Source organism: Flavobacterium algoriphilum (assembly GCF_048158655.1).
GTDB classification, from domain to species: Bacteria; Bacteroidota; Bacteroidia; order Flavobacteriales; family Flavobacteriaceae; genus Flavobacterium; species Flavobacterium algoriphilum.
Window position 1 is genome coordinate 1 of sequence record NZ_JBLNKY010000003.1, and the last position, 115,343, is coordinate 115,343.

General features: G+C 35.0%; 75 protein-coding genes, 2 tRNA genes, 1 rRNA gene and 1 pseudogene (1 of these 79 running past the window's edge). 47 read left to right on the plus strand and 32 right to left on the minus strand.

Annotation, left to right across the window (positions count from 1 at the left end; translation table 11 throughout):
- The first annotated feature begins 4 nt into the window (after positions 1-4).
- From rrf to ACM55G_RS07150, 3 genes are all read left to right on the plus strand, one after another.
- Positions 5-114, plus strand: a 5S ribosomal RNA gene (gene rrf / locus ACM55G_RS07140).
- Between the two features lie 63 nt (positions 115-177).
- Positions 178-250 (plus strand) — tRNA-Phe (locus ACM55G_RS07145).
- A gap of 6 nt (positions 251-256) precedes the next feature.
- Positions 257-342 (plus strand) — tRNA-Leu (locus tag ACM55G_RS07150).
- A gap of 263 nt (positions 343-605) precedes the next feature.
- Here the strand turns inward: ACM55G_RS07150 and ACM55G_RS07155 are convergent.
- The 15 genes from ACM55G_RS07155 to ACM55G_RS07225 all read right to left on the minus strand — a co-directional run bounded on the left by ACM55G_RS07155 (position 606) and on the right by ACM55G_RS07225 (position 14,701).
- Complete coding sequence (locus tag ACM55G_RS07155; RefSeq protein ID WP_416843212.1) at positions 606-1,739, minus strand: dipeptidase; 1,134 nt, start codon at positions 1,737-1,739, stop codon at positions 606-608.
- Positions 1,740-2,137: 398 nt separating this feature from the next.
- On the minus strand, positions 2,138-2,698 hold the full coding sequence (locus tag ACM55G_RS07160; protein ID WP_416843213.1) for a DUF6642 family protein: 561 nt from the start codon (positions 2,696-2,698) through the stop codon (positions 2,138-2,140).
- A 351-nt stretch (positions 2,699-3,049) separates the two neighbouring features.
- Entirely contained in the window at positions 3,050-4,324 is a 1,275-nt protein-coding gene (locus tag ACM55G_RS07165; RefSeq protein WP_416843214.1) for a hypothetical protein, read from the minus strand.
- Between the two features lie 241 nt (positions 4,325-4,565).
- Positions 4,566-5,327, minus strand: a complete 762-nt coding sequence (gene trpA / locus ACM55G_RS07170) for a tryptophan synthase subunit alpha (RefSeq protein ID WP_416843215.1) — start codon at positions 5,325-5,327, stop codon at positions 4,566-4,568.
- A gap of 66 nt (positions 5,328-5,393) precedes the next feature.
- Entirely contained in the window at positions 5,394-5,711 is a 318-nt protein-coding gene (locus tag ACM55G_RS07175) for a gamma-glutamylcyclotransferase family protein (RefSeq protein ID WP_416843216.1), read from the minus strand.
- Between the two features lie 141 nt (positions 5,712-5,852).
- The gene (gene trpB, locus ACM55G_RS07180) at positions 5,853-7,034 is read right to left on the minus strand and encodes a tryptophan synthase subunit beta (RefSeq protein ID WP_416843217.1); all 1,182 of its coding nucleotides are present in this window, start codon (positions 7,032-7,034) and stop codon (positions 5,853-5,855) included.
- Entirely contained in the window at positions 6,973-7,758 is a 786-nt protein-coding gene (locus tag ACM55G_RS07185) for a phosphoribosylanthranilate isomerase (protein WP_465245445.1), read from the minus strand. The genes trpB and ACM55G_RS07185 overlap by 62 nt, the downstream gene beginning before the upstream one ends.
- A 57-nt stretch (positions 7,759-7,815) precedes the next feature.
- On the minus strand, positions 7,816-8,595 hold the full coding sequence (gene trpC / locus ACM55G_RS07190) for an indole-3-glycerol phosphate synthase TrpC (RefSeq protein WP_416843218.1): 780 nt from the start codon (positions 8,593-8,595) through the stop codon (positions 7,816-7,818).
- A 51-nt stretch (positions 8,596-8,646) separates the two neighbouring features.
- Positions 8,647-9,639 (minus strand): anthranilate phosphoribosyltransferase, encoded by a 993-nt coding sequence (gene trpD / locus ACM55G_RS07195; protein ID WP_416843219.1) that lies wholly within the window; start codon positions 9,637-9,639, stop codon positions 8,647-8,649.
- Positions 9,640-9,712: 73 nt separating this feature from the next.
- The gene (locus ACM55G_RS07200; RefSeq protein WP_416843220.1) at positions 9,713-10,279 is read right to left on the minus strand and encodes an anthranilate synthase component II; all 567 of its coding nucleotides are present in this window, start codon (positions 10,277-10,279) and stop codon (positions 9,713-9,715) included.
- A 144-nt stretch (positions 10,280-10,423) separates the two neighbouring features.
- On the minus strand, positions 10,424-11,824 hold the full coding sequence (locus ACM55G_RS07205) for an anthranilate synthase component I family protein (RefSeq protein ID WP_416843221.1): 1,401 nt from the start codon (positions 11,822-11,824) through the stop codon (positions 10,424-10,426).
- Positions 11,825-12,096: 272 nt separating this feature from the next.
- Positions 12,097-12,663: a YceI family protein gene (locus ACM55G_RS07210; protein WP_416843222.1), complete on the minus strand. Its 567-nt coding sequence runs from the start codon at positions 12,661-12,663 to the stop codon at positions 12,097-12,099.
- 326 nt (positions 12,664-12,989) lie between these two features.
- Positions 12,990-13,556: a YceI family protein gene (locus ACM55G_RS07215; protein ID WP_416843223.1), complete on the minus strand. Its 567-nt coding sequence runs from the start codon at positions 13,554-13,556 to the stop codon at positions 12,990-12,992.
- A gap of 46 nt (positions 13,557-13,602) precedes the next feature.
- On the minus strand, positions 13,603-14,235 hold the full coding sequence (locus ACM55G_RS07220) for an NAD(P)H-dependent oxidoreductase (protein ID WP_416843225.1): 633 nt from the start codon (positions 14,233-14,235) through the stop codon (positions 13,603-13,605).
- Positions 14,236-14,248: 13 nt separating this feature from the next.
- Positions 14,249-14,701, minus strand: coding sequence for a MarR family winged helix-turn-helix transcriptional regulator (locus ACM55G_RS07225; RefSeq protein WP_416843226.1), 453 nt, complete (start codon positions 14,699-14,701; stop codon positions 14,249-14,251).
- Positions 14,702-15,179: 478 nt separating this feature from the next.
- On the opposite strand from ACM55G_RS07225, the gene ACM55G_RS07230 reads away from it, so the two are divergent.
- The 6 genes from ACM55G_RS07230 to ACM55G_RS07255 all read left to right on the plus strand — a co-directional run bounded on the left by ACM55G_RS07230 (position 15,180) and on the right by ACM55G_RS07255 (position 31,200).
- Positions 15,180-15,896: a DUF72 domain-containing protein gene (locus ACM55G_RS07230; protein ID WP_416843227.1), complete on the plus strand. Its 717-nt coding sequence runs from the start codon at positions 15,180-15,182 to the stop codon at positions 15,894-15,896.
- 36 nt (positions 15,897-15,932) lie between these two features.
- The gene (locus ACM55G_RS07235; RefSeq protein ID WP_416843228.1) at positions 15,933-16,217 is read left to right on the plus strand and encodes a SemiSWEET family sugar transporter; all 285 of its coding nucleotides are present in this window, start codon (positions 15,933-15,935) and stop codon (positions 16,215-16,217) included.
- Between the two features lie 138 nt (positions 16,218-16,355).
- Positions 16,356-18,509, plus strand: a complete 2,154-nt coding sequence (locus tag ACM55G_RS07240; protein WP_416843229.1) for a catalase — start codon at positions 16,356-16,358, stop codon at positions 18,507-18,509.
- Between the two features lie 676 nt (positions 18,510-19,185).
- Positions 19,186-25,230, plus strand: a complete 6,045-nt coding sequence (locus tag ACM55G_RS07245; protein WP_416843230.1) for a PAS domain S-box protein — start codon at positions 19,186-19,188, stop codon at positions 25,228-25,230.
- Positions 25,231-25,653: 423 nt separating this feature from the next.
- A complete protein-coding gene (locus tag ACM55G_RS07250) occupies positions 25,654-28,971 on the plus strand; it encodes a chemotaxis protein CheB (protein ID WP_416843231.1) in 3,318 nt (1,105 codons plus the stop codon).
- Between the two features lie 84 nt (positions 28,972-29,055).
- Positions 29,056-31,200: a PAS domain-containing hybrid sensor histidine kinase/response regulator gene (locus ACM55G_RS07255; RefSeq protein WP_416843232.1), complete on the plus strand. Its 2,145-nt coding sequence runs from the start codon at positions 29,056-29,058 to the stop codon at positions 31,198-31,200.
- 201 nt (positions 31,201-31,401) lie between these two features.
- Here the strand turns inward: ACM55G_RS07255 and trxA are convergent, their stop codons facing one another.
- From trxA to ACM55G_RS07280, 5 genes are all read right to left on the minus strand, one after another.
- Entirely contained in the window at positions 31,402-31,740 is a 339-nt protein-coding gene (trxA, locus tag ACM55G_RS07260; protein ID WP_416843233.1) for a thioredoxin, read from the minus strand.
- A gap of 29 nt (positions 31,741-31,769) precedes the next feature.
- The gene (locus tag ACM55G_RS07265) at positions 31,770-32,603 is read right to left on the minus strand and encodes a methyltransferase (protein WP_416843234.1); all 834 of its coding nucleotides are present in this window, start codon (positions 32,601-32,603) and stop codon (positions 31,770-31,772) included.
- 28 nt (positions 32,604-32,631) lie between these two features.
- Complete coding sequence (locus ACM55G_RS07270; RefSeq protein ID WP_416843235.1) at positions 32,632-34,047, minus strand: MBL fold metallo-hydrolase; 1,416 nt, start codon at positions 34,045-34,047, stop codon at positions 32,632-32,634.
- Between the two features lie 240 nt (positions 34,048-34,287).
- The gene (locus ACM55G_RS07275; protein ID WP_416843236.1) at positions 34,288-35,076 is read right to left on the minus strand and encodes a sulfite exporter TauE/SafE family protein; all 789 of its coding nucleotides are present in this window, start codon (positions 35,074-35,076) and stop codon (positions 34,288-34,290) included.
- Between the two features lie 73 nt (positions 35,077-35,149).
- Entirely contained in the window at positions 35,150-35,776 is a 627-nt protein-coding gene (locus ACM55G_RS07280; protein WP_416843237.1) for a Crp/Fnr family transcriptional regulator, read from the minus strand.
- 295 nt (positions 35,777-36,071) lie between these two features.
- Between ACM55G_RS07280 and ACM55G_RS07285 the strand changes: the two genes are divergently transcribed.
- The 4 genes from ACM55G_RS07285 (at position 36,072) to ACM55G_RS07300 (ending at position 45,176) form a co-directional block, all read left to right on the plus strand.
- Complete coding sequence (locus tag ACM55G_RS07285) at positions 36,072-36,383, plus strand: rhodanese-like domain-containing protein (RefSeq protein ID WP_416843238.1); 312 nt, start codon at positions 36,072-36,074, stop codon at positions 36,381-36,383.
- 60 nt (positions 36,384-36,443) lie between these two features.
- Entirely contained in the window at positions 36,444-38,024 is a 1,581-nt protein-coding gene (locus tag ACM55G_RS07290) for an NADP-dependent glyceraldehyde-3-phosphate dehydrogenase (protein ID WP_416843239.1), read from the plus strand.
- A 248-nt stretch (positions 38,025-38,272) separates the two neighbouring features.
- Positions 38,273-44,170: a PKD domain-containing protein gene (locus ACM55G_RS07295; protein ID WP_416843240.1), complete on the plus strand. Its 5,898-nt coding sequence runs from the start codon at positions 38,273-38,275 to the stop codon at positions 44,168-44,170.
- Between the two features lie 10 nt (positions 44,171-44,180).
- Complete coding sequence (locus ACM55G_RS07300) at positions 44,181-45,176, plus strand: PorP/SprF family type IX secretion system membrane protein (protein WP_416843241.1); 996 nt, start codon at positions 44,181-44,183, stop codon at positions 45,174-45,176.
- A 106-nt stretch (positions 45,177-45,282) separates the two neighbouring features.
- On the opposite strand, the gene ACM55G_RS07305 is transcribed toward ACM55G_RS07300, so the two are convergent.
- Complete coding sequence (locus tag ACM55G_RS07305; RefSeq protein WP_416843242.1) at positions 45,283-46,191, minus strand: DUF6268 family outer membrane beta-barrel protein; 909 nt, start codon at positions 46,189-46,191, stop codon at positions 45,283-45,285.
- 283 nt (positions 46,192-46,474) lie between these two features.
- Between ACM55G_RS07305 and ACM55G_RS07310 the strand changes: the two genes are divergently transcribed.
- The 5 genes from ACM55G_RS07310 to ACM55G_RS07330 all read left to right on the plus strand — a co-directional run bounded on the left by ACM55G_RS07310 (position 46,475) and on the right by ACM55G_RS07330 (position 50,444).
- Positions 46,475-47,194: a hypothetical protein gene (locus tag ACM55G_RS07310; protein WP_416843243.1), complete on the plus strand. Its 720-nt coding sequence runs from the start codon at positions 46,475-46,477 to the stop codon at positions 47,192-47,194.
- A gap of 290 nt (positions 47,195-47,484) precedes the next feature.
- On the plus strand, positions 47,485-48,393 hold the full coding sequence (locus ACM55G_RS07315; RefSeq protein ID WP_416843468.1) for an NAD(P)/FAD-dependent oxidoreductase: 909 nt from the start codon (positions 47,485-47,487) through the stop codon (positions 48,391-48,393).
- A 51-nt stretch (positions 48,394-48,444) separates the two neighbouring features.
- Positions 48,445-48,936 carry a hypothetical protein gene (locus tag ACM55G_RS07320; protein ID WP_416843244.1) on the plus strand — a complete coding sequence of 164 codons (492 nt, stop codon included), beginning with the start codon at positions 48,445-48,447 and terminating at the stop codon, positions 48,934-48,936.
- A 198-nt stretch (positions 48,937-49,134) separates the two neighbouring features.
- Positions 49,135-49,815, plus strand: coding sequence for a potassium channel family protein (locus ACM55G_RS07325; protein ID WP_416843245.1), 681 nt, complete (start codon positions 49,135-49,137; stop codon positions 49,813-49,815).
- 173 nt (positions 49,816-49,988) lie between these two features.
- A complete protein-coding gene (locus tag ACM55G_RS07330; RefSeq protein WP_416843246.1) occupies positions 49,989-50,444 on the plus strand; it encodes a tellurite resistance TerB family protein in 456 nt (151 codons plus the stop codon).
- A gap of 556 nt (positions 50,445-51,000) precedes the next feature.
- On the opposite strand, the gene ACM55G_RS07335 is transcribed toward ACM55G_RS07330, so the two are convergent.
- From ACM55G_RS07335 to ACM55G_RS07355, 5 genes are read right to left on the minus strand one after another with little or no spacing between them, the layout of a single operon-like run.
- Complete coding sequence (locus ACM55G_RS07335; protein WP_416843247.1) at positions 51,001-52,812, minus strand: alpha/beta hydrolase fold domain-containing protein; 1,812 nt, start codon at positions 52,810-52,812, stop codon at positions 51,001-51,003.
- Positions 52,793-55,771: a glycoside hydrolase family 2 protein gene (locus ACM55G_RS07340; RefSeq protein ID WP_416843248.1), complete on the minus strand. Its 2,979-nt coding sequence runs from the start codon at positions 55,769-55,771 to the stop codon at positions 52,793-52,795. The genes ACM55G_RS07335 and ACM55G_RS07340 overlap by 20 nt, the downstream gene beginning before the upstream one ends.
- Positions 55,771-56,895: a glycoside hydrolase family 88/105 protein gene (locus ACM55G_RS07345; protein ID WP_416843249.1), complete on the minus strand. Its 1,125-nt coding sequence runs from the start codon at positions 56,893-56,895 to the stop codon at positions 55,771-55,773. Before ACM55G_RS07345 ends, ACM55G_RS07340 begins: the two co-directional genes overlap by 1 nt.
- A gap of 23 nt (positions 56,896-56,918) precedes the next feature.
- Positions 56,919-59,651: a glycosyl hydrolase gene (locus ACM55G_RS07350; RefSeq protein ID WP_416843250.1), complete on the minus strand. Its 2,733-nt coding sequence runs from the start codon at positions 59,649-59,651 to the stop codon at positions 56,919-56,921.
- A 9-nt stretch (positions 59,652-59,660) separates the two neighbouring features.
- Positions 59,661-59,789, minus strand: coding sequence for a hypothetical protein (locus ACM55G_RS07355; protein ID WP_416843251.1), 129 nt, complete (start codon positions 59,787-59,789; stop codon positions 59,661-59,663).
- 919 nt (positions 59,790-60,708) lie between these two features.
- Between ACM55G_RS07355 and ACM55G_RS07360 the strand changes: the two genes are divergently transcribed.
- The 16 genes from ACM55G_RS07360 (at position 60,709) to ACM55G_RS07435 (ending at position 89,681) form a co-directional block, all read left to right on the plus strand.
- Entirely contained in the window at positions 60,709-63,777 is a 3,069-nt protein-coding gene (locus ACM55G_RS07360; protein WP_416843252.1) for a SusC/RagA family TonB-linked outer membrane protein, read from the plus strand.
- Between the two features lie 26 nt (positions 63,778-63,803).
- Entirely contained in the window at positions 63,804-65,753 is a 1,950-nt protein-coding gene (locus ACM55G_RS07365) for a RagB/SusD family nutrient uptake outer membrane protein (protein ID WP_416843253.1), read from the plus strand.
- A 616-nt stretch (positions 65,754-66,369) separates the two neighbouring features.
- Positions 66,370-66,921: a hypothetical protein gene (locus ACM55G_RS07370; RefSeq protein ID WP_416843254.1), complete on the plus strand. Its 552-nt coding sequence runs from the start codon at positions 66,370-66,372 to the stop codon at positions 66,919-66,921.
- On the plus strand, positions 66,879-71,171 hold the full coding sequence (locus tag ACM55G_RS07375; RefSeq protein ID WP_416843255.1) for a rhamnogalacturonan lyase family protein: 4,293 nt from the start codon (positions 66,879-66,881) through the stop codon (positions 71,169-71,171). The genes ACM55G_RS07370 and ACM55G_RS07375 overlap by 43 nt, the downstream gene beginning before the upstream one ends.
- Before the next feature lie 329 nt (positions 71,172-71,500).
- On the plus strand, positions 71,501-71,656 hold the full coding sequence (locus ACM55G_RS07380) for a hypothetical protein (protein WP_416843256.1): 156 nt from the start codon (positions 71,501-71,503) through the stop codon (positions 71,654-71,656).
- Positions 71,657-71,692: 36 nt separating this feature from the next.
- A complete protein-coding gene (gene rhaM / locus ACM55G_RS07385; RefSeq protein WP_416843257.1) occupies positions 71,693-72,019 on the plus strand; it encodes an L-rhamnose mutarotase in 327 nt (108 codons plus the stop codon).
- A gap of 241 nt (positions 72,020-72,260) precedes the next feature.
- Positions 72,261-74,693 carry a DUF4982 domain-containing protein gene (locus ACM55G_RS07390; protein ID WP_416843258.1) on the plus strand — a complete coding sequence of 811 codons (2,433 nt, stop codon included), beginning with the start codon at positions 72,261-72,263 and terminating at the stop codon, positions 74,691-74,693.
- A 196-nt stretch (positions 74,694-74,889) separates the two neighbouring features.
- Positions 74,890-76,242, plus strand: coding sequence for a glycoside hydrolase family 28 protein (locus ACM55G_RS07395; protein WP_416843259.1), 1,353 nt, complete (start codon positions 74,890-74,892; stop codon positions 76,240-76,242).
- A 45-nt stretch (positions 76,243-76,287) separates the two neighbouring features.
- Entirely contained in the window at positions 76,288-77,370 is a 1,083-nt protein-coding gene (locus ACM55G_RS07400; RefSeq protein WP_416843260.1) for a PKD domain-containing protein, read from the plus strand.
- Between the two features lie 28 nt (positions 77,371-77,398).
- Complete coding sequence (locus tag ACM55G_RS07405) at positions 77,399-78,691, plus strand: DUF4861 domain-containing protein (protein WP_416843261.1); 1,293 nt, start codon at positions 77,399-77,401, stop codon at positions 78,689-78,691.
- Between the two features lie 29 nt (positions 78,692-78,720).
- Positions 78,721-80,082, plus strand: coding sequence for a glycoside hydrolase family 88/105 protein (locus ACM55G_RS07410; protein WP_416843262.1), 1,362 nt, complete (start codon positions 78,721-78,723; stop codon positions 80,080-80,082).
- Positions 80,079-81,425 carry a TolB-like translocation protein gene (locus ACM55G_RS07415; RefSeq protein WP_416843263.1) on the plus strand — a complete coding sequence of 449 codons (1,347 nt, stop codon included), beginning with the start codon at positions 80,079-80,081 and terminating at the stop codon, positions 81,423-81,425. Before ACM55G_RS07410 ends, ACM55G_RS07415 begins: the two co-directional genes overlap by 4 nt.
- Before the next feature lie 180 nt (positions 81,426-81,605).
- Entirely contained in the window at positions 81,606-83,945 is a 2,340-nt protein-coding gene (locus ACM55G_RS07420; protein WP_416843264.1) for a glycoside hydrolase family 2 TIM barrel-domain containing protein, read from the plus strand.
- Positions 83,946-84,263: 318 nt separating this feature from the next.
- Positions 84,264-85,484, plus strand: a complete 1,221-nt coding sequence (locus ACM55G_RS07425) for a family 43 glycosylhydrolase (RefSeq protein WP_416843265.1) — start codon at positions 84,264-84,266, stop codon at positions 85,482-85,484.
- Positions 85,485-85,847: 363 nt separating this feature from the next.
- Positions 85,848-87,176, plus strand: coding sequence for a rhamnogalacturonidase (locus tag ACM55G_RS07430; protein ID WP_416843266.1), 1,329 nt, complete (start codon positions 85,848-85,850; stop codon positions 87,174-87,176).
- Between the two features lie 36 nt (positions 87,177-87,212).
- A complete protein-coding gene (locus ACM55G_RS07435) occupies positions 87,213-89,681 on the plus strand; it encodes a glycosyl hydrolase 115 family protein (protein ID WP_416843268.1) in 2,469 nt (822 codons plus the stop codon).
- Positions 89,682-89,930: 249 nt separating this feature from the next.
- Here the strand turns inward: ACM55G_RS07435 and ACM55G_RS07440 are convergent, their stop codons facing one another.
- Genes ACM55G_RS07440 through ACM55G_RS07450 form a run of 3 tightly spaced genes read right to left on the minus strand, consistent with a single transcriptional unit; the run spans position 89,931 to position 95,660 of the window.
- A complete protein-coding gene (locus ACM55G_RS07440; protein ID WP_416843269.1) occupies positions 89,931-91,439 on the minus strand; it encodes a rhamnogalacturonan acetylesterase in 1,509 nt (502 codons plus the stop codon).
- 29 nt (positions 91,440-91,468) lie between these two features.
- Positions 91,469-94,324, minus strand: coding sequence for a glycoside hydrolase family 2 protein (locus tag ACM55G_RS07445; RefSeq protein WP_416843270.1), 2,856 nt, complete (start codon positions 94,322-94,324; stop codon positions 91,469-91,471).
- A gap of 22 nt (positions 94,325-94,346) precedes the next feature.
- Positions 94,347-95,660, minus strand: coding sequence for a rhamnogalacturonan acetylesterase (locus ACM55G_RS07450; protein ID WP_416843271.1), 1,314 nt, complete (start codon positions 95,658-95,660; stop codon positions 94,347-94,349).
- Positions 95,661-96,066: 406 nt separating this feature from the next.
- Between ACM55G_RS07450 and ACM55G_RS07455 the strand changes: the two genes are divergently transcribed.
- From ACM55G_RS07455 to ACM55G_RS07475, 5 genes are all read left to right on the plus strand, one after another.
- Positions 96,067-97,944: a rhamnogalacturonan lyase gene (locus tag ACM55G_RS07455; protein WP_416843272.1), complete on the plus strand. Its 1,878-nt coding sequence runs from the start codon at positions 96,067-96,069 to the stop codon at positions 97,942-97,944.
- 97 nt (positions 97,945-98,041) lie between these two features.
- Positions 98,042-99,502 carry a 3-keto-disaccharide hydrolase gene (locus ACM55G_RS07460; protein WP_416843273.1) on the plus strand — a complete coding sequence of 487 codons (1,461 nt, stop codon included), beginning with the start codon at positions 98,042-98,044 and terminating at the stop codon, positions 99,500-99,502.
- Between the two features lie 58 nt (positions 99,503-99,560).
- Positions 99,561-100,934 carry a Gfo/Idh/MocA family protein gene (locus tag ACM55G_RS07465; protein WP_416843274.1) on the plus strand — a complete coding sequence of 458 codons (1,374 nt, stop codon included), beginning with the start codon at positions 99,561-99,563 and terminating at the stop codon, positions 100,932-100,934.
- 20 nt (positions 100,935-100,954) lie between these two features.
- Positions 100,955-101,998, plus strand: a complete 1,044-nt coding sequence (locus ACM55G_RS07470; RefSeq protein WP_416843275.1) for a DUF6807 domain-containing protein — start codon at positions 100,955-100,957, stop codon at positions 101,996-101,998.
- A 56-nt stretch (positions 101,999-102,054) separates the two neighbouring features.
- Positions 102,055-102,849 carry a cupin domain-containing protein gene (locus tag ACM55G_RS07475; RefSeq protein ID WP_416843276.1) on the plus strand — a complete coding sequence of 265 codons (795 nt, stop codon included), beginning with the start codon at positions 102,055-102,057 and terminating at the stop codon, positions 102,847-102,849.
- 167 nt (positions 102,850-103,016) lie between these two features.
- Here ACM55G_RS07475 and ACM55G_RS07480 read toward each other — a convergent pair whose 3' ends face one another.
- Positions 103,017-104,057, minus strand: a complete 1,041-nt coding sequence (locus ACM55G_RS07480) for a GntR family transcriptional regulator (RefSeq protein ID WP_416843469.1) — start codon at positions 104,055-104,057, stop codon at positions 103,017-103,019.
- A gap of 719 nt (positions 104,058-104,776) precedes the next feature.
- On the opposite strand from ACM55G_RS07480, the gene rhaT reads away from it, so the two are divergent.
- The 8 genes and pseudogenes from rhaT to ACM55G_RS07520 all read left to right on the plus strand — a co-directional run.
- On the plus strand, positions 104,777-105,826 hold the full coding sequence (gene rhaT, locus ACM55G_RS07485; RefSeq protein WP_416843277.1) for an L-rhamnose/proton symporter RhaT: 1,050 nt from the start codon (positions 104,777-104,779) through the stop codon (positions 105,824-105,826).
- Between the two features lie 54 nt (positions 105,827-105,880).
- Entirely contained in the window at positions 105,881-108,022 is a 2,142-nt protein-coding gene (locus ACM55G_RS07490) for a bifunctional aldolase/short-chain dehydrogenase (RefSeq protein ID WP_416843278.1), read from the plus strand.
- A gap of 178 nt (positions 108,023-108,200) precedes the next feature.
- On the plus strand, positions 108,201-109,475 hold the full coding sequence (locus tag ACM55G_RS07495; protein ID WP_416843279.1) for a sugar isomerase: 1,275 nt from the start codon (positions 108,201-108,203) through the stop codon (positions 109,473-109,475).
- 13 nt (positions 109,476-109,488) lie between these two features.
- Complete coding sequence (locus ACM55G_RS07500) at positions 109,489-110,850, plus strand: FGGY-family carbohydrate kinase (protein ID WP_416843280.1); 1,362 nt, start codon at positions 109,489-109,491, stop codon at positions 110,848-110,850.
- A 93-nt stretch (positions 110,851-110,943) separates the two neighbouring features.
- The gene (locus ACM55G_RS07505) at positions 110,944-111,681 is read left to right on the plus strand and encodes a (Fe-S)-binding protein (protein WP_416843281.1); all 738 of its coding nucleotides are present in this window, start codon (positions 110,944-110,946) and stop codon (positions 111,679-111,681) included.
- On the plus strand, positions 111,678-113,072 hold the full coding sequence (locus ACM55G_RS07510; protein ID WP_416843282.1) for a lactate utilization protein B: 1,395 nt from the start codon (positions 111,678-111,680) through the stop codon (positions 113,070-113,072). Before ACM55G_RS07505 ends, ACM55G_RS07510 begins: the two co-directional genes overlap by 4 nt.
- Complete coding sequence (locus ACM55G_RS07515) at positions 113,065-113,652, plus strand: LutC/YkgG family protein (RefSeq protein WP_416843283.1); 588 nt, start codon at positions 113,065-113,067, stop codon at positions 113,650-113,652. Before ACM55G_RS07510 ends, ACM55G_RS07515 begins: the two co-directional genes overlap by 8 nt.
- Before the next feature lie 150 nt (positions 113,653-113,802).
- A pseudogene (locus ACM55G_RS07520) lies at positions 113,803-114,032 on the plus strand (class 1 fructose-bisphosphatase); the annotation flags it as partial.
- Between the two features lie 123 nt (positions 114,033-114,155).
- Here ACM55G_RS07520 and ACM55G_RS07525 read toward each other — a convergent pair.
- Together ACM55G_RS07525 and ACM55G_RS07530 are read right to left on the minus strand one after the other, a co-directional pair.
- Entirely contained in the window at positions 114,156-114,572 is a 417-nt protein-coding gene (locus ACM55G_RS07525) for a (R)-mandelonitrile lyase (protein ID WP_416843284.1), read from the minus strand.
- Between the two features lie 7 nt (positions 114,573-114,579).
- A protein-coding gene (locus tag ACM55G_RS07530) for an NAD(P)-dependent alcohol dehydrogenase (protein WP_416843285.1) crosses the window boundary here: on the minus strand, positions 114,580-115,343 show its 3' portion. It continues 295 nt past the right edge of the window; the window shows 764 of its 1,059 coding nt (coding positions 296-1,059); its start codon lies off the right edge, out of view; the stop codon is at positions 114,580-114,582.

Below are 115,343 nucleotides of genomic sequence, written 5' to 3' on the forward strand. Positions count from 1 at the left end.
CTCTTAAGGTGGTTATTGCGGCGGGGCTCACCTCTTCCCATCCCGAACAGAGTAGTTAAGCCCGCCTGCGCAGATGGTACTGCAGTTATGTGGGAGAGTATGTCGTCGCCTTTCTTTTGAAAAACCCTGTTCTAACGAACGGGGTTTTTTATTCATACTTTTATAAGGAAGTATACTGGTACCTTAGCTCAGATGGTAGAGCAATGGACTGAAAATCCATGTGTCCCTGGTTCGATCCCTGGAGGTACCACAAAATGCTCGGATGGTGAAATTGGTAGACACGCTGGACTTAAAATCCAGTGAACAGCAATGTTCGTGCGGGTTCAAGTCCCGCTCTGAGTACAAGAAACTTCAGTTGGCTAACGCTGGCTGAAGTTTTTTATTTTTACGATTATAGAATCCTCGGATTAAGTCCAAAACAGATAGATCAAATGCTAATTTTTATCACTTCATAGGTTTGGGATTTGATCCTGGAAACTTACAAGTTATTTTTAAAATGTAACCATAAAACGGCATTAATTGAACTTAAAAACCGTTTGGTTTTATACAGGAACTGATTTTATTTACCGAAACACTGGGATTTATGAACAGTTAATCAGTTTAAATTAGTAGTGACCTGCAGTGGCTGCATCAAATATTCGACAAAAATTACCACCGCCTATCTTACCGATTTCATTCTCGTTGAAACCAGTCTTTAACATTGCTTCAACGACAGTGTAATAGAAACCGGCATTTTGATCCTTCCAGGTTTCGTTAGTACCAACGCCAATTTTATCACCATTTTTACCACCGTAAGCCGGAGTCATCTTAGTATCGGTACCAATGCAGACATGGTCAATTCCGATAACGTCAACCATTGCCCTAACATTCTGGGCATACGCTAGTGGTGTATCTGCCAGATGTTTCCATATGCCAATAACACCACCAGCATCTGCAACAATTTTGGCTTGCTCCTTGCTGATTAACCTAGGACTCATCATTTTGGCCATGTTTTCATTTTTCCCCAATTGGGTATCAAGACCAGTATGAGAAATAAGCATCGGACGGGTAGCCACTTTTAGTGCAACGTTAACAGTTTCATTGTTGGCATGGGAAAGGTCTACAAGAATTCCTAGCTTGTTGCATTCTTTGATGACATTCGCTCCAAAAGTGGTTAGACCACCCCATTGTGCAGGATTTGTGAAAACATCACCCAATGGTACAGAAGCATCGTGATCATGAAGTAGTCCAAGGTGGCGCAGACCTCTGCTGTACGCTACTCCCAGTCGATCCAAATTCCCTTCAAGAAAGTGAGCGCCCTCAACGGATTGAATGACGGTTGGTTTATGTTGAAGATGAGCAGAACGTAGGTCTGCCAAGTTCATTGCTCGCTTCATGTTGCTGCTTTCCAATGTTTTATCCATTGCAGTCAATCCATTTATGAAACGGTCATACGCCACACCTGGGTTACGTAACTCTTGATAATCAACCGCGAATGTCATGCATATTGCCAATAGGCCAGATTTTTTCATTTCGCCGACCAGATCGATTTTTGGACCGGGCAACTCTGCTGCGTTGAGAGGTACATCAATATGATTGTGTGTGTCAATTCCCATTGTTTTGGCTACAATGGCTGCTATTCTAGGATCAATTTGGTTGGCAGCCCAGGTCAGGGATGGGTTCAACATAATTGCTGCCCCTGCTCCAGTTACTGTAGTGATAAACGTTCGTCTTGTCCATTCTTGTTGAAATTCACCCATAATTTTCAATTAGTAAATTGGCGGTAGAATCTTTTTTTTCCACCGACTGGTTATTAATAAATTGCGTTTTGTAAATATACAGTAACTTAAATAAGTTACGTTTTACCGTGGGCTTTTTCACTTTTTTTTGGTCAGAGGATGGATGAAAGCCCGCCTGTAAGGACTATTGTGTAAGATAAATTTTATTGGTAGCGAATTTCCTTTACTTTGTAGTGAGAAAGTTGTTGTTTGGAAGCTTGTTAATCCCCTAGATTTCCGAAGTGTTTGTTGTGAATGCTGCGCAAATGTCTTTGACTTTGCGCAATTTTTTTAGTGTAGTAAATTAGCACCGTCATAAAAGTCTCTGACTTTTGAATACGATTTAGTTAACGAGACCTTTTAGCGCTGAATTTAATTTTTTAATAGTACATTCTGAAATCGAGTAGTTTACAAAGAGCATAGTGTTTTTTATATAATTCTTCTACAATTTCGACGAGATTATCTTGTTCTTGACACAAGCTAAAGAAAGCTTTGTCGATGGGATCACTGGTTAAGTTATGAAATGCCGCTCCATAACCCGAAATAGCACGTGCTCCTGTAATATCTAAAAAGTATTGTGCTTCTTCCTCGCTTAAGTCTAATACCTTTGAATTGGCAAAATGCAAAATTTTACCTTTCATTTTCCCTTCAAAGATTTCGGCTATTTCTTCTAAACTATAGTAATACTCATTGAGGCAAATATTGTTTCCTTCGCCTTGCATGACTAAGTAGATGATTTCATAATCCTTAAAATTATGGTCCTCATGTAGCAAGGTATTTAAACTTTCTTCTAATCCTTCAATAGTATCACACGTTTTATAAATGCTCGTAATACCTTGTTCAAAGGCTAATTGTTTTAAGTTTTTGAACACTTCAGTAGTGGTGTTCGTTTCTACATCGGGAACGGCTTCGAGACAGAAAATAAATTGATTATAATCCATGAAATTTACTTTTTATAGAGGTATTACAAATAAATTATTTTTTTATTGAAAAATAAATTCGGAAGTGGCAACACTTCGGGGAGTTGGGACGTTTTCGGAGCTTGGTAAAGTCTGATCCCGAATTACATAGTCTTCTTTCATCTTGATGTATTTTTAATATAAAAATAACGATTTTAAGGACTTGTTTGTGTTTTTTAAATTTAAGACGATGAAAGTCAGAAATTTTAGGGCGTTTTGTTTTTCTATCAAGTTTATAAAATTGCGCAAAGTCCGAGACATTTGCGCAGCATTCACGAGAAAATTATTTTTTAGAAGAACAATTAGCGGAGCGGGGTATTTGCTTTTTTTAAGTTATTTACTCAAAGTTTGAGCTATTCGATTTAAAGCATTAATATCCACTTTTAATCCAAAGATACGTTCTAAATCTTTTACCTGATTTTCTAAAGTTGGTGATTTCTGAAATAAGTCCCATAAATTAGTTATTCCTTTAAATCGACTTAGAGCTTTTCTATCCTTAAAATACTCCATTAATTTACCCACTCCTTTTACTCCTAATTTTGTAAAACTTAAATCTCCTACAAAATCATCAAAACTACTTGAATCAACTACATTTTCAATAGAGTCTATAATATTTGATTCCTTTCCTAAATCCCAGAAATGAAACATTAGTCTATTAGTATTGATTTTATTTTTTCTGCTAAATGCTTCCCAAAAAAGACTATACTCTTTGTTAATTTCAAATTGTTCTTTTAGGTTTTTCGATTCTGAAATTTTCTTTTCATAATTAACAAATGAATATCTTAATTCTTGATAATCATTCCTTAATTGTAAAAGTTTGTCCGGTATATCGTCAATTGTTTCGCATTGAGATAAAAGAATTGGAACTAAAGGAGGAATTGAAACTTTTCTATAACCACTTAAGTTGACTAATTCTTGAATGTTAATGGCGTGTAGTTTTTTTAAAGTTTCTATTGTTGATTTTGAAATTCCAAGACCTTTGTTTATCTCTAACTGAGCTTTAAATCCAGTTAAAGGAATTGTCGTTTGAAAATTGTTATCAGGTAATGCCTTATAGAGTCCTGATAGCAATTCTGTAGGTGTGGTAGAGCTCTCAATTATAACAAATCTTTTTGAATATTTTTTTTGACTTGTTAAGTATTGAGGTGTTAAAACGGGATATTTTACCTCAAAATTTTCAAACTTTTTCGGTTCAAAATATTTTTGAATTAAGTACTCTTTGTTTTTATCTTGAAAATCAATATTTAATTCTGATTTTCCTTTACTGTCAATAGTGATTGGAACATCTTCGGCGTATAAAATTTTTCCCATATCAATGTAAAAAGGAAAATTAGTAATTTGCATTCCATTTTTATTTGTTAGAACTAACTCTGTTATTGGTCTTCCATTTGTGAATGTGGCTTTTGCAGTTAAAAAATGATGTTCCCATTCTTGATTAGATAATAAAAAATGTTCATTTAAAATAAATGATTCAACAAAGTTATTAAAGCTGAAAATAAATTCTTGTGACGCTTTGCCGTAACCACCAATAACATAATCTAACTCTCGTAAAAGTTCGAAATTATAATAAGCTGTATTATGCTTCATATTTATTTTTGGAGTAGTCATAATTGTTTTAGATTCTGAACTCTGTGGTTAACTTGCTTGTAACTTGTATATATGTCTGATAAAATAATACTTATCACTCCAAATTTGGGTGGCTTTGTCTGACAAACGTCATCATTTTTGCGTTCGCTAATATATAAATAAAACTTACAAATAATTTTAGTCTTTTATAAATTGTGAACATAAAAAACGTCGTTTAAAGTTCATTTAAACGACGTTTAATATTTATTTAAAAATAGTTGTTTTATCGAATCTCTTTTACAAATTCCTCAATTTTCCTAGTACTATTTTCGGTTAAATGCTGAATGAATGCACTTCCTATAATCGCTCCTTTGGCAAATTGCACAGCTTGGTCAAACGTTTCCTTGTTGTTAATTCCAAAACCAATTACTTGAGGATTTTTCAAATTCATGTCAGCAATGCGTTTGAAATAGGCTTCTTGAGTGCTTCCAAAACCTGATTGCGATCCTGTAACACTTGCCGAACTGACCATATAAATAAACCCATCGGATACGCTGTCAATAAAATGGATGCGCTCGTCAGATGTTTGTGGCGTAATCAAGAATATGTTTTTTAAGCCGTATTTTTCGAAAGTAGCTTTGTATTCATCGGCATAGACATCAACGGGAAGATCAGGAATAATTAATCCATCGATGCCAATCTCCGCACATTTCTGGCAGAAATTCTCGATTCCGTATTGTAACATTGGGTTGAAATACCCCATAATCACTAAAGGAATAGATACCGTTTTACGGATATCCTTTAATTGGTCAAACAAAACTTGTGTTGTCATTCCGTTGTGCAATGCTTGTGTAGAACTCGCTTGAATCGTTGGTCCATCGGCCAATGGATCGCTGAACGGCAATCCGATTTCGATCATGTCAATACCGCTTTTTTCTAAATCCTGAATGATTTGTACGGTATCATTTAAATTAGGATATCCCGCAGAGAAATAAATGGAAAGTATTTTTTTGTCTTCTTGTAATTTTTGATTTATTCTGTTCATTGTTTTATTTTTTGTCCTAACAGGTTTTTAAAAGCTGTTAGGTATATGTTTTTATATTTACAATTATTAATTTTCCATATAAATCCATGCAACTATTCCGGATTTCAATGTTATTTGAACTCTTTTATACGCATTAGATTCGAATTGATCTGCCTTAGTCAGATCTTCACTGGAAACAGTAAAAACAATACCATTTATTTCATCCGAAGGATTTTCGCTTGGTGTTGCTACAAAATAATCTGCCATTCCAAATTCTTCTTCTATTTTTAGATCTTTTAGTTTATAGCCTTTGAGTTGGTCTAGTGTTCCAGTCAATAGCTTGTTAAAAACCTGTATTTGAATTTTTTTAGATTGTAATGTTCCGTAAGAGAATATATGTTCCATAATACTATTTTTTCTCGTTATTTATTGCGTTAGGGATAGGAACGGCATCCTTTTTTGTGGTTTTTTCTACCACAAAAAAGATATAGTGTACAGCCCGACCCGATTTTTTTTTGGGAGGGTAACGCCCAAATTATTCTTCTGTTATAATTTAAAATAATCGATATACGTATTCAAATCTTTGTCACCACGACCAGAAAGATTGATGACTACGATGTCCTCTGGTTTGAATTTCATTTCGTCTAGAACGGCAAAGGCATGCGCACTTTCAATAGCTGGAATAAGTCCTTCCATTTGGGATAATTTCAATCCCCATTGCATGGCTTGATCATCTGTAATGGAGATGAATTGCGCTCTACCAGTAGCGAATAAATTAGCGTGCATAGGACCTACGCCCGGATAATCCAGTCCTGCCGAAATAGAATACGGCTCGGTGATTTGTCCATCAGTAGTTTGCATCAACAGGGTTTTACTGCCGTGAATAACGCCTACTTTTCCTAATGCCGATGTAGCGGCACTTTCGCCTGAATCGACTCCTAATCCTGCTGCTTCGACCGCAATAATAGTCACGTCTTCATTATCCAGAAAATGATAATAGGCTCCGGCAGCATTGCTACCACCACCTACACAGGCAATCACATAATCAGGGTTTTCACGGCCTTCTTTTTCTAATAATTGTTCTTTGATCTCTTTAGAAATGACACTTTGGAAACGCGCCACCATATCCGGATAAGGATGTGGTCCTACTACAGATCCAATGATATAATAGGTATCTACAGGGTTGTTAATCCAGTCGCGAATGGCTTCGTTAGTGGCATCTTTTAAGGTTTTTGATCCAGAAAGCGCCGGACGCACTTCGGCACCCAACATTTTCATACGAGCTACATTTGGCGCTTGACGTTTGATGTCGATTTCACCCATATACACGATGCATTCCAGTCCCATTAACGCACAAACAGTTGCTGTGGCAACCCCATGCTGACCAGCGCCGGTTTCGGCAATGATTCGTTTTTTACCCAAACGTTTGGCTAATAAAATTTGTCCAATGGTGTTGTTCACTTTATGCGCGCCAGTATGACATAAATCTTCTCTTTTCAGATAGATTTTAGTGTTGTATTGTTCGGATAGCCGTTTGGCAAAATAAAGCGGCGTAGGGCGACCTACATACTCTTTAAGCAAGTCATCAAATTCAGCCTGAAATTCTGGCTCAGCTGTAATTTTTAAATAATTTTGACGTAATTCTTCTACATTTGGATATAACATTTCAGGAATGAAGGCGCCTCCAAATTCTCCGTAATAGCCTTTTTCGTTGACGTTGTATGACATAATTTAATTTTTTTATTTCGTTATCTGCACAGATGCATTGCACTGCGTCTCTACATAATTGTATGTTTTTTAAACCGGGTTCTATCTCAAATTTACTGTTTACATCAATGGCGTAAAGCGGTAAATTGGTTTTATAAATTTCATTTACAGCGCCCATTTCATTAATTCCGATTCCGCCACTTAAGAAAAATGGTTTGGTCGAAGGATAGTTTTCTAATACTTTCCAATCGAATGTGGTTCCGTTTCCGCCTGGTAATTTTCCTTTGGTATCAAAAAGGAAATAATCACAAACGGCTTCAAAGGGTTCCAATACTTCAAAATTAAAAGAATTATCAACAGAAAATACTTTTATAATTTCAATCTGAACTTGTTTCCCATTCTCATCTTTCAAAACTTGCTTTAAATCCTGACAAAATTCAACTGATTCCTGTCCGTGCAATTGAACGGCTTGCAAATCGTATTTTGCTATTTTTTCAAGAATTTCATCTTGTGAAGCATTTACAAAAACGCCTACCTTCTTGATTGATTTTGGTAAATTTGGAATCACACCATCAAAATACCTAGCTGATTTCTCCCAGAATATAAAGCCCATATAATCGGGTAGGATCGAACCTACTTCGAGTATATTATCGGGATATTTCATGCCGCAGATTTTTATCCCCACCGCAGCCATCCTCAAAGGGGAGGGAGCCGAAGTGTCTTGATTGTCTGTTTGTTTTTTCATTTCCAGTTTTTTTTTTAATTCAATCCTTTTAGGGTTTTGAACCCTAAAAGGGTTGTTTTATAGTTGACTGATAAATTCGGTTGCTGCTTTACCGGCATTATCCGTTTTCATAAAGTTTTCTCCAATTAAAAATCCTTTGTATCCGTAGGGCTTTAATTCATTAATCGCTTCAACTGATGAAATCCCACTTTCGGAAATTTTTACAAAATCATTCGGGATTTGTGCTGCCAATTGCTTGCTGAAATCCAAACTCACTTCAAATGTTTTTAGATTTCGATTGTTCACTCCAATCATGTCTAATGTTGGCATAATCGATTTTTCCAATTCTTCTTGATTGTGAACTTCCAACAATACTTCCAGGCCTAAATTTTTAGCAAATTCAGATAAGGCTTTGATTTCGTCTCTTGTTAAAACCGCAGCGATTAGCAAAATTAAATCGGCTCCATGTGCTTTGGCTTCTAAGATTTGGTATTCATCAACAATGAATTCTTTTCTCAATAATGGAATGTTGACTGTGGCTCTTGCCAAAAGTAAATCGTCTAACGAACCACCAAAATATTTTCCATCCGTCAATACCGAAATTCCACAAGCACCAGCATTTTCATAACCTTTGGTTACTTCTTCAACGGTAAAGCTATAATTTATTTCTGCTTTGGAAGGTGAACGGCGTTTGTGTTCAGCAATAATTCCTGATGTGCTGTTTCTTAAATTATCGCTCAAAGAAATAGTTTTTTTTCCAAAGAAAACGGAAGCTTCCAATTGTGAAACGGGAATGATGGATTTCTTGAGAATGACTTCTCTTTTTTTGTCAACTATAATTTTATCGAGTATGTTCATTGTTGTTTGTTTGGTTCATTTAATCGGTAATTTGGTTAAACGATATATTTATTATTTACTTAATTCTTGTAGTGTTTTCAAAGCTACAAGTCCTTTACCGGATAGTAAACTTTCTTTTGCTATTTGAAATCCTTCTAAAGGAGAACATTTTGTAACGGTTGCAATTGCCATTCCGGCATTGGCGCAAACCACATTATTTTGAGCTTCGGTTCCTTTTCCAGATATGATATCAGTAAATATTTGAGCTGCTTCTTCGATGGTTTTCCCACCTTCGATTTCGCTTTGCAATAAAAGACGGACACCAAAATCTTCTGGATTTAACATTCCTTCCATTGAACTGGTAATCATTTTTGTAGGTCCTGTCAATGAAACTTCATCATATCCGTCAAGCGAATGTAAGATGGTAAAATTCACATCGGTATTTTGATACAAATAGGCATACATTCTGGCCATTTCTAAATTGAAAACACCGACCAATTGATTTTTCGGGAATGATGGATTTACCATTGGTCCTAACATGTTGAAGAATGTTTTTACAGCCAATTCTTTTCGGATTGGTCCCACATTTTTCATAGCGGGGTGAAATAGCGGTGCGTGTAAAACACAAATTCCTGCTTTATCGATACATTTCTCCAGGAAATCAGTGTCATTGCTGAACTTGATTCCCATTTTTTCCATCACATTACTAGAACCAGAAATAGAAGAAACACCGTAATTCCCATGTTTTGCCACTTTTATTCCTGCTCCCGCAGCTACAAATGAAGCTAAGGTTGAAATATTGAAGGTGTCTTTTCCATCACCGCCTGTTCCACATAAATCGATGGTATTGTAGGCTGATAAATCCACGCGGATGCACAGTTCCAACAACGCTTCACGAAAACCGGCAAGCTCTTCTATACTGATGCTTCGCATCATGTAAACGGTCAGAAAAGAAGCGATCTGACTGGTGTTATAACTTCCGTTGGAGATATTTACCAATACGTTTTTTGCTTCTTCTTGCGAAAGCATTTCGTGATTGATCAGTCTGTTTAATATGTTTTTCATTTTTATATATGTCTTAAAGTTGAAAGTCTTAAAGTCTTAAAGTCTTTCGACATTATGAGATTTGACTTTATGACTAATTTTTCACCCAATTCTCCAATATTTTTTTTCCGTTTGGAGTCAACACACTTTCCGGATGAAATTGTACACCACGTACATCGTACGTTTTGTGGCGCAACGACATCACTTGTCCGTTTTCGTCGAAAGAAGTTGCTTCCAGAACATCAGGTAAATTGGTGTCCACCACCCAAGAATGATAGCGTCCTACTTCAAATTCGTTTCCTAATCCTTCGAATAAGAGTTCATCATCCACTACGGTTTTTACCATCGTTGCTACACCATGATATACTTTATCCAAATTCGAAAGCGTTCCTCCGTAAACTTCGCCTATCGCTTGTTGTCCCAAGCATACACCAAAGATACTTTTTGTTGGGCCGTATTTTTTAATGACTTCTTTTAATAATCCTGCTTCATCAGGAATTCCAGGTCCTGGGGAAAGAAGAATTTTATCAAAAACTGCAATTTCATTAATATCAAATTCATCGTTTCGGTAAACGGTTACTTCGCAATCTAAATCTTCGAGATAATGCACCAAATTATAAGTGAAACTATCGTAATTGTCTATGACTAGTATTTTTTTCATATTCCTCCCCCAACCCCTCCGAAGGAGGGGAGCACCTATTGGGGTAAATAGGTTTTTTAATTGTTATTTTTAATTACAACTCCATATAAGTTGCTAGTTTTTAGATTTGGCTCCCTTCTCTTTGGGGAGGGTCGGGGAGGGGATTTATATTGTTTCCGCTAAATCCAAAGCTGCATTCAACGCTCTTAACTTATTATATACTTCCTGCATTTCGCTTTCTTCATCGGAGTTGGCTACGATTCCAGCTCCGGCTTGAGAGTGCAGCTGATGGTTTTTGCTTAGAAATGTTCGGATCATTATGGCGTGATTAAAATTACCTTCAAAATCCATGAAACCAATGGCTCCGCCATAAAAATTACGGTTTGTTTTTTCATATTCTTCAATTAGCTGCATGGCTCTGTGCTTAGGAGCGCCGCTCAATGTACCCGCAGGAAAAGTATCTGCTACTACTTGCATCGTTGTAGCATTTTCGTGCAAATGTCCTGTTACTTTTGAAACTAAGTGAATAACATGGGAGAAAAATTGCACTTCTCTATATTTTTCGACATTAACATTATGACCATTTCTGCTTAAATCATTTCGTGCTAAATCCACTAACATGACATGTTCACTATTTTCTTTCTTGTCCTCTGATAATTGTTTAGCAAGAATAGCGTCTTTTTCATCATCGCCCGTACGTTTGAAAGTTCCTGCGATGGGATGAATTTCGGCTTTACGGTCTTTTACAATAATTTGGGCTTCCGGTGAAGAACCAAATATTTTGAAATCACCATAATCAAAAAAGAATAAATAGGGCGAAGGATTAATGCTTCGTAACGCTCTGTATACATTAAATTCATCGCCTTTAAAGCCTTGGGTAAACCTTCGGGACAAAACTAATTGGAACACATCACCACGGAAACAATGCTTTTTAGCCAATGCAACATTATGCTTGAATTCGTCGTCTGTTAAATTAGAAAAACCGGCTCCTTCTTTAGAGAATTTATAAGAAGCAATATTTCGGGATTGTAATAATTGTTCGATTTCTGAAATATTGTTTCTTCCGTCTAAACTGTGACAGAAAATATACGCTTCATTTTTGAAATGATTGATGGCAATAATATTCTGGTAAACGGCATAATAAACATCAGGAATAGAAATGCTATTGTCTTTTTTGGCAATCGTTACTTTTTCGAAATAACGAACCGCATCGTACGAAATGTAACCAAACAAACCATTATTGATGAATTTGAAATTATTTTTCTCCGATTTGAACTGATGTGAAAATTCTTGAATTACCTGTGGAATATCGGTAGTTTTGTCAATGTTAATTTTCTCAAAACTGCCATCAGGAAAGGTTTTGTAGATGATTTCATTTTCTATTTTTATAGAAGCAATCGGATTGCAACAGATATAGGAAAAACTGTTGTCATTCCCATGATAATCACTACTTTCGAGTAATAAACTATTTGGGAATTTATCACGAATTTTGAGATACACACTTACCGGAGTAATTGTATCTGCAAGGATTTGCTTGTAATGTGTATTGAGTATAAAAGATTTCAATTTATATGTTTTTTAGTGTTGTGTGATAGTGATAAAATGGGCACAAAAAAAAGGCCTGTCGTGATGACAAGCCTTTTATATTTATAGTTTAATATACTATAGGAAGCTTAGTTCACGACGATTGACGTAAATTGTTCCACCACCAAGTATTGTTTATTGTTGTTTTCATCATTTTTTTCTTGTTACAAATATATGAATGAATTTTGATTATTCAAAAATAAAAAACCAAAAAAAATATTAAATTTCACACTTTTTTGTTAAATAAAATTTGTCTAAAATACTAAATCAATATTTAGTTCAAATTCATCGTAAATTGTTTTGTCTCCCAAATCATCAAAATAACTTCCGGAACCGTATTTTATGTCATATTTTGTTCGGTCAATTTTCAAAGCAGCAGTTGCCGTATTTCCTTTTACAATAAAATCAAATTTTACGGGATTAGTAACTCCTTTTATGGTTAAATCAGCAGTGACTGCATAAACGTTATTGCCTTTATCTCCAATGCTTTTAAAAACTAAATTGGACGTATTATATTCATCAACACCAAAAAATTCATCTGATCTTAAATGGCCTTCCAATTTTATTTTTGACTTTCCTGTTTGATCTGTATTTGTAAGTGATTTCATATCCGAAGTGAAATTTCCTCCAACCACTTTATTATTTTTGAAAATAATGTATCCGTCTTTTAGTTTTACTGTTCCTTCATGTTGACCCGTTATCTTTTTTCCAACCCAATTAATTTTACTTTTAGAGACATCAATTTTATTGGTTTGTGCTTCTATTTTGATAAATGTAATAATGAGTATTAAAATGAGACTAATTTTTTTTAAATTTTTCATAATGATTTTTTTATGTTAAAAGCCGAATCTGACTACTAAAATAGTAATCCAAATTTATTTATTAAAAATCAAAGTTACAAAATCAATTTCAAGTTTAAAGAGTTGATAAGCTATATCTTAGTTAATTTTAAATATGATTTTAAAATTGTAATTATTAATTAAAAGCATTTTAATAACACAATATTTAAGGGACTTTTAAAGCTGGTTTTATAGAAAATTCATTTAGTTGCAAAAAGAACCCCAACAGTTTTAGATTATCCCAAATAGCGTCTAACTTTTTGAGGTAATCTAAAACTGTTGGGGTTTTTAATATGTTTTAAAATATATTAGAATTTCAAAGCTACAGCTAATTCAAAATCATCAGAAATTGCTTTGTCTCCAATGCTACTGAAGATACTAGCAGAATTGTATTTGATATCGTATTTTGTTCTATCCACTTTAAATGTAGTTGCAGCAGTGTTTTTTGTTGTTGCAAGATCAAAAGTAATAGGATTAGTTATCCCTTTTATTGTTAAATCACCAGTTACAGTGTAAACATTTGGCGCTTTTACAGCTATTTTTTTGAATACTAATGTTGCAGTTGGAAATTTTTCAGTTCCAAAGAAATCTTCTGATTTCAAGTGACCGTTTAATTTCCCTTGGTATTCACCTTGAAGGTCTGTTGCTGTCAATGATGTCATGTCAACAATAAAAGTTCCACTTGCTAATTTTTTTCCTTTAAAAACTAATGTACCTGATTTAAGGTTAACAGTTCCGTTGTGTTGCCCAGTTACTTTTTTCCCAACCCAGTTGATTGAACTATTTACAGCATCTACTTTCTTCTTTTGCGCTGTTAATGACAAAGTAGATAAAACTACTACTAATGCTAATGCAATTGATTTAAAATTTTTCATGTGTTTAAAATTGATTTAAGATTAATATTTAATTTGAATTAGTAATTTACAATGTTATGAATAATTCTTCATTTGATTTTCTAACTTTTTTGTAATGTTGAGTTGCGTCCTCTTCATGTCTGTACCCTAAAGTTGTAATTAATGTTGCGTTCAGGCCTAGTTTGTCTAATCCTAATATTTCATTTACTTGTGTAGCAACGAAACCTTCCATTGGAGTAGCGTCAATTTTTAGTTCAGCAGCGGCATTCAATAAATTCCCTAAGGCTAAATAGGTTTGTTTTGCTGTCCAAATATTTTTAAATTCAGTTTCTAATGAAGAAATTTTAGATTTCATAAAATCACCATAACCAGACAAAGCTTCAATTGGAGTATTTCTTGTTTCACTAACGTTTTTCAAATAACTGTCAATTGTAGTGTCGTCAACGTTAGTTTCATTTGCAAAAATGATTAGGTGTGAAGCCTCAACAATTTGAGATTGCCCCCAAGCCGCTGGTTGAAGTAGGGCTCTTAATTCTGGATTTTCAACGATTATTACCTTGTAAGGTTGTAATCCGAAAGAAGATGAACTCAAACGAATGGCTTCTTTTAAAGTATTTAAATCTTCGGTTGTTATTTTTTTGGAAACATCAAATTTCTTTGTTGCATATCTCCAGTTTTGATTTTCTAAAAAAGTATTCATAATTTTAATGTATTTAGTTTCTGTATTTTTCTAATAAATAATTTAATTGTTCTAATTCTTCTGTACATAATTTTTTTGAAAAAAAATGTTCGTGTGCTATTACTTTAGGATCTAATTCAGTTAGAATGTCCAATCCTTTTTGGGTAATTTGAACTTCAATTTTTCTTCTGTTTTCAGAGCAAACATTTCGAGTAACAAATTTTTTTAATAATAATTTATCTACTAATCGAGTGGTGTTACTAGTTCTGGCCAACATACGTTCTTGTATTAAACACATATTTGCCGGATTCCCTTTCTGACCTCTTAATATTCGGAGTACATTATATTGCTCTCCAGATATGTCATATGGCTTCAGTATTTCATTGAAATTATCTATGATAACATTTTGAGTATATAAAATGTTCAGTGTAATTTTTTTTGAAATGTCTAATGCTATAGTGCTTTTTATTTCATCTTCAATTTTCATGCTTTGTCTATCTCATTTGTCGGTACAAATGTAACATATTTTATATTTGTATATACAAATGTAAGTTATTTTTTTGTTAAAAAAAATTACGATATAGGACAAAATTATTTTTTTTATTTTTTAGTAATTAATATTCAGTTATTTATGAATATGAATATGGAATTGTATCTTTTTTAAACCTAATTTTGAATGTGTTGTCCAAATTTATACCGTTATGTTTTTGAAGTTGAAAATAGTACGCTTAATAGAGAGGAGTATAATAATGGTTTCCAGAATTTTAAAAGTAGGTTTCAAATCTAAAAAATGGATTACATTCAAAAAACTACTACTTTTAATTAACTGGATTGATTCAAAATGTTAAGAAGAAAATACGGGTAAATAAAGCAGTTAAAATCGAACAGTCTTATTGAAAAAATTAAATTCTCCTTAATAAACAATGCTATTTTTCTAAAAAAAAAGTAACTTCATATTGGTAAAAATGGAAAATAATTACATAGGCTGTTCAAGTTTTCAGAACACAGCATGGAAAAATATTTTTTACCCTGAAGGTTTCCCACAAAGGAAATGGTTCGAATTTTATTGCCAAAATTTTAATACGTATGAATTAAACTCAACTTTTTATAGATTTCCAACTCTTAAAAGCTTGCAGACATGGTACTACAGAAGTCCTGAGCATTTTTTATTTTCGGTGAAAGCGCCTAAACAAATTACACATCTCAAAAAATTCATTGAATGTATAACCGAAATTAATGATTTTTATTCCATTTGTAAAGAGGGATTCAATGATAAATTAGGTTGCATTTTATTTCAATTACCGCCGAGCATTCCATATAGTGAGGAATTATTGGATCTGATTATAAATTCATTAAGTCCAAATTTCAAAAACGCAATTGAATTCCGCCATAAAAGTTGGTGGACTCAAAAAGTCCAAAAAAGGCTATCAGAACATAATATCGTTTTTTGTAGTGTAAACCATCCCACATTGCCTCCTACCATTATTGCCACTACGGCTATTGTTTACGTTAGATTGCACGGCAGGCCAAAAATGTATTCTAACTACAGTCATGAGGATCTCAATTCCCTGCATCAAAGTATCATTGAAAAAAACAAACTCGAAGAAGTTTATATTTATTTTAATAATACTGCAAGTGCTGCGGGAGTTATGAATGCGATGGAATTGGCGCAACTTTTCTAGTTCGTTTTTTATTAAAAAATAATTATTCAAACTGTCATGGATTATATTCAGATACTCGGTTTAGTAGCAGCGGCAATGACCACTGGAGCTAATTTTCCGCAAACCTATAAAATTATAAAAACGAAATCAACCAAAGACATTTCGAAAGTCACTTATGCGATGCTTCTTTTCGGAGGAATTATGTGGTTGATTTATGGAATTTTTAAATCCGACCTTCCTATTATTATTGCTAATGCAATATCTGCAACACTTTGTGGGATTATCTTGGGCCTTAAATGTACCTCTCGAAAAGTAGTAGAAGATTTGAATAAAAAAATATAATTTACTGTAAATCAATGTTATATAAAATTAAAATTCAAGAATATTATGAATTTAAAATAGAATAATATAAAAATAATAATTTTAATAGTGTAAATTTATCAAACTTTAGAGCGTGTTAAAAATCAAAAAGCTATTAAAATGAAAAACAGCGAAAAAAACTTAGATGATTCTAAAAATCAGAAACAGGAGGATTTGAAATTAAATAAATCCGATGGTACTAATCAGTTTATGACTACGGACCAAGGTCTAAAAATCAATAATGATACTAATTCCCTAAAAGCTGGCGAACGTGGACCTTCGTTATTGGAAGATTTTATCTTAAGAGAAAAAATCACCCATTTTGACCACGAAAGAATTCCGGAAAGAATTGTACATGCCAGGGGTTCAGCTGCACATGGTTATTTTCAGGTTTATGAATCTATGGAGAAATACACTAAAGCAGGATTTCTTCAGGATCCTAATGTCAAAACTCCCGTTTTCACCCGATTTTCAACTGTAGCAGGATCAAGAGGCTCAACGGATTTAGCACGTGATATAAGAGGATTTGCTGTAAAATTTTATACAGAAGAAGGGAATTATGATTTAGTGGGAAATAATGTACCTGTATTTTTTATTCAGGATGCCATTAAATTTCCAGATTTAATCCATGCCGTAAAACCGGAACCGAATAATGAAATGCCACAGGCAGCTTCAGCCCATGATACTTTTTGGGATTTTATTTCCTTAATGCCAGAATCGATGCATGTTATTATGTGGGTGATGTCGGACAGGGCAATCCCGAGAAGTTTGCGAATGATGGAGGGTTTTGGTGTGCATACTTTTCGTTTTATAAATAAAAAAAATGAATCTCATTTTGTGAAATTTCATTGGAAGCCAAAATTAGGAACACATGCTGTAGTCTGGGATGAAGCTCAGAAAATATCAGGGAAAAATTCAGATTTCCATCGTCAGGATCTTTGGGAAGCTATCGAAAATGGAAATTATCCGGAATGGGAATTGGGCGTTCAGATTATTCCTGAAGCTGATGAGCATAAATTCGAATTTGATTTATTAGATCCTACTAAATTAATTCCCGAAGAGCTAGTTCCTGTTACCATAATTGGAAAAATGGTGCTTAACCGTAATCCTGATAACTTCTTTGCTGAAACGGAACAAGTCGCTTTTCATCCTGGACATATTGTTCCGGGAATCGATTTTACAAACGATCCTTTATTGCAAGGGCGTTTATTTTCTTATACCGACACCCAATTATCGCGTTTAGGAAGTACAAATTTCCATGAAATCCCTATTAATAGAACTATTGCCCCAATGCATAATAACCAACGTGATGGCCACATGCGTCAGGAAATTAATATTGGTCGGGTAAGCTATCACCCCAATTCTCTTGGTGGAGGTTGTCCTTTTCAATCCAAAATTGATGAAGGTGGTTTTACCAGTTTCAATGAAAGGATTGATGCCCATAAAGTAAGGGACCGCAGCGAAAGTTTCTCGGATCATTTTAGTCAGGCGACCTTGTTTTTTAATAGCCAAGCCCAGATTGAAAAAAATCATATTATAAAAGCATTGCGTTTTGAATTGGGTAAATTAGAAACCCTTGCCATCAAAACCCGCATGTTGGGTTTATTATCACAAATTGATAAAACACTAGCAGATAAAGTAGCTCAAGGATTAGGCCTAAAAGTTCCTGATACTCCGGAAAAGCCAATGAATCATGGAATTGGGGCTAATGCCGACAAACAAAAGTATGAACCAAAAAAAGTGATACAAAGCGTTAAATCTTCGGATGCGCTGAGTATGCTTAAAAATAAAACATTGTCCAACACAATTGCCACTAGACAAGTTGCTTTTTTATGCTCAGAGGGTGTTCATCAGGCATCCGTTAATGCAATGAAAACGGCATTGGAAAAAGCAGGTGCCTCTGCAAAAGTTATCGCACCTCATTTAGGAACGATAAAAACAGGTGAAGGGAATGAACTTACAGTCGATCAGAGCTTTTTAATCGCCTCTTCTGTTTTATTTGATGCAGTTTACATTCCGGGCGGAAAAAATAGTGGATTTTTGAGTTCTAATGCAGATGCAATTGAATTTATCAATGAAGCTTTCAAGCATTGCAAAGTTATTGGTATTGACGAATTTGAAATATTGAATAAAACCAATATCGATGTGAAATCAGATAAAAATGCAGAACAAGGGATTATAATAAATTCAAAAACTACTGATAAAAATTTTACAAATGCTTTTATAGATGCTATGGGACATCACCGTTTTTGGAACCGTGAGGCAGAACTATAAATTTATATTAAATTAGCTTCCATTAAAAAGGCTAATTAATTTAAAATGGAATTATTGTCATTAAAGTAGAAAGCCGAAACATTTGTTGCGGCTTTCTACTTTAATGACAATAATCTTTATTTCAATGTTCGCAGGAATATAGTTCATTAAACACTATTTGGATTTAACAGGCAGTAATAAATTGGCGCCCCAAATAAAGTAAACTAAATCCAATTGGGACTAACCTAAACGGGTAAAAGCGATCTGAATGAATAGGATCTGGCGCTACTATTTTCCTGAAAGAGTTGATATGATTTCTAAAAGCAATATTAAATTTATTTACTTTATAATTGTTTTTCTTAAAATAATGATGCAAAGATAAATTTCAAAAAATGCATAGTCAATAACTAATGTCAAACTAGATAAAGTGATTAATTTTAATTATTTTTACCCGATGGGTGCAATTATTCAAAACGTCACTGCGACTATTTTTTGAGGAGTAAGACGGAACTAAAAATGTATCAAAAAACCTTTCTTAATAATTCCCTAATTACCACTGTAATTTCTGTCAAAAAAAACACCAAATGACGAAATTATCATCAAAACCTAATTACATCCAAGGGGTAAAAAGATTTAATTTATTGAAGTGTTTTTATTAAATTTAACAAATCGAATAATATTGATTAATATTTGAATTATGAGTATGAAAGAAGGGATACCCACTTATAACGATCTCCTTAATAAATTGAGAGACCAAGAGTTAGAGATAGATCGATTACAAAAAAAAGAAGAATTATTAAGTAAATTTAAATTTTTTATTGAAGAGTCTAATGACTTAGTATGTATTGTGGGAATTGATGCTTTTTTTAAAGAAATTAATCCCGCTTTTGTTGCAATTTTGGGATATTCAAAAGAAGAATTACTTAACAATTCTTTACTCGATATTTTACACCCTGATGATCTCAAAAGATCGATAGAAGAGATTGAAAAACTTTCTCGGGGTATACCTTCAATAAATTATGAGAATAGATTCTTAAAAAAGAATGGTGAGTTTGTTACTATTCAATGGACTGCTAATAGTATTTCTTCTGGAATTATTTATGCAATAGGAAAAGATGTTTCAGAGATAAGAAATACCCAAGAAAAATTAATTAAAAGTGAAAACTTATTAAAACATGTACAAAATAATGTAAAAATGGGTACTTGGGAATTCAATTTTAGAACTAAAGAAATAATTTGGTCTAATGAATTGTACGCTATTTTTGAAATTGAAAAAAAGAACAACCAAGATTTATTCCAAGAATATTTAAATAATTTCTCTACCGAAGACAAAGCGCTATTTCAAGAAAAAATAAAGCAATTATTGATTGATAAAAAACCTTTTGAAATCGAACAATTAGCTACTTTTTTTAATAAAAAAGGAAAGTGGTTTAACCAAACTATTTTTCCTTTATTAGATGATAGTGGAAATGTATTTGGAATCAGAGGTAATATTCAAGATTTTACTTTGAAAAAGATAGTTGAGGCTGAAATTAAAACTAAAGAAAAAGCAGCAGTTGATTATAAACTAAAAGTGATTGAAGAAGAAAGCAATGCTAAGTTTAAGAATTATATTGATAATGCCCCGGATGGAATTTTTGTATTAGACGAAAAAGGGCGTTATTTGGATGTAAACCCTGCAGCTACACTATTAACAGGCTATTCTAAAGAGGAACTATTAACCATGAAATTTGGTGACCTTTCTTCTGTGGAATCTGTAGAAGAATACTTTAAGGAATTCCAAAATCTTTTGAATAATGGAATAGCAAAAAAAGAAATTAAAACGATTCATAAAAAAGGAGAAATCAGATGGTGGTCAGTGGAAGCCGTGAAACTTTCGGAAAACAGGTTTTTAGGTTTTGCAAAAGACATTACAGAAAGTAAAAAGTCAAAAAATAAAATTGTTCAAAATGAAAATCGTTTCCGAGCATTATTAGAAAATAATGAAGGCATTGTCTCTTTAATTGATGAAAATTTAAATGTCCTTTTTAGAAGTGCCTCTGCCTCTCGAATTACCGGTTGGACCCATGAAGAATTTGAAAACATTTCTGCTTTAGATTACATTCATCCCGATGATATAGTAAGTGTCAACAATTTTATGAACGATGCACTGGCTAATCCGGGATGTCCTTTTCCGATTTTGCTTAGGGTAAAACACAAAGAGGGCCACTATATTTGGATGGAAGGGATTGTCAATAATATGTTGCACGATCCTGAAATAGGAGGAATTGTAATCAATATGCGTGATGTTACTGAAAGTAAAAAAGCAGTAGAATTACTTCAAGAAGAAAGAAATAAGTTTGCTAAAATAGCGGAAACTTCACCAGGACTTATTTATTCAATGCGTCAAAATAAAGATGGTTCTTTATGCTATCCTTATGCTAGTAATGCTGTTGAGGAAATTTACGGATTTACTTTTGAAGAGCTTCAAAAGGATGTCAATATCATTTTTTCACTGATTCATCCTGACGATTTTGATTATGTCATGCAAAGTGTTATTGAAACTAAATCAAAGTTAGTTCCTCTAAAAGGTATTTATCGTTACATGCATCCAATAAAAGGATTGGTATGGCATGAAATGAACTCTTTGCCAGCGGTGGAACAAGAAGGAACAGTAATTTGTCATGGAATTATTACTGATATTACCGAAAGAATAGAAGCTGAAGAAAAACTCATTAAAGCCAACCGACTGTATTTATTTATAAGTCAGATAAACCAGATAATTGTTCGTACAACTGATGAAGAAACTCTTTTTAAAGAGGCCTGTACAATAGCTGTTGAGTTAGGGAGGTTTAAGTTGGCATGGATTGGTATGATTGATTCAGAAACTAAAAAATTAATTCCAAGAATGATTGTTGGTGAAGACAGTAGGTATCTTGCTAAAATAAAAATGATTTCAATAGAAGATGTATCGCAGGGTAAAGGTCCTAGTGGAATTGCCGTTAGGGAAGCAAGGCATGTGGTATGCAATGATATTGAGAATGATCCAATGATGATGGTTTGGAAAGAAGAAGCTTTAGATCGAGGCTATTTTTCTTCGATTGCGGTGCCAATAAAAAAATTCGGAAAAGTAATTGGTGTTTTTTCTTTTTATGCCAGTGAGAAAAACTTTTTTGATTCAGAGGAAATTGCACTGTTAGAAGAAGCAACAAGTGATGTAGCTTTTGCGTTAGAGATTTTTGAAAAAGAAGCCTTGCGCAAAAGAGCAGAAGAAGCCGTTTTTGAAAGTCAAGAGCGCTATCATACACTTACTGAAGTATCTCCAGTAGGAATTTTTCGTACTGATATAAATGGACTCACCAGCTATGTTAATCCCCGTTGGTGTCAAATTTCGGGGTTATCTGATGAGGAAGCTTTAGGAAATGGTTGGCTGACCGCTGTTCATAATGATGATAAAAAAATAGTGTTGAATGATTGGGAAAAAGCAACTTTTAATCAGGAAATTTCCTTGTCAGAATATCGTTTTGTTCGCTCAGACGGTTCAATTTCATGGGTAATTGGACAGGCTATACCTGAGAAAAATGCCAAAAATGAGATTGTGGGCTATATAGGTACAATTACGGATATTACCGAACGTAAAATTGCGGGTGATCTAATTTTAAAGGAAAAACTGCTTTCCGAAACAATAATCAATAATCTTCCGGGCATTTTTTATCTCTACGACGAATCTGGAAAGTTTCTCAAATGGAACAAAAATTTTGAAGAACTAACCGGATATAATAAAGATGAAATAGCTCAAATGAGTCCTGTTGATTTTTATGATGAAGATGAAAAAGAAAAGGTTAGAATAAGAATAAAAACCGTTTTAGAACACAAGCCAAAGGGAATTGAAAATAAATTGCAGGGAATTGAACTTAATTTTTATACAAAAACGAAAAATAAAATTCCGTATTATATTAATTCACTTACCATAGAATATGAAAGTAAAAAATGCATATTAGGTATGGGCTTAGATTTAACGGAAATTAAAAAAGCGGAGGAAAAAATTAAAACTGCTAATGAACGATTTGAGAGGATTTCAATTGCAACCAATGACGCTATTTGTGAAATAGATCTAATAACGGGGCAGAGTTGGAATAATAAAGCATTTACTGAGCTTTTTAATTTCGGTAGTAGTGGCGAAATAAATAATGTAGATAATAAAGTAATATGGCGCTCTAAACTACATCCTGATGATAGTGAAAGAGTTATTAAAAAGCTTGAAGAAACCTATGCTAGTGCTGCAAATATTTGGTCGGATGAATTTCGTTTTCAAAAAGGGGACGGTAGCTATGGATACTTTTATTATCGTGCTGTTATTATTAGAGATGAATTAGGAAAAGCAAATCGTTTTGTTGGTTCAATGACTGAAATTACGGAATTAAAAAAGGTTAAGGAACAACTTCTTAATAGTGAAGAAAAATATCGCAGCCTTATAGAACAAGCTTCAGATGCTATTTTTATTAATGATCTTTCAGGGAGCTTACTTGAGGTAAACCAAAGTGCCTGTATGATGCTTGGTTATACTAAAGAGGAACTTTGTACAAAAAAATTAACTGATTTATTTAGCGATGATGAACGGGTCTCAATACCCATTTTGATAAAAAAATTGCTTAGTGGGGAGCAAACCTTAATGGAGCTTAGTATGTTGCACCGGGATCAGTCGCTTATTTCTGTAGAAATTACAGCTAAAACGCTTGTTGATAAACGTATTGTAGCAATAGTACGAAATGTAAGTAAACGAAAACAAGCAGAAGATGAGTTTAAGAAAATGCATAAAAAATTGGAAGCTGTATTAGAAGCGATTCCAGATTTAATGTTTGAAGTTGACATAGAAGGAAGAATTTATAGCTATCATTCTCGTAAAGATGATTTGATGGCATTTCCTGCTGAGTTTTTTCTTGGTAAAGCATTTTCGGAAGTATTGCCTCCAGATGCCGCAAATTTATGTTTGTCAGCAATACGGGAAGCTGCTATAAAGGGGTTTTCAATAGGTAGTCAATATTCCTTACAATTACCAAGTGGCTTGCGCTGGTTTGAACTTTCAATAGCGCCTATGGAAGAAAGCGAAGATCATGGTATTCATTACCTCTGTCTTTCTAGGGACATCACTGATGCAAAAAAATCAGATTATGCTTTGGAGAAAAGTGAAGAAAGATCTCGTGGCTTATTAAATAATCTTGATTCGGGTATTCTTGTTCTCGCTGCTGATACTTCCATCATTTTTTGCAATCATGAAGCATCTGATTTACTGGAATTAGATTTTGATATAACAAAGGGTAAAATACTGATCGATTTAGAGCGCGTATTATTGAATGATGATGGTTCAAAAATGGGTCTAAGTGACCATCCTTTCAAACTCATCGAAAAAAGTAAGCAACCTTTAAAAAATTATCTAGTAGGTATAAAAAGAAAAGTAAATGGAGAGATCATATGGCTTTTGGTAAGTGGTTTTCCAATTATTGATGAAAAAGATGAAATAAGGGAAATCGTACTTTGTTTTGTTGATATCACTGAGCGTAAGTTGATGGAAACGGAATTAATTAAAGCCAAAGAACTAGCTGAATCAGCCAATAAAGCAAAAACTGATTTCCTTGCTAATATGAGTCATGAGATTAGAACCCCATTAAACGGAATAATCGGGTTTACTCATTTATTAATGAAGTCTGAACTGAAGAAAAACCAAGCAGAATATATGACTACCATCAATGAATCTGCAACATTACTAATGGAAATAGTTAATGATGTTTTGGATTTTTCTAAAATTGAATCTGGAAAATTAGAATTAAATATTGAAGAAATAAATCTTTTTACATTAACAAATCAGGTTATTGATTTGTTTAAATATCAAGCCAATCAGAAAAAGATTGATTTGGCCCTTAATATAAATGAAAACGTTCCGGAATATGTTTTTGCGGATTCTATTCGATTAAAACAAGTAATAGTAAATCTATTGAGTAATGCGATAAAATTTACCAATTTTGGAGAAATACGATTGGACATTAACGAAATAGCTCCATCAGATAAAAAATGGTCAACACTAATGTTTTCTGTAAAAGATACCGGAGTGGGTATAAAAACAGATAATAATGAAAAGATATTCAACTCTTTTGTACAGGAGGATAATTCTACCAATCGGAAATTTGGAGGTACAGGATTGGGTCTGGCAATTTCAAACCAGCTTTTGGAATTGATGAACAGTAAAGTACAATTAATTAGTAAATATGGAGAGGGAAGCGATTTTTTCTTTATTATTAAATTTAAAAAATCAAAACACAAGGAAAATATAGATTTCTTGCAAACTATTGGTATCAAAGACACAGCAGTTATTCCTACCGAAATTCTAAGTTATAAAAAGATTTTAATAGTTGAGGATAATAAAATTAATATGCTTTTAGCAAAAACACTAGTGAAAAGAATAGTGTCTAATTGCACAGTTTTTGAAGCTAAGGATGGAAATGAGGCTATTAAACAATATGTAAAAGAACAACCAGATATCATTTTAATGGACATTCAAATGCCAAATAAAAATGGATATGAAGCAACTGACGAAATCAGAAAATTTAAAAATTCTGAAAACATTCCAATAATTGCAATAACTGCTGGAATAATGGTTGGGGATAAAGAAAAATGTTTTCAAGCAGGAATGGATGATTATCTGCCAAAGCCAATTATTCAAACTGATTTAGAAAAAATACTGTATAAATGGTTGAATAAAAAATAATTGTATTTTTTTAAAATAAAAAAAAGTGTTTATGATTTAAACACTTTTTTTATATAAGTACATGTATGTCATATGTTTAGCTAGTTTAATTTATTTGTAAAAAATATTTATTTTCATTAAATTTAATATCAATATCCCTAAATTAATATTTAATTAAGAATAGTAAAGGATTGGATTAAATGTATATAAGTTGTTTTTCGCAGTATTAAATGGAAGTTTATTATATAAAAAAGTGAATCAATAGTAAAATAATACTTATTTTTTTTTAAGAAAATTTAATGTTTTTTACTTTTTATAAAAAAGCAATTAAGCTCCTAATAGCGTATTACTTTAGCCAAATTATTTTTGATAAAATAAAAGAGTAATTGTGAATGAAGAAATTCGGCTCAACAATTAAAAGACATAGAAAATTCTAATTTCGTGATGATAAACAATAATCAAATCAATCTGGAGGAAGACAGAGTTTCAGATTTAAAATCAGATTCAATTTTATCTGGAGCCGATACTACCGATTTTCCAGTTATTGGTATTGGAGCATCAGCTGGAGGACTTGAGGCATTAGAATTGTTCTTTAAAAACATGCCTAATCACAGCGGGATGGCATTTGTAGTTGTTCAACATCTGGACCCCACACACGTTGGAATAATGCCTGATTTATTACAAAGGATGACGCAAATGGAGGTTTTACAAGCCACTGATATGCTTAAAGTAAAATTAAACCACGTATATGTGATTCCGCCAAATAAAAGCTTATCCATTTTAAAAGGGCGATTGCATTTATTTGATCCTGTTGAACCGCGTGGTTTTCGGTTACCCGTTGATTTCTTTTTTAGATCTTTGGCGTTAGACCGAATGGAAAAAAGTATCGGAATCATTCTTTCCGGAATGGGATCCGATGGTAGCTTGGGACTAAAATCCATTAAAGAAAAAAATGGAATTGTACTTGTTCAAGAACCTACTTCAGCAAAATTTGATAGTATGCCGCGCAATGCAATCGAAGCTGTCATAGTTGATATTGTAGCTCCCCCAAATGAATTACCCACTAAACTGATCGCCTTACTCAAATTTTTCCCTAAAATAAACATGGATTCTGAAATACTTGTTCAAAATAAAAGTAGTATTGATAAAATTATAATCTTGCTTCGAGAACAGTCGGGGCATGATTTTTCGATGTATAAAAAAAATACTTTAATGCGACGTATTGAAAGGAGAAAAGCAATACATCAAATCGACAAAATACAAACGTATGTGCGTTTTTTACAAGAAAATCCAAAAGAGGTTGAATTGCTTTTCAAAGAATTATTAATTGGTGTAACCAGTTTTTTTAGAGACACTGCCGTTTGGGAAAAACTTAAAGAAGAAATTATTCCCAATATATTGAACGATATGCCAGACGGATGTACTTTTAGAGCTTGGATTTCAGCTTGTTCAACAGGAGAAGAAGCGTATTCCTTGGCTATAGTTTTTGAAGAAGTTATGGCAAAAATTAAAAAAAATAAAAACATTAAATTCCAAATTTTTGCCACTGATTTAGATTTAGTAGCGATAGAGAAAGCCAGAAAAGGAGTTTTTTTATCTAATATTATAAAAGATGTCTCTCCGGAGCGAATCAGTAAATATTTTTATGCTGAAAAATCAGGTTACCGTGTGAATGCTTCCATTCGCGAAATGATAGTTTTTGCTCCTCATAATGTTATAAAAGACCCTCCCTTTACAAAGCTGGATCTATTGACTTGCCGAAATATGTTGATCTATATGGAGCCACAATTACAAAATAAATTAATAAGACTATTTAATTATAGTCTTAATCAAGGCGGGATAATGGTATTGGGAACGGCAGAAACTGTAGGAAACAGCATCAAAGGATTTGAAGTAATTGATTCCAAATTAAAAATTTTTAAACGTACTTCAAAATCAGTTACTCCTGAAATTACTCATTTTCCAAGTTCTTTTTCCCAAATTAAAAGATTAACCACCGATATTATGAAAGAAACTAAGGTTGTAGAAAACATACAAATCCTTGCAGATCAAATTTTACTTCAACGTTTTTCACCTGCAAGCATATTAGTTAATAATAAAGGAGATATTATTTATATTACTGGAAGAACTGGAAAATATCTAGAACCAGTTGCCGGTAAAGCAAACTGGAATATACATGCAATGGCTCGGGAAGGTTTGCGAAATGAATTGCCTGTTGCTTTCCGTAGAGCATTGCAAAGCTTTGATCCGGTAAAAGTTGAAAATGTAAAAATAGTTGAAAACGGGAGTAAATATTTTGTAAATTTAACACTCCAACAAATAGAAAATCCAGATGCTTTAAAAGGGATGATTATATTAGTATTCAATGATTTATCTGGAGATGTAGAATCGGATGGAAATTTATTAAAACAAAAAAAACTAAATGTTTCCAGAAAACAAAAGGAACTAGAAGTAGAACTTATTCGTTGTAATGAAGATTTGAACAATACTCGTGAAGAGATGCAAACCTCACAAGAGGAACTAAAATCGACTAATGAAGAGCTGCAATCTACTAATGAGGAACTGCAGTCCACTAACGAAGAACTTACTACTTCCAAGGAAGAGATGCAAAGTCTAAATGAAGAATTGCAAACGGTTAATGCAGAACTTCAAAGTAAGTTAGTTGATTTTGAACAGGCAAACAACGATATGAAAAACCTGCTCAATAGTACTGAAATAGCTACTCTTTTTTTGGATAAGGGATTAAATATTCGCAGATTTACAGATCCTGTAACTAAAATATTTAAATTAAGGGCCGCTGATATAGGAAGGCCTTTTACCGATTTAGTCTGTGATTTGAAATATCCGGAAATGGAAAGTAATGCTCTTGAAGTTATCAAAACACTAACACCTATTCAAAGGGAAGTTGAAACAAATGAAGGGAGATATTACTATGTTAGAATAATGCCTTATCGCACTTTGGACGATCGTATTGATGGAATTGTGATTACTTTTACTGATATTACAACTGTTAAACAGGCGGAAGAGTCGCTCAAAATGGAGAATCGTTACCGTCGTCTCTTTGAATCAGCAAAGGATGGAATTCTGATTCTAAATTCCGAATCAGGGATGATAATGGATGTAAATCCCTATTTGGTTGAAATGTTAGGTTACTCACATGATCAATTTATCGAAAAATCTATTTGGGAAATTGGTTCTTTGAAAGATATAGTTGCTAATAAAGATAAATTTTTAGAACTACAAAAAAAGGAATTTGTTCGATATGAAAATTTACCACTTGAGACGGCAAATGGAAGAAAAATCAATGTAGAGTTTGTAAGTAATGTATATTTAGTAAATGATAAAAAGGTGATACAATGTATTATTCGTGATATTTCTGATCGTGTAGAGGCACAAGATGCATTAATGTTTTCAGAAACACGGTACAATCATCTTTTTGAATCAGTTAAGGATGGAATTTTATTTCTGGATCCTAAAACAGGAATAATAACAGCCTTAAACCCATTTTTGATTGATTTATTAGGTATTACTAAAGAAAGTTTTATTGGAAAAGAAATTTGGAAAATTACTTTTTTTAAAAATATTATTCCCAGTATGGAAAAGTTTAAAGAATTGAGTCAAAAAGAATTTGTACTTTTTCAGAATATAACTATTGAAACAGCTGATGAGAAAAAATTAAACATTGAGTTTATCAGCACGATGTATTTTATAGAAAGTCATAAGGTGATTCAATGTTTTATTAATGAAATACCGAATCGCTAACTAAAAAGCAAATTCAAATAAGAGCGCGCATATATAATTCCCCAATCATATTTTAAAAAGCAATATTTAACTCAGGCGGAAATTATGAAAAAAACTAAAAATACATCCGAAGACATTGTCATTCTTCGGGAAAAAGCGGAAGAATTACATAGAAACAAACAATTAAAGTTAGACTCTAATCTTTCTGAAGCTGATACGTTGAAACTTATTCATGAATTTGAAGTTCATCAAATAGAACTTCAAATGCAAAATGAAGAACTTCTTGTTGCAAAAGAACAGTCAGAAATTGCTGCTGAAAAGTACACGAATTTATATGATTTTGCTCCGTCTGGCTATTTAACACTAACAAAAACTGGAAAAGTTACAGCACTTAATTTGACGGGATCCCAAATGTTAGGTAAAGAAAGATCTCGATTAATTGAAAGTCAGTTCGGATTTTTTGTTACCAATGATACAAAGCCAATTTTCAATCTTTTTTTAGAGAAGGTATTTACTAATACTTTAAAAGAATGTTGTGAGGTTAAGTTAGTAGCAGACAATAATACGATAACTAATGTTTATCTCACGGGCATAATTACTCAGGATAGGGAACAGGCACTCATTTCAGTTGTGGACATCACACAATTAAAATTAGCTGAAACAGCACTTAGCGAAAGTGAGGAAAGATACCGCGGATTATTAAATAATATTGATGTTGGTATTATTGTTCATGCTTCAGACACCTCTATTATTTTATCTAATCCTAAAGCGTCAGAATTGATTGGTTTAAGTAGCAATCAAATGAAGGGAAAAATAGCAATTAATCCAGTATGGAGATTTGTAAATGAAAATTATGAAGCTTTGTCAATTGAAAAATATCCTGTAAACCAAATTATTAACCATAAAAAACCAATCAAAAATTTTATCATGGGAATTAAAAAACCAGATAATACTAGAACGATATGGCTTTTATTAAATGGATTTCCGGTTTTTGATCATGATGGGGAAATAATAGAAGTAATTACCAGTTTTATTGAGATTACGGAACTAAAAATGTTGGAAATAGAATTAACAAAAGCAAAAAATCAAGCCGAAGCTGCGAATAAAGCGAAGTCAAGTTTCCTTACTAATATGAGTCATGAAATAAGAACTCCATTAAACGGAATAATTGGTTTTACGGAATTGTTAATGAAATCAAATCTTGATAAAAATCAGTTGGAATATATGAATACCGTAAATGAATCGGCAACAATTTTAGCTGAAATTGTAAATAATATTTTAGATTTTTCAAAAATAGAATCAGGAAAATTAGAACTAAATATTGAAGAATTAAATGTTTTTGAACTTGCACGCCAAGTAATTGATCTTTTCAAATATCAAGCATCTTTGAAAAATATAGATATAGTTTTAAACATTGATGAAAACGTACCTAATTATGTTTTTGGGGATTCCATACGATTGAAACAGATTCTAGTAAATTTAATTGGGAATGCATTAAAATTTACAAAATTAGGTCAAATTCTATTAGATATTAATACTAAATCTAACTCAGGAGATAGTAAGGCTAACTTACAGTTTTCAGTAAAAGATACAGGGATAGGTATAAAAATACAAAATCAAGAAAAAATATTCCAGTCTTTTGTTCAAGAGGATAGTTCTATAACACGTCTGTTTGGGGGAACTGGGTTGGGGTTAGCAATTTCAAATCAACTTTTAAGTTTGATGAACAGTAAATTAGAGTTAATTAGTAATTATGGACACGGGAGCAATTTTTTCTTTACCATTGAACTTAAAAAATCGAAACATTTAATACAGCCAAGTCAATGTGAAAATAATCTAAAAGAGGAAAATAAAATTATACTTACTGAAATTTTAAATCCCGTCAAAATATTAATTGTTGAAGACAATAAGATTAATATGCTTTTGATAAAAACACTTCTTAAAGCTATAATTCCTAATTGTATAATAGTAGAAACTTCGGATGGAATTGGCGCAATAAAACTGTGTAAAAAAGAGCAACTGGACCTCATTTTAATGGATATACAAATGCCAAAAAAAAATGGATATGAAACGACCTCTGAAATTAGAAAATTACAAAATGCTAAAAACATTCCTATTATTGCTTTAACTGCCGGAATAATGTTAGGAGAGAAAGAAAAATGTGTTGAATCAGGTATGAATGATTACATTGCTAAACCTATTGTTAAATCAAATCTGGAACTAATTCTGCATAAATGGTTGGATAAATAAATTTAATTATTATCAAAATAAAAAAGAGAAGATAGTAAATTATTCATGTTAATCAAGGGATAAAATATTAAGTAATAAAGGCAAAATTAATTTTACAAAATATATGTACCACATAGCCCTTTTGTTATTTCTACCCTTGCTGTCTCTTTGAATATAGCTCCGACAAGCTATTCAATCCTGTCAAAAGGATCGCTTATCATGTTAAGCATTACTTTTTTCTATAATAGTTTTAATTATTTCTTCTTTGTTCAAGACCCCTGATTGTCTCCAGAGTTGTTTGCCGCTTTGAAATAAAATCATTGTTGGAACGCCTCGTACTTGGTATTGAGAGGCTATTTGTTGGTTTTTGTCTACATCAATTTTGATAATCGAAACACGGTCTCCTAAACTGTCTTTTACTTCTCTTAAAATGGGACTAAGCATTTTGCATGGTCCGCACCATGTTGCAAAAAAGTCTATTAAAACTGGTTTTTCGGATTGGATAATACTGTTGAAATTACTCATCTTTACTGTATTTATTGTTTGAAATAAATCTTTCATTTTTTTCGAAAAAAAGCGAACTTCTATGACTAATTTATTTTTTTAATTTGATACTTTTGATCATAAGAAATTGCATTTTGTAATGCTGCGATTGCAATTTCATTTTTACTGACAATTAGTACTTCAGCAAAATCACTGCTCACATTTACATTTAGTATTCCATCTATAGCGGCAAACTTTTTGGTAACCGCTTCCATACAACCGCTGCAAGTAATTCCTTCAAATTGATAGATAGTAACGTTGACTTTGTTGTTCTTTTTTAACTCAAAAAATAATTCCGAATACGCTCTTGGTGCAATCGAATTCAGACTTACATTCATTTTAAAAAAATCAAAAGCTGCTGCGAAAAGTGCCTCATATTCTTCTATGCTTCCGCCAAAAGGAGGGCTTACTTCAAATGTTCTATTAAATAATAATCCTGCCAATTTTCCTTCATCAGCCAAAAGTTGATGCATTTTCCAAACGTATTTTTGACGCATGGCAGGAGGTAAAGCGCAGAAAAAAGTCTGTTCAATAATCAAATCGTATTTTCCTTGATGTTCAAAAAAATCACCTAATATAATTTGAATATTTAGATTATTTTTGAACTTCTCTTTTAGAACAGAAACCGGTGTAGGCGCAATATCAATAACGGTAATGTTCGTAAAATCGTGTTCCAAAAGATATTCAGCTTCATAGCTATTCCCGCAACCAGGAATCAAAATAGCGGTGTTTTTATTTTCTATTGTATCTATATAGGTTTGTAAGGGAGGGGATATTTTACCTAAATCCCAACCGGTGGCGTTGGTTTTGTACTGGGCTTCCCAGTACGCTGCGTCAAGTGGTTTTTCACATGAAGTTACACAACACTTTACATCTTCCATAATTTGATTTTTTTGAATGTCACTGTTTTTATTTCAAAACTTTGCTTTGGCAAACGAAATCTGTTTTTGGCAAATTTGTTTTTCCAATAGCATTGAAACCACCTTCAATTTCAGTAAAATTTCTAAAACCGCGTGCTTCTAATATAGAAGCAGCAATCATGCTGCGATAGCCGCCGGCACAATGCAAATAAAAATGTTCTTTTGGATTAATATCTTTGATCCAATCATTAATAGTTGCTAATGGTTTGCTAAAGGCTTCCTCAACATGTTCAGTACAAAATTCACTTTCTTTACGGATATCAATTACTTTACTTTCACCAATTTTTACTTTTTTGGCAAATTCTTCAGCTGAAATTCTATTTACGGTGTCAATTTCTTTTTCAGCTTTTGTCCAAGCATCAAATCCCCCATCCAGATGACCGATTAAGTTATCAAAACCCACACGACTCAAGCGTGTGACGGTTTCTTCTTCTTGTCCTTCTTCGGAAACGATTAGAATTGGTTGTTTCACATCGGCAATTAAAGCACCCACCCAAGGAGCAAAATCCCCATCAATTCCAATATTTATTGATTGAGGAATAAATCCTTTGGCAAAATCAGTGTTTTTTCGGGTGTCTAAAATTAAGGCTCCGGTTTCTTCGGCAGCGGCTTCAAATTCGGTTACTGATAAAGCGCGCATTCCCAAGTGTAATACATTCTCGAAACTTTCATAACCTTTTTTGTTCAGGGCTACATTCATCCCAAAATAGGCTGGAGGTGGCAACAAGCCTTCGGTTACTTCCTGTACAAATTCGGCTTCAGTCATATCGGCTCTCAAAGCATAATTAGTTGCTTTTTGGTTGCCTATAGTCGATACCGTTTCTTTACTCATATTTTTACCGCAGGCACTTCCTGCACCGTGAGCCGGATATACCAGAACATCGTCTGCCAAAGTCATAACTTTCTCTCTTAAAGAATAATATAATATTGCGGCTAATTGTTCCTGAGTCATGTGTGCCGCTTTTTGGGCTAAATCAGGTCTTCCCACATCACCAATAAATAAGGTGTCTCCAGAGAAAATAGCATACTCTTTACCATTTTCATCAATCAATAAAAAGGAGGTACTTTCCATGGTATGTCCAGGTGTGTGTAATGCTCTTATTTTGATGTTTCCAATGGTGAATTCTTGCCCATCTGTAGCAGAAACACATTCGAATTCACATGTTGCATTTGGCCCATAAACAATTGGGGCGCTGGTTTCTCTACTCAAATCAACATGTCCAGAGACAAAATCAGCATGAAAATGGGTTTCAAAAATATATTTAAGTTTTACCTGATCGCGTTCCAGTCTCTCTAAATAAGGTTGAATTTCACGAAGAGGGTCAATTATAGCTGCTTCCCCATTTGAAGTAATGTAGTAAGCGCCTTGTGCTAAACAGCCCGTATATATTTGTTCAATTTGCATGATTACAATTTTTTATTTTACTATACAAAGATACTTCTGTATTTAAGAAAAATTGGTGACTAAAGTTACACAAGTTTTTTTAATTTGAGATAAAAAGTCTCTACTAATACGGTGAATCCTTCATTAACTATTTACACAAGTTTTTAATGGTAAAAATGGACGAAATCGGGTATAGTTAACAGAGCATTATATTCAAATTAAAAACAAAAATGTATTCCAACTCGGGATACTTGTTTGTTTTTAATGAAAGAAAATCTCTTTAATAATGATATAAATCCCCATGATTAATACAAACCAGCCAAAGATTGGTTTTAGTTTAGCGCCGTCAATTTTTTTAGAAAGTTTGATTCCTATGATCATTCCTAAAAAGGCTATGACTGTAATCCCCAGTAAAAAAGGATAATTTATAGGTGTGCCAATATATAAATCGCCTCCAAAACCAATTGCAGAGTTGATGGAAATAATGAGTAAAGAGGTCCCGACGGCTTGTTTCATTGGCAAATTAGCAAAAAATAATAAAGCTGGTATGATTAAAAATCCGCCACCAGCACCTAGAAAACCGGTTACAATTCCAACTATAAATCCAATGATTCCTAGTTGTGTATAGTTTGTTTGTGGAGTGACTGTTACCAGTTTTGTTTTGCGTATCATGGATATAGCGGCGGCCATCATCAATACTGCAAAAACAATCATAATCAGAAAACTTTTTGATACTTGGTAGGAAGCAATGGAGAATAGTGTTGCCGCTATTTTTGGAAAGATAACTTCCCGGATTATTAGTATTGAAAAAACCGACGGAATGGCGAAGTATAGTGCAGATTTAATTTTAAGATTCCCCATTTTATAATGGCTAATACATCCAAATAAAGCGGTAATTCCCACGATGAATAACGAATAACTGGTGGCTAATTCAGGATTTATCTTAAATAAGTAAACCAAAATAGGTATAGTTAGTATAGATCCACCGCCGCCTATTAAACCCAATGAAAGCCCTATAATAATTGATGCGAAATAACCTAAATATTCCATCTGAAAATTTTTATTGCAAAGGTTGTCTGAAAATTTTAGACAAACAGTAACATTTATCACATTGAAACCTGTTTTATTTTAAAAGTTCAATGTTATTTCGCTGTAAATTGACCAATCCTCGTTGTTCCATTTTTTTTAGTAAACGAGAAATGACTTCTCTTGATGTATTTAATTCGGACGCAATTTCCTGATGCGATAGTTTCAAATGGTTGCAACCACAAGCATCGGCATGGCGTTTTAGATAAAATTCTAAGCGCTCATCCATTGCTCTAAAAGCGATACTGTCAACAACTTCCAGCACTTCTTCAAATCGGCTTCGATAAGTTTCAATAACAAATTCGTACCAGCTGCGGTGTTGCATCATCCATTGATCCATCAGAGGTAAAGGAATCATCATCAACTCCACATCCTCAGCAACTTTGGCCATGATTTGGCTTTTCTCATTCTTGGTAGCGCAAATCATAGAAATGGCGCATGCTTGCCCGGGTTGTAAATAATACATGAAAAATTCACCTCCATTTTCATCTTCGCGGTAAATCTTAATTTTACCGCTGATGACCAAAACAGTGTTTTTTATATATTGTCCCGTTCGCATGATGACATCGCCAGTTTTGAAGGATTGGAACATAGCATTAGCATCAACATCTTTGACTAATTCAGCAGAAAAAGAGGGAAATAGTTTGTTTATAGGATCAATCATTTTGGTATTTTTTTAAATTTTCCAACAATTATATTGGTAAAAGTAATCTAAAAACTCAAAAGATTATTGCAGTTATACTATTGAAAAAAAAGATTGATTCCTGAATTATTGTGTGTTGTGCTCTATGGATTTCCGATGGATTTAAACTTTTATTTTTCGTAAAAACAAATCTTTAATTCATAGTTTATTGACGATTAGTGTTTTATGAAAATATTTTCTTTAAAATAGTATCTAATTAACAAAAGAGAGGTTTATTGTTTGGTAAAATCTTTGTATTTTTACAAAAAACGATATTATGAATTTAACACAAGAAGATTGGATTTCTCAATTCGAAGCTGATGAAAATGCAGTAATACTTGATGTGAGAACCGAAGACGAAACGAATGATGGAATTATAGCTAATGCCATACTTATTGACATTCACAAGGGACAGGGTTTTATAGACGAAATAGAGGCTTTAGACAAAAGTAAAAATTATTACGTGTATTGCCGTTCCGGGATGAGAAGTGCAAAAGCTTGCGAAATCATGAACGAACGGGGTTTTAAAAATACCTATAACTTATTAGGAGGAATTATAGAATGGGATGGCGAAGTCGTTGCACCATAAAATTATACAGGCAAGCGCTTCTTTTTATTAAATTTTAATTAAAATATAACCAACCTAATAATGAGTTTTATACCAGAAGAATTTCAAATTAATACGTTACTAAATCAGGATACTTATTTAATTAATGGTGAACTAAAAAAGTGGATGGGTCAAACCACTCCAGTTTTTTCTACAATTTCATCCACTGAAAAATACGAACCTACTATCTTGGGTTCTATTCCATTTATGGGAGAAGCAGAGGCTATGGAAGCTGTTCAAGCGGCATCTGAGGCTTACAATAACGGACAAGGTTTATGGCCTACAATGAAGGTTGTGGATCGTATCAAATGCATGGAAAATTTTGTTGCCCAAATGAAAACGACTCGAACAGAAGTTGTAAAACTTTTGATGTGGGAAATTGGAAAATCATTAGGTGATTCTGAAAAAGAATTTGACAGAACTGTAGAGTACATCTATGACACTATCGAAAGTTATAAAGAATTAAACGCCCGTAGTGCTCATTTTTCTAAAGTGCAAGGGATAAATGCCATGGTTCGTAGAGGACCGCTAGGGGTTGTATTGTGTCTAGGACCATACAATTATCCATTGAATGAAACTTTTTCGTTGCTTATTCCTGCCTTAATTATGGGGAATCCTGTAATTTTTAAGCCGGCTAAACATGGCGTTTTATTACTTTCTCCTTTGTTGGAAGCTTTCAGAAGCAGTTTTCCAAAAGGAGCTATCAATATTGTGTATGGTAGAGGTCGTGAAGTGGCTTCGCCGATCATGAAATCTGGAAAAGTTGATATTTTAGCTTTGATAGGAAACAGTAAATCAGCGATTGCTTTACAAGACCAACATCCAAACAAAAACAGATTGCGTTTGGTATTAGGTTTAGAAGCAAAAAATCCGGCGATAATTCTTCCGGATGCCGATTTAGATTTGGCTATCCAAGAATGTATAGCGGGATCTTTGTCTTTCAACGGACAACGTTGTACTGCTTTGAAGGTATTATATGTGCATGAATCAATAGCGGACGAATTCAACAGACGATTTGCAGCCAAAGTGGATGCATTAACTTTTGGAAATCCTTGGGATAAATCAGTATTTCTGACTCCTTTACCAGAAAAAGAAAAACCGGCTTATATCCAGGAATTAATAGATGATGCTACCACTAAAGGAGCAAAAGTTATTAATGCAAAAGGAGGAGAGCATTCTGATAATTATATCTTCCCGGCAGTTTTGTTTCCTATAAACAAGGAAATGCGAGTGTATCATGAAGAGCAGTTTGGACCGGTTGTGCCTATTATTTCTTTCAAAGACATTCAAGAACCATTGAATGATATGGCAGAGTCTAATTACGGACAACAAGTAAGTTTGTTTGGAAAAGACATCAAAACCATTGCGCCGCTTATCGATGCTTTAGTTAATCTTGTCTGTAGAGTAAACTTGAATAGTTCTTGCCAAAGAGGACCGGATGTTTTTCCATTTACAGGAAGAAAAGATTCAGCAGTTGGTACGTTGAGTATTCACGATGCATTGCGTTCGTTCTCTATCAGAACTTTTGTTGCGTCTAAAGACAATGAGTATAACAATGCTATTTTGCAAGAGTTATTAAACAGTAAAGAATCAAATTTCATTAATACCGATTATATTTTGTAATCTTTTTTAATTAAAAAATTTAAGTCGTTTCGTTTTTTTCGAGACGGCTTTTTTTATACGGTTTGGGTATTGAATTCGGGTTTTATTTTCATGAAATTAATTGTTTTATTATTTTTTAATAATAAATAAAAATAACACAGCTTTACGGGAAACCGTAACATAAAGGAAAAATATTACTTTATATTTGTTAAAATTTTATTTTTACCGTATGGTAATGATAGTAATCGTTGATTAATTTATTCGCAATTATGAAACACCTTCATAAGATTATTTTTCTTTTTTTATTAGTAATTTCAGTTAATAATTTAAATGCTAAAAGCAATTACCCACATTTAGGCATCGATAAAATTGTTGTAGCGGAGAGTACCAATATTTTAGTATTACCAACTGCTACAATAACCACAAATACAACTTCTGTTTGTACTAATGGAACCCAACCTGTAATAACTTTTACAGGAATAGGAGGGACTGCTCCCTATACTTTTACGTATAAGATAAATGGTGGACCTGATATAATTACTTCTCAATCGACAGGAGATATTTTAACATTGAATGTGCCAACTTCTACTACAGGAAGTTTTGTATATACATTAGTTAGTGTAAAGGACTCAACTAATGCAACTCAAATGCAATCGGCAGCTGTAACAGTGACAGTAAATCCGCAACCAGATGCGACACTCAATGGATCTGGTTCAGGAACCTTTTTTAATGGAGTACCAGTATTTAGAATATGTAGTAATACAGTTTCTTTGTTCGCATTTACTAACAGTTCAAATACAACTTCAACAAATTCAAATTACACAATAAATTGGGGTGATGGTTCTCCTGACTTTGTGTCAAATGCATGGACATCAACTACGCATACGTATCAAATTGGATTATGGGACATGGTTTATACTATAGTAGGTCAGAATGGATGTTCAATTTCAAAACCTTATATTGTATTTGTAGGATCTAATCCAGCTGTTTCTTTAGGTAACCCAGGAAATACAGATATCTGCAATACAAGTTCACTCACTTTTCCCATCACAGGAACATCAAATAATCCACCAGGAACAAAATATACCGTTTCTTTTAACGATGGTTCGTCTCCTCAAGTCTTTAATCATCCACCGCCTGCTGATGTTTCCCATATTTTTTTGAAATCTTCCTGCGGGACTACGAGTTCTAATGGGATGATTTCCTATCAAAACTCTTTTGCCGCTAATATTATAGCTTCAAATCCCTGTGGAAATTCGGCTGTAGGGGTTGTACCAATTTATGTCTCAACACCTCCAAAAGCCGACTTTAAAATATCTTCAAATCCTGTTTGTACGAATACACAAGTTTGTTTTATAAACAATTCTTTTGACGCTAATGAAAATAATGGTAGTAATACTTCATGTAACACTAGTCCAAAAATAATTTGGTCAATTGTACCTACAACGGGTTTTAATATAGCCAGTGGAAGTTTGGGAAATGATTTTGGTTCAACTGATCCAAGTCTTTGGACAACTGGCTCTAATACTCTCTGTCCTGTTTTTTTAAACGCAGGAACCTATACCATTACGATGAAAGTAGGTAACCGTTGCGGAAATGATTTAATTGTAAAAACTATTTGTGTAGAGGCTCCACTAGTTCCACAATTTACCCTAGACACAAATTCAGGATGCGCACCATTAACGGTAAATACGACCAATACAACTAACATTACTAATGCATGTGTCCCGCCAACTTATCAATGGAATGTTACTTATACTGCAGCAAATTGCGGTATAATTTCATCTTACGTATATACTGGTGGAACAATAGCAACTTCGAGAAGTCCTTCTTTTAATTTTATAACGCCGGGAACATACAATATAACGCTGTCTACGACTAATTCTTGTGGTACCGTTACATCACCTTTGCAAACAGTAACAGTAAAAAAGCCTCCAACAGCCACTATAAATTCTATTCCAAATGCTTGTGGGACAGCAGCTATTTCACCAACTGCTGTAGTGCAAGGGTGCGCACCTGTTTCTAGTGTATTAACCTATGCTTGGAGTTTTCCTGGCGGTACTCCAGGAACTGCAACCGCTGCTATTCCGGGAACAATTACGTATAATACGTCGGGAAATTATACGGTTTCATTGACAGTAACCAATGAATGTGGTGTTTCTGTAACTGCCACCAAAACATTTTCTGTTAGCACAATACCAACTCTAACGAATACTGTATTAAATGAAACTATTTGTTCCGGTTCACAAACGACTTTAGTAAACTTGACGGCTGATACTGTTGGAACTACTTTTTCTTGGACGGCAACAGCAACTTCAGGAATCACCGGTTTTACGGCTTCTGGAACAACGAATACAATTCCTGTACAAACCGTTTCAACTACAAATACTGCAGTAGGAACAGTTAATTATGCCATTACTCCCCTATTAAATGGGTGTTCAGGAGCAGTTGTAAATTATGTTGTTACAGTAAACCCCGCACCAAAGATTACAACCCAGCCCGCTTCAAATACGGTTTGCCAGAATGGAACACTTAATGTATTATCTGTTGTTTTAAATACTTCAACAGGAACACCAACGTACCAATGGTATTCAAATACAAGTAATAATACAACTACAGGAACACCACTTTCTGGAGAAATAAATGCTACTTATGCCCCGCCAACTACAACTATTGGAACAATTTATTATTATAGTATTATTACATTGGGAGGTTCTGGAGGCTGTTCCAGCCTTACTTCTGCTATTGCAAATATTACAATTACTGCCGGTCCAACAATTATTTTACAGCCCACAGCATCACAAAATATCTGTGTTGGAAGTACGATAAACCCGCCATTAAAAGTAAGTTATTCTGGTGGAACAGGAATTCCGAGTTACCAATGGTTTTCAAACACAACCAATGCAAATAGTGGTGGAACCCTAATTTCGAGTGCCACTAGTTCAAGTTATACTCCACCGGTTTTCTCCGTTGCAGGAGTAAATTATTTCTATGCAGTTATAACAGTATCAGGAAACGGGTGTGGTACAATAACAAGTAATCCCGCAGAGGTTAAAATTGTTGCCGACCCAATTGTTAGTTCACAACCTTTGCCAACCCAAACTTTATGTCAAAATGGTGCTCCAACAGATTTATCTGTAACTGCCTCTGGAGATGCTGGTGTTGGAGCATTATCTTACCAATGGTTTTCCAATGGGACAAATTCAAATAATGGAGGAACATTATTAAATGGAGTAACAAATGCTACTTTTACCCCCCCTACAACAGCAATAGGATCAATTTATTATTACTCTGAAATTTCACAAACTGGTTTGGGCTGTAATACCAAAAGTAATGTAGCCACCGTAATTATAAATCCTACACCCACAATTACGTTGCAACCCTCCTCAAGTACGTTATGTTTAGGAGGAACACCAACACTTTTAAAAGTAGCTTACAGTAATGGAGTTGGTACGCCCCAATACCAATGGTATTCTAATGCAACTAAGGCTACAGTAGGAAGTACTTTGATTTCAGGAGCGACAGCTGATAGTTTCAATCCACCCGCTGTAATAGTTGGAACAACGTATTATTATTGTATTATTACGTTGTCTACTGGAGGATGTTCTGTTTTAACATCCGCTATTGCTGCGGTTAAAATCAATCAAAATCCTGTAATTGCAAATAAAAGTGCAGTACTCTGCAGCGGCACTGCTTTTACGGTTGCACCTGACAATTTAAGTGGTGATATAGTGCCAGCTGGAACCACGTATACTTGGGCAACTCCTGTAATTAATCCTTCGAATGCGGTTAATGGCGGATTGGCGGAAACGATTCCTCAAAATAATATCAGCCAAACGTTGATTAATACAACAACTAATCCGGCAACTGTTACTTATACCGTTACTCCAACTTCAGGAACTTGCGTTGGAACTAATTTTACAATTGTTGTAACCGTAAATCCATCGATAAGCCCAAATAGTATCGTGACAAATAGTACGTGTTTCGGCATTAATAATGGTTCAATACAAACTAATTTAACGGGAGGAATTCCTTTTACTACCGCTGAAGTATATGAAGTTTCATGGGTGGGACCAAACGGATTTACATCGAGAGCACCAAGTATTTATAACCTGTCGCCAGGAGAGTATACACTTTCGGTTTTAGATAATGGCGGTTGTCCTTTTTCAAAAAATTATAAAATTACAGAACCTGATGCCATCGTTAGTACTACCGATTTAGAAAAGGATATCACTTGTTTTGGTAATGCCAATGGAGCGATAGCAATTACAATAACTGGAGGTACTCTAAATTATAAGTACACTTGGACTAAAGATAATTTACCATTTGCAAACACTGAAGATTTATCAAATTTAAGTCCGGGTGTTTATACTGTTTCGGTTTCTGATACTAATAATTGTGGGCCAGTAACAGCTACTTTCACAATTACTGAGCCGCCTGTTTTAGTTTTAAATTTAAGAAGTCAGACTAATGTTTTATGTTTTGGAACTGCAACTGGAGCTATCGATATTAATGTAGTGGGAGGAACACCAATCCAGATTTCCCCTGGCGTTTTTGATTATAATTATGTTTGGACTGGACCAAACGGATTTACAAGTTCCAATAAAAATCTTAGTGCTATTTTTGCTGGGACGTACGACTTAACTGTAACGGATAATTCAGGCTGTACCAAAAAGCTATCGGTTCTTGTAACACAATCTTCAGAAATTATAATAAAGGCAACCACTACAGCAAACAATTGTTACGGCGATAATAATGCATCAATTAGCTTAGTTGTTTCCGGTGGAACTGCACCTTATAAAATTGTATGGAGTACTTTAGCAACGGGATTATTTCAAGACAATCTGTCGGCTGGGGATTATCTGATTACAGTGACAGATGCTAATGATTGTGTAAAAACACTTAATGTAAACATACCCGAAGCCCCTATATTTACTATTAATCCAGTGGTTAAAAACATCTCTTGTTTTGGAATGAATGATGGTAGTATAAATTTAAATTTAGTAGGAGGGATTACTCCACTAAAACTGGTATGGAGTGATGGAAGTACGGCTGGTTTGACTAGAAATAATCTAGGCGCGGGTTCTTATACTGTAACCATAACCGACAGTAAACCCTGTACTATAACCAGAACTTTTATACTATTGGAACCTCAAAAATTAGTGCTTTCGGCCAATGTAACTCATGCTTTCGATTGTGATGATGCCAATAGTGGTGCTATCAATCTGCTGGTTGCCGGTGGAACGCCGCCATTTACATACGCATGGTCAAACGGTGCGTTAACGGAGGATTTAACTGCTATTCCGGCTGGAAATTATTCGGTGTCAGTTACTGATGCCAGAGGTTGTACAAAATTAATCCAGAATGTTATCAACAGACAACCACCAACAGTAATTGGAGTGGAAACAAAAACTGATTTTAATTGTGAAACTAAATCTGTCAAACAAACTTTTGTGGCACAAGTTTCGGGTGGAGTCCCTCCGTATCAACTGACTTGGTCCAGTGGAACGGTAAGCGGAGTTAATAACGAAATGATGAATACCAATCAAAACGGAACAGTTATTCTTGGTGTTACGGATAATTTAGGTTGTATTTCAAATTATACTTTCAATGTGGCCATTCCAAGATTGGGTACGCCTTCCTTTACAACCAGTTCGTATTCGTATGCTACATTTGGTGCTTTTTCAATTAGTGATCCCATACAATTCACGAATACCGCTACGGGAGACTATAGTAGCACTGCATGGGATTTTGGGGACGGAAGTGTTTCCAGTGAAGAAAATCCAACTCATATTTTCGTCAAAGAAGGAAGTTATGTAGTGACGCAAACAGTTACCTATCCTTTTGGATGTATTTATACTCATATTGTAACATTGTTTATTGATAAAGGATATAAAATGGTAAATCCAAATGGGTTTACTCCCAATGGAGATGGAATTAATGAAACTTTTAAACCGGTTTTTGTTGGATTAAAATCACTTCAACTCGATGTTTATGATACTTGGGGAGAATTAATATATTCTGAAAAAGGAGAGACATTACAAGGATGGGATGGGAAAATAAAAGAAAGAGAATCCGAAAATGGGAATTATTATTACAAAGTAAAGGGAACGACTTTTTATGGAAAAATAATAAATGAAAACGGTCCTTTTGCACTAATCAAATAAGAAGAGTATAATGAAAATAAAAATAGCAACTTTTATAATTTTGTTTGCTTTTTCTTTAACGGTTAAGGCGCAAGATCCTATTTTTACACAGTATTTCATGGTTCCCGAAACGTTGAATCCTGGATTTACTGGATTCCTGGAAACTACAAACGCTGGAATAGTACACAGAACCCAATGGCCTGATTTGGATTTTAGAGTGGATACTGATTTTGGGTTTATCAATACGTGGTTAGAAAAGGCCAACAGCGGAATAGGGGTAAATGTTTTGAATCACAGAGAAAAATTCACGAATTATAATTTCACTCAGGTTAATTTTAATTATGCGTATCGAGTCCAATTAAATGACGATTGGTTTTTTAGACCTGCAGTCGAAATGGGTTTTGGGAACAAATCCTATGGTTTCCAGAATATTATTTTAGAAGACCAAATCAATATTGGACAAGGAACCATAAACACATCAAGTGTAGATCCACTTTTATTAAATGAAAAAGTAACTTTCTTTGATTTTTCGGCAGGAATGCTTTTTAACAATGAAGAAGCATGGTTTGGACTTTCTCTAAAACACATTAATAAACCTAATATCTCATTTTCAAACACCGGAAATGTACCGTTAGGGATGTTTTTCTCTGCCAACGCAGGATATGAATTCTTACTGGGAGATTATATTGACATTACCTATTTTCCTTATGAAACCAAAATGCTTTTAACGTCGAATTATATGCATCAAGGAGAATACAGCCGATTTGATTTGGGAACTGGACTTGTTTTTAAAAAGTTTTTCTTCGGAGTTAGCGGGGCTACGAATCCAGGTAAGAAAACGGATAACAGTCATTTCTTGACTTCGGTAAACGCCTTTGGAGGATTGCAATACGAACATTTTAAATTTGGTTATTCCCATGATTTTAGTACTTCTAAAATAGGTAAAACAGGTGGAATATATGAACTCTCCGTAACCTATCAATTTGATTTGGAAGTGAAATGTTTCGGTTGTCCAAATTATTATTAAGTATTAGGAAATCTATTAGGAAAAACGGTCTCCTTTATAATTACGAGACGGTTTTTTTATGAATTAGAATCGGTGAAAAGTGTTGAAAAAAAGGTTAAAAAATAGGTTATTTTTTAACCTTACTTAGATCAAAACGATAAATGGCTTCCATTTTAAAAACGAAGGTATTTGATTTGTCTTCGAATAATCGGGTACGGTTATCACCAAATTTTAACGCTAGAATTTGTAAATCAAGTTTTTGGTCGATTGGATATACTCTAAATTGGTTTAAAGAATATCCCATTTTTAGGCGCAAGAGTATTTTTTTGTCGAGCACGCTTCGTTGTACGTAAGAAGAAAAATCTATCGAATTATTTTCGACATAATTGGAACGGATATTATCGGTTGTCACTTTGTAACTGTTTCCATGACCCAAAAAATCAACACCTATTCTTGTTTTATCAGTCAAACTATAATTAATATCAGCATCATTTGGCATAAAGAAATTCATCTCGAAACGTTTATCCGGACTGTGATAATAGAGACCAATAATTGGCACCATCGATATACCATAAGCTTCAGTACTGCCATAAAGTCCAAAACTATAACCAAAGTTTTCGTCTCTTTTATATTTTAATAAAGCTAATCCTCCTAAGTAAATGTCTTCAGCGCTCAGATGGATATAATCAGAGGCGGCTTTTGGAAGAAATAGATAGATGCTACTCCAGTGTTCAGAATGGCTAATTCTTATACCAGCTCTTAAATTTGTCGAATATAGATGATTGTTATTGGAATCAGGAAATAATTGTAAGTTGTAGCTGCTGAAATTTACCCCAGTGATAACCGTGTATTTTTCATCTAAAACAACAGGTAGAGTAAGATTAGTTTGAAATGTGGATATGGTCGTGTTAATTGATGAATTTTCAAAAGTAGTTTTTTGCGATTTCCCATAGTTCACAGAAAATAGATCTATGTATTCTTGAGCGTTACATAAAAAAGGTACTATCAAAAATAACAATTGTATTATTTTTTTCATTTTATAAATTTTGATATTATTTTATTAATCCCAAATATTCATTCTTAAAATTAATAAAAAAAACCTTAATCCGCTTTAAACAAACGAGATATTGATTATTAATGTCCTAATTATTTGGCGAATATAATGATATTGTGCTTCTGTAAAATTGGTATTTAATGAATTCAGTGAATTATACAAGTAAACGGGAGATAATTTTGAATCAAAATAAATTGTAACAATCTCATTATCAGTATTTATTATTATATTTACGTAATAAAAATAACTTAAAAAAAATAATAGTATGAGAAACATTAAAAAATTTTTAAAACCAGTTTTGATAGTAATTTTTACCGTTGCATTTTTATCTTGTAAAAATAATAAAACTGAGAAAACAGAGCCTGAAGAAGCTAAGGCTATGGATACCACTTCCGCTGTTGCTGTCTTTGAACCTTTTAAAGTAATAGTGATTAAGCATAAAGTGGCTGATTATGAAAAATGGAGAAAAGGATATGATGCGCACGATTCGGTGAGAAAAGCGTATGGCATTTCGCATTATATGATAGGCAGAGGAATTGATGATTCGAATATGATTGTGGTAATAAATAAATTTAGCGATGTACAAAAGGCAAAAGATTTCAGCATGCTTCCAAATCTTAAAGAGGCGATGAAAAATGCAGGAGTAACCGGTAAGCCTGAATTCTCTTATTATGATGTAATACGGAATGATTCCTCCAAAATTGACCAGAAAGATCGATTAATGGTGGCTCATCGTGTAAAAGATTTTGATGCGTGGCTCAAAGTATACGATGCCGAAGGATTAACTACACGAATGGAAGAAGGACTCATTGATAGAGGAATGGCCCGCAGTATAGACGATCCGAATATGGTGACACTGGTATTTGCTATTACTGATATGAAAAAAGCCAAAGCAAGCATGACATCCGAAGCAAAGAAAAAGCTGATGATGGATGCCGGTGTAGAAGGCACTCCACAAATGTTCTTTTATAAAATTGTGGATTAGGCTACACGATTAAAACATATAAAGAAACCGTCTTGTTCATGGGAATTAGACGGTTTTTTTATAAAACAGTTGGTTTACGGTAAACCGTAAAGTAATGAATAAGTTGAGGTTTAGATTTGTTGAAATAAGATGATTTCTAGTTAATTATGTATAAACTAATCAAAGTATAAGAAGCTGTTTTATGGCACAAAGCCAACCTAAATTGGATAGATTGGAGCCATTTTATGGCTGGTATATTAACTGCATTGGTATTACCTTTACCATTAACCGCATTTACAAAGTTTAATGAAATGAAAGAAAGTAAAATATTTGATGTAATAGTTGTTGGCGGAAGTTATGCAGGACTTTCAGCAGGAATGGCAATGGGAAGGGCATTACGAAACGTGTTAATAATAGATAGTGGAAAACCTTGTAACATACAGACACCACATTCGCACAATTTTTTAACTCAAGACGGAAAAACACCGAAAGAAATATCAACTCTTGCCAAACAGCAAGTTGAAAAATACAATAGTGTAAAGTTTTATAGTGGAATTGCAACAAGCGGAATAAAATCCAAAAACGGCTTTGAAATAACAACTCAAACAAACGATAAATTTTATGCAAAGAAATTAATTTTTGCAACAGGTGTAAAAGACATTATGCCAAATATCAAAGGGTTTGCAGAATGTTGGGGAATTTCGGTTATTCACTGCCCATATTGCCACGGCTATGAATATAAAAACGACAAGACAGGAATTTTTGCAAACGGTGATATGGCATTTGAAATCGGCAAATTAATAAATAATTGGACAAAAGATTTAACTATTTTTACAAATGGAAAATCAACATTGACAAAAGAGCAAATTCTAAAATTGCAAAACCATAACATAAAAATAATCGAAAGCGTAATAAACCATCTAGAACACAAAAATGGACAAATTGAAAGCGTTGTTTTTGAAGATAAAACGATTGAAAAAATAAATGCTTTGTACACTAGACTGCAATTTGAACAACAATGTGAAATACCAAAACAATTAGGTTGCGAATTAACAGAACAAAATTATATAAATATTGACTTTTTTCAAAAAACAACCGAACACGGAATATTTGCCTGTGGAGACAATACAAGTTTAATGCGTTCCGTATCATATGCAATTGCAATGGGCGGAGTAGCAGGAGCAATGGTAAATAGAGAAATAATAGAAGAAGAATTTTAAACGAATCCGCGAAACGTTCATAGGTTATTAAACCAAAACCGCAACAAGAATATGCACAGATTTGAAGACTTAATATACCGAAGCACATCATTTACATTAAGTGCATTAGAAAAGACTAATTCGAAAATCATTGAAGCACTCCAAACAAGTGGATCAACAAATCATGTGAAAAATCTTCAAATGATTCAACTTCAAAAGGCAATATTTGCGATTGGAATGATCTCGATGTTCGATGCAGGATTACAAGACCAATTATCTTGTAGGAACGGATTTGAAGGTGCTAAAAATGTGCTTAAAGAAAAACAAAACTTAGAACTCCACGATAGTTTTGATGAATTTATATGTGCCATTAATGTTTTAAAACATGGGGAAGGAAGGAGTTATGATGCTTTAGTATCAAAATCCGAAACACTCCCATTTAGAATAAAATTGCGAGGAGAAAATTTCTATGACGAGGGTGACGTTTCTGAAATTAATACATTAATAGAGGTAGATGATAATTTTGTTTTAAACTGTGCGATTTTAATTGATAAGGTTTCATGAAATCAGGAATTAAATATAATCCATAATAGCTACTACAAAGGATTTAGGCAATTGGATTAATTTAAAAATGGGTCAATATTTGGGATGTTTAGTGATCAAAGGATAAATCTTATTAATTTCCAAACCTTATAAAAGCTTTAGGGACTTTAGTAGAATACAAAATAATATAAATTTAAAATATAGAATTCATAATTGAATATGGAAAATGTAAAAACAAGTAGAATTGATGAAAAATTAGGGTATTTTAATATTATAATTTTAGTATTAACGATTTATGTTTTAGGTGCTTTATTAGTAGAAACCGTTTTTGTATTACCAACTGAAACAGCAAAACTTCTCGATTTTATTGATAAAACAATTTGCCTGATATTCTTTATAGATTTTACAGTTAGATTTTTTAAAGCCAAGAATAAATTAATATTTATGCGTTGGGGTTGGATTGACTTAATTTCAAGTATTCCAGTTGTAAATTATTTTAGAGCGGGTAGGTTATTGCGTTTGATTAGACTCTTACGAATTATTAGAGCGTTTCGTTCTTCAAAACAATTACTAAATCACGTTTTCAAAAATAAAGCAAAAGGTGCGTTTACATCAGTTTCTATATTCGCAATTTTATTAATCATATTTTCTGCAATTGCAATTTTGCAAGTAGAAAATACAAAAGAAGGAAATATTAAAAGCGCAGAAGATGCAATTTGGTGGGCTTACGTCACAATTACAACAGTTGGTTATGGTGATAAATATCCTGTAACTACTGAAGGTCGGCTAATTGCTGTGATTTTAATGACTGCTGGAGTTGGACTTTTTGGAACATTTACAGCTTATGCTTCCTCCTGGTTTGTTGAAGACAAGATTACGAAGGAAGAAATTCTTGAATAATAAATTAATTATAAATTTATTACTGATAAAATCAGCTGCACCCGATTTTGATATTAGTTTTAATTTAAAGTTCTTCTTCTAATTACAGTTTCCCTAACAATCAAATGGTAATTTATTCCTAAAGGAGAGCAATGTCTGATAAGGTTCGCAGTAACTTTAGCAAAAAAACAAATATGAGTTTATCTAATAAAGTTGAAGAAAATAATAATGCTGCCTTAAATCCTGTAACCTCTGAACTGGAAGCTTGGGTTGGAATTTTATATTCTTGTATTTCCGCGGACAATCTAATTAAGGATTCCGAAACAGCATCATTATCTAAATTGTTATATTCTAAAGAGAAGTTTGCTGGAATTGGTATTGCACATCTTTATGCAAAATCGTATCATTTAAAAACAGAACTTGGCCAATTAAAATACATTGCGGCTTGTTGTGAACTAATTAATGAAGCAGATAAAGAAACGGTATTTGCCCTTGCTTTGGAAATCTTACTTTCGGATGGCCTATTAGGGGAAGAAGAAAAAAACGTAATTGAAGTTTTATCAAAACAGCTTAAAATAGATACTGGAATGACCAGTAAAATTATAGAAGTTATCTTCTTGAAAAATAAAGGGAATCTTAAAGAAATATAAACAGCTGCTTCAGAGATTAATAGTTTGTTTAAAAATAGAGGAAATCTAAAGGAACTATTTTTTTAAATTGCAATCGCAACCCAAAAGAGGATTTCCATACGGGAATTCTCTTTTTCTATTTCATAACCGCTTTATATTAATATTATTACGTAATTTAGAGTATTAAAATTGCAAACCACATTCTGGGCTAATAATACATAACGTTGTCTTTAAAAACATTGAATTATCAAAAAGAAAATCAAAATAGCTAAAAAACACATTCACGAAAGACTGCATCGGGAACCGTATTTTACACATTCCAGATTGAAGTTTATTCCTAATATTGTTGTGAATCTAGTTAGCTTTTTATTTTCCTTAGCCGTGGTGGCTACTTTACTTTATTTTGTTCTGAATTATTTGGTTAAAAAGTTTTACCATTTGGATTAAAAAAAGTGGGATTATATCTCTTAAAGGTTTTTCATAATCATGTTACCCATACTCTGCTAAGCAAGGATAAGTTTTTTTTTAAAAAATAAAAGGCATTAAAAAGCCCTAATAAATAGGGCTTAATAAGAAATTATTGTTTTTTTAATTGAGTAAGCTCAGCTTCCTGAACCTTTAAAACAGTGCCATGACGAGTTCCTAAGGGAAAACTGATCTTTTCGGAAATATCCTCCCAGCCATTTGCCGTTTCTTTTACAGCACCATATTTTTTCTGGGTATATTTATCAAAGTAAACGACCCAATTTCCGTCTATTTTGACAGCGGTAGGTCCTTCAGCCCAATAATTCCCTGTAATAGAATTACCACCTTTAGTGTAGGGTCCCGTTAAACGCTTGCTGTAAGCTATTTTTATGTTTTTCTGTATTGGTTTTCGGGTTTCATCCTTTAGATACATAACAAAGCCCTTATCTTGTTTTAAAATAGTGGCATCAATAACATTAAACCCAGGCTCATAAAGAAGTTTAGTACGGGTGAATTTTTTAAAATCTTTTGTAGTGGTATAATAAATTCTATGATTGTATCCTTTTTCCTCCTCTAATTGGGTTTCCATAAATTTTCCTTCAATGGTCGAAGCCCAATAGATCATGTATTTATTCGTTTTTTCGTCAAAAGTGATTTCTGGTGCCCAAGTATTACGCGCATTTTTTTCATGGGCCATAACAGGAATAAATTCTTGTTTAGACCAATGAATTAGATCTTTTGACCAAGCATAGCCTATTCCCTTATCCGTCCAACTTACCGTCCAGACCATGTGATACAATCCATCTCCTCCTTTTATAATACAAGGATCTCTCATTAATTTATCTTTCCCCACTTCAGGAGTCAAAAAGGAAGTGTCATTTTTTAAAGTATTCCATTTATACCCATCTTCACTATAAGCTAAATGCAAACCATCCTCGCCATTTCCTTTAAAATAAGAAAAAACATAGCCATCTGCTTTTGGAATCAATCCGTTGGAAGCCAGCCATTTTTCACAAGCTTTTGGCCAATCTTTATTAGTCCCTGTAGTCCCTAAACCAAAACCATGTCCGCCATTTTCATACAGATGCATTTCAGTGGGTACTTTGTTTTGTTTTAAAGCCATATAATAATTGATGCTATTCTCAACAGGAACCGCCTTATCGTCTGTGGCATGTGCTAAAAACGCTTTGGGTGTATTGGAATCAACGTGTTTTTCATTGGAATATTTTGCAACCAATTCGCTGCTTGTATTTTTACCCAAAAGACTCTCTTTAGATCCATTATGAGTAATTCCGTTTTCCATAGAAATCACGGGATATATCAAAATTGAAAAATCCGGGCGAGCACTTATGTTGTCTTTCGAATCATATACATTGTCAGCATAATGTGTGGATAGGGTAGCGGCCAAATGTCCTCCCGCTGAAAATCCCATAATCCCTATTTTACTGGCATCTAAATGCCAGGTATCGGCATTGCGGCGCAATACTCTTACGGCTTCTTGTGCATCTTGCAAAGGGCCAATGGTTTTGTCTTTCATAATGACATCACTTGGCAATCTGTATTTAAGAACAAAGGCAGAAACCCCGATAGATTGAAACCATTCCGCTACTTTATCGCCTTCTTTTTCATGAGACAACAGCGCATAGCCACCACCAGGACAAATAATTACCGCTGTATTTTTGGAATTATTGTTATCCGCCAAAAAAACTTTCAAAGTAGGCTCCGTCACTTTTCTAATTCCCGTTATTTTTCCTTGGGAATCTAATCTGGGTTCTTGCTTATAGGCTTCATTATTTATTGCTCCGGGAATCTGGTTCCATAATTTTATTTCTTTGTTTTGTGAAAAAATGGTAGTTGTTAATCCGAAAAATAATACCAATTCCAAAAATAATACTTTACTGTTTTTATTCATCTTGTTTTTCATAAAATTCTATTTCAACTATACGCAACTGCCCTTTAGCATCAGCTGCTGTTTTATCTTTGAATAAATCTAATTCTTTATTTGCCTCGACTTCAATAATTTTGTCAAAAGCATCTTTTTCCGAATTGATTGCTGTTAATTCAATAGTTATTTGTTGTGCTAAAACGGGTTTTAAAGACAGCGTAATATATCCCAAACTTTGCATAGTATCCCCTTTATAGATTTCTTTTCCATCAGCTAAAATCCGAATAGGATAACTTTTAGTTCTCCATCCTGTAAATTTAACCACACATTCATTTAGTGCCGAAGGTTTGGCCAAGGTGTATATGATTCGACCCGTACTTATTTTTCCATCATTGGACCATTCTGTAAGTTCATTGTCATCAAAACTTTTATAAACATTTTCATTGTTCGACAAAGCAGTGGCATGTGAAATAAAAACAGGATTCCTTTTTATGGCATAAGAAGCCGTTTCAGGAGTTGGTCCTTTTTGTAAATTAGATGACAAATCGGCTCCGGGCAATTGTTTCGAAAGTCCGTTTTCAGTTGAAAATGCAGTTGCATTCCATACAATTTCTGACGATTGTAAACCTTCAGATTTGGCAATAACCCGTATTGCTCCGGATTTCAGCGTAGATTGTAACATGATTCTATTTACTCCGTTTTCTACAGGCAGGTTCTTCGAAAGAATATAATTATCCGGTCCTTGAGCAATTCCTCCAAGCCATGTTGCCTCTCCAGTAACAGAGAATTCAATCATTGCATTGTTTGTTGGACAACGAATACCGTCTTTGTCGACTACTTCCACATCCACCAAGGCAACATCGGCACCATCCGCTATCATTCCATTCGGGTTGGTGTGTTTAGATAGTCTAATTGCAAATGGAGCTCCGGAAGTGGTTTTTGTCGCTTCGCTGAGTATTGCTCCTTTAGCATTATAACTAACTGCTTTTATAGTTCCAGATTCCCATTGAATAGTATCGAAGGTAAACAGAAAAGAATTGCTTCGCGTTCCAAATCCTTTCGACTTCCCATTGACAAAAAGTTCCACTTGGTCTCCGGTTGAAACTACATATTCCTTTTTTGCAGTGGCATTGGTATAATTCCAATGTCCTAAAATATGTGTTCGGTGTTTTTCTATATCTACCCAGCCATCCCATATCACTTGATGTGTGAAAAAACCATCTTTAGGAATGCGCATTGCATCCACTTCGCCACTGGTTCTGTAATTTGATTCGCCTCTATGATGGGTATTGGAATCCGAAAAAATAATATTGACACCTCCAGAGTTTACTCTTTTACCGGTACCTGGACGTTCCCTATAATAATCATTCCATCGAACTATATTTTCAATGGCATGTCTGTCCTGGTTATGATTGTAATCAGAAGCATTTTGTCCGCGATACAGCGGCCCTTCGCCTTCTTTATGATATGGAGGGGAATATTCATCCCAATATTTTCGTAGCCCTTCGTCTCTGGAATATTCTGTAGCCCACAATGGTTTTTTGGCGCTTTTATTGATGTAGAGCATTTCTCCTCCGTATTCCGCTTCTTGGCTGTCTAACATTTCACGGGAACCGATGGCTCTTCCACCATAAGGATCGTAGGTGTTTCGAATACTTTTCATTTCTTGCATATGGAGTTCACTGATGACTTCATTCCCACATTCATAAAAAATAATACTCGGATTGTTGCGATTGTAAATGATGGCATCCCGCATCAGGTTGACACGATGATTCCATTGTTCGCCTTTGGCATCTTTTTCGGCATCACCTGCAGGCATAGCTTGCATTAGCCCAACTCTATCACAGGATTCGACATCTTGTTTCCATGGTGTAACATGCATCCATCGCACTAAATTACCATTTCCTTCCACGACTAATTGATTGCTAAAATCACTTAACCATGCCGGAACTGACATTCCTATTGCAGGCCATTCGTTACTGGTTCGTTGCGCGTAGCCTTTGATTTGTATCACACGGTCGTTGAGTACAACTTCACCGTTTTTAAATTCCGTTTTGCGAAATCCAGTTTTAGTTTGTACTTCATCAATAACTTTTCCATCCACTTTCAAGATGGTTTTTACGGTATATAAATAGCCGTATCCCCAACTCCAAAAATGCAATGATTGTACGTGCTGACTCGCTTTGATTAATTTTGTTTCCCCCGGAGCAATTGTTGTTTTTTCTCCAGAAAATTCCGCCACCTTTTTATTTTCCATATCCAATAATTCTACCTTATATGAAAAAGTTTTAGGAACTGCATATTCATTTTTCACCTGAGATTCAGCCGTTATTAATGCTGATTTTGTTGGAATATTAATTTGGGTGGCATGGATATAAGTTCCTGTTGTTTCCAAGCCTGAATACAGCGGTAAAGTCTGGTATAATTTATCGGTTATATGCAGAAAAACATTCTTTGGAATCCCTCCATAGTTTGCATTAAAATTGTTGTTATTCCATTGAAAAGTGGACCCCGTTTTTTGCTCTTTGTATTTCCAATCGTTATCAATACGAAGTGCCACCACGTTCTGGAAAGGATACGACTTTACGAATTGGCTGATGTCTAAACCAAATGACATGACTCCATTTTCATGCATGCCGACCTTTGTTCCATTCACATAAATTACACCACCTTGACGAATGCCTTCAAATTCTAAAAAAATCTTTTTATTCAAAATTCCTTGAGCAAGCTTGAACTTTTTGCGGTACCATACAATCCCAGTAGTTAGATCTTCAATAGATTTTTTAAAAGCCTCTTTTTGGTTATAAGCATGCGGAAGCGTAAGCGATTCCCAATTTTTATCATTAAAATTAATGTTTTTTGCCTCTAATAAATCTCCTGGCTTCAATTTCCAATCTGCGTTAAAATTGTATTTATTTCTAACAAATTCCTGCGAAAATGAAATCGAAACAGTCAATAATACCAACCAAAAACATAAAGCTTTTGAATATTTATCCATTATTTCATTTTATAAATTTCTGATCCTGCCAACAAAAAACAGCCTAATCCATAATCTTCAAAATCAGGAATTTTATCATAAGATAGCGGTTGTCCGTCTTTTGGTTCTTTACCAGTAGATTGCAGGAAGCCCAAAAAGCCATTTTCATGTAAACTTTCTTTTGTCAAGGCATTCCAAGCTTTTTGAATTACTGGTAAATAGGTTTCTTTTTTCAAAATTCCACTATTAATACCATAAGCGATTCCATAGACGAATAGTGCCGTGCCTGAAGTTTCTTTATCGCCAAAATTAGTTGGGTCATGTAAGCTTACATTCCAAAAACCATCTGTGCGTTGAACTTTAACTAATGCTTCTGACATCGCTTTCAAATCTTTTACATATTGTTCTCTGTGAGGTGCATTTTCTGGAATTATGGTCAGCACTTTGGCCAAAGCCGCAATTACCCAACCGTTACCACGACTCCAGTAGCAATCTTCTCCATTAGGTTCTTTATATGGTGGATCAAAATCAGCATCACGCCACCATAAACCATCTTTTGGATTAAAAAGACCATGATCGCCATGCTTATTCCTGGAAAACAGGTACATTTCATACATTTTTTCGAAATAACGATTGTCTTTTTCAAGTACGCCCATTTTTGCAAAAACAGGCATTCCCATTTGTATGGCATCAATCCATGACCAGTCGTTCAATTGAGGCGTATTAAGCAACATATTAATAGTTGCTTTTGTATTCTTCAATTTTTTAGCATCCGGTTCTAAGTTATATAGATCGATATAGGTTTGAGCAGCACAATAATTGTCAGCATTTCGGGTGGTATTCCCACTATTAAATCCCCATTTATGAAATTCTGACCAGGAATAGGCATAATTATAATAGGCTTCTTTTGGGTAAATTTCATGTAAGGCCATTAATCCTTCATAATACACCCCGCGAGTCCAAATATTGCTGGGACGTTCCTTGTTGGTAATTATAGTTTTACCGGTATCTGGCCATTTGTCCATAAAATAGCCATTTGCCAATTGCATTTGTTTCAATACCAGGCTTCTGTCGAATGTTTGTTGTGCCATTGTAGTTCCCGAATATATAAGGGAGATAGCGAAAAATAAAAGTAGTTTTTTCATTTTTTGGAATCGTTAATTTAAAATTAGTTATTATGTTTTAATGGTGTAATAGTAACCGGACCTAATAATCCTGATGGAGTAACATCCCATTTAGTGGCATCGAATTTTTTATAATCTTTGTCAACCATATTTATTTCGTAAAAAATCTTCCATTCTTCTCCTTTGAGTTCCATGGCTCTTACTCTGTTGGCTCCAAGATTGGTGACTTGAACGGTTAATGTATTTTTTCCTTTTTTCAGCTTTCCCAGATTAATTGTAAAAGGTGCTGACCAAGCAGAACCAATATAAGACCCATTCAGCCATACTTTGGCACTTTCGCGTACATCTCCAAGATTTAAATTCCAATTGTCCGCTATTGTATTTGGAGCATCAAATTGTAAAGTGTAGGTTGCTGTTCCAGAAAAGGCTTCGGCTTCTGGGTTTAATTTTGTCCAAGATTCTAAAGTTGAAACTTTGGCATTCGAGGGTAATTTAGGGCCTCCTTTATCAAAAGACAGTTCCCAATTTCCTTTTAAGGCAATAGCATCGGTTGATTTTTGATAATATTTCCATTCTTGCTGTGACGCTTTATCTTCCGTTTTAAGTATAAAAGATTGTCCGGATTCCAGATGAAGCTTAACCAATGTTACATCTGATTTTTTTTGAACAATAGCATTGCCATATTCTTTGGTTAACGGATCAAATAGTACCACTTCCTTGTTGCCAATTTGTAACGGAATAAAACCATCGATTGCTTTAGCAGTATGATTAACCAAATAGTATATTTTTTCTCCGTCAATGGTTCTTCGGATGTATTTTAAACCTGAGTTAACTAGTGTTTCCGGATATACTTGTGCTTCACCTAATGCTTGGAATAGGTTAACAACAGGTTGAATACTTTTTTTGTTTTGATCAAGTAAGCCGGCTAATTTTTTGTTCTGATTTTCATATTCATAATAACCGGGAACTGATTTTGGAAGCCCTTGGAAAATAATTGCTCCTCCAGCTTTTTTCAAGGCTATTAATTTTTCTAAAGTTGCCATTGGCATTTTATCGCAGGCAGGAACAATCAAAGATTTAAAATTTCCTCCTGGTAAAACTATTTTCCCATCTTTAACCTGTGCTTGAGAAATAAAATTATCCGAAATAAAATCTACTCCATAGCCATTTTTCATTAGGTTTTGGGTAGTATTATAAAAGGGAGTTCCTTTTAACCATTCTGAAAGGGAGTGTATTTTAAACTGAAAAAACAAAGTTCCCCCTTGGTAATTGTTCCAAGTATCATAAATAGGCCAATACAATAAGGTTTCATTGTCCGATTTACCCTGTTGCAGCATCGACTGACAACTGGCAATATAAGAAAATAGGGAAGGAGCATCCGCCCAAGTGGGATCGGTTGCATTAAAATTTGCAGAAGCATAAAACTTCCATCCCGGCCATTTTGCTCGCTCTGGAGAATAAGTAGAGCCATGAAGAAATATATGATTGATTCCATTGAGAAGTAATTCCTCAGCCTCTGGTTTACATTGTGACAATGCTATTTTGAAATGATCCCGTAACCAGGTAAATGTCTCTGAAGAAACTAATAGTTTCCCTGAAATATGTGCTGCCGATGATGAAAATTTGAGCATAACAGGATCAGCATCGCCTTCGCGGATGTCTTGTTTTTCTCTTCTTAAGCCCGAAATGTCAAATGGCATTGAGCCGAAAGTTTCGCATTCTGGGATATCTGCGGAAGCGTATAAATCAATTAGATTCCCTGGAGATCCATGTGCCTGAAGTCTTGTTTTAAATTTTTTGGTATGCGCCCAATTGGTCCACGGTTTGTCAAAACGGTTCAATAATAAATTGGAAAGAGTCTCGCGATAATCGCTTTTAATTCGGTTGTCCGTTTCATTATCCGTTTTGCTCAATAGTTTTGGGAGTTGTTTTTTAAGATCATATCCTCTTCTGCTTTCAAATTCTTTCAGGAATTGAGGCGTAAAATCAGTGTCGTACACTTCATAACTATCATTAAAAATGGAACGAACTTTTCCTTCAAATCCCTTGAATGCTTTATCAAAAGGAACCACATAAGCATTAAGTGCTTCTTCTGAATAATGATCTAAAGTATAGCCTTTTCCTCCTGGGGCTGCGCGTTTTACCTGCTGCCCCGTTTTTCCGCTAAAAATGGCATACAATGTATAATCTGTTTTTTTTGCTTTCCATTTTAAAAGTGTTCCGTCCAATTTATCCGTCAGGTCTATATAAGTGCCATCAGCGCCATAACCCACTACATTTAAAAGCTGGGCAGGTACTTTTTCTTTGGTACTGTCAGGTTTGATTTCCTGAATGATTTTTGCTCCCTTTTTTACACTATATTTTTCTACCACTAATTTTGTGGCGGCATAAGGTAAGGTTACTTGAGAACCTCCATAAGGCCATCCTGTTCCTAAAACCATGTCCACTTGCATGCCAGTACTATCTGCGATGTGAATTGTATAATCCAGCATTTCCATCCACTTTGGGGAGAGGTAATCTATAAAATTTCCTTCTTCGCCTTTTACGCCATAAATAGGGGTTATTTCTACACCACCAATACCAGCCTTATGTAAATCAATAAGATTTTTTTTAAGATTAGGCTTGTCAATGGCGCTTCCCATCCACCACCAACGTGCCCATGGCTGATTGGTATTTGTTATTTTGGGCCACGGCGAAACTGCAGTTGTTTGAGCAGAAGACTCCTGCGAAAAAAGAATCCCTAATGCGATAAGGATGTAATATTGTTTAAATTTCATCGACATATTTTATTGTTTAATTTTATCAATTGCTAAGGCGTAGACTTGGGGATTTCCTTCAAAAATAGCCCTAAAAATAATTACTTTTTCGTCAGGAGAAAAATGGAAGGTTCTAAATTTATAATTGTGATTTTTCATATTCACTAATTTTGTGGAAAACATGTTATCTTCTTTACAGGAAAAACAAAATACCATCACAATAGCCAAACACTATTTTAATGGTTTTCATTTGCTATTTAAATAAAAAAAATAAAGTAAAAATATAATCTCTCTTTAGAAATGCTATCCTGTTGCATCCTGTGTTTTCGAATATAGAGTCGTCAATTCAGTTTAATCAAAACAAATCCATTCAATTTTACTTTTTTATAACTCTTACTACCAATTGAATTTTAATTTTAGCTTTTCTCTACTTCCTAACAACTAATTTTTGATTATATAAGTAGAAATTTTTTATAAAAATATTAAAAATTATACAGTGGTCATTTTTGCAAATAATAAATTATTTTAAATACGAAAATTTAAGAAAAAAACTCAAAATATTGAACTGCAATCGGTTACATTAAAATAAAAATCAATTTTATAAAAAAAACATAAAATACTGAAAATTAGTAGGATAGCAAGATAAGTATAGAGTACAGTATAAATAATTTAGAATAATTAACTAATTTAATATTTGTAAAAAACAAAATTAATCTTTTCGATAGGCTAAACATGTATTTATAACAATTGCCCAATTTAATTAATGTTATTAAAGGCTTCAGCATTTTATTATAAGTGTTTTTTTTTATTACTTTTTTTGTATTTATAATAATTTAATTGAATTTACTTTGGTGAATTGAATATTATTACATAATTTTGTGTAATCGATTACATTTATTTAAAATAGGTCTATAAATGTATTTGCGATGAAATAGCTTTGACATAGAAAATTAAAACTAAGTAAGCAGTTTTTTTATGAATACCTATAAAGAAATAGGAACAAATTAACGAAGAAAAGATTACCAGCTATTTTGCCAAAACCAATTATTTGAATATTAACTAAACTAAATACTATTACATGAAAAACAAACTTAAAATTTTGATGAGTACCATCATATGTGTATTGTTGTACACATCTGGTTATGCTCAAGGAAAAACAATTACGGGGGTAATAAGCGACGCCTCAAAATTCCCTATACCAGGAGTAAACGTCCTTATAAAAGGAACCCAAAAAGGAGTAAGTACAGATCTTGATGGTAAATATAGCATTGCAGTTCCAGAGGGAGCTACGTTAGTTTTTTCTTATATAGGTTTTAAAGAAAAAGAACAAAAAGTAGGTGCTTCAAGCTCCTATAATATTACATTAGAATCTGAAAGCGCAACTTTAGATGAAGTTGTTGTTGTAGGTTACGGTGTAAAAAAGAAAAAAGATCTTACCGGATCTATTGTAAGTGTAGGTGCTGAAGAAATTGCCTCTAGACCTGTACAAAATGCGGTGCAAGCCATGCAAGGAAAAGCTGCTGGGGTTGATATATCTTCTAATGAACGCCCTGGTACAGTAGGGAACATAAATATTCGTGGAGTGCGTTCTATTTCTGCTTCAAATTCACCGCTTTATGTAGTTGATGGAATTCCTTTAAACTCAGGAGGTATCGATTTTTTAAACCCTAGTGATATTGAGTCGATAGATGTGTTAAAAGACGCTTCTGCTACTGCTATTTATGGTTCTCGTGGTGCTAATGGTGTAATCATTGTGACCACTAAAAAAGGTAAAAACGGAAAATTCACTTTAAATTACGATACTGCCGTTACTACAGAAACGATTCATGAGAATGCAAGAATGATGAATTCATCAGAATATATTGATTTTCGTCGCTGGGGAAGACATTACTCAAATCCAACTGCTTTTCCAAAAGGAGATGCTCCAAATATTGCGAATGATAAATTAATTTTCTTGGAATCTGCTGATCCTGCGGCATGGGCAAATATCCAAAAAGGATGGGCTACAGGAACCTGGGATGGTTCTAAAGTGAGCACAACAGATTGGACTAAGTTTGTTACTCGTACTGGGATTACACAGCAACACACCATAAGTGTTAGTGGCGGTGCTGATAAATTAAAAGGGTATGGCTCTTTTGGATATATGGATAATACCGGAACACTAAAAGGACAATCTTACAAGCGCTATACTGGTATTGCGAATGTAGATGTTACCCCTACAAAATGGTTCTCTATGGGCGCAAGCCTTAATACTAGTTATGGCTTAAATGAATACGGACAATCTAACGTGGGTAGATCTGCAGTTGCAAGTTCTGGCGGTATCTATCAAACAGCTCGTGCAAATCTTCCGTACACTTTACCTTATGACAGCAATGGAGTAAGAATTGACAACCCGGGAGGTGACTCTACTATTAGAACTGTAGTTGACGAAGATAAATACTCTCAAGATCAACGGGTAACATTACGCGCTTTTGGTAGTTTTTATGCACAGTTAGATTTTGGTACTTTTTCTCCAGTCCTTGACGGTTTAAAATACAGAGTCAATTTTGGTCCAGATATTACTTCGTACCGTAATGGAGTATTTTTAGATGGAAAATCTTCCATTCGTTCGGGTACAAGTTTTGCTGCATTAGCAAAAAACCAAACTATATCGTATACGTTAGACCATTTACTTTTTTACAATAAAACTTTGGGGAATCATAATTTTGGTTTGACATTATTACAGAGTCAAACGGAATACTCAAATGAAGAAAGTGCCATGTCAGCAAATGATATAAAAAATGTTAAAAACAAATGGAATGCTTTAACGCCTTCAAATGTTGTACTTAACAGCTACTCTTCTAATATAACAGAAACAGGCTTATTATCTTACATGGGAAGAGTGAACTATGGCTATGCTGACAAGTATTTACTTACTGCATCTGGCCGTTATGATGCAGCTTCACAGCTGGCACCAGGAAATAAATGGGCATTTTTTCCTAGTACTTCTGTAGCATGGCGTTTGGATAAAGAGGAATTTTTGCAAAATGTATCTTGGATTGACCAATTAAAATTAAGAGCAGGTTTTGGTATCACTGGAAATGCCGCTGTAGGTGCTTACGCTACACAACCTCCATTAGCAGGAATAGTTTATCCAACAGGATCAGGGTTAGTAAACAACGCAACGTTAGGTAATACAGCTTTAAGTTGGGAAAAAACGGCACAGTATAACTATGGTATTGATTTCTCTATGTTTAATAGTAGAATATCGGGTGCTTTAGAATATTATACTAGTAAAACCACGGATTTATTATTATTAAGAAGTATCCCTACAGCTACAGGGTTTTTTAGCACTTTTGAAAATGTAGGAGCAACAGAAGGAGAGGGAGTAGAACTTACTTTAAATACTGTGAATGTTAAAACAAAAGATTTTGAATGGAGTTCTAGTTTAAGTGCATCATGGCAACAAAATCGAATTGTTGAATTACAGAATGGTAAATTTGATGATATTAACAACAACTTGTTTATTGGACAATCGCAAAATGTGATTTACGGTTTCGCATCAAACGGAATTTGGAAACCAGAAGATGCTGCAGAAATGGCCAAATTCAATGCGTTTTCAGCGACTCCTGTTTTTTCATTTGGAAATGCCAGACCAGTTGATCAAAACGGTGACTATAAGATTGATGCTAATAATGACCGTGTGATAATAGGTTCTGCGGATCCAAAATTCATAACAGGATTAACGAATACTTTTAATTATAAGAATATCGAATTGTCCTTCTTTGTATATGGTCGTATGGGACACACCTATAATACTGGGGGAGAAAACGAAGGTGCAAAAGGAAGCCAAAGAGCGATTGACTATTATACTGACAATAATACCAATGCAGAATACCAAAAACCAATCTTTTCAGCAGGTACTGGAGATTCCTATTTTAATACTTTAGGATACCGTAGTGGTTCGTTCTTAAAAATACGAAACATCTCTTTAGGATACAACTTCTCAGAAGAATTGGCAGAACAAATTGGAGTCTCTAAAATGAGATTTTATATTCAGGCAGCTAATCCAGGAATGATTTTCTCTAAGGTTAAATGGACTGATTTGGATACACAAACAACAGCTTCTAACAGAGGGTTTACTTTAGGGTTAAATGTACAATTCTAAAATTAAATTTTAAAAATAAATAAATTATGAAAAATTATCAAAAACTATATATCAGTTTGATGCTGGTAGCTACATTGGTTCTTAGTACCTCGTGTAATCAAGATTTCCTGGATGAAGAATTAAATACAGCATATAGCAAAGAGTATTATAAAACCGAAGAAGGAATTCAAGCTTTGGTCGTTGGAACGTATTACCAAGTATTTGCTTTAGATATGAACAGAGAAATACCTCTTACAGCTACAGAATCAGGTACCGACGAATTTCATGCTGGTGGAGACCCATCAAATCACATATGGAACTCTTATTCAAGTGGTTTTAAGTCTTTTGTAACAGTATCTAATGCTAATACTGTTGCGGCTAACACTAATTGGGACAATTTGTATATTGGAATAGGAAATGCGAATCAATTAATTGAATCTGCTACTGCAATTACTTCCACTAGTGATGCTATCAAAAAAACAGCCTTAGGGGAAGGGTATTTTTTGAGAGCTTATAACTATTTAAAACTCGTAAGACAGTTTGGTGGCGTACCATTAAAATTAAATGTTAGTACCACTGTAGAATTAGAATTTACAAGAGCGACTTCAGAAGAAGTCTTGAAACAAGTAATAGCTGATTTTACACAAGCGTATAGCTTATTAAGTAATACAGGGTTTCCAGCTAAAATCACTAAAGATGCCGCTGCCCATTATTTAGCAAAAGCCTATTTAACTCGTGCCAGCGAAATTAATGACACTTGGAATTCTGCTACAAAAACAGCTGATTTACAAAAAGTAGTTAGTTTATCAGACGAAGTTATTTCTCGCCATCCATTGGCATCAAACTATGGCGATTTATGGAACTATACCAAAACAGATGATGCAAATGAAAAACTGCCAGAATTAATATTATCGGCTCAGTTTAATGCCAGCCAGTTGACTACGGGAGGAAATCAACAACATCTTTATTTTCTTTCTACTTATGACCAATTACCTCAAATGAAGCGTAATTTGGCAGGCGGAAGACCATTTAGCCGTTTGGCACCTACTTATTTTGTTTATGATGTATTTGACCAGGTAAACGATTCGCGCTTTTGGAAAAGTTTTCAGACAAAAAGTATCGTCAATAATAAATCAGGGTCTTATTATGTAAATGGTGATTTAGGTATTATGTACGTTATCAATAAAGCTACGGACACTCGTTTTGCAACAACTGTAAATAATAACAATCCAGCAATACTGTATTCAAAAACTGGAAAAACAATTCCAAGTGTTTATGTAGCTTATGCAGCAGACAAAAAGGGCTTAATGGCAGATGTAAGATTTCCATCTTTGAGCAAATTTATGGATGGAAATAGGATAGATTTATCGAATATTAAAGGATCTCGTGATATAATATTAGCGCGTTCGGCAGAAACCTATTTGATGGCTGCTGAAGCTAAAGTACGTTTGGCTAAATTAGGAACTGCTGCTTTTGCAGATGCGTTAACTTACATTAACACAGTTCGTACACGTGCTATTTACAAAGGGGGAGAAAATCGTGCTGCTTATACTGATGGTTCAGCTGCATGGACAGTTACAGGACAAGCAGGAATTCCAATTTCTTTTATTCCAGAAAATTCGTATTACGAATCGAATAACATTGCACCTACAACTACGGCAACTAACTTAACAATCGCTAGCATTAGTGCCTTACCTGCATCAGATCTGGCTGTAATTGCAAAACTAGGATACTCTAGTGATTACGACCGAATGCTTTGCCTAATATTGAATGAGCGTACCAGAGAACTTTGTGGAGAGTTTCACCGTTGGGAGGACTTAAGTAGAACTAAAACTTTGGTAGCTAGAGCAAAAGCTTACAATATTGAAGCAGCTCCAAATGTTCAAGATTTTCATAACCTGCGTCCTATTCCTCAAACGTTTCTAGATGGAGTATTTGCAAGTGGAAAACCATTGACGGCTACTGAAAAACAAGCAATGCAAAATCCTGGTTATTAGTCTAAAGGATCCATTATAATAATAATTATTATTTAATTATTATTTAATTATTATTTAATTATTATATTTATTAAGCGCTGTAGTTTTTACTACAGCGCTTTTTTTATACTTCCAAGTCTTTAAGCGAAAGTTCTTATGATCAGTTCTTAATAATAAGAAATTATTTTAAAATTTTTGAAGGTTTTGAAACAGGAATTTTGGATATAATAACAGTATTTTCATTGGTTAAACAGTTCGATAAATTTATAATTGATTTAAAGACCAATTAATAAAATTAAATTATTTGCTGATTGTTTTTTTTTAAATATATAACATATTTTTTTTGCTAATAAATTATTAAAAATCTATAAAATTAAGTTAAAATAATAAGTATTTGTTTTTTAGTTAATTGCCCGCTTACAAAAATAAATTTTGAAATAAAAACATAACTGATTGGAAATTAACAGGAAACCACAGGATACTATTGAAAAAGCAAACAAATAAATTTGAAATTAAATAATTTTATAATTTTTTTAAATATGTTTATTGAATTTATGTTAGGTTTTATTATTTATAACTGTACTAAAATTTAGTATTTATCTCATTACTATTTTAATTTTAAACTGTTAATTGTCACATGAAAAAACTTCTACTTTTTGAGTTTACATCGTTTCTTTTTCAGAAGAAGCTTTTAAAACTTACTTTTTTTACAGTTTTCGGCCTTTTAACCGCACAAACCTCCTTTGCCCAAGAATGGAAAATTGTGGGTAATGAAAACCAAATATCTTCTGATGCCTCTTCATATACTTCCATCACTATTTTGAATGAAGTTCCTTATGTAGTTTTCAGAGAAGGCACTAGCCCTGTTGTTAAGGTGAAAAAAAGAAATACTACTGCGGGTGTTTGGGAACAAGTAGGGGACGGTATAGGTTCCAATCTTACTTATACAAGAATATATATCGATAAGACTAGTAATATTCTCGTTACCTATGTTGATGCTGCAAACGGAAATAAATTAGCGGTAAAAAAATATAACTTTACCAGCCAAATTTGGGAACCGCTGAATGGGGTAAGTGACAACCTCTATGTTTCGACTGGTTCAGTAACTAATGGCGTGACCAACACAGTTCAACACCTCGAAGTTCGTTGGCATTCGATTCAGACAACAAACCCTATATCGCCTTTGTAGAAGCATCAGGCCTGGCTCCTACAGTAAGGAAGTTTGATGGCACTTCTTGGGGAACAGTAGGTGTGACTCCGGTGAATTCTACAACTATTCCCTCGACCCCGGCATTAGCTCATGCCGTAAGTTTGGTTATTGATGAGGGAGATGTGCCGTGGTTGGCTTTTTGCAGCTTATCTGGAACAGCTTCCATCTCTGGTGATATGGCTTTATACCAATTTACTAGCGGAAGTTGGACAGCTTCTACCGCTTCAGCCATCACGGGTATTCGTCATACCAGTATGGCTCTTAATTCTGCCGGAAACCTGACAATTGCCTATTTCAATACTGCAAGTAAGAATAAAACTACGGCGATTGAATACAATAAAATTACTGCTACCTGGGGTACAGCCGCAACACTTGGCACCAGGGACTCGCCAAATTTAAGTTTGATTAGAGATATTTCGGGTAACCTGTATTGTTCCTTTATTGATGCCGTTACCTCTTCTTTCATTCAAAATGCTCGTGTCTTTAAGCAGGCACCAGGAGCTACTCTTTGGACAGAAATGAAAGACCCCACAGTAACAAGAGGTATTGACGAGCCTGTAAGTAACTTGATAATTGCTGTAGGAAGTGAATATCCATTTATTATTTATACCAAGCCAAATTCAAACAGTATAAGCACAACTATTGTTCGTTATTATAGTCCACCTGCGCCACCGGCATCCCTCATTACCAAAACTATAACCAATATCACTACGACATCTGCGGAAACAGGGGGAAATATTACATCTGATGGAGGAACGGCGATTACAGAAAGAGGGATTGTTTACAGTATTAGTAGTAATCCAACCGTAGCAAATACAAAAATTGTAGATGCTGCAACCGGTACAGGGACTTTTGCAATCATGATGTCTGGTCTTAATCCAGCCACATTATATTATATAAGAGCTTATGCGATTAACGGCGGAGGCAATAGTACTACTACCTATGGAGACAACGTGAGGGTAAATACTCTGGCATTACCTGATGCGGTGGTGACCACGCCCAAGCAAATGGAATTCCTAAATCGCGGAGTAGTTGCGGTGCGTAAATCGAGCAGCCAGGTATTTATAAGTTGGCGCTTGCTGGGTAATGATCCTTCAAGCATTGCTTTTGACATTTACCGCGATAATGTGAAGCTTAATACAACACCCATCACAACTTCAACAAATTTTCTGGACAATACTGCCGTTAACGGCAGCTATACCGTGAAAATGGTGAACAATAATGTAGAAGGATCAGCTTCAGCTCCTGTTTCTGTATGGGCAAATAATCAATTGACGATTCCTTTGCAAATTCCTGCAGGAGGAACAACTCCTGATGGTAAAGCTTATACTTACACAGCGAATGACACCAGTGTGGGCGATGTAGATGGTGATGGAGAATATGAAGTCTTTTTGAAATGGGAGCCCACGGTAAAGAATGACAATGCGGGAGGGTATAGCGGTAACCAAATCTTCGACTGTTATAAATTGAACGGAACTAAATTATGGCGTATTGACTTAGGTGTCAATATGAATGCAGGTCCACATTATAATCAATTTATGGTATATGACTTTGATGGAGATGGGAAGGCTGAAATCATCCTAAAAACTGCCGACGGCACTGTGGATGGAGCCGGAGTAGTTATTGGCAATGCCACTGTTGATTACCGTAATACTTCAGGATGGGTGCAACAGGGATCTGAGTTCCTGACTGTCTTCAACGGATTGACTGGTGCTGCGATGGCAACTATCCCTTATCAGCCCGCCAGAGGTAATACGACAGATTGGGGAGATAATTATGGTAACCGTCAGGATCGTTTTGTGTCCGCTGTGGCTTACCTTGATGGTGCCCGTCCAAGCCTGATTGTAGGCCGTGGATATTATGACAAACTGGTACGTGCAGCATACGATTGGCGCAACGGACAACTTACGCTGCGCTGGATTTTCGACAGTAAAGACCCTAGTGATCCGGCCAATAATGCTCTATCAAGCCAAGGGAATCACCAGATGACAATTGGTGACGTTGATGGTGATGGGAAAGATGAAATTATTAACGGATCAAGTGCTATTAACGATAATGGAAAACGTCTTTGGACTTACGGTCAGGGCCATGGAGATGCACTACACATGTCGGACATGGATCCGGATCGTCCGGGTCAGGAGATTTGGCAGTGTCTGGAATCTCCAGGCCAATACAGTCCGTATGGTATAAGATTAAATGATGCCAAAACCGGGAAAATGATCTTTGGTGTATCTACAACAGGTGATGTTGGTCGTGCTTTAGCCGCAGATATTGATCCTAACCACAGAGGTTATGAGATGTGGAGCTCTACTGGTAACCTTTATAATGTTCAGGACGGTGAAATTGGTACAGTCAAACCAACTAACGGTAGTCAGTCCGTTAATGGTGCTGTATGGTGGGATGGCGATTTAGGTCGCGAATTATTGGATGGTACAATCATGGATAAATGGAATCCTGCGACAAAATCTCTGAATCGTTTGTTCACCATATACCAGGCTGCACCGGTTTCGTCTAATAACGACACTAAAAAGAATCCTGCTCTTACTGCTGACCTTATGGGTGACTGGAGGGAGGAAATTATTCTTCGCCGCTCAGATAATACAGCGTTAATTCTTTTCACTACTACTATTCCTTCCGAGCACCGAATTTACACCTTGATGCATGACCCACAATATCGTACCGCTATAGCGTGGCAAAATTCAGCTTACAACCAACCACCTCACCCAAGTTTCTTCCTTGGTTATGATATGGCTGCAGCGCCAACACCGAATATTGAAGTAAAATACATCTCGGCACCAGAGGTTATGAACACAAATAGGAGTACACGTGCTGATGGATGTGATACAGTTGTAGATTATGCTGCTGAAGCTCCAGGTTTTCCAGCCCCAAATTACACTTATGCTTTCAAAGGAGCCACAACAGGTGCTGGAATAGGTATAGGTTCTGGTAATATATTCAGTAAAGGCGTTACAAATGTGACGGTTACAGCTAACAACTCTTCGGGTTCAGTTAACTACAGTTTTGATGTTACTGTAATTGATTCCACCGTGCCCGTTATAGCAGTAGAAAGCTTAAAAGTTGCCACTAATGAAGGATGTTCTGCAACAGGAGTGGTATTGATACAGCCAAGTATTTCAGACAATTGTACAAATGCTGCTGATTTAATACTAACAAATGACGCACCTGCTTCTTATCCTCTTGGCGCGACTACAGTTACCTGGACGGTGAAAGATGCGCAGGGCAATGTGGCTACAGCGATCCAAATAGTAACAGTTGCAGATACACAGGGTCCTGTTCTAATGACTCCTGCTGCTCAAAATTTATGCTACAATGAAACCTACACCATTCCTGCTTTGGTAGCTAATGACAATTGCGGCATAGCTTCCGTTGCCTATAACATAACAGGAGTTACCGAAAGAAGTGGTTCCGGTATTGATGCAAGTGGAAATTTCAATGTTGGTCTCTCCACGATTACCTGGACAGTTATCGATGTGAATGGAAATCAAACAACCGGTAGTACCAGCGTTAGTGTTAATGTTCCTTTAGTGACAACTATTTCGGATGTATATGCTTTAAGCCAAACTATTGTTCAAAGGAATACACTTTATATCGGTTATGGCCCTTCTTCACTTACTATAACTGCTGTACAAACTGGTGGTACAGCTCCTTACACGTACGGTTGGAATACTGGAAAAACATCCTCATCCATCAATGTAAATAGTGCCGGCACCTTTACTGTAATTGTAACTGATGCAAAAGGGTGTACAAGTGAAGCATCAATAGTGGTTAATGTAATAGATATTAGATGTGGTAATAAAAATGATAAAGTTATGATCTGTCATAACGGAGTCCCTATTTGTGTTGCTTCTTCTGCCGTTAAGGCTCATCTTAATCATGGTTACAAACTGGGATCTTGTACAACAACAGCTAAGACAACCACTTCATTGAAGATTGACGGACCAAGCGTTTCTATTGTACCGGAAGTATTGGTTTATCCAAATCCATCAGCAGGACAATTTACAGTTCAATTTAGTGGCTACAAATCGTCAAAAGCGGATGTTATAATTATCAACATGACGGGACAAATTGTAACGCAAAAAGAAGTCAAACTAATTGATGGTAAGCAAATCATCACATTCAACATATCCAATCATGCTCAAGGAATGTATGTTTTAAAAGTACTTAGTGCAGATGGGGTAAATACCTTAAAAATCGTGCTTGAAAAGTAATACGATTATTATTTTAGAAGGGAGGCTGTCTTTTTTAGACAGCCTCCCTTATTTTATGCCTAAATTAGTTACCGTATAGCACAGGACAGTATTGAAACAATAAATGAATAAATTTGAAATAAAATACTCATCTTCTTTCATAAAATACACACGCCTAAATTAATTCCTTGGCAAAAAAAAATCAACACAATCGATTTTATACGAGCTCAATCTGGTCCACTTGCTACTCAAATGAAAAGAGCACTGGAAAAAAAGTTTGCAAAAAATAATAAAAACTCACTACAGGCTTAAAATAAAAATAAAAAAAATGATTTTGTACCCATCCAGATGTGATCGTAAATGGAGAAAAAGCTTATATTGTCTACTTTAAACATCCTGGACGCACTCCCGAAAATAAAGGAAGAGATACTTTTGAAACCAGACGAAGTGCTATTCAAGTAGCCGAATTAGAATATAACAACGGTGAAGTTAGAATGCAACCGTGATAAAGCTGTAACGATTAACCTTAAACCATCAAAAAAATGAAAAATAAAATGATTCGTAATGCTTTTAAAATGAAATTAAAACCAGGTTTTGAATTGGAGTATAAAAAAAGACACGACGAAATTTGGCCCGAATTAGGAAGCTTACTTTCTGAAACCGGTATTCAGGATTATAGCATCTTTTTAGATGAAGAAACGCTACTACTTTTTGCAGTTCAAAAAATAAGCGAAGATTTTGATATGGATCTTTTACCCAACCACCCAATTGTCAAAAAATGGTGGGCGTATATGGGAGATATTATGGAAACAAATCCGGATAATTCGCCAGTTGCGAGTTCGTTAAAAGAAGTTTTTCACATGGATTAAATAAAGTTTGCCAAAGTTTTTTTATTTAAAAATAGCCCATAAAATCTAAAGTTACAAAAGTGAAGCTTTAGAATTTTCGGTTCAATTTCTCAGGAAAAAGGTTTTTCTTTATAAACAATTAAAAGAAATTGTTATTCTTGAGAAGAATTTAACCTTTCTCTTTATATTTGAAATTTAATATATACCAAAATAAAAGGAAACAGTTCAACAAACTCCTTCCAATATTAGATAAATAACAACAATGAATGCTATGAAATTTACGCTTTTCGTATTAACTATTTTACTTGGATTTTCTGTCATCCATGCACAAGGCACCGTCACTACTGAACTCACTAAAGGATGGAAATTCTCAAAGGGAAAAAAGGAAATGGCATTTGAGAAAGACTTTAAAGATGCTAATTGGGAAACGGTTAGTGTTCCACATGATTGGGCTATTTACGGTCCTTTTGACAAGGAAGTAGATAAACAAACGACTGCTATTGTACAAAATGGTGAAAAAGTAGCAACTGAAAAAACAGGTAGAACAGGAGCGTTGCCTTATATTGGAGAAGCTTGGTATCGAAATCAGTTTATATTGCCCAATTTTGATAAAAACAAAAAAGTGCTTATCGTTTTTGAAGGAGCGATGAGCGAACCGAAAGTCTTTGTAAACGGTAAAAAAGTAGGAGAGTGGAATTATGGCTATAATTACTTCTATTTTGACATTACAGATTTTGTCACCGCCAACGGAAAAAATAGTCTCGCTGTTCATTTATCAAATTTGGGATCATCATCACGCTGGTATCCTGGAGCTGGTTTGTATAGAAAAGTAAAAATTATAGTTAAAAATAAAGAGAGTATTGATCAATGGGGAACTTTCATTACGACTCCCATCGTTGCTGATAATTTGGCAAAAGTCAATATTAAAACAAAAGTTTCTGGCGAAAACCTCCGTATCATCACCAAAATAAAGGATGCCAATGGAAATGAAATAGCAACAAATGAAACCACTACTCTTTTCGGAAATGAATTTGAACAAAATATTGCCGTGAAAAATCCGCAGTTATGGAGTCCGGAAACCCCTTACCTCTATACAGCCACTTCCCAAATATATGCAGGTAATGTATTGAAAGATGAAAAAACCACGCGATTTGGCATTCGAACCATTAAATACGAAGCCAAAAAAGGTTTTAGTTTAAATGGCGAAGTACGCAAGTTTAAAGGCGTTTGTTTGCATCACGATTTAGGACCTATAGGTACGGCGGTGAGCAAAGCTGCTTTGCGTAGGCAATTACGTATTCTGAAAGATATGGGATGCAATGCCATCCGAAGCTCACATAATATGCCATCAATGGAGCAACTTGAATTGTGTGACGAAATGGGATTTATGTTTCTAGCCGAAAGTTTTGACGAATGGGCCAAGCCAAAAGTTGAAAATGGGTACCATCGCTTTTTTGACACAGATGCTGAAAAAGACATTGTAAATTTGGTTCGAGCAACCCGCAATCACCCTTCCATAGTGATGTGGAGTTCTGGAAACGAAGTTCCGGATCAGTGGGGTGCTGAAGGGGTGAAAAGAGCAAAATGGTTGCAGGATATATTTCATCGTGAAGACCCTTCAAGGCCGGTAACCGTAGGAATGGATCAGGTAAAAGCGACACTGGCATCAGGATTTGGTGCATTGTTAGATATTCCAGGGCTTAATTATAGAGTTCATTTGTATGAAGAAGCTTTTGAAAAATTTCCGCAGGGTTTTATTTTAGGATCTGAAACGGCCTCCACAGTAAGTTCTCGTGGCGTCTATAAATTTCCTGTAGTGAAAGCGCAATCCAAACAATATACGGATCATCAAACTTCTTCCTATGATTTAGAATATTGTAGCTGGTCTAATTTACCAGATGATGATTTCGTCCAGCAAGATGACAAACCTTGGGTTATTGGAGAGTTTGTATGGACCGGTTTCGATTATTTAGGAGAGCCGACACCATATGACGAAATGTGGCCTTCCCGAAGTTCTTATTTCGGGATTAATGATTTGGCAGGTTTACCAAAAGATAGATTTTACTTGTACCGAAGCCGCTGGAATACCAATGATAAAACGGTACATATTTTACCACATTGGAATTGGGAGGGAAGAGAAGGACAAATAACGCCTGTATTTGTGTATACGAATTATGAGAGTGCCGAACTTTTTGTAAATGGGAAAAGTATGGGAATTCAAAGAAAAAACAATGCAACGCCACAAAATCGATACCGATTAATGTGGATGGATGTCAAATACGAACCCGGAACGATAAAAGTAGTTGCTTTTGATAAACAAGGAAATCCTGTTGCCGAAGAAGAAATACATACCGCAGAAAAACCATACCAAATAAAACTCGAAGCAGATCGAACAAACCTAGAAGCTACTGGTGAAGACTTATCTTTTGTTACGGTTTCTGTAGTAGATAAAAAGGGTAATCCTTGTCCAACAGCGACACAGCAACTACATTTTAGTGTTACTGGCAAAGGAACGTACCGTGCTGCGTGTAATGGCGACGCTACTTCTTTAGAACAGTTTCATTTGCCTACCATGAAACTATTTAGCGGTAAAGTAGTTGTTTTAGTTCAGTCTACTTCAGAAGCGGGGGAAATTGAATTAAAAGTTACAGGTAAAGGACTGAAAACCGGAAAAATAGTTTTGAAATCAAACTGATTTTCAGTGCATTAAAAAAAAAGTATAATTTGTTTAAAGAAATTTTAAACAAATTATATCTATTACAGTATGCTACAGGACAGTATAAATATTTTTATTAAATAAATTTGAAATCGATCGTAAGATTTGCAATTTAAAATAAAGACTATATACTATGAACAAGAGTTTTAACTATCTATATATATTATTAATTGTAATGAATTTCGGAATTCTATCTGCAAAAGTACAAGATGGAGTAAAAGTTATTGATGTTACAAAGTATGGTGCTATAGGCGATGGAAAAACTTTAGATACAAAAGCAATCCAAAAAGCAATTGACGTAGCCGCAAAATTAGGAAATGGTACAAAAGTTTTAGTGCCCACTGGTCGCCAATATCTTATTAGTACCCTAGTTTTAAAAAGTAACATTGAATTTCATTTACAAGGAAATGCCCAGCTTTTGGTAAGTACTAAAAAAGAAGATTATTCGGTTGAAGGATCCCTAATAGCGAATGATGTTAAAAATCTAAAAATATCAGGCACAGGAAGTATTAATGGGCGGGCATTAGAGTTTATGTCGCATTACGATACTGTTAAGGAAATTTGGATGCCAAAAGACTGGAGACCTAAGTTATTTATTCTTACTAAATGTAACCATTTAGAAATAACGGATATCACTATTGAAAAAGCACCTTCCTGGAGTCTGCACATGCTGGGTTGTGAAAATGTATTAATCGATGGCGTAAAAATCAAGAATAATCTCGACGTACCTAATTGCGATGGAATTGATCCAGATCATTGCCAAAATGTTGAAATTCGTAACTGCGAAATAAGTTGTGGCGATGATGCGATAGTTGTAAAAGCGACACTACAGGAAATTGATTATGGCCCGTCTGCAAATATTTGGGTTCACGATTGTTTGATTGAAACCCAGGATTCCGGACTCAAAATAGGAACAGAAACGACACAGGATATTTACAATATTGTTTTTGAACGCTGCGAAATTAAAACCAGTTGCCGTGGATTGACAATCCAATTGCGTGATGAAGGAGATGTGTATAACATCGTTTTTAAAGATATAAATTTTACTTCCAGATATCATTCTAATCCGTGGTGGGGTCGTGGAGAGGCGATTTCGTTAACTGCTATCCAGCGAAATCCGGAGACTAAAATTGGAAAAATTCACAATGTTTTAATTGAAAATGTAAAAGGAATCGCCGAAAATAGTATTCGTGTCAACGGCACAATGGAAAGCCGAATCTCTGATATTCGCCTTTATAATGTTGACGTTACCTTAAAAAGATGGACAAAGTATCCCGGTAATGTTTTTGATAACCGCCCTACAAAAGCGTATGAAGGCATTGAAACACACGATACTCCAGGAATTTTTATTCGATATAGCGATCGTGTAGTATTAGAAAACTGCAGTATAGCTTGGGAAAATACTATTCCTGATTGTTTTACCAATGCAATTCAGGCAAATAATGTAACAGGATTAGAACTGATAAATTTTAAAGGAGAATCAGCTAATCAGGCAAAATATAAGGCTATAGATATTTCCAAACTGTAATCAATTTTATAGAATATGACTTTAAATTTGATAAATAGGTTCTGGATGAAGCGATGCAAAAAATCATTTTTATCTTTGGTTGTACTGGTACTTTTTGGAATTCAGGCTTGGTCACAAGAAAACCGCAGTTTTAAAATTTTTCAGTTTCCAGCCAATAAAATTCCGACGATTGACGGAAATTCCGACGATTGGAAAATAGTTCCTGAAAGTTATGCTGTTGGAATGGATCAATTATGGGACGACAGCGGAAAACAGACTAAAGCGGATCCGAAAAATCTCAACGTGAGTGTAAAAGTGGCTTGGGTAAAAGGATTGAATCGGCTGTATTTTTTATACGAAGCGTACGATAATTACTGGGATTTTTCTTTGACTGGTTTGCACAACGATATATTTGAAGTCACTGTAGACGGCGATCAATCTGGCGGGCCATTTATTGATCGTTTTCATCCAAATAAATCATTGACAAATACCATGGATGCCTATTTTTCCTATCATGGTGTTCAGGCGCAAAACTATCATATTTTCACCCCTTCGGAAGGAAAAGATTGGGCTTTAGCTTGGGGAAGTCAGCCTTGGATAAAAGAATTGCCTTATTCCAATGCTGCTGTTCATTATAATTTTAAACCCGGAGAATCAGGAAAATTGACATTAGAATTTTGGATAACTCCTTTTGATTATGCAGGAAATGATCCTGAAAGAGCTATTGAATCCATTTTGGAAGAAAATAAAAACATAGGACTTTGTTGGGCAATCATTGATTATGATGATGTGAATAAAGAGGCCAATAACGGGTTTTGGAACTTATCAAAAGAACATAACATGTACGGAAATGCCAGCTATAGTTTGCCTTTTAAATTAATGCCTCTTGAGGATCAATTCAAAAAAGGAATAGCTGCAAAATGGACTTTTAATGTGGTGGATATGAATCGAAGAATGGTTGCTTTTGTAGATAAATCCGAGGGGGAAATCAAATCGTGGAAATGGGATTTTGGGGATGGAATAACTTCTTCAGAGCAAAACCCAATACATCAATATAAAGAAGCAGGAAAATATATCGTGGTTTTAAATATTGAAGGCCCTAAAGGCAAATCCAGACTTTCCAAAGTTTGGGATGTAGCAGTAAAATAAATAATAATATCATAAATGTTTTAAAATAATGAATAATAATTTCAATTTTTGTTTGCCTGCAGCCTTTATGGTACTTCTATTTGTAGGTTGTAAAACGTATAAAAATATTGCTGAAATAGGAATAGTATTAACCAATCATTCTAGTTTAGAATTAACAGATAAACCAATTTCTATAGCAAGAAAGCTGTTGCCTGAAAAAATGAATTTAAATAATTATCCGGTATTGGTTTATAAAAATGATACTATCCCTTCTCAAGTTAATGATTTGGACGGCGACGGTAAATGGGATGAATTATTTGTAGTGACCAATTTTTCAGCCTATGAAAAGAAAAAGACACAACTTGTTTGGGTAAAACAAGCCCCTAAATTTAAGATTAGAACTAGCGCAAGATTTGGGAAAAGAGAATCCGAAAACGAACCATTACAACCCGCAACAGAAGAAACTGTAAATGCGAATCAAGTCTATAAAAAGCTAGGTTTTCAAAAATACCAAACCGATGGTCCTTCGTGGGAAAATGATAAAGTAGGTTTCAGACATTACCTTGACGGTAGAAATTCCAAAGATGTTTTTGGAAAAAAAATACCCGCTATTACTCCCGAAAATGTTGGGATTAATAGTAAGGGAGCCGTAGAGGATAATTATCATGTGATGTATGATTGGGGAAGAGATGTTTTTCCCGTGGGAAGTTCTGCAGGATTAGGCGCTTACGCTTTACTTGTGGATAACGAAATTACGCGACTTGGAATTCTTGGAACCGATACTTTGAACAATATCGAAAAGACAACTTTCAAAATTGTGAGCGAAGGACCAGAAAATTCTGTTTTAAGTTATGATTATCACAATTGGAATGCATCGGGAAATAAGTATCAGGTAAATGAAACTACGTCGATTTGGCCGGGAATGTATGGGTTTAAAAACACCGTAAGTATTGAGGGAATTACAGGAAAGGAAACCTTTTTGGTTGCACTTTCGAACATCAACAATCAAAAAGGATTAAAAGTTATAGAAGCCGGTAATTTTGTTTGTCTTATCCAACACGATAATCTGGGTTATAATCGTGAATGGATTATGGGAACAGCAATAATAGTTCCTAAAAAGGGATATAAGGGCTATATGGAAGCGCCAAAAAAAGGACAATTAACGGATTCTTATTTGGCGAAATTTAAAATAGAAAACAATGAGCCAATCAGTTATTATGCCATTGCAGCTTGGGAATTGAGTGCCGATAAAAATTTCAAGGATTCGGCCTATTTCAATAATTATGTAATCAACTTAGCCAAACAACTTTCTACCGAAATCACTGTTAAAATCAATAAATAAACCTTATTTCTATTTCTAAAACCGATAATATGAAACATTCTTTTTCTAAAATCGCAACGCTTTTGTTTACGTGCGGGCTAGTATCAACAGCTACAGTGCATGCACAAAAAAACGATGCAACCGCGCCACTGCATTTGCTTCAACCAGATTATCCAACACCTTATGGAACTCCTCAAAAAGATAGCATCAAAAAGGTATTGGACAGAGTTTATAAATTTCTGGACGCAAATTCAGCTTCTAAAATTGTCAATGCAACGACTAAAGCCGAAATCACGAATTATATAAAGGGCAATGAAGACATCATGTTTGAGCCGGGGGCTTTTAGATTGACAAGCTACGAATGGGGAGTTACTTATGCAGGAATGCTTTTAGCTTCAAAAGCTACTGGCGAAAAATATTTTGCCGATTATTCCAACAAGCGAATCAAATTAATTGCTGATATCGCCGAAAATTATCAAGAGAAAAACATCAAAGATAAAGACATGCTCAAAACCCTGCATCCTGAAGCATTAGATTTTGCAGGAGCACTTTGTGCGGCTTTTATAAAAGCAAAGCAAGATGGACTAAAAGCAAATGTCGATCCGCTGATTAACAATTATATTGACTTCATTAGCAACAAACAATTTAGATTTCAAGATGGAACTTTGGCAAGAAACAGACCGCAAGACAATACGCTTTGGTTAGACGACATGTTCATGAGCGTACCCGCACTTGCCCAAATGGGGAAATATACAGGCGATGTTAAATATTTTGATGATGCTGTAAAACAAGTGAACCAGTTTTCGGGGAGAATGTTTAATAAAGAAAAAGGAATTTACATGCACGGTTGGGTGCAATCCATGGAAGATCATCCCCAATTTCACTGGGGTAGAGCCAACGGTTGGGCAGTGATGACCATGGTCGAATTATTGGAAGTTTTGCCTAAAAACCATCCAGGATATGCCGGAGTTTTGGCGCAATTGCAAGCACACATCAAAGGATTGGCAAAATACCAAGACGGAACCGGTTTTTGGCACCAATTATTGGATAGAAATGATACTTATCTAGAAACTTCGGCAACAGCCATTTATGCCTATTCAATTGCCAGAGCCATTAATCGTGGTTATGTTGATAAAATGACATATGCGCCAGCGGTTCTATTGGCTTGGAATGCAGTAGCCTCCAAAGTCAATGACAAAGGACAAGTAGAAGGAACTTGCGTGGGAACAGGTATGGGATTTGATCCTGCATTTTATTACTATCGTCCAATAAATGTTTTTGCAGCTCATGGGTATGGCCCTGTTCTTTTGGCTGGAGCAGAAGTGATTTTTTTATTGAAAGACAGTCAATTCGAAATCAATGATAGCTCTATCCAATTAAAAATAGAAGGTAAAAATAATCAACACAAATGAAAATTAAAATCCTTTTAAATACCATTTTACTGTTTGTTACCGCCACTATTTTTGCTCAAATTGGTACTCGCTTTCCATCCGAAAAAAAAATAGTTAAAGATCCTGTAACAGGACAAAAATTAATATTCTTGACTACGAAATCAATTGGAGATTCTAAAACCTATCCCACGCATCCACAGTGGACTTCGGATGGTAAATGGTTGGTATTTAGGTCAAACCGAGTTAAAGGGGAAGCGATTGCTGTTAATGAAAAATCTGGTATTATGGTCCAGGTTACCGAAGGAGGCTACTCAGGGACGCTATGTATGGCGCAAAAGTCTATGAAATTGTACTTTATGCGTAAAGGACAGGAGGACAAAATGCAAATTATAGAAGTGAATTTGGCTACTATTTTTGAAGACAGTAAATCTGGAAAAATGAAGCCCGTTGCTACTTACGAAAAAGTTTGTGGCACTACAAATCCAGAAATGGGTGCTTCAGGCGATATGGCATTGGATGCCGATGAAGGCAGCGTTTATTTTAGAGTTGGAAAAGAAGAAGCCGCTAAACATTTGACTGCCGGGGTTACTCTCGAAAAAAGTTTTGGACCCAGAAATATGGGCGCAGGTCCGGGAGGAATCGGTAGCATGAATTTGAAAACAGGCGAGTTGAAGCACGTTATTTCAGTTCCTTTTCAAATTGGACACATCCAATCGAATATTTGGAATCCGGGCGAAATTATTTTTTGCTGGGAAACAGGAGGGAAGTCACCCCAACGTACGTGGACTGTTATGGCTGACGGTACGGGCTTGCGCCCTTTGTATCCTGAATCCGATTTTGAATGGGTTACGCACGAAGCCGTAATTTCAAAAGATGAGGTGGCCATGGCGATTATGGGACATCGAAAAATCGATATTGAGAAAGATGCCCCTGTAGAAATTGCTGTAAACGGTGAAATCAAAAATCCTGTCAATCCCGGGCAAGAAAGCAATTGGGGAGCCACGGGAACACGCGAGAAACCTACAGGTCTAGCTATTGTCAATCTAAGAACAAGACAGATGATTATTGCAGGGCAAACCAAAAGCGGTAGCGGTCTATGGCACGTTCACGGTTCAGCCGATGGAAAGTGGGCAGTGGGAGATGATTTTTCAAGAAGTTTATATTTGATAGATCGAAAAACAAATGAAATGATGATGCTCACCACGGGTCATAAAGAAACTGCGGCTGATCATTTGCACCCTACTTTTAATAGCGATGGAACTAAAATAGAAATACAATCGGCTATGCTTTCAGAAGACAATCGTACCATGAATATCTGCATTGTCAATGTGCCGAAAAAATGGTTGAAACGAAAAGTTAAATAACTTATTCAATAAAAATACACCTCCAAATTCTAGAAAATAGTTTCTTTTTACAAAATCTGCGTATTCTGCGTAACAAAATTTTCACGCCAATTACACAGCTGCTAAAATTGAAAAATAAAAGAGTACTAATTCTAAAAAGCGAATATTCTGGAGAAATTTACCCAATTCAAAAATAAAAAAATGAACTATTTTAAAATGAAAAATTCACCATTTACCTTCTTATTGTTTTTTTTGGCTTTAGCTACAAACGGTTTTTCGCAAGCACGCAAAATAACTAATTTTGATAGTGACTGGCACTTTATAAAAGGAGAAGTCCCAGGTGCAGAAAAACTTTTATTTGATGATGCGCAATGGAGAAAATTAAATGTACCTCATGATTGGAGCATTGAAGGAACTTATGATAGAGACAATACATCAGGCCGTGGCGGTGGCTATTTGCCAACAGGAATTGGATGGTATCGCAAAACATTTGAAATGAATACCGCTGATGCGAAAAAAATAGCTACCATAGAATTTGATGGAATCATGGCGAATAGTGACGTATGGATAAATGGTAAACATTTAGGAAAACGCCCTTACGGCTACACTAGCTTTACTTATGACCTTACTCCATATTTAAACTTTAATAAGCCTAACGTTATCGCGGTGAGGGCTGATAATTCAATTCAACCTGCTTCCCGTTATTATACTGGTGCAGGTATTTATCGTCACGTTCGTTTAGTTTCGGTCAACGCAACTCATTTTAAACATTGGGGAACATTTATTACAACTCCAATTGCAACAATCACTAAAGGTATAGTAAATCTAAAGGTTGAAATTGAAAACAAAGGAATTACAGGCGATTACAAATTGCAAATTGATATTGTTGACAATAAAGGAAAAGTAGTGAAAACTGCCGAAATCCTAAAAAACATTGCAGCAAATGCAACAGCTTTGTTTTCACAAGACATTGAAATCGCGAATCCAAAATTATGGGGGCTTGACGAACCTAATTTATACACGGCTACCACTAAATTATATACTGGAAAAACGCTTATCGACAATCAAACCATTCCATTTGGAATTAAAAAATCAGAATTTATTGCCGAATCCGGGTTTTGGTTAAATGGTAAAAATTTAAAACTAAAAGGAGTTTGTTTGCATCACGATGGTGGAGCTGTTGGTGCAGCAGTACCTTTGGGCGTATGGAAAGAACGATTCAAAAAATTAAAAGAAGTGGGAGTAAATGCCATCCGTACTTCACACAATCCTGTTGCTCCAGAGTTTCTTGATTTGTGTGACCAAATGGGATTTGTAGTGATGGACGAAACTTTTGACACATGGAATTCTGCCAAGCATAATGGCGAAAAAGGTTATAATTTATATTTTACAAATTGGTGGGAACAAGACACAAAAGACATTATTTTGAGAGATAGAAATCATCCCTCCATCGTTATTTACAGTATTGGAAATGAAGTGCATGATGATTTAAGTTATCCAGAAGGGTACAAAAAGTATAAAATGCAGGAAGACGTGGTAAAGAAATATGATGATACCAGACCTGTAACCATGGCGCTGTTCAGACCTGCAAATTCTAAAGTGTATCTTAGCGGTTTTGCAGAACAGATGGATGTTGTAGGGCAAAATTATCGTGAAAATGAATTAATCGCTGCGCATGAGGCACACCCAAACTGGAAAGTATTAGGTACCGAAAACACACATGTCCTTAATCAATGGCTTGCGTTACGTGATAAACCGTATATGGCAGGTCAATTTCTATGGACGGGTTATGATTATTTAGGAGAAGCCGATTGGCCGTCAACAACAAACAACCAAGGCCTATTTGACAGAGCCGGAAATTGGAAACAACAATCCTTGCAGAGAGACAGCTGGTGGTCTCCTGAGCCTGTGGTACACATTGTAAGAAAATCTGAAAATGCCGGAGCAGGAAATTGGACTGCCGATTGGACACCAAACGATTTTGACACCTATGATAATGCAAAAGTTCAGGTTTATAGCAATTGTGATGAAGTAGAACTTTTTCTTAACGAAAAATCATTAGGATCAGTAAAGAAACCAGCTGATGATTCACCAAGAGAATGGAATGTCACTTTTGAAGAAGGAACCATAAAGGCAATTGGAAAAAACAATGGTAAAATTGTAACTCAAGAAGCATTTACCTCTGCCGGAAAACCATCTAAAATTATACTTACTAAAAGCAATCCAACGCTCGCAAACAATTGGGATGATGTCTCTTTTATCACGGCAACTATTGTGGATGATAAGGGAATAAGATGTCCGAATGCAGATAACCTGATCAAATTTACCATCACAAATTCTGGTAAAATTATAGGAGTTGACAATGGCAATATCATTAGTCATGAAGCCTACCAAGCTTCTGAAAGAAGTGCATACAGCGGGAAAGCAATCGCCATCATTAAAGCAACTCAAGATGCTGGTACAATTGAGATAAAAGCTAGTGCAGAAGGACTTGAAAAAGGTTCAATAGCCATAGAGATCGTTCCTGAAAAAAGAAACTAATGCCACACCTAAAAATGACTCAAAAGTAGTGTTTACATTATGAATACTATCAATAAAAAAGGCAGCACTTCAATTGAAAATGCTGCCTTTTTTATGTTTTAAAGGGAAGTGTCTGTTACTGTAATAACTGATTTTTAAGTCCTAATCTTCATGGTTACCGTTTGAAAACGACGACGACGAATGAGTAAAACCGGAAAAAGTAATATGTTTCATACCCTCTAATACTCCTATTATTTTTACAGGTAATTATACCGATAGTACAGGATGCAGTAAAAATCAGAATAGAATATATTTGATTATTAAATATAAATTCTCAATATGTTCAGAAATAGTTATGCCGTTTTCAGTCACTTAAGTAAAAAAATAGTATGTATTATCTTTTTAATTAACACTTCTGTTTTATTGGCCCAACTACCCGGAAAAACGGATGCCATCTATTCTGGAATACCTTGGTTTGACCAGAACGGAAATATTGTGAGTGCCCACGGTGCCAATATTATCAAGGACAAGGGTAAATTCTATCTTTTTGGTGAAGCCCATAGTGATACTAGCAATGCTTTTGCTGGATTTAATTGCTACTCCTCAAAAGATCTTTATAATTGGAAATTTGAGAAAACAGCACTTCCTGTGCAAAATTCGGGTAAGTTAGGTCCCAACCGCGTTGGCGAAAGGGTTAAAGTAATGAAAAACCCTAAAACTAAAGAATACATTATGTTTATGCATGCTGATTCGCTTACTTATAAGGATCAGTTTGTGGGCTATGCTACTTCAAAAACAATTAAAGGTCCTTATGAATTTAAAGGCCCGTTGTTTTTTAATGATAAACCTATAAAAAAATGGGATATGGGAGTATTCCAAGATAAAGATGGCGCTGGGTATATCCTTATTCATGGTGGTGAAATTTATAAATTGAGCGACGATTACAAATCGGTTGTTGAGCAAATAAATAATAATATGACCACTGGATTTGAATCCCCTACTATCTTTAATAAAGACGGTATTTATTATTTAATCGGTTCAAATCTCACCAGTTGGGAACGCAATGATAATTACTATTACACCTCAAATTCCATCAAAGGACCATGGATATCAAGAGGACTTATTGCTCCGGAAAGTACATTAACCTGGAATTCACAATCAACTTTCGTATTGCCTATTGAAGGAACAAAAGGCACTACCTATATGTTTATGGGAGACCGCTGGTCTTTTCCTAAACAGGCCTCATCGGCAACTTATGTTTGGCAACCTCTTTTAATATCAGAAACGTCAGTATCCATGCCTACTTATCAGGAAGTATGGCAAATCAATACTGCAACCGGACTTGCAACGCCGTTGGAAACCATTGATAAAATCCTAGATAATACGGACAAGCAAATTCAATATATTGGAAAATGGAACCATCTCAATGATGAAGGTGTACGGTCTGAATGTAAATCAGACGACAAAGAGGCCTCTTTTTCAATCAAATTCAATGGAAGCCGAATTGCTTTATACAGTTATGTTGGTAGAAAACAATTACGCTCGAGTGGAATTATCTAACAAAAAAGGACGTACGATATTAAAATCAAAGATTGACATGTATAGCAAGTCATCCCTGTCAACACACGTATTCAGATCTCCAATTTTAAGTAACGATACCTACACATTAACCGTATATGTAACGGGTGAAAGATCAAATTGGTCCGACAAAAGAAAAACAAATTATGGCAGTACCGGAAACTTGATTTCTGTTGATAAAATAATAATAAACTAGATAAAAGGAGTCTCGGCTAGCGCTACATAGTGCTTTCTAAATATAATATTGCTACGGATATTGTGTTGTAATGTACCGAAAAGACTAATTGAAACGTGAATAAGAGTAAAAATAAATAATAATAACTTAATACAATAAAAAAGAACATAATGAGAAATATTTTTAGATTGTTAATTTGCCTTATCGGATTTTCGCAAATTACATTTTCGCAAAAAAACAATAATGACACCTTTCCTGATGGAACAGTAATCCCAAATTGGTTTAAAGATTATACTAAAATTGAATTAAAAAATTTAGGTAAAAAATATTGTATTACGGATTATGGTGTAAGTAAGGATAGTACAAAAATTCAAACACTTGCTATACAGAAGATTATTGATAAGGCTTCAGCAAATGGTGGAGGAGTGATCATCATACCTAAAGGAGTTTTTTTGAGTGGAGCTTTGTTTTTTAAACCTAAAACGAGTTTGTATATTTCTGATAAAGCTACTTTGAAAGGATCGGATAATATTTCGGATTATCCAATTATGCCTTCACGAATGGAAGGTCAGAATTTAGATTACTTTCCTGCTTTAGTAAACGCCTATGGAGTTGATGGTTTCTCCATTTCAGGTAAAGGAACACTAAACGGTAATGGTTCAAAGTATTGGGAAGCATTTTGGGCAAGACGTAAAGTAAATCCAAAATGTACCAACCTAGAAGTTTCAAGACCAAGGTTAGTATTTGTTTGGAATTCTAATAATGTGCAACTTCAAGATGTAAAATTGATTAATTCAGGGTTTTGGACCAATCATTTTTATAAATGTAATAATGTGAAAATAATAGATGTTTATATTTTTTCTCCACACATAGAAGCTAAAGCCCCAAGTACAGACGCCATTGATCTAGATATTTGTTCGAATGTTCTTATAAAAGGCTGTTATATGTCTGTAAATGATGATGCTATAGCCTTAAAAGGAGGAAAAGGACCTTATGCAGATCAGGATGAAAATAATGGTCCAAATGCTAATATTATTATTGAAGATTGTCATTTTGGATTTTGTCATTCGGCGTTAACAAACGGAAGCGAGTCAATTCATAACAGAAATGTGATCATGCGTAATTGCCAAATTGATGGAGCTTCAAGATTATTATGGCTTAAAATGAGACCTGATACGCCTCAAAGATATGAGTTTATTAGGGTTGAAAATATAAAAGGAGAGGCTAAAACGTGTCTTGCTGTTTTTGCTTGGAAACAATTTTTTGATTTAAAAGGACGTCCAGATGTTCCCTTATCATACGGAGATAATATTACGCTAAAGAATATTGATCTTAAATGCGATACTTTTTATGGAGTAGAGAATGATCCTAACGTTCGTTTATCCAATTTTACCTTTGAAAATTTGAATATTGAAGCCACTAATGCAGCCATTGACAAAAGCCTAATAAAAGGAGTAACTTTTAAAAATGTTTGCGTAAATAAGGAATTAATCAAATAAATCTTAAAATAGATTATACAACTCTAACTGATTGAAATGAAAAAAAACGTCCTTATTTTTTCCCTAATACTATTGTGTTTTTTTGATGTAAAATCGTATAGTCAGAATATAGGTATGACGGATTATCCAATTGCTAATTCGAATCAAGTTGCGACTATTTATATTGCTAAGGATACTGATTCTTTAATTGTTTGGGCTATTAACGAATTGGCTGATGACGTTAAAGGGATAACAGGCACACGACCTACTATTGTTCAAACCACGGCTTTTTCTAAAAAAGGAATATACATTGGTCAATCAAGGAGTCTTTTATTTCAATCAAAAGCAATACAAAAAGAACTATCTGGTCAATGGGAGAAATTTTGTATCAAAAAAGAAAAAGATAATCTTCTGGTAGTAGGAAGTGATGTCAGAGGAACAGTATTTGCAATTTTTGAAATGGCGGAACGTCTGGGTATTTCTCCATGGAAATGGTGGGCAGATGTTCATCCCATAAAAAAAGAAACAGTGTCACTAAAACTGCCTATAAATGGCATTATTTCATCACCATCCGTACAATATCGGGGTATTTTCTTAAATGATGAAGATTGGGGATTACAGCCTTGGGCAGCCAAAACTTTTGAAACTGAAACAAAAGATATTGGGCCTAAAACGTATGAAAAAATATTTCAATTGCTATTGCGGTTGAAATCCAATACCATTTGGCCAGCCATGCATCCATCTACAAAAGGTTTTTTTACGATTGCCGGAAATAAAGAAATGGCACAAAAGTATCATATCATTATAGGTTCTTCCCATGCTGAACCCATGTTGAGAAATAATGTTGATGAATGGAAGCCCAAAATTCATGGGGATTATAATTATTTTACCAATAAAACCCAAGTGGACAAATATTGGCAAGATCGATTAGATGAATTAAAATCTGCTCAAAACGAAACGATCATGACTTTAGGAATGAGAGGCGTACACGACAGTAAAATGGAAGGGGCAAAAGATTTACAGGAGTCTGTCACGATGGTGGAAAAGATAATTGGTGTGCAGCGCAACATGCTATCCAATACTTTTAAAAAACCTTTAAAGGACATTCCTCAAGCATTTGTACCCTACAAAGAAGTATTGGAAATGTATGACAACGGACTTAAAATTCCTGAAGACATCACTTTAGTCTGGCCTGATGATAATTATGGGTACATTAGACGCTTAAGCAATACGGAAGAGCAAAAAAGACCCGGAGGCGGTGGCGTTTATTACCATGTAAGCTATTGGGGAAGGCCTCACGATTACCTTTGGCTAAGTACCACGCAACCTGGTTTAATATGGTATGAAATGAAAAAAGCCTATGAAAATGGCGCCAAAAAAATGTGGATCGTCAATGTGGGCGATATCAAACCAGCCGAGTATGATATGGAATTTTTTCTGGATATGGCTTGGGATATCAACAGCATCAAATCAGATGGGATTAATCACTATTTAAAAAACTGGATTTCACGGGAATTCACTCCAACGATAGAAAAAGAATTGAGTTTTATTTTTAAAGAATATTACCGATTGGCTCTGCTTAGAAAACCGGAATATATGGGTTGGAGCCAAACAGAACCAACAACCCCTGTTAAATTTTCTGATTTTTCAACCGAAGAATCGCTTCGAAGAATTCAATCCTACGAAAATTTAATACGTAAAGTGGATAGCTTGTCTGCTTTTGTTCCTGAAGAAAGAAAAGATGCCTGGTTTCAATTGGTTACTTATCCCATAAAAGGAGCAGCTTATATGAATCATAAGTTTTTATATTGGAATTTGGCGGCTGCTACAACCGATGTGAAAAAGAAGGGTGAGTATGATCATTTATCCACTGAGGCCTACGAAAAAATAGTACAACTTACGGCATTCTATAATACGGAATTGAGTAACGGAAAATGGAATCAGATGATGTCCATGCGTCCAAGAAATTTACCTGTTTTTGACGCTGTAAAAAAGAATACACTTACTAAAGAAGCGCCACTCAAACCGAATTCCAATCGAATTTATATTCAGGCGAACGAGTTTGTTACCAATAAAGCCGCTAAAAATTACCAGTGGAAAAGTATTAATGGTTTCGGATACAGCAATAATGCGGTTACTTTGTTTCCATTCAACCAAACTTATTTTAAAAACGATAAGCCCTCGATTTCGTATGAATTTGAAGTGACTGCTACCGGTGATTATGAAGTAGAGGTACGTTTACTTCCCACACATGCCAATAATTTTGACCATGAAATTGGGATACAAATCGATGGTAACAATATACAATCTTTTTTAATTAACACAAAAGATAGGGACAAGACTTGGAAAGACAACACATTGCGAAATAGTGCTGTGGTTAAACTCCCTGTTGCTATCACAAACAAGGGAAAACATACGATTACGATATCAGTCAATCAAACCGGAATTGTTTTAGATCAATTGGCTGTTTATCCTTTTGACCAAGGAAGCTCTTATGAAATACCAGCCTATAAAGAAGAAAAATAAATGCTTTTAAGGATAAAAAAATACCCTCCCAAAATCAGATTTTGGGAGGGTATTTTTATTTACAGGAATGAACCATCTTGAAAAAAAATACGCAAAAAATGGCGTTTTAAAACAAAACAATGTGAAAATTATTAGTCAGTTGTCATATATTGTGTCGCCTTTTTATTTATTGATGTTTGCTTGCGCAAACTTGTTGTTCGTGACGATTTCATAAATATCCAAGGGATTTTTAAAATAGTGTTGACGAGATTATTTCGCCGGAATCTCAATATACTCTTTTAGTGCACATTCTTTTATTTTTTTGATGCTTTCGGCTGCGGTAAGTGCGTTAAGATTTGCACCTTCAAAACCAGTATGGGTGCGGTCCTTTGGGAAAAATGCTTTCACTTTTTCTTTGCCCAAAGCTTCGTATTTCAAGGCTACTATTTCGTTTAAATCGATATAAAAGGCCCCCGCATTTGTTGCCGCTATTTTCGACCATCCGCCATAAGTATCAGCTCTGCGTTCTACTTTCTCATTCGGCCATTCGTTTCTTGGAGTTTGGCTCAAAACAATTGGAATAGCTCCTTTTGCTTTGGCTTCTTTAATAAATGTTTCTATATACTTTCCAAAAGTATGCACCGTTTCGGTTAAACTGTCCCGAACCACTTCTTGGGTTTCATTGCCGTTTCCTTTAAGTGAACCCCTGAATTTTTCTTTGTCAACTGGCCCGGCATCGTTATGACCAAATTGTATCATTACAAAATCTCCTGGCTTTAATTGATTTTTTACAGCATCCCATAATCCTTCTTTGGTAAAGGTGCGAGTACTTCTTCCACCACGAGCTTTATTGATAACTTCGATTCTTGTGGTGTCGCAATAAGCAGGAAAAGCAACTCCCCAACCCACAGCATTAGGATTGTTACCATTATCCGCCATTGTCGAATCGCCAATTAGATAGACTTTTTTCTTTACAGGAAGTATAATTTTCGGATTTTCTAAAATATATTTTTTTAATGAATTGTCACTTTTTTTCAATTCATTGATAATTACTGAAGCAGAAAGTACCGCTCCTTTTGCCGAGGTATGGGTATGATCTCGCTTATAGAAATAGTTTCCGGTTACTTTTGCTTCACCTAATTTTTCCATTTCGATGGACATCATATCGTTTAATTCGATAAAAGTAACTTTTTCCTGCTCTGCAATTTGTTTGGCCCATAATCCATAGGATTTATTATTTCGAGGCACTTTTCCTTCCTTCCAATCGTTTCTTGGAATCGAAGAACAAATGATAGGAATAGCACCTTTAGACTTAGCATCTTTAACTATCTTTCGGATATACCAACCGTAGCTGTGCACTATTTCGTGTTTCTTGGTCAGCATGTTGTCTATTTCCTCTGTTTCTTCACCAATCCCTTTGATCGTGCCTCTGGCTCTGGAATCATCATTTAAAGGTCCGTCATCATTGTGTCCAAATTGAATTAGTACATAATCGCCTTTTTTAAGTTTTTTACATACTGCTTTCCATAAGCCTTTGTCCTGAAAAGTTCGGCTGCTGGTTCCTCCTAAAGCATGGTTTTCCAGCTTAACTTTTGAAGTGTCCAAAAATTGGCCTATGTAATCTCCCCAACCCCAAAGTCCACCAGAGCCATCGCCTCTACCATTTTTTACAGTTGAATCGCCCACCGTGTAAACAGTAGGTTTGTTTTTTTGCTTTTCCGTAAAATTAAATAACAAAAATGCTAAACAGAGCACAGAAAGTATTTTAATCAATTTCATGTTTTTAAGGTATAAATTTTATTTTTCAGTTAATGTCTAAAATCGAACCAAAGATTCATTGAAATCCCGTCATCGCCGCTTTTGATACGGATATTGGTTGGTTGACTTTCCGGCCCTTGGTGCTCCAAAGATTTGAAATCTCTCATTGCTGGAATTTCATACATAAAGGAGATATCGCCTTCTGGAAAAGCTGGCTGAGGGTTGCTACCCGGAAAACCATTCTTTGGTAAATCTGGAGTAAACAAGCGTAAAAATACATTTTCAGATTCGCTAAACACTTTAAATGATGACGCTCCAGCTTTTAGGTTTGCCCCCAATAAATTAGCGTGGTATCCTTTGAATTCTGGATAAATCAAATTTTCAAAGCTTTCACCTGTAATGGTCGTATTATAATCTTTCTCCCAAAACCCATACGTGGTTCCTTTGATTCTGTTTTTCCAAACATGGTAAGGCCCTCTTCCGAACCATTTGATACCGGTTACCCCTTTTTCAGGGAAACTGAAGGTGATTCCGAAAGCACTAATTTTATCTTCAAAAGCGGCACCATCAAATCCACCATTGTTTTCTGAATTTTTCAACGCAACCAATTCCATTTTGAATCTTCCATCGGCTTCCATAATCCATTTTATAGACGACAAACCACCAACATAGGATACTTTACAAACCGCTTTGTCCCCTTCTTGCGAAACCTGCATGTCTTTTAGTTTCGCTTTCATTCCGATGGGACGAGGACCATTAGTCAATGGAATTACTGAAGTACCGTTTTTCACGCTCAGGATTTCTCCTGTAGTTTTATCTAAAGTAACACTGACATCGCTACCTTTTAAAGTAACTTCATTTCCACTTTGGGTTGCTGCAGCTTTTGTTTTAGTTTCTTTAGCTACTAAAAACTTGGCTGCATAAAATTTAGCTTTATGAATAGGCCAGGTCCAGGTATAAATTTCTTTTCCGTGGATGTCATTCGCCGTTATGGACAAAACATCCCCTTCGAAAAAGTTGTCAGGAATGGCAAATTTTATCTTGCGAGTTTCTCCAGGTTCAATGCTTGGAATTTCCATTTTACCGGAACTAATTGTTGTTGGAACCGCATCGGTATAAAGAATATTGGTATCCGATTTGAGTACTTTGTATTCCATTTTGCAGGAAGTGAGATTACTGAAAAGATAGTCATTGGTAACCAAAAATGCGCCATCAAAACTTTCGGTAATTTGTTTTGGCGCAAATTGAATAGGTGCCCAAACTTCTTTTACGGTGTAATAGCTTCCTTCTTTTTCGCGATGAGGTCCTAAAATTCCGTCTGCCGCCAAAGAACCTTTGGAGTCAAATTTCGCTTCTCCTTTCCAATCCGAACGAAAAACAGCTTCGTCGAGCATTGCCCACATAAATCCTCCGGCAAACAAAGGGCTGTGTTTGTAACGCGTCCAGAAATCTTCCAGTGCTGCTCCGTGTCCGTTGTCGTAGGTACCGTGCATGAATTCCGTTGGGAAAAACACATTTTCACCACTATTAAAACGGTGCATACCTGTTAAATAAGTAGGGTAGTGGTGTGTATCCCAACCGTTAAAATCAGCCCATGGGTGAATCACAATTCTTTTTTGGGGATCGTTGTCTTGAAAAACTTTGTCCACATTATAATTCCAACCGCCTTCGTTACCATTATCCCAAATAATTACCGATGGGTGGTTGACATCGCGAACTACGGTTTCGGTTACTAATTTAGTGCCTAATTTGGTGTCATACGAATTTTGCCAACCTGCCAATTCGTTCAGGACAAAAATCCCTAACGAATCGCAAACTTCTAAGAAATGTTCGTCTGGCGGATAGTGACCACGCACGGCATTCATGTTCATGTCTTTCAATAAATTCCCGTCCAAAACGCTGATGCGCTTGCTGGTACTACGTCCGCCTTCCGGCCAAAAGGAATGGCGGTTGATTCCTTTCATTATAATTTTGGTGCCGTTTACGTAAATTCCGTCTTTCTTTTTGAACTCCAAAGTTCGGAAACCAATTCTTTTTTCCACTTTATGAATGGCGGTTCCGTTTTGTTTCAAGACCAGTTCCAAGTCGTACAAGTTTGGGGCTTCCGTATTCCAAGGTTTTACGTTTTTCCATTGGGCTGCAATGGTTTCTTTGATGCTTTTGGCTTTTATTGGAAAGGAAAAAGTTTCGAATTTCGTGCCATCCAAACCTTTTAAAGTCGCTTCGACAGTGGCATTTTTACCAATATTTTTAAGATTCATGTCGACAGTGATTGAACCATCCATTTTTGGATTTACGGCAATATGCTGAATTTGTGTTTTTGGAGAGATTTCTAACCAAACCGGACGATAAATGCCGCCAAACAACCACCAATCGGTTTTGCGTTCGGCTGCATTTACGGAGTTGTTACTCGAATGTTTCCATACGTGAACTTCCAGAATATTTTTTGCACCAAACTTTAATAAAGACGTAATATCATACTTGAATTCATAAAACCCCCCTTGATGAATTTCTCCGGCTAATTTTCCGTTTACTTTTACCTCCGTATCCGTCATGGCTCCGCCAAAAGCAATAAGAATATTTTTGCCTTTGTAATTTGCAGCAACTTCAAATTCATATTTATAAAGACCTTCTTCTTTACTAGGTTCTTTTTGATTTAATTCTTTGTACCATCTCCCATACGTATATTCGCCAAATCCTTCTAATTCCCATTGAGAAGGAACATTAATTTTAGACCAAGTCTTGCTGTTATTTCCAGCGGTACAATAAAAATCCCATTGTACAGGATGTTCAAAATCTTTTCCGGAAAGAAATATTTTATCGGTTTGTTGGGCAAAACTATTCAGTGCATAAAAAGTTGTAAGCGCAGCAATAGCAATAAATTGCAAGTTTTTTTTAAGTAACATAATTAGGTTTTTCAAAAGAGATTTAATTACCGTCTGGTTTAGCAATTTCAAAGCGGGCACTCATGGGCAATGTCCAGGTTGAAATATAGTTGGGTTGTGTTGGGCTATAAGCAGGAGTTTCTTTGCGGATGTGTTTTCTCAAAGGAAGTTCCAATTCACCGATGCCTTTAAGAACACAAAGTGCAATTTCATTGGCACCAAAACTATTGAAATGGGTATTGTCCTCCAATGCTTTGTCTTGTCCTGGAAAAGTATTGGCAGGATATTGCACGAAAGCTTTTCTGGAAGTATCATCTCCCCATTTTTCGTATAATCGGGTAGTCAATTCAGTAATGTCAATAAGCGGAACATTCATTTTTTGGGCTACGGCTCGCATTGCATCCGGGAAATCGCCATGTGTTGGTTTCAAAGTTCCGTTGCTATTAAAAGCTCGGCGTTGCGTTGGGGTAACTAAAACTGGAATCGCTCCTTTTTTTCGTGCCGTTTCAACGTATTCCGATAAATATTTGGAGTAGGATTCCCAAGCCGTGTTTTCAGGGCCTTTTAATTTTTCGTCATTATGTCCAAATTCAATAAACAAATAATCGCCTGGTTTTAGCAATGCGTTTATTTTTTTCAAACGATTGCTTCCTTTAAAAGAACTCAAAGCCGAACCTGAAACAGCATAATTAGCAACAACTACCTTATCATCAAAATAGTTGGTTATAAATTGTCCCCATGATGCCCAAGGTTCTACATCTTGGTCGGTAACAGTCGAATCGCCTGCTAAATAAACTACGGAGCGGTTTTCGTCAGGAATGATTTTAATACTTTGGATAACTACTCCTCCTAAAAATTCAAGAGTTAGTTTGTCGTCCCAATTGAATGTGTCTTTTTCTCTGTCTTTAAGACTAATATTGGTCGTAGCATCAATTTTGGCATTTCTAATATTTACATTGAAAGTCTTGGTTACTTGTCTTCCTTTTTTCATATAAAATTGGTTCAGCATCAGCCTTCTGGATTCTGCTTTTATGGTAATATTCGATGCTTTTTCTTTGCTACCCATAGTTACTTCAATCCTATAATTTCCTTCGGGAACTGCTACTGAAAAGTAAGTTGGTTTTTCTGCAGTAAAAGCAGTAGTATTGATTTTTATATTTTGAGCAGTATTAAAATCAAAACCATAACCTCTTTTTGAATCGTAGATCAATTGGGAATCAATAAGCGTTCCTTTCTGAGATTTTCTCTTACTCCCGAAACAAAATAATTGGGCCTTAGCAGAATTTCCAACAGAATCTGGAGTATCTTCTTTAGCGATGGGGTTTTTATGCTCTTGTAATAAATTATTTGAATGCATAGAGAAAAGTTCGCTAGGTACATAACATAAAAAAACAACTAATAATAAGCTTCTAATATTTGCCAACGTTTTGAGATTTAATTTTAATAGATTTTCAAAAATAACGGTTACTTTTTAATATAGTATCCTGTACTATGATGATGAAAAATAATTCTAGAATTACGCTGATACAGGCATTATAGCTATTTATAAAATCAGGTAGGTACAGGATAGTATACTAATAAAAAACAAAGAACTTGCCTGCTAATTACTGATTTTAAACAAAATGGAGTATCTTTTGTAAGTTCCTCTTTTTGGATAAAAAAAGTTTGGAATCTAAATCAACTGCTTCTTAAAAATATATTCGATTAATGAATTTGCCGTAAAATATAACTAACAACTTAGAAAAATAACAAAAAAAAGACAAATGATGAATTTTATAAAAAAACTATACGTACAACTCTTTTTATTCCTTTTATCAGCACCCGCCGTATTTAGTCAAAGGCAAATGGAAAATCTGGATCGAGGGGTCATTGCTGTAAAAGAAAAAGGTCAATTTTATATTGGTTGGCGAGTTTTAGGCACGGATCCTAATAATCTGGCTTTTAACCTCTATAGAAAAAGTGGTACTAAAAATGCCGTACGTGTAAATATCAGCCTTATTACTGGCGCTACTAATTTTGTGGATAAAACTGCGAATTCTCAAGAGGAAAATAGTTGGTATGTGAAAAGTGTTCTTAATGGTGTAGAAAAAGAAACGTTAGGAAGTTTTAGCATTGCCTCAAACAGTCCTGATAAACAATATTTGTCGATTCCCATAAAAGAAAAAAAAGGCTACATTCCTAATGATGTTTCTGTCGGTGATCTCAATGGCGACGGCCAGTATGAATTAATAGTTCATTTAACAGGACAAGGTCGCGATAACTCTTCTACAGGAATTACAGATCCGCCCGTTTTTCAGGCTTACACTTTAAATGGTACTTTTCTCTGGGAAATAAATCTGGGTTTCAACATCCGTGAAGGAGCACATTACACGCAATTTATGGTATATGACCTGGATGGAGATGGCATTTCGGAATTAGTTTGTAAAACTGCCGATGGATCTATGGATAGTGCCAACAAAATAATTGGGGATGCTTCTAAAGATTGGAGAGATACAAATCCAGAATCTAGAACCTTTGGGAAAATAGTGCAAGGACCCGAGTACCTTTCTGTTTTTAATGGAAAAACCGGAAAACTAATAACAACGACTGAATATATTCCTGAAAGAGGTAATATTGGTGCTTGGGGCGGAAAAGGAGGAAATGGTAAAAATGATGCTACAGGAAATAGGGTAGACCGCTTTACAGCCTGTGTGGCCTATTTAGATGGCGTACATCCAAGTGTAATAATGTGTCGCGGCTACTATGGTAGAACTGTTTTGTCCGCATGGGATTTTAAGGATAATAAATTAACTTCCAGGTGGGTATTTGACAGTAAAAACGGCGATAATCCATATTCTGGTATGGGATATCATAACCTTTCCGTAGCTGATGTAGATAATGACGGTAAAGATGAAATCATTTTTGGGTCTATGTGTATTGATGATAATGGGAAAGGGTTATACACCACTGGTTTTAGGCATGGTGATGCATTACATGTAAGTGACCTTGATCCGGATATATCTGGTTTGGAAGTTTTTGGGGTACACGAAATTGAAGAAGGTACAAAAGGTCCGGGAGTTGCTTTATTTTCAGCAGATACAGGAAAAGTATTGTTTACCGAAGCTCTAAATGAAGATGTTGGCAGAGGTGTCGCAGATAATATAGATTCAACAAGAGTTGGAGCTCAAATGTGGTGGTCGGGCGCTTCTTCTCTGTATGATATTAAAGGATATAAAATTGGAAAAGTTCCTAGTTCGACTAATTTTTTAATTTATTGGGACGGTGACGCTACCAGAGAGTTGCTCAACTCTAATTATATCGATAAATACGGTGCAAAAAGATTGTTTACTGCTGACGGAGCGGTATCCAATAATGGGAGTAAATCAACACCTGCGCTGTCCGCAGATATTTTTGGAGATTGGAGAGAAGAACTTATTCTGAGAAGCGCCGATAATACCGAATTACGCATTTATACCACTACTATTCCAACTGCAATAAGACAGTATACATTAATGCATGACCCACAATACCGATTGAGTATTGCTTGGCAAAATGTTGGTTATAACCAACCGCCGCATACCAGTTTTTATATGGGTAAAGGAATGAAGCCTGCTCCAAAACCAAACATTAAACTGGTACCTTTTCCGAAATCATCTCTTTAAAAATTATAAGAAAAGAGCAACAGGACACTACAGGATGGTAGTCCGTTAATTAAGCGATAATTTTAAAAAAATAAATGTAAATAAAAAAACATAAACTATGAGGAATTTCAAGGTTTTAATGATATTTATGATTACTCTAAATGCTTTTTGTGGTGTCAATAAAGAAGTAATTATGGGGGTTGAAATTAGATCAAAAAAAGCAATAATTCCTATAAATAGGCCCTACAAACTAAGGACTGTTTTTAAAGTTAGGACAAATACACCTACTGGAAAATGGCAGCAACTTTTTAATGGAAAAAATTTGCAAGGGTGGAAACAATTAAATGGCAAGGCCAAATATGAAGTCAAAAATGGTGAAATCATTGGAACTACAGTAAGCAATGAACCCAATTCTTTTTTGTCTACAGAGAAAACTTACGGTGATTTTATTCTTGAATTTGAGGTGCTTGTAGCAAACGACATCAATTCAGGTGTACAGATTAGAAGTTTAAGTAAAACAGATTATAAAGAAGGAAGAGTTCATGGCTATCAGGTAGAGATTGATCCATCCGAGAGAGCATATAGCGGTGCAATTTATGATGAAGCGAGAAGAGGTTGGTTGTATACGATGGACATTAATCCTGAAGGAAAAAAGGCTTTTAAAAGAGAAGATTGGAATGAATATAGAGTAGAATGTATTGGAAATACAATACGAACATGGGTTAATGGAATTCCAACGGCACATGTGATTGATGATATGACGGCCGAGGGTTTTATTGCTTTACAGGTTCATTCTATTGGGAAAAATGATGCGCCCGGAAAACAAATAAAATGGAGAAATATCAGAATCATGACGGATCATTTAAAATCATCTCCGTATGATCCTATCGCTGTTGCAAATTTTGTTACCAATACTATTTCTGAACAAGAAAAGAAGAATGGCTACGCGCTTTTATGGGACGGAAAATCGACCAAAGGATGGAGAGGAGCTTATAAAACAGTATTCCCCGAAAAAGGATGGGAGATAAAGGATAATATTTTAAGTGTTCACAAATCTGGTGGAGCTGAATCGACTAACGGTGGAGATATTGTGACTGAAAAAGAATATAGCGCTTTTGAATTGAAGTTTGATTTTAAATTGACTGAAGGAGCAAATAGCGGAATAAAATATTTCGTGACAGAATCGGAAGGTAATAAAGGGTCTGCAATTGGTTTAGAATATCAAATTTTGGACGATGCCAAACATCCAGACGCTAAATTAGGTAGAGATGGCAACCGCACGTTAGCTTCTTTATATGATTTAATGACTGCTAAAAAACCGGGTAACAGCATAAAACCCATTGGAGAATGGAATCAAGGAATTGTTCGAGTTTCGCCAGATCATAAAGTGGAATATTTTTTAAACGGTTTTAAAGTTTTAGAATTCACAAGGGGTTCTAAGGAATTTTTAGATTTAGTAGCTGTTAGTAAATATAAAGATTGGTCAAACTTTGGAATGGCAATAAAAGGAAGGATTCTTATTCAAGATCACGGAGACAGTGTCTCTTTCAAGAGCATCAAAATTAAAGAGCTCAACTAAGCCTTACTTACTATGGCAATAGAAAATTCAGGAAGAAAAAATCATTAAAAACTTCACAATGGAAAATTCAAGAAGAAAATTTATTAAACACACTGCTATAGCATCAGCAGGAGTTTATATGGGGGGTTTAGGGCTTAGTGCCAAAAGTTATGGTAGAGTTATGGGTGCCAATGACCGGGTAAGGGTTGGAGTAGTTGGTTTTTCAGACAGACATAAAAGTTCCCATGTACCTTCTTTTATGAACCATTACAAGGAACTTAATTTTGACGTTGTAGCTGTATCTGACATTTGGAATAAAAGAAGAGAAGAAGGTACTGCTTTGTGGAAGGGAAAAATGGGTCACGATGTAATTGCCTGCAGAAACAATGAAGAAATGTATGATAAAAAACTGGTTGATGCCGTATTTGTAAGTACAGCAGATTTTCAGCATGCATTGCATGCTATGGAAGCCGTTAAAGCTGGTTGTGACGTGTATTGCGAAAAGCCTTTTGCAGAAACAATGGAAGACAATCGAAATGCATATAAAGCCATAAAAGCTTCTGACAGAATTGTTCAAATTGGTTCTCAAAGAAGAAGTGGAAATAATTATCATGCAGCTGAGCAGTATATTAAATCCGGACAATTTGGTGCCCTTACCATGGTGGAATTAACTTGGAATGTAAATCAACCCATGCGGTGGCGCAGGCCAGAAACAGTAGCACAATTAATGGAATCGGATACCGATTGGAAAAGATATTTAATGAACCGCCCCTATGAAGCATTTGATGCAAGAAAATATTTGGAGTATCGGTTATTTTGGCCCTATTCGTCGGGATTGCCGGGACAATGGATGAGTCACCAAATAGATACCGTACATTGGTTTAGCGGTCTACAACATCCTAGAAGCGTAGTGGCAAATGGCGGAATTTATATGTGGAAAGATGGCAGGAAAAATTGGGACACCATTAATGCAACTTTTGATTACGGTCCCAATAATGACTCAACTTCGGGATTCCAGGTTACATTTGGCTCTCGAATGCACAACGGAGATGAAAAGCCCTCGGAAATTTACTATTCCAACGGGGGACAATTGAATCTCAATACCAATATAGTTTCTTCATTGGGAGGTTTGAATGAAAAGTTTGCTGCTCAAGCAGGGATGAAATCCTTTTTATTGCCGGAATCAAGTCTGTCAGTAGTAGAGCCGTTGGTTGTTTCGGCAAATACTGGAGGTGATAAGTTAACATCCAACCATATTCGAAATTGGATGGAATGTGTGCGCAGCCGCAAGCAGCCAAATGCTCCGGTAGAAGCCGGATATAGTCATTCTATTGCTACAATTATGACAAACGCAGCTGTTATTACCGGTCAAAAAGCAACTTTTGATGAAAAAACACAAGAAATAATGGTGGGTGGAAAACCTTTCGAACCATTTAAATCCTATTCCAAATAATTAATTTAAAAAATCACAAGATGAATTATATAAAAATTATTAGTGTTTGTACAATGAGTTTATTTTCATTTACCAGTTTATTTGCCCAAAAACAGGTCGCCTTTGTGCAAAATGAAAAAGAGCAAAAGATTGATGTAATGATTGATGGTAAATTTTTCACGGCATATCTCTATGGCAATAAAATTGATAAACCAGTCCTGTTTCCGCTCGTTACAGCTTCGGGCACAACAGTTACCCGGGGATTCCCGTTGGCAACCAGAGCAAATGAAAGAACAGATCACCCTCACCATATTGGAATGTGGTTTAATTACGGAGATGTAAATGGCTTGGATTTTTGGAATAATTCTGATGCTATTAAAGCGGAGGAAAAGTCCAAGTATGGCAGCATCCGCCATCAAAAAATAGTGGCTTTAAAACCCGGAAAACAAAAGGGCACGTTGGAAGTAAGTTCAAATTGGGTGGACATTAATGGGAAAATATTGATCAAGGAAACCACCATTTTGCGCTTTAGCGGAGATGCCAATAGCCGTACAGTTGATCGGATTACAACACTCACGGCGCAGCAGGGAAAAGTTAGTTTTAAAGACAATAAGGAAGGTGTTTTGGGAATTAGGGTAACTAGGGAATTGGAAATGCCTTCGCAAAAGGCAGAAATTTTTACCGATGCACAAGGTCTTGCAACCAATGTCGCTGTTTTAAACAATGCAGGTGTTACGGGTAATTTTCTTAGTAGCAAAGGTATTACAGGCAATGAAGTATGGGGAACCCGTGGTAACTGGTGCATGATATATGGCCAAAAAGAGGGTAAGGATATTGCTATCTCTATCATAGATCACCCAAATAATCCGGGATATCCTACTTATTGGCATGCGCGCGGATACGGATTATTTGCCGCCAATACCCTCGGACAGGATGTGCTGAGCGGTGGAAAAGAGAAATTAGATTTTTCTTTGGATGCGGGAAAATCAGTGACTTTTAAATACAGGGTACTTGTATCCGATAGTTACACACCAAGTAAAGAAACTTTAAATAAGGCTGCTGAATCATTTGCTAAAAAATCATAAAGATGAAAGTAAATTCAATCCGGTGGTGCTTTTGCCTCGCCGGTTTTAAAGAGTCAATGATACTCAGAAAAACAACATTACTTGTTTTTTTGTTTTTTATAACTAGCGTTTTAAGAGCGCAGACGCAGGAATTGCAATCGGGTGTGTATCGTGTGGATAGCATTGAAACGCAAAACGGGTTGGAGCGTAAAATGAAATTGAAAGTTCTGGGAACTACAACTGACCTTGCTATGTTAAGCATGCATTCCTCCACGTTGGAACCAGGGAAAACCAATCATTTGCCTAGGGTTTTAATGGATCGGGAAGAGTTAATTATTGTAAAAGAGGGCCCAATTACCATTACCATCAATGACACGGCCAAAATATTGACTACCGGAAGCATTGTATTGATTGAAGCAGGTGATTTTCAAAGTTTTCACAATGCATCCGATAAGGTGGTGAGCTATTATGTACTTGGGTTTAAATCCACAACTTCAGTAAATATCAGCCGTGGAAAAGTAAATGGTGGGTCTTTAATGAAAGATTGGAATGAGCTGGTTATTAAGAAAACGATTAAAGGGGAATCTAGACCTGTATTTGACAAGCCAACTTCCATGTTTGAAAGGCTAGAAGTACATACAACAATGCTGAATGCCCATGAAAATAGTCATCCATCCCATTCCCACCGGGCCGAAGAAATTATGCTGGTGTTGAAAGGCGATATTACCATGCATATTGAGCAAGAAAATTATAAGGTTAGTGCAGGCAGCGTTATTTTGGTCAGGCCAGATATTGCCCATAATTTAACTAATACAGGCAATGAACCCTGCCTGTATTACGCAATTAAATGGTATGACAGCAGTACAAATTAATCCGTATTTTATCTACTTATTTTTTTTGATGATAGTCCTATAGTTCATTGTATCTAGAAAAAAGTTCTATATTCCAGAGCCCAATAATTAGGTGTTAAAAAGGGTAATCGAAAATTTAATCAGGCACTTTATGAGGATAATTTAAAATCTTATCGGGATAAAACAGCTTAAATCGAATTCCTGTCGATGAAATTGAAAGGTACTTTTATTTTACCTTTTTCTTTATTGAGAATCATTCTCGAAGCAGTTTCTCCCATTATTTTAAAGTCTGTTGAAATAACGGTTATTCCAAGCAGCTCCTTTAACGGAGTGTCATTATAGGAAATAATACCAATCTCTTTTCCCAAAACAAATTCATCATCTCTCATTTGTTTTACTAAATTAACTAAATCAGATTCTTCAATGGTAATAAATAAATCTCCCTTTTTAAGGATCATATCGTCATATACCTCATTAAGAATTTCAAAATTTAAAGAGTATTCTATGCAAAACTTCTTAAATCCGTGTAAAATTCTTCTTGGATAAGGATATACTGCATTTTCAGGATAAATTAAAATTAATTTTTCATAGGTAACTATTTTTGTAAGTCCTTCTTTTAAAGCATTATAAATATCATTTTCAAAATCTTGATAAATTTCAATAATTTCACCGTCCATTCCAAGCTTAATATTATCCATAATAATTAGCTTTTCTTTCGGTAGTCTTTTAATCGCCTTTACCACTTCGTCAGTATAACTGACATGTCTCAAATCATCTGTTTTAAAATGCGGCATTATAACATAGTAATCATAAGCTCCTTTATTTTTATCCAATAAATTCAAAAATAAGGTTTCATCGCAATGATAAATTAACAAATCGGTATGGGAATTTACCCCTATACTATTGACAAAAGAATTGTAAGTTGTCATTTTATAAGAACTCAACTTATTAATTAAAAATAGAATATTTATTTTGGAAATTAGTTTTGTTCGTGTAATATAATAGCCTTTCCCTCTAATGGATGATATTACTTTTCGCTCTTTTAGAATATTGTATGCTTTTTCTACGGTATCTCTTGAAATATAAAAATCCTCACTAAACATATTAATTGAAGGTATTTTTTGATCTATTTTGAGATTTCCTATAGAAATATTAAAGATGATAGAGTCTACAATCTGCTTGTATTTAGGTACTCTCGAATTCTCATCTATCTTAATAAACTTAATCATATCCATGTCAATAAATTATGCCGAAAATATAGGTATTAATTTTTTAATTAATAGGTATTCTATTTAAAAACTAGTTTTTGGGCTAAAAAATTATGTATTGCTAATTCTTATTTATTCCTAATTCTAAGTTTTAATCGGGTAATTGATGAAGTAAACCTACTTCATATTAATATGATAGTACAATCTTTTTTATAAAAAAAAATAGACCACTATGTTTACGCAATCGATTACACAAAGATAGGTTTTTAAAATTAATTGGCTATAATAAGTTGACTGTTATTTTATTTTTTGATTGAATAAATAGTATAAACAAAGTAGTATTAAATTGTGATATTACTAAAGCAATTAAATTCTCAAAAAAATGATTTTAAAATTTTAATTTGACAAAAAAAACAATTATTGAGGATGTTATATTTAGTAAAACTATTTTATAAGTTAAAAAATAAAAAAGATCAAAAATTTTTAATTCTACACAATAATTTCAGTTTATAATAAGGTTTAGGAACTTAATGTAAAAGTTGATATCAAAGTCAATTTATCAGATTGGTTGTTTCATAGTACTCAAAATTGAAAAAAAAGTAGTGTTACATTATTTTGTAGAATTTATTTTTTTGAATTAAATGCGTTATCTGCTAAAGGATAGTACAGGACAGTTTTGTTTTAGAGATTCTTTTATTTTACATCTCTAGAACTATTAACCTTATAAATTAAAATATTAAATGGAATCATTACTCGGTATTCTTTTTCACTCCATAGGAGGTTTTTCCTCAGGAAGTTTTTATATGCCTTTTAAAAAAGTTAAAGGGTGGGCTTGGGAAAGCTACTGGATTGTAGGTGGATTTTTCTCTTGGTTAATCGTTCCGCCAATTGCGGCTTATTTAACCATTCCGGGTTTTGTCGAAATTATAAGTGCAGCAACTCCATCTATAAAAACAGTTACCTATTCAATGGGTTTAATCTGGGGAATAGGCGGATTAACATACGGACTTGGTGTTCGCTATTTAGGAATGTCGTTAGGAAATTCAATAACCTTAGGTTTTTGCTCTGCTTTTGGAGCATTAGTACCGTCTATTTATTATAATTTTTATCCAACTGCAGGTAAAGTTTCATTTACTGATATGTTATCTAATACCGGTGGTCAATTAGTATTATTTGGTGTTTTGGTTTGCCTTATAGGAATTGCCTTTTCTGGAAAAGCAGGAATGCTTAAAGAAGCTGATTTTGCTTCAGGTCATGAAGACATGGACAAAGATTTTAGTTTAGTGAAAGGATTGATCATTGCTATTGTTTCTGGAATTCTGAGTTCTTTTTTTAATTTCGGAATCGAAGCTGGAAAACCAATGGCTGAAGAAGCCGTTAGACAAGGTTTTAATCCTTTGTTTCAAAATAATGTTACCTATATAATTATACTTTGGGGTGGATTGACAACTAACTTTATATGGTGCATGTACCTTAATTTCAAAAATAAAACTTTCGGGGATTATACAAATACGAATACTCCAATAGCTAAGAATACACTTTTCTCAGCCATTGCAGGTACCATGTGGTTTTTGCAATTCTTCTTCTACGGAATGGGCGAAAGTAAATTAGGTAATGGGGCAAGTTCATGGATTCTACACATGGCTACCATTATTTTAACAGCCAACTTTTGGGGATTTTATTTAAAAGAATGGTCTGGTGTATCTAAAAAGACATTTAATACATTCCTTTTGGGTATTGGTCTGATTCTTCTATCAATTGTCTTGGTAGGCATTGGGAATTCACTTTAATATTTATAACAGTCACTTTCAAACTCTTTTATAAACACTTTTAATACTAACACTATGTCAAATATAAATACAAATAACATGACTTTTGAGCACGTAAGCTACCTTTGGGATGACGCAAAAGCTGCAGCATTAGCAGGTGATGAAGTAGCACTTTTTATCTATCGTTCTAATTTATTAGGAGCCGATTTGAGATTAACGAACTATGGTGGTGGAAACACTTCGGTAAAAATTATTGATAAAGACCCATTGACAGGAGCTGATTCTGAAGTAATGTGGATCAAAGGTTCTGGTGGTGACATCGGAACTTTAACAAAATCAGGTTGTGCAGCGCTTTATTTAGAAAGACTTCTCAATCTTGAAAACGTATACAGAGGAATCGAATTTGAAGACGAAATGGTGGAATTATTCAACCATTGTATTTTTGATTTAGCGTCGAAAGCACCTTCTATAGATACGCCATTACACGGTTTCTTACCTTTCAAACACATTGACCACTTGCATCCTGATGCGGCTATTGCTATTGCAGCGGCTAAAGACGGAGCAAAAATCACCGAAGAGTTATTCAACGGAGAAATCGGTTGGGTGGGATGGCAACGTCCAGGTTTCGACTTGGGTTTACAAATGCGTGCTTGTCTTGAAGAAGCTGGAGCTAAAGGAAAAAAACTAAAAGGAGTAATGCTAGGTTCTCATGGTTTATTTACTTGGGGAGATACTTCTTATGAAAGTTATGTCAATACACTTGAAATAACTGAAAAATGTGCTGCCTATTTAGAAAGCAACTACGGAAAAAAACGTCCCGTTTTTGGAGGTCAAAAAATAGAAAGTTTAGATGTGGAAGCACGTCAGTTAAAAGGGGCTAAAGTTGCTCCAATATTACGTGGTTTCTGTTCATCAGAACGTAAAATGATTGGTCATTATACAGATGATTCCAGAGTATTGGAATTTATTAATTCGAATGATTTAGAAAAATTAGCTCCTCTTGGAACATCTTGTCCAGACCATTTCTTGCGTACAAAAATCAGTCCTTTGGTTCTTGGATTAGATCCAAACGAAGATTTATCAGATGTGGAAGCGATCAAAGCAAAATTAACTCCTGCATTTGAAGCGTACCGTGCGATGTATGCTGAATATTACAATACCTGCAAGAAATCAAATTCACCAGCGATGCGTGATCCAAATCCTGTTGTGATTTTATATCCAGGAGTGGGTATGTTTACTTTCGCAAAAGATAAAACAATGGCGCGTTTAGCATCAGAATATTATATCAATGCAGTAAATGTGATGAAAGGTGCTGAAGCAGTTTCAGAGTATACTTCATTACCGCGTCAAGAAGCTTTTGATATCGAATATTGGTTATTGGAAGAAGCTAAGTTACAGCGTATGGCCAAACCAAAAGCCTTGTCAGGAAGAATCGCTTTGATTACAGGTTCTGCAGGAGGAATTGGAAAAGCTATCGCAAAAAGATTTGCAGAAGAAGGGGCTTGTGTTGTCATCAATGACATCAACGAAGAGCGTTTGCAAGATGCGACTGCCGATTTTATTAAGACTTTTGGTAAAGATGCCATTTCAAGTACGTTACTAAATGTAACGGATGAAAAAAGCACCGAAAAAGCATTGGATGCGGCCTGTTTAGCTTTTGGTGGAGCAGACATTATTGTTAATAATGCGGGAATCAGTATTTCAAAATCGATTGCAGAACATACTTTAGAAGAGTGGGATAGATTGTATGATATCTTGGTAAAAGGACAATTTATTGTTTCAAAAGCCGGAACAGAAGTAATGCGAAAGCAAGGATTTGGTGGAGATATTGTAAATATCGTATCAAAAAATGCAGTAGTTGCAGGACCAAATAACCCTGGTTATGGTTCAGCTAAAGCAGCTCAAGCGCACTTAACGCGTCTAATGGCTGCCGAATTAGGAGCAGACAAAATTCGTGTGAATACGGTAAACCCAGATGCAGTAATCTCTGATTCCAATATTTGGTCAGGTGGATGGGCAGATGGTCGTGCTAAAGCGTACGGTATTACAGTTGCAGAATTGCCTGCTTACTATGCGAAACGTACGTTATTAAATGAAATTATATTGCCGGATGATATTGCAAATGCTTGTTTTGCATTCGTAGGTGGCTTGTTGAATAAATCAACAGGAAACGCCTTGAATGTTGACGGTGGTTTAGCAATGGGCTTTTATAGATAGGTTTTAGATGTTTGTTTTTTAGATTGATTTTTCTAACGTCCGTATATTTAGGGCGTTAGATTTATCTAAATTTGTAAACAAGTTCTTTCGTAAAAGAACTAAGTTGTTTTTAAAATAGACTTCATCTATAAACTTCTTTTAAAGAAGTTTTTTATTTAATTTTAAAAAAAAATATATCATGTTAATTGAATCATACAAAATAGCTTCCCATAATGATGACCTTTTAAAGGCTCATAAAAATAAATTGGTTTTCACAGCATCTGAAATTGCAGAAACCGAAAATATTATCCAAAAATTAATTGATTTCCAAATCGCAATTCCATCTTGGGCTTTAGGAACAGGAGGAACTCGTTTTGGTCGTTTTCCAGGTGGTGGAGAACCACGTTCATTAGAAGAAAAAATTGAAGATGTAGGTTTGTTACACGCTTTAAATAATGCTTCCGGTGCTATCTCTTTGCATATTCCTTGGGATATACCGACGGATTATCAAGCAATTAAAGTATTAGCTGCACAACACAATTTGAAATTTGATGCAGTTAATTCAAATACATTTCAAGATCAAGCCGATCAAGCACATTCGTATAAATTTGGGTCTTTGCAAAACGTAAATAAGGCGGTTCGTAAACAAGCGGTTGCTCATAATATTGAAGTAATCCAACAAGGAATTGCTTTGGGTTCTGAATCATTAACGGTTTGGCTTGCAGACGGTTCTTGTTTTCCTGGACAATTAAATTTCCGTAAAGCATATCAAAATACACTGGAAAGTTTAGAAGAAATTTATGCAGCATTGCCATCAAACTGGAAATTGTATTTAGAATACAAATGTGCGGAACCTAACTTTTATTCTACCACAGTAGCCGATTGGGGACAATCCTATTCTTATGTTAAGAAATTAGGAGAAAAAGCCTTTACTTTGGTTGATTTAGGACACCATTTACCAAATGCTAATATTGAGCAAATCGTATCTTTATTATTGATGGAAGAAAAATTAGGTGGTTTCCACTTCAATGATTCGAAATATGGCGATGATGATTTAACTGCTGGTGCATTAAAACCATATCAATTATTCTTGATTTTCAACGAATTGGTGGAAGGAATGGATTCTAGAGGAATGAATCATGCTAAAGATTTAGGCTGGATGATTGATGCTTCGCATAACGTAAAAGATCCGATGGAAGATTTATTGCAATCGGTAGAAGCGATTATGGTTGCTTATGCACAAGCACTTTCAGTTGACCGAAAAGCATTGGAAATTGCACAAAATGAAAATGATGTCGTTACGGCGCAAGAGATTTTACAAAATGCTTTCCGCACCGATGTTCGCGCCTTAGTAGCCGAAGCACGTTTGCGCTCTGGAGCTGCATTAAATCCAGTTGGATTATACCGTGATCTTGCAGTAAGAAAAGGGCTTATCAATGAAAGAGGATTTAAAACAGTAGCTACAGGCTTGTAAAAACCAATCAAAAATGAATGTAGTAGCGATTTTTGATATTGGTAAAACAAACAAAAAAGTCTTTCTGTTTAATGAAAATTATCAAATTGTTTGGGAAAGATCAGTGAATCTTCCCGAAACGGTGGATGAAGATGGTTTCCCTTGCGAAGATATTGCAGAACTTAGAAACTGGATTGTTTTTAAGTTATCAGAAATGCAGGAATTAAAGGAATATATCTTAAAAGCAGTGAATTTTAGTACCTATGGAGCCAGTTTTATTTATGTGGATGAAGGAGGGAACTCTTTAACACCATTGTATAATTATCTAAGACCATATCCCGAAGCGCTAAAAAAGAAGTTTTATGATAAATATAAAGGAGAAGAAAAGTTTGCGTTAAAAACAGCTTCTCCTGTTTTAGGGAGTTTAAATTCCGGAATGCAGATTTACCGTTTGAAAGAAGAAAACCCGGAGTTATTTGCGAAAGTGGCTTATTGTTTGCACTTGCCACAATATCTAAGTTCTCTTTTAACGGGTAAATATTTTGCGGATATAACCAGTATCGGATGCCATACCAATCTTTGGAATTTCAAGAAGATGAAGTATCAGAAATGGCTTAAGAAAGAAGATATTGTTGATAAAATTCCGCGTATTCATGATGCAGGACATACTATAAATATAGTAGGAGATGTAGCTGTTGGTTTAGGATTGCATGATAGTTCTTCGGCAATTATTCCTTATATGATAAATTTTACGGAGCCTTTCGTTTTGTTATCTACAGGAACCTGGAGTATTTCTATGAATCCATTCAATGATACACCATTGACTTTTGATGAAATGCAATACGACTGTTTGTGTTATTTGCAATACAAAGAAAAGCCTGTAAAGGCAGCTCGCTTGTTTGCCGGTAATGAGCATGAAGTGCAAACCAAAAAGTTAGCGAGTCATTTTGAAGTACCATTGGATACTTATAAAGAGATTCTTTTTGACAAAAACATCATCTATAAATTGAGGGAAATCAATCTGAAAAGATATTCTTCCAGTGATGATAAATATAAAATTCTTCAAGAATCTCCTTTCGAAAAAAGAAATCTTAGTGATTTCAAAAATTACGAAATTGCCTATCACCAATTGATGTTGGATATCGTTGCACAGCAAATACTTTCCACCCAATTAGTGATTCATAACAGTCCGGTCAAAAAAGTATTTGTGGATGGTGGTTTTAGTAAAAACTCGATTTTTATGAATTTATTGGCGGAAGCTTTCCCAGAAATGGAAGTGTACGCCGCTTCTATGGCGCAAGCAAGTGCTCTAGGTGCTGCCTTGGCGATTCATAAAAATTGGAATCCGAAACCGATTCAAAATGATTTGATTGATTTGAAATTTTATAAACATTAATATGAAATGAGCATTTAATGGAGGTTTTAGATTCAAGATCTATCATACTATGCGAATTACATATGATCAATAAAAAATAATAAATAACTGCATATGAAAATTGGACTTTTTATTCCGTGTTATGTGGACCAATTTTACCCAAAAGTGGCTATTGCAACCTATGAATTATTACAGAAATTAGGCTGTGATGTTCGTTTTCCAATGAAGCAAACCTGTTGTGGTCAACCAATGGCCAATAGTGGGTATGAACATTTGACAAAAGGGTGTGATACTAATTTTATTGCCAATTTTGCCGAGTTTGATTATATTGTTTGCCCTTCGGGGAGTTGTGTATTGCATGTCAAAGAACATTTGCATGATGAAAACAATGAAGCATTGGCTTCTCAAATGAGAAAGCGAGTTTTTGAGTTAACCGAGTTTATCACCGATATTTTGAAAATCGAAATGATAGTAGGAAATTTTCCTCACAAAGTAGGGATGCATCAAAGTTGCCATGGACAACGTGGATTGAAGCTTTCGCAAATGACGGAGTTGAATGCGCCATTTTTCTCCAAACCGGAACAATTATTAAGTAAAATTAAAGGGATTACTCTGGTTTCATTGAGCAGAAAAGATGAATGTTGTGGATTCGGAGGTACTTTTTGTGTCACCGAAGAAGCGATTTCTGTAAAAATGGGACAAGACCGTATAAAAGACCATGAAGACCATCAGGTAGAATACATTACCGGCGGTGACATGTCCTGTTTAATGCACTTAGAAGGTATTTTAAACAGACAAAAAAGCCCGATAAAAATTATTCACATTGCGGAAATATTAAACACTACGATATGAAAAGTAATTTAGAACATAGTGAAGCTGCAGCGATTTTTAATAAAGATGTGAAACGAGTAGATTGGCATGATGAAACGCTTTGGTTTGTTCGTGAAAAACGCGATAAAGCAGCTTTTCAAATTCCGGAATGGGAATTGCTAAGAGAAACGGCTTCAGAAATCAAGAATAATGTACTTTCGAATATTCATGATTATTTACTTGAATTTGAATCGAATGCCCAGAAAAATGGGATTATTATATATTGGGCAGCGGATGCGGATGAACACAATAAAATAGTCCATTCCATAATGGAAAAACATGGCGTGAAGCAGATGGTTAAATCTAAATCTATGCTTACCGAAGAATGCCATTTGAATGAATATTTATCCGAAAAAGGAATTGATGTAATCGATTCAGATTTGGGGGAACGTATTGTTCAACTTAGAAAAGAACCGCCAAGTCATATTGTTTTGCCAGCGATTCACCTCAAAAAAGAAGATGTAAGCGAAACGTTCCACGAACACCTTGGAACAGAAAAAGGAAATAACGACCCGCAATATTTAACCGAGGCGGCAAGATTGCATCTTAGAGATACTTTCCTTACGAGAAAAGTGGCTTTGACAGGAGTCAATTTTGCTATTGCTGAAACCGGTGAAATTGTAGTTTGTACCAATGAAGGAAATGCTGATATGGGTGTTCATCTTGCCGATGTACATATTGCCTGTATGGGTTTTGAAAAAATAATTCCGCAGCGCAAACATTTGAGTGTTTTTCTAAGATTATTGGCAAGAAGTGCAACGGGACAACCGATTACCACTTTTTCAAGCCATTTCAAAAAACCAAGAGACGGGAAAGAAATGCACATTGTTATAGTCGATAATGGCAGAACGGCCCAACTAGGAAGAGAAGATTTCAGGAGTTCATTGAAGTGTATCCGTTGTGGGGCTTGTATGAATACCTGTCCGGTTTACAGACGAAGTGGAGGACACAGTTATCACAATGCGGTAGCAGGACCGATTGGTTCTATATTGGCACCAAATCTCGATATGAGTAAAAATGCTGATTTACCTTTTGCCAGTACCCTTTGTGGTTCCTGCACAAATGTGTGTCCCGTAAAAATTGATATTCATGATCAATTGTATAAATGGCGTCAGGTATTGGTAAAAGAAGGACATTCTCCGCTAGGGAAAACTGTAGCAATGAAAGGAATGGCAACCGTTTTGGCTAATCCTATGGTTTTTGATTTAGCCGGAAAAGCAGGACGATTTGTGATGAAAAACATCCCCGTTCTAGTTAATAATAGCCTTAATCCTTGGTATAAACAAAGAGAAATGCCTGCTCCACCTGAGGAATCATTTAGAGAATGGTACAAGAAAAAAGCAAAGGAATCTAAAGACAAACAAAATGAATAGCAGAACCACTATTTTAGAAAAAATAAAACAAAACCAACCGACAGCAATCAGTGAATTACCTAATTTAGGTACTTTAGGATTGGAATCTTTTGAGATACTCGATAAGTATAAAGCGGTAGTGAAGGGAATAGGAGGAGATTTTGTGGAAGTTCCTAATTATGATGCTATAATTTCGTTTGTCAAAAAAAACTATGCCGCCGAAAAAAGAATGATTACGACGATTCCCGAACTTGCTGAAATTGCTGCGACTGATTGGTTTAACGATGATCCACATACTTTAGAAAATGTAGAATTGACTTTGGTTAAAGCTCATTTTGGTGTTGCAGAAAACGCTGCGCTTTGGGTTACGGATGATTTGTTAGGGCAACGCGTATCAACATTTATTCCTCAATATTTGGCAATTGTAGTAAATAAAAAAGACATTGTGGCAACTATGCATCAGGCCTATGACCGTATTGGAAATCAGGAATATGGTTTTGGGACTTTCATAGCTGGACCTTCAAAAACTGCCGATATTGAACAATCGTTAGTTTTAGGCGCACATGGTGCCAGAGGATTGACGGTGTTTCTTATGGATTAAGTTTTTGTTTTCTCGATAATGCCTCAACTTAAGAGTAAAAGGATAAATTTTTAATAATTTTAAATTAGAATTTTGTGCCATTTATCTCGAATTTTAAATTCTATCAGATTGGCTGTTAAAGCAGTCAGTTATAAGATAAACAATGAAGTAGGCATTTATTTGTATCCAACAAGCTCTGGTGCAGCCAAAGGAAAATTACGACTATTATATGAATGCAATCCGATGGCATTTAGAGCAGTATGCTGGGGGTAAAGACTCAGGCGGGGTTTCCAGAATAATGGAAATTTTACCTACTTGCATTGCATGAGAGAACCCCTTTCTTTTGTGGTAGTTCTAATATGGTTACGAAAGTAGAAGAATTTATATATAATGCAGAATAGCGCTATCGTTAGATTGGCCTAATTTTACTTTAATTCTAATCAACCAAACAAAATAGTTCGTTTTTAAAAAAAAAAAACGCCTGTAAATTTAGATTTACAGGCGTTTTTATAATAAAAATGTTCTTATTCTTTGTAACTGTTGTATTCATCATCAGTTACTCTTTCCAGCCAGTCAACAGCTCCTTTTGGAGTACTAGCGGTAATAGCGATATGAGTTAACGCACTGTCGGTTGCAGCGCCATGCCAATGTTTAACATCGGCTGGTATTTTAATAACATCGCCTCTATGAATCAATTGAATTGCCTTCCCTTTTTCCTGATAATAGCCAGTCCCATGAGTTACAATAAGGATTTGACCTCCCGGATGGGTGTGCCAATTGTTTCTGGCTCCCGCTTCAAAGGTTACGTTACCAATTACGCTATTAAACTCATTTTCATTTACTAATAATTTAAACCAGACATTTCCCGTAAAATAATCAGGATTTGCTTTGTCGCCGGGAGTGAAAATAGGATTTTGTTCATTTTTATCTGTAGGGTTCATAATTTCTCTAGCTTTTAAGCGAAGCCATATCAATTACAAAACGATAGCGAACATCGCTTTTTAGCATTCTTTCGTAGGCTTCGTTGATATCCTGTATTTTAATAATTTCAATTTCAGATACAATATTGTGTTCCCCACAAAAGTCAAGCATTTCCTGAGTTTCGGCAATTCCGCCAATTAAAGAACCAGCAACTGATTTTCTTCCCATTATCATTGGTACAGTATTTAAAATAGGTTCCAAACCACCCAAATACCCTACCAAAACCAATGTTCCGTTAGTATTTAAAGTTCCTACATAAGGATTTACATCATGAACATAAGGAACGGTGTCTATAATCAAATCAAATTTCCCACTAACGGCACTCATTTGAGTCTCGTCAGTCGAGATAATTACGGCATCTGCACCCAATTCTAAAGCGTCTTTTTCTTTATTTAGTGATCTTGAAAAAAGGGTAACTTCTGCACCCAAACCTTTGGCTAGTTTTATAGCCATATGTCCTAATCCTCCTAAACCTACAACGGCAACTTTGCTCCCTTTTCCAACTTTCCAGTGGCGAAGAGGTGACCAAGTGGTTATTCCAGCACATAATAAAGGTGCTGTGGCAGCCAAATCAAGATTAGCAGGCACTTTTAAAACGTAGGCTTCGTCAACCACAATTTTTTCAGAATAGCCCCCAAAAGTCATTCCGCCTAAATGCTTGTCTTCTCCATTATAGGTACCAACCCAACCGTTAGAGCAGTATTGTTCCAAATCTTGCTTGCAATTATCGC

Bases quoted from the DNA above. Each gene is read 5' to 3' on its own strand.
- ACM55G_RS07155 (WP_416843212.1), bottom strand. From the start codon at position 1,739: ATGGGTGAATTTCAACAAGAATGGACAAGACGAACGTTTATCACTACA.
- ACM55G_RS07160 (WP_416843213.1), bottom strand. From the start codon at position 2,698: ATGGATTATAATCAATTTATTTTCTGTCTCGAAGCCGTTCCCGATGTA.
- ACM55G_RS07165 (WP_416843214.1), bottom strand. From the start codon at position 4,324: ATGACTACTCCAAAAATAAATATGAAGCATAATACAGCTTATTATAAT.
- trpA (WP_416843215.1), bottom strand. From the start codon at position 5,327: ATGAACAGAATAAATCAAAAATTACAAGAAGACAAAAAAATACTTTCC.
- ACM55G_RS07175 (WP_416843216.1), bottom strand. From the start codon at position 5,711: ATGGAACATATATTCTCTTACGGAACATTACAATCTAAAAAAATTCAA.
- trpB (WP_416843217.1), bottom strand. From the start codon at position 7,034: ATGTCATACAACGTCAACGAAAAAGGCTATTACGGAGAATTTGGAGGC.
- ACM55G_RS07185 (WP_465245445.1), bottom strand. From the start codon at position 7,758: ATGAAAAAACAAACAGACAATCAAGACACTTCGGCTCCCTCCCCTTTG.
- trpC (WP_416843218.1), bottom strand. From the start codon at position 8,595: ATGAACATACTCGATAAAATTATAGTTGACAAAAAAAGAGAAGTCATT.
- trpD (WP_416843219.1), bottom strand. From the start codon at position 9,639: ATGAAAAACATATTAAACAGACTGATCAATCACGAAATGCTTTCGCAA.
- ACM55G_RS07200 (WP_416843220.1), bottom strand. From the start codon at position 10,279: ATGAAAAAAATACTAGTCATAGACAATTACGATAGTTTCACTTATAAT.
- ACM55G_RS07210 (WP_416843222.1), bottom strand. From the start codon at position 12,663: ATGAAAAATTTAAAAAAAATTAGTCTCATTTTAATACTCATTATTACA.
- ACM55G_RS07215 (WP_416843223.1), bottom strand. From the start codon at position 13,556: ATGAAAAATTTTAAATCAATTGCATTAGCATTAGTAGTAGTTTTATCT.
- ACM55G_RS07220 (WP_416843225.1), bottom strand. From the start codon at position 14,235: ATGAATACTTTTTTAGAAAATCAAAACTGGAGATATGCAACAAAGAAA.
- ACM55G_RS07225 (WP_416843226.1), bottom strand. From the start codon at position 14,701: ATGAAAATTGAAGATGAAATAAAAAGCACTATAGCATTAGACATTTCA.
- ACM55G_RS07230 (WP_416843227.1), top strand. From the start codon at position 15,180: ATGGAAAATAATTACATAGGCTGTTCAAGTTTTCAGAACACAGCATGG.
- ACM55G_RS07235 (WP_416843228.1), top strand. From the start codon at position 15,933: ATGGATTATATTCAGATACTCGGTTTAGTAGCAGCGGCAATGACCACT.
- ACM55G_RS07240 (WP_416843229.1), top strand. From the start codon at position 16,356: ATGAAAAACAGCGAAAAAAACTTAGATGATTCTAAAAATCAGAAACAG.
- ACM55G_RS07245 (WP_416843230.1), top strand. From the start codon at position 19,186: ATGAGTATGAAAGAAGGGATACCCACTTATAACGATCTCCTTAATAAA.
- ACM55G_RS07250 (WP_416843231.1), top strand. From the start codon at position 25,654: ATGATAAACAATAATCAAATCAATCTGGAGGAAGACAGAGTTTCAGAT.
- ACM55G_RS07255 (WP_416843232.1), top strand. From the start codon at position 29,056: ATGAAAAAAACTAAAAATACATCCGAAGACATTGTCATTCTTCGGGAA.
- trxA (WP_416843233.1), bottom strand. From the start codon at position 31,740: ATGAAAGATTTATTTCAAACAATAAATACAGTAAAGATGAGTAATTTC.
- ACM55G_RS07265 (WP_416843234.1), bottom strand. From the start codon at position 32,603: ATGGAAGATGTAAAGTGTTGTGTAACTTCATGTGAAAAACCACTTGAC.
- ACM55G_RS07270 (WP_416843235.1), bottom strand. From the start codon at position 34,047: ATGCAAATTGAACAAATATATACGGGCTGTTTAGCACAAGGCGCTTAC.
- ACM55G_RS07275 (WP_416843236.1), bottom strand. From the start codon at position 35,076: ATGGAATATTTAGGTTATTTCGCATCAATTATTATAGGGCTTTCATTG.
- ACM55G_RS07280 (WP_416843237.1), bottom strand. From the start codon at position 35,776: ATGATTGATCCTATAAACAAACTATTTCCCTCTTTTTCTGCTGAATTA.
- ACM55G_RS07285 (WP_416843238.1), top strand. From the start codon at position 36,072: ATGAATTTAACACAAGAAGATTGGATTTCTCAATTCGAAGCTGATGAA.
- ACM55G_RS07290 (WP_416843239.1), top strand. From the start codon at position 36,444: ATGAGTTTTATACCAGAAGAATTTCAAATTAATACGTTACTAAATCAG.
- ACM55G_RS07295 (WP_416843240.1), top strand. From the start codon at position 38,273: ATGAAACACCTTCATAAGATTATTTTTCTTTTTTTATTAGTAATTTCA.
- ACM55G_RS07300 (WP_416843241.1), top strand. From the start codon at position 44,181: ATGAAAATAAAAATAGCAACTTTTATAATTTTGTTTGCTTTTTCTTTA.
- ACM55G_RS07305 (WP_416843242.1), bottom strand. From the start codon at position 46,191: ATGAAAAAAATAATACAATTGTTATTTTTGATAGTACCTTTTTTATGT.
- ACM55G_RS07310 (WP_416843243.1), top strand. From the start codon at position 46,475: ATGAGAAACATTAAAAAATTTTTAAAACCAGTTTTGATAGTAATTTTT.
- ACM55G_RS07315 (WP_416843468.1), top strand. From the start codon at position 47,485: ATGAAAGAAAGTAAAATATTTGATGTAATAGTTGTTGGCGGAAGTTAT.
- ACM55G_RS07320 (WP_416843244.1), top strand. From the start codon at position 48,445: ATGCACAGATTTGAAGACTTAATATACCGAAGCACATCATTTACATTA.
- ACM55G_RS07325 (WP_416843245.1), top strand. From the start codon at position 49,135: ATGGAAAATGTAAAAACAAGTAGAATTGATGAAAAATTAGGGTATTTT.
- ACM55G_RS07330 (WP_416843246.1), top strand. From the start codon at position 49,989: ATGAGTTTATCTAATAAAGTTGAAGAAAATAATAATGCTGCCTTAAAT.
- ACM55G_RS07335 (WP_416843247.1), bottom strand. From the start codon at position 52,812: ATGAAAAACAAGATGAATAAAAACAGTAAAGTATTATTTTTGGAATTG.
- ACM55G_RS07340 (WP_416843248.1), bottom strand. From the start codon at position 55,771: ATGGATAAATATTCAAAAGCTTTATGTTTTTGGTTGGTATTATTGACT.
- ACM55G_RS07345 (WP_416843249.1), bottom strand. From the start codon at position 56,895: ATGAAAAAACTACTTTTATTTTTCGCTATCTCCCTTATATATTCGGGA.
- ACM55G_RS07350 (WP_416843250.1), bottom strand. From the start codon at position 59,651: ATGAAATTTAAACAATATTACATCCTTATCGCATTAGGGATTCTTTTT.
- ACM55G_RS07355 (WP_416843251.1), bottom strand. From the start codon at position 59,789: ATGAAAAATCACAATTATAAATTTAGAACCTTCCATTTTTCTCCTGAC.
- ACM55G_RS07360 (WP_416843252.1), top strand. From the start codon at position 60,709: ATGAAAAACAAACTTAAAATTTTGATGAGTACCATCATATGTGTATTG.
- ACM55G_RS07365 (WP_416843253.1), top strand. From the start codon at position 63,804: ATGAAAAATTATCAAAAACTATATATCAGTTTGATGCTGGTAGCTACA.
- ACM55G_RS07370 (WP_416843254.1), top strand. From the start codon at position 66,370: ATGAAAAAACTTCTACTTTTTGAGTTTACATCGTTTCTTTTTCAGAAG.
- rhaM (WP_416843257.1), top strand. From the start codon at position 71,693: ATGAAAAATAAAATGATTCGTAATGCTTTTAAAATGAAATTAAAACCA.
- ACM55G_RS07390 (WP_416843258.1), top strand. From the start codon at position 72,261: ATGAATGCTATGAAATTTACGCTTTTCGTATTAACTATTTTACTTGGA.
- ACM55G_RS07395 (WP_416843259.1), top strand. From the start codon at position 74,890: ATGAATTTCGGAATTCTATCTGCAAAAGTACAAGATGGAGTAAAAGTT.
- ACM55G_RS07400 (WP_416843260.1), top strand. From the start codon at position 76,288: ATGAAGCGATGCAAAAAATCATTTTTATCTTTGGTTGTACTGGTACTT.
- ACM55G_RS07405 (WP_416843261.1), top strand. From the start codon at position 77,399: ATGAATAATAATTTCAATTTTTGTTTGCCTGCAGCCTTTATGGTACTT.
- ACM55G_RS07410 (WP_416843262.1), top strand. From the start codon at position 78,721: ATGAAACATTCTTTTTCTAAAATCGCAACGCTTTTGTTTACGTGCGGG.
- ACM55G_RS07415 (WP_416843263.1), top strand. From the start codon at position 80,079: ATGAAAATTAAAATCCTTTTAAATACCATTTTACTGTTTGTTACCGCC.
- ACM55G_RS07420 (WP_416843264.1), top strand. From the start codon at position 81,606: ATGAACTATTTTAAAATGAAAAATTCACCATTTACCTTCTTATTGTTT.
- ACM55G_RS07425 (WP_416843265.1), top strand. From the start codon at position 84,264: ATGTTCAGAAATAGTTATGCCGTTTTCAGTCACTTAAGTAAAAAAATA.
- ACM55G_RS07430 (WP_416843266.1), top strand. From the start codon at position 85,848: ATGAGAAATATTTTTAGATTGTTAATTTGCCTTATCGGATTTTCGCAA.
- ACM55G_RS07435 (WP_416843268.1), top strand. From the start codon at position 87,213: ATGAAAAAAAACGTCCTTATTTTTTCCCTAATACTATTGTGTTTTTTT.
- ACM55G_RS07440 (WP_416843269.1), bottom strand. From the start codon at position 91,439: ATGAAATTGATTAAAATACTTTCTGTGCTCTGTTTAGCATTTTTGTTA.
- ACM55G_RS07445 (WP_416843270.1), bottom strand. From the start codon at position 94,324: ATGTTACTTAAAAAAAACTTGCAATTTATTGCTATTGCTGCGCTTACA.
- ACM55G_RS07450 (WP_416843271.1), bottom strand. From the start codon at position 95,660: ATGCATTCAAATAATTTATTACAAGAGCATAAAAACCCCATCGCTAAA.
- ACM55G_RS07455 (WP_416843272.1), top strand. From the start codon at position 96,067: ATGATGAATTTTATAAAAAAACTATACGTACAACTCTTTTTATTCCTT.
- ACM55G_RS07460 (WP_416843273.1), top strand. From the start codon at position 98,042: ATGAGGAATTTCAAGGTTTTAATGATATTTATGATTACTCTAAATGCT.
- ACM55G_RS07465 (WP_416843274.1), top strand. From the start codon at position 99,561: ATGGAAAATTCAAGAAGAAAATTTATTAAACACACTGCTATAGCATCA.
- ACM55G_RS07470 (WP_416843275.1), top strand. From the start codon at position 100,955: ATGAATTATATAAAAATTATTAGTGTTTGTACAATGAGTTTATTTTCA.
- ACM55G_RS07475 (WP_416843276.1), top strand. From the start codon at position 102,055: ATGATACTCAGAAAAACAACATTACTTGTTTTTTTGTTTTTTATAACT.
- ACM55G_RS07480 (WP_416843469.1), bottom strand. From the start codon at position 104,057: ATGATTAAGTTTATTAAGATAGATGAGAATTCGAGAGTACCTAAATAC.
- rhaT (WP_416843277.1), top strand. From the start codon at position 104,777: ATGGAATCATTACTCGGTATTCTTTTTCACTCCATAGGAGGTTTTTCC.
- ACM55G_RS07490 (WP_416843278.1), top strand. From the start codon at position 105,881: ATGTCAAATATAAATACAAATAACATGACTTTTGAGCACGTAAGCTAC.
- ACM55G_RS07495 (WP_416843279.1), top strand. From the start codon at position 108,201: ATGTTAATTGAATCATACAAAATAGCTTCCCATAATGATGACCTTTTA.
- ACM55G_RS07500 (WP_416843280.1), top strand. From the start codon at position 109,489: ATGAATGTAGTAGCGATTTTTGATATTGGTAAAACAAACAAAAAAGTC.
- ACM55G_RS07505 (WP_416843281.1), top strand. From the start codon at position 110,944: ATGAAAATTGGACTTTTTATTCCGTGTTATGTGGACCAATTTTACCCA.
- ACM55G_RS07510 (WP_416843282.1), top strand. From the start codon at position 111,678: ATGAAAAGTAATTTAGAACATAGTGAAGCTGCAGCGATTTTTAATAAA.
- ACM55G_RS07515 (WP_416843283.1), top strand. From the start codon at position 113,065: ATGAATAGCAGAACCACTATTTTAGAAAAAATAAAACAAAACCAACCG.
- ACM55G_RS07525 (WP_416843284.1), bottom strand. From the start codon at position 114,572: ATGAACCCTACAGATAAAAATGAACAAAATCCTATTTTCACTCCCGGC.